The organism is Candidatus Binatia bacterium (assembly GCA_026415395.1).
GTDB lineage: Bacteria > Desulfobacterota > Binatia > HRBIN30 > HRBIN30 > HRBIN30.
In genome coordinates, this window is the sequence record JAOAHD010000017.1 from 85,001 (window position 1) to 200,343 (window position 115,343).

Genomic DNA, 115,343 nt, shown 5'->3' on the forward strand with positions numbered 1-115,343 from the left:
GGTTCGGTAATCCCTATTGCGTTGCCCAACGATTTACTCATTTTCTGCACGCCGTCGGTACCTTCCAGCAATGGAAGGGTGAACACGACCTGCGGGTCCTGCCCAAACGCCTTTTGGAGTTCCCGCCCGACCAGCAAATTGAATCGCTGGTCCGTGCCCCCAACTTCAATGTCAGCCCGCAGCGCTACAGAGTCGTACCCTTGGATCAACGGGTAGAGAAATTCGTGGATTCCAATTGGCTCACCGCGTGAGTAACGACGCGCAAAATCGTCACGCTCCAACATTCTCGCAACGGTGTAATGCGAACAAAGCGACACGAACTCTGCCGCCCGCATACTCTCCATCCACTCCGAATTGAAGCGGATCTCCGTCCGGCGAAGATCGAGAATCTTAGAGACTTGCTCTTGATAAGTCTTTGCGTTGCGCGCAACCTCCTCAGCGCTCAGAGCCCGCCGCGTCTCGGAGCGTCCCGTGGGATCTCCAATGCGCGCCGTGAAATCGCCAATCAGAAAAATCACCTGGTGCCCCAGTTCCTGAAACTGCCGCAACTTCCGCAGTACGACTACGTGCCCAAGGTGGAGGTCCGGAGCCGAGGGATCAGCACCAAATTTTACCCGCAATGGCCGACCCAAGCGCAGCTTCTCGAGAAATTCCGTCTCCGGGACAATATCCACTGCGCCTCGGCGGAGTGACGCGAACTGCTGGTCCGCAGGCTCCACTTTTCCTCCCGTATTCGCCATTCCCTGGGTGCGCAACTAGAAGCCTGAGGCTCAACCACCTAGACCCGCACCCAACGAGGCAGCGCTAAAAGCAAAGACCCTCTCTCCTTGCCATCAGCGTCTCGTTCCAAACGACCACAACCACCCTCTCACCGCGCTACGTCACTCGCTCGGGTCTCCCGGATCACAGTTACTTTGATCTGGCCAGGATATGTCATCTCGTTCTCAATCTTTCGAGCAATATCCCGCGCCAGGACGGGAACCAGCTCATCGCTCACCGTGCGGGGTTCAACGATAATCCGTATTTCCCGACCTGCTTGCACAGCAAACGACTTCTCTACTCCCTTGAACGAGTTCGTAATCCGCTCCAAGTCTTCTAACCGTTTCACGTAGCTCTCCAACATCTCGCGCCGCGCCCCAGGCCGGGCTCCGGACAATGCATCGGCAGCGTCCACCAATGGAGCCAGGATCGTTTCTGCCTTCACCTCCTCATGGTGGGCCGCAATGGCATTCACGATTTTCGCGGACTCGCCATAACGGCGCGCTATGTCAGCACCAATGATTGCGTGAGAACCCTCGACCTCATGCGTCAGCGCCTTACCGATGTCGTGAAGCAACGCCGCCCGGCGAGCCTGCTTCTCGTTCAGCCCAAGTTCCGCGGCCATCGCGCCACAAATGAATGCCGCTTCAATGGAGTGTGCCAAAACGTTCTGCGCGTAGCTGTAACGATACTTCAGCATTCCCAGAAGCTTCACCAACTCAGGGTGTACGCCGTGGATGCCCACCTCCAACAGTGCTTTCTGGCCCGCTTCACGAATGCTCTCCTCCAGCTCTTGTTCCGCACGGCGGACCACTTCCTCGATCCGCCCGGGGTGAATCCGGCCATCGGAAATGAGTTTCTCCAGCGCAATTCTTGCAATCTCACGGCGAATTGGGTTGTGGCACGAGACGATCACCGATTCGGGTGTATCATCGATAATTAAATCAACGCCGGTAGCCGCTTCGATCGCACGAATGTTCCGCCCTTCACGACCAATAATGCGACCCTTCATTTCATCGTTCGGTAGATGAATGACTGAAACAGTCCGCTCCGCAGCAAAATCACCCGCGAGCCGCTCAATGGCGATGGACACAATTTTTTTTGCTCGCCTTTCAGCTTCAGCCCGTGCTTCTTCCTCAATGACACGTATCCGCCGCGCAGCCTCATGGCGAGCCTCTTCGGTCATCTGCTCCACGAGCATCTGCTTGGCCTCCTCACGCGTGAGGCCGGCTACCCGTTCAAGCTGTTGGCGCGCCTGTTCCAAAAGCTGCTGACATTGCTGCGTCTGGTGCTCCAACGCCATTTCCTTTTCGCGCAACCGTTCTTCCCGCCGATCCAGTTCAGCGTCGCGTCGGTCCAGTTGGTCCCCCCGCCGGTCCAACGTCTCCTCACGCTGCGCCAATCGCTTTTCCAACTGCTGCAGTTCTCGCCGCCTCTCCTTGGATAGCTGCTCTGCCTCGGCCTGCGCCTGAACCAAAAGCTCTTTGCCTTTAAGCTCTGCCTCGCGAACGATCCGACCTGCCTCACCCTTCGCCTCCTCCACAAGACGTGTCGCCTCGGCCACTTGCGCGGCCCGCGCAGCCGAGGAGCGCCGTAATCGTACAAACTCAAATGCCAGGGCCGCGATGACACCAACCGCCAGCCCGATCAAAAAGTAGAATTCCACGGTCGAATACTCCTTTCTTCAGTTGCAATTACACCCGGCGAGCATACCAACGTGCGCCGTTCAGTCACGATCCTATCAAGCCCCACGTCCCAACGCTCCGGAAGCAAGCCGGGCACCCTCTGAAATTCATATGCTAACCCTATGATTTGCAGCGCAACTTGCCCCCGCAACCACCCTAACAGGCGATCATAGACCCCCGCTCCGCGTCCTAAACGTGCACCTGATCTGCTCCACGCCACCACCGGGACATAAGCCACCATCGAACGTACCCTTTGGAGCCCGGGGGCCGTAGTCATCGGCTGCCACAGGCCGAATTTGGCTTTTTGGAGCGGCGCCCCTGGGGACCACCGACGCACCGTCCACTCCCCATCTCCCCAGCAGGGCAAGAAAATTGGGATATGGTTTCGCACTGCCCACCAGATAATCGGACCGGTCGGGACTTCGTTTTCGTTTTCCAGATAAAGCAGGACTGCGTCCGTGAGGCGCAAATCGACCGCATCCAGAGCTCTCATCGCGACAATCATACCGATTGCGGGCTCTTTTCCTGGCCCGACTAGCTGACGACGCCATGCGCGCAGAGAACAACGAAGTGCTTCTTTCCAGGCGGAGTCATTCGCCCTAGGCGCCCGTCCAGCCTCTCCGTTACGTGGTATGGCACGTAAGCCGTTCACGGTGCGGCCTATAACAAAAAGGTTTAAACTCGAAGAGACAAAGTAGCGAGAGGGGCCAAGTCCGGGAAAAGAGACCGGCGACACAAAGCGACGAAGCGGAATACTCCGAAGCTCTACAATTGCTTCCCTCAAGTTCAGGCCGCACGAAGCGGCTCAGGCGCTCGACGAAAGAACTTGTTGCAGCTGCCGCCCCTCTTCGCCAGTCGGATCACGAACGGGTGACGACGAGGAATCCCCGATCAACGCCGCGACGAAACGCTTCGTGTTGAATTCCTCCCAGTCTTCCAGTCTTTCCCCAACACCTACGAAGAGAACTGGCAATGCAAGCTTCGCGGCAATCGAGATGGCAACTCCACCCTTGGCCGTCCCGTCCAACTTGGTGAGGCAAACACCGGTCACTGGTACCGCCTCCGACAACACGCGTGCTTGCACCAACGCATTCTGACCGTTGGTAGCGTCGATTACAAGGAAAACCTCGACGCTCTCTTCCCCCAACTCCCGCTGAGTGAGCCGCACAATTTTCTTAAGCTCCTCTACCAGTGGTTGCCTTGAGTGTAACCGCCCCGCCGTGTCGACGATCACAAAATCCACATCTCGGGACTTGGCTGCTTGCAGCCCGTCAAACACGACCGCCGCCGGGTCTGACCCGGCTTGGTGGCGAACACAGCCAACGCCTAACCGCTGAGACCATTGCGCAAGCTGCTCGGCCGCAGCTGCACGAAAAGTATCGGCCGCCACCAACAGCACTTTGAACCCCTTCGCCCGCAACCAGTAAGCCAGCTTTGCAACGGATGTCGTTTTGCCGACTCCGTTGACCCCAACTATTACAATCGCTCTGGGCTTTTGCCTCGGTTGATCCCAACGACGACCAGCACCTTGTACTTGTTCCAAAATGCGCTCGAGCTCTCCCGCGAGCAACTTTCGGAACGCTTTTGCATCGGTGGTTCGACCGCCAACAGCGCGAAGACGTTTCACGACCTCTCTCGCTAACTCCGCTCCAACGTCCGCGGCTATCAAGGCTTCCTCGATCACCTCGAGGCTCCCTCGCTCTCCTGCCCCCTCCCAAATGGCACGCAACCGTTCCCGCGTGCGCGCCAACCCAGCGAATAAGTCCGACCCCTCCGTGTGGTCGGCGGCGCTACCGTCCGCATCCGGTCCGCCTCCTCCCACGCCCCCTCGAAGCTGCTTATGGCGCAGGCGCCGCCAGGTTGCAGCCCCTCCGAGCCCCAGGGCCGCAAGAATCAGGAGGGATGTGATAATCCAGTCCCCTTCCATAAACTGGCAGGTTAGAGGAAAGCGTCGAATCCTGCTAGCAAAGAAGGCAACCGCTCACCCAAGTGCTATTAGTGCAGCTCCACGGCTAGCAGCGTAGAGACACCGGGCTGCTGCATCGTCACCCCATACAGGCGGTCTGCCACCTGCATTGTACGCTTGTTGTGGGTAATCACAATAAATTGCGAGCTGCTCGTCATTGCCCGCACGAGTTCCATGAACCTCACGACATTTGCATCATCCAGCGCAGCGTCCACCTCGTCGAGGATGCAAAATGGACTGGGGCGCCACGCAAATAAAGAGAAAATCAAGGCAACTGCCGCCAAAGCTTTCTCTCCCCCTGAGAGCAGCGCAACGGTTTCCAACCTCTTCCCTGGTGGTCGGACAATAATGTCCACACCAGAGGTTGAGAGATTCGCCGGCTCCGCCAAAACCAGCCGCCCCTCCCCACCTCCAAACAGACGAGGCATGACCGCGGCAAACTGACTTTGGATCGCTTCGAAGGCCTCGAGGAATTTCCCCCGCGAAACACCGTCCAACCGCTCAATTGTGTTCTCTACATCTTTCAGCGCGCGTTCCAGGTCCGCTTTTTGCGTTCGCAGGAATTGAGCTCGCTCTTCTGTTTCCCGCAGTTCTTCAACAACACTCGACCCTACTCCGCCAACTCTCTCCAAAGTCGACCTCAAAGCTTCCAATCGTCGTCGCAAGTCCTCCTCGGTCTCCGGGCAATCCTCAACCACCACATCCTCGAGTTTACAGCGATAGCGTTCTAGCACCGTTTGACGCAGGTGCTCTAGCTGAGACCGAGTCTCGACCAACTCCACCTCAGCTCTCGCCCGACCCTCTCTGCAGGAGTCAAGTTCCATGGACATTTCGTGGACAGTACGCTCCGCCAACTCCCTGCGAGCAGCTGCCTGCGCGATGTTGTCATCCCTCGCGCGCTCTTCCTGAGCCAACGATTCAACTTGCCGCTGAAGACGCGCCTGCCTGAATTCCAACTCCGCAATCGCGCTTGCTGTTTTATCGTGCTCCACAGACGACGCCGCCAAGGCTTCGATCAAGCTCTTCATTCGCTGTCGCAGAGCAACCTCCTGCTGTTCCAGCCGCACTAAAGTCTGCACGAGGGCTTCATGCCGCTCCCGCGCCCGAGCAAGATCGAGTTCCCAACCCCGAATCTGCCTGTCCAATTGGACGCACCGTTGCTCCGCCTGGACGGACTGCCCCTCAAGCAACTCCGCTAGAGGCTGCGCCTCGGAGCCAATGGTCGCCAATACTTTCAACCGCTCACTGACAGCCGCAATCCGAGCTCCGACTTCTAAAGACCGGGCAACTAAGCGGACCCGCTCCAAAGAACCATGCTCTACTTGATCCACCAATCGCCGTCTTTCTTCTTTCCACCGATCAATATCTTTCTGCCATCCCACAATTTGCACGGAAAGCCGCTGCAGCGCCGCCTCCACCCCCAACAACTCCTGCCGCTCCGCCTCCAAACCCCGCGCCAACTGCTCGTAGGCCTCCCGCTTCTCTCTCAATTCCGCGTTTTTCAGCCGAAGTGATTGCGCGAGTTCCTGAACGAGCCTTCGGCGCGCTAAAAGTTCCTCCCCTGGGTTGGCGCCCCCTGCTCCACCGCTGACGACTCCATGCCGGTCGACGCTTTCCCCAGCTGGCGTCACCAGCAAGCACTCACTCTGCAGTCTCCGGTGGTACGCGAGTGCGTCCTCTAAACGGGGGACCAACGCTACGTCAGCTAAGAGCCTTCCGACCACCTCTCGATATGGCTGCTCGGAACCCACAAGGTCGGCAAGCGGTTGGATGTTTCCTTCAATGCCGCACAATTTTTTGCCGTTGCGCGAGGTCCCCGTCAGCGCGACGAACCATCCACGTCCGAGACCCGCCTCACGCAAACGGCTCACGGCGGCAAGAGACTCTTCTTCCTGGTTCACAATCACGCATTGCAAAAGGTCGCCCAAGGCAGCCGCTACTGCACGCTCCAGCGCTGCAGGCACGTCCAAAATCTCGGCGACCACCGCGCGCGCCCAGCGCGATCCGTTCTCGCCGAGGAGAAGCTTCTGCACGCTCGGATTAAAGCCCGCATAGCGGCGGCGGAGCTCTTCGAGGGTGTCCAACCGCGACTGCAACCGCAGGCACTCGTCCGCCAACTCTTCGTTCTCTTGTTGCCGATCCCGGAGTTCCCTCGCCAAGGCCTCAGCACGCTGTCGCTTTTCCTCTTGCCGCTGCAAGAGGCGGCACCGCTGGTCTTGAGCAACCTGCCACTGGCGCTTGCAACGCAGGAGCTCCTGTTCCACTTCTCTAAGCCTCGCCGAAGCAGCCTGCAGCTCTTTGTCGTAAAAGTCTTTCCGAGTTGCCAGCTCGGCACTTTCCTTTCGCAGGCGCCGGTCTTCATTCTCTAACTCCGACCGTTCTTGCCGGAGCTCCAGATCCTGAGTTCGGATCCGCTCAAGTTCCATTTTGTAGGCGGTTAACCGTGCGCCCAGAAGCTCTCGCGTTCGCGCGGCCACCCCTCGCTTATGTTCGAGGACAAAGATTTCGCGCGCGATTTGAGAGCGTTTTTCAGCCTCTCGTGTACGGATTTCCGCCGACTCTCTCACCTGAGCCCGGATCGACGATAGCTCGCTCTCGATAGCTCTCTTCCGGTTCGATCTTTCTTCCTGTTGCCGCCGCGCGAGAGCTATCTGCCCACGCAACCCTTCAAGCTCGGCTTCTAACTGCACGCGCCGCTCGCGAAGCGAGCTTAACTGGACCAAAGCATCCCGCTCGTGCGACCGACTCACTTCCAGCTCGAGCTCGGCACGGTCAAGGCGCTCGCGGATTCCCTCCGCAGCAACAACGATTGCTCGAACCGCACTCTCTTTTTCCGCAATCCATTCCTCCAGCCGCGCCCTTTCACGTACCGCCAGAATCAGCTCGATTCGGCGGATTTCGTCCTCAGCGGCCCGCGCCTGCTCAGCCCTTTTTGCAAGGCGTCGCATGTAATTCAGTTGCCGTTCCAGTTCTCGGAGAATGTCATTCAGGCGCTGGAGGTTCTCCTTTGTGCGCTCCATTTTACGCTCAGCCGCAATTTTCCTTACGCGGAACAGTGTCGTTCCAGCCGCCTCTTCGATCCAGCTCCTCCGATCCTCTGGCTTAGCAACAATGAGCTGGTCGACCTTACCCTGCTCTATCACCGCGTAAGACCGCGCCCCTACCCCGGAACCCAGGAACATGTCTGTTACGTCGCGCAAGCGACACGCTCGGCCGTTCAGCAGATACTCAGATTCACCAGATCGGTACAGTCGGCGTGTAACTTTTGCCTCGCCGCACTCGCGCAAAATCTGGGCAGCAATCGAGTTTTCATCGAGTGCCTCCAAGCGCTCCGAAGGTCCCCCAAGCTCCAGAGTCAGCGAGACCTCTGCCATGTTGCTTGGGGGTAGCTGGTCCGAGCCCTTGAAGAGCACGTCCTCCATCTGGGCTCCTCGCAGCAGGCGAGCACTCTGCTCCCCTAACACCCACCGAATTGCGTCGACGACATTGGATTTCCCGCAACCGTTCGGCCCCACGATCGCGGTCAACCCACGTGCGAACTCAATAACGGTCCGATGGGGAAAGGATTTGAAGCCTTCAATCTCTAACTGCTTAAGACGCATTCCTCACCAACACCCAGCGCCGCCGCAACGGGCTCCCTCTTAGCCCGCATTGACTGGTCAACGCAAGCCGGCCAACTGCCTCCCCAGGGTCGTCCTAGCGATGATCGAGTGGCGTTCGCACAGGATAACGATCTCCCAAAACCACCCTCGGTCATGGTAGGGAGTTGACCTCGGTCAGGAAGACACCATAAGCCGTGGTTGGAGACGTTTCGCACTCGGTGGAGGGACAACACATGGCAGACGTCGGCAAGCTGAATGAGGAATTTCTCGCACTCGAAGCGACCCGTCAAAACAAAAGAGTGGTCGCAACGTTTCATTCTGTTCGGCTCCTACCACTCTTGCCCGGGGCAACTGCGATTCCGGCGGGGGTGTGCGACTCTGTCCGGCGAAAACTCGAAACCCTCGTTGAGCGAGAAGCGATCCGTAGCTGCCTGGTCCACCGGTTCGGGAGCGACTTGCTAATCCAGGTAAACCGAATTGGAGCCGACCACTACTGTCAAAGCCCCGACGACGAAGTTTGGGCAGCCATTCGAAGCGGGCTGGAAGACGGATCCAAGGCCACTCCGGACCTTCTCGGCGCTCTCAAACCCCTCATGTCACAACCTATCCAAGAACAATGCAGGCAACTTCGGGTACGGACCCTCCGCTTTCCGTTCACTGAACGGGGGGCAGAGCCGATCTTGGTGGCGAAACTCATCTCTGGTGCCGTGGGCGGGTTCAATCGGATGCTTTTCAACATGTTTTTCCATCCCGATAAGGGCTCGCATCAGCGGCTCGACGGCACTCGTTTCGTTGCGCTGGTCGAGCATGTCCCAAGCCTCCTCAATCAAGAGACCCGTAGGCGAGTGTACTTCTTTGGCGACCGCGCGGCGGAGCCGTGTTTGCATTTTGTCTATCCTAACGCTGCCGGACCCATAACCGTGGAGGCGAGCCAGGTCGGCGACTGGGCTGAGCTGCTCTCGCTGATCGCCAACCCGTCGGAATGGGTGCTGTCGGCAGTTTACGCGGTCCAAGGTCGTTTTGTTCATGACGGCAACGACTGGCAAGCTACACGCCATGAACCCGTAGCACTTGTCTGTGTTCAAACTCCGGGGAGTGATCCGCAGAGTGAACCTGTGCTCGCGGTTCGCTTACAGAGTGGTCTTCCCGCTATTGGCGAGGCTCATTTCAACCTCGGGGGTGACTTCCATCTCACCGTTGGGGGCTCCAATGGCGGCTACCACCTTGCGGTCATGCCAACCACGCTGACTGAAGCGGCGGCTGGATGTACACAGCCAGGCGTAGCCCGGATTTGCGCGTACTCGTATCAATCGTACGACAACGGCCGAATCCCCCCGCATCATGACGTCGTCGATCTCTTTGCGCAAGACAGCGTTCAAACAAGGCGCCTGCAACGCCGCGCCACTGAATTTGCGCGTCTCATGATGGGGCATGGGGAGTTCCAACCCTTTGTGACCGCCGAAGAGGCGGAGGCACGGGCACGGGACCAGGCAGCGAAACTTGCCAATTTCTTCTCGCCCATTCCGGCGACGGAACAGGGTCAAGTAGACGAGGTTGTAAGGAGGTTTGCCCGACCCGGCACGTTGGTGCTGTCGGACATTAAGGCTGATGGAGGGGGGAAGCTTGGTCACACCGCTCCGCCGACACTCTTCGTTGGGGTTGCCCAGGCCGCCTTAGAAGAGGCGCGGCAAGCCGGCATGTTGCGCAGCTTCGAGGTCTTCGCGGTGGGCGATGACCTTCACCTCCTCATGCTCCATGAACGGGGGATCGATGCGAACGAGATTCATTTGTTAGCGTTCCGAACGTTTTGGCGCGCAGTGTGGGTGACAGAGCTATTACAGTACAAGCCCTACGGGCTCGCCCAAGACCTCAAAATTGGCCCCGCCACCAAAGGGAAGAAAGTAGAAGAGCTTGCCGAACCCTCCGAGGAGTTTGTGAATTTCCTAGGAAGATTCCTCCCCGACCCCGAGCGGCAAGCCCTTCCGAAAATCGAACAAGCCTTACGAGAATGGCAAGGCGGACGTACGGCCACTGAAGTCCGCCGACCCTTTGCCGGGAACGTAACGGGACAGGGGCCAGGGTTTGCAGAGCTCCCGGTCTTTGGGCCGAACACAACGGTCGGCCTTGTCGCAGCAGACAAAGCCGGGCCCGCAGCATTCAATTTGCCGGTCTGGTTCGCCCTGAACGCCGTCATGGAACGTCCCCAACACCTCCACACCGTGGGCCGCTCACTAGCCGTAGAGATCTTCGACGTTCATAAACACCGACGGATTTTCCTCGATGCCTTCTACCACCGGGCGGAGATTGGGCGTCTCCTTGGGGCGACGAACCTGTTTAACGTCAAACGGGTCTGGTCTCTGACGCAACCTGTGGCTGACCCCGGCCAAATCACACAGCATCTCGACCAACTTTTGCTGTCCGCCTCGACGGAAAAGCTCGCGCTCATTGCAGGGGGAGAATATGTCGGCAAGGACGATCCGGTACTGCTGGGTGTTCCAGAACTTGTCGAGCCGATTTTCACGCTGATGCGCGATGGATTCTATCTCACGCAAGGTGACGAACGAGGATCCCACTACATGATGCTCTCCCCGAAGCCGTTGTCAGAAGCCGTAGCCACCATCCGTAGCCGCGGGCTAGAGGTTGGCCTGCGGGTTGGCGTGCACAATGGGAAGCATTTGACGCTCCAAGATGTGTACGCGGAGCCTGACTTTACAGAGGCGCGCGACCGCATCGAAGCTTTGAACGAAAAGCTCTGGACAGCCCAGGGTTCTGAATTCACCCCTGTTGGGGTTGGAGCTCGCGACGTGGAACCAGCTTATCCACTGATGAAGGTGCTCAGGAAAATTACGGCTGCCGACTCTCGCTACGGTGTTTGGATCAACAAGTAACGAGCGCTGCTTCTAGAGGATTCCGACCCAGCGGGCAGCTTGCGTTACAGCCACGAATTTATTCTTGGAGCTCTACGTTCCAGTAGGAAGCGTCAACAAGGGAAAGAAACGGGGCCCATTCTTTATAGCGACGCAAGCTAAAGGTCTCGAGCATGAACGGCGTCCATTCCGGGCGCCGGGGCGTTCGGAGCAACTTCATGCCCGCTTCCTCCGGAGTGCGTCCCCCTTTGCGGCGATTGCACGTGTGGCATGAGCAGACAACGTTCTCCCAGGTCGATTTACCCCCACGCGAGCGGGGAATCACATGATCGAGATTCAGTTCGCTCCGCGGGAAAACCTGGCCACAGTACTGACAAGTATTGCGATCACGGCTGTAGATGTTGAAGCGACTAAAGCGCACGCGCCGTTTGGGAACGCGGTCAAAGGCCAGAAGCAGAATCACCCGCGGCACGCGAATGACTCGGTCCACCAACCCGATACGTTCGTCATGCACGCTTGCCGAGAGTTGCGCCCAGCTCTCGAAATCAAATGTCCTATATTCCTGATCGACAGCATGTGCGAGCCCCTGGTACAGAAGACAGAACGCGCGCCGCACAGAGGTGATGTGAACCGGCAGAAACGACCGGTTTAAGACAAGTACTTTAGAATTTAGCACACTGCCTGCTGCTGCTTGCATCCCGGCTCCGAACAAATGCCAGATCAAAGCATAGCGGCACAGCGCCTAGCCCTGTGAGCGGGTGGTCGTCAAGCCATAGTTTCCTGGGGGCTGCTTATGCGCCATGCCGGTATAAATCCCTCAGCCTCAGAAGTAAGTGGCAGCGCTTCTCTAGGCATTGCCTCGCCCCCAAATGCCCCTTAAGGTAAGTTCCATAAGGTAAGTTCCATGTCGGCAAGCTCCTACGAGTCCGCGTACGCCTCCATATTGCCCCTCGTTCAAAAGCCCGGTCGCTACTTGGGAGCGGAATACGGAGTGGTCCGAAAAGACCCTCAGTCGGTACAGCTTCGCGTGGCCCTGGCATTCCCCGACGTTTACGAGATTGCCCAATCGCACCCAGGTCTCCACATCCTTTACGACCTCCTGAACCGCCGGCGCGATGTGTATGCGGAGAGAGTGTACGCTCCATGGACCGATTTGGAGGCCTTGCTCCGCCAGCAAAAGCTGCCTCTGGTCTCCCTCGAAACCTTCACGCCGCTTCATGCCTTCGACATCCTGGGCTTCACGCTCCAGTACGAGCTTACATACACAAACCTTTTGAACATGTTGAACCTCGGAGGGATCCCCCTCTTCGCGCACGAGCGCGACCTCCGGTACCCACTTGTGATCGCAGGCGGTCCCTGTGCCTTCAACCCGGAGCCGCTTGCACCCTTTTTAGATGCAGTTTTATTGGGCGACGGCGAGGAGGCCATTCACGATATTTGCGACGTAGTCCTGCAATGGCGCAAGGCATCAGACAAAGAGGGCTTGTTGTTGGCCCTCCGCAAAATTCGTGGCGTTTACGTACCAAAATTTTTCGAGCCAGAATACACGGCGGACGGAAAACTCCTGAGAGTCACCCCTAAATGCTCGGACTACTCACAGGTGGAAAAACGCGTCGTTAGCGACTTGAACACCATTCCCACGAGGAAAACGTTTCTGGTGCCTTCCGTGCCAGTTGTCCACGATCGGCCAAGCATCGAAGTGATGCGTGGCTGCGTGAAAGGTTGTAGGTTCTGCCAGGCGGGATACATCTACAGACCTCTACGGGAACGAAGTCCTGAGCGCGTTATCCAGGAAGCTTTGCGAGCAGCTGCATACACCGGGCAGGAAGAACTCTCGCTGCTCAGCTTGAGCACCGGCGACTACAGTTGCGTCAACCCCGTACTCAAAGAATTAATGGACCGTTTGGAAACTTCCCGCGTTGCCGTGTCACTCCCATCCACGCGGGTGGAGGCATTGGCACCCTCACTTCTGGAACAAATTCGCCGCGTACGAAAAACAGGCTTTACCTTGGCACCGGAAGCGGGAACACAAAGGTTACGGAATATCATACAGAAAGAGTATTCAGAAGAGGAGCTCCTGGAAGCTGCAAATTTGATCTTTCGCCTCGGATGGCGACATTTAAAGCTGTACTTTATGTTGGGGCTGCCAGGGGAAACAGAAGAGGATTTACGTGGAATCGCGGATCTATCGGTCAAGATTCGCAGGCTCGCTCCCCGCGGCACGGAGGTTGTTGCATCGGTCTCGAACTTTGTACCCAAGCCCCATACACCGTTCCAGTGGGTTCGGCAGCTCTCTCTGGAGGAGACGAGAGCCCGCCAGGAGTTCCTACATCAGGCTCTTCGTGGAACCGGCGTCAGCCTCCGTTATCACGATGCGCGGCTTTCGGTTTTAGAGGGGATTTTTTCCCGCGGAGACCGCCGAACTGCTGCAGCCCTTTATCGAGCGTTTCAGCTTGGATGTCGCTTCGACGGATGGACCGACCAGTGCCGCTTCGACCTGTGGGAACAAGCACTCCAAGAATCGGGGATCGACATCGGGCATGAGTTGCGCCGTAGATTGCTCGATGAACCGCTTCCTTGGGACCACTTGAGTTCGGGTGTGACAAAACAGTTCTTCCAGCGCGAACTTGCTCGCGCTTTTGAGGGCACATTAACGCCAGACTGCAGTATCGCCCGCTGCACGTACTGCGGGGCCTGTGACTTTAAGGAGATTCGAAACATTGATTACCACATAGCCGGATCGAAGGCGGCCGAGCACCGGGGTAGCGCAATCCGACACTGGGCAGCAGACGTGGTTGGAACGGCTCGGGAAAGCGATGACTGGGAGCCCAGAGGATGGAAGAAGGTTCATCGACCGGATTTGCTACGGTCGCCGCTGCGATCGCCGCTAAACACCATGAATCCAGAAGCTCAGGAAAAGGCTGCGCAAGCAGACCAGCCTCATGCCTCGCTGCGCGTGGACACGTTAGGCACGGCGGAAGAATGGCTGACCGCCAATGGCGAGGGTGCTCTTCGCGCTGGGGTCAGGTTTGACCAGAAGTCCACCCGATGCCGAATCCGGCTACGCTACGTGAAAACCGGCCGCGCGCGCTTTATCGGAAGCGTGGAGTTAACCAATCTTTTCTACCGGGCTGTCCGCCGCGCAAGGCTACCGGTAGCCTTCAGTGAGGGTCATCATCCCTTGCCAAGACTTTCCTTTGGGCCAGCACTACCGTTCGGGATTGAAAGCGAGAGCGAGTTCGCGGACCTGTACCTTTGCGAGTTTCTCCACCCTTCGGAGGTGAAAGATCGTTTGAACGGTGAAATGCCTTCAGGCATCTCGATCGCGGATGCGGGGGAGGTACCCCTGAGGGCGCCGTCTCTCGGAAAACTCATCCGTGGCGCTCGATACCGAGTGGATCTGTCGGACCTTCTCGCCGAGCATGGACAATCTTGGATCGTAGCTCGACTCACAAACTATTTGGGCAACGAGTCCAATAATTTCTCCCCTGCCGGTGGTCTCGCAATTACGGGCTACCGGGAAGACCACGGAGTGCGCCTACTCCTTTCCCAAAGTTCCGATGAGTTGACAGTTGAGATCTCACCTGGACCGCGTGGCGCAACCAAACTGTACCCGCTGTTGCAATCCTTGCTAGATATGTCGCGGGAACGGGTGCTTCGCCTCCCCGTCCGCAAGGTGGCGACGTTGTTCCGAACGGACTCAACACCGATCCAGGGGCTCACGGGCCAGCATCCGTTCTGTTCCACACCGGCGTGAGGCAGCTTCTTCTTGAGTTTTCCTACCTCGACATCCGTGCTGCCCTGCTCGAGCAAGGCACCCTCGTGGAGTTTGCGACCGAAGATTTGCGCGAGCCGGCTCTCCTGCCCGGCGACGTGTTTCAGGCACGGGTGGTCAAGGTCATGCCAGAGATTTCAGGGGCAATTGTGGACCTCGGTTCACAGCACGGGATCTTGCAAACACGTCGCTTTCCGGAATGCGAGGTAGCTCGGACCCGCACGACCCTGGCCAACGGCGCAAAAGGCTGGGCTTACATCCCTGAAAAACTCCGCGAAGGCTTGAGCATTTTCGTACAAGTTCGAAGGCTGCCCCGAGGTGGCAAATTAGCGAGAGTAAGCCCCCACATTGTCATCGAGGGCTTTTTCCTTGCGCTCGCCCTCGGTAGACGCGGCGTCCATTCGCCGTGGCAGATTTCGCGTGAAACCCGTGCCGACATTTTGGGGGTCTTGGCCAACAGGGGCCTAAGAGAGGATGGATTCGAGGTCCATCCCCGCGCCTGCTTTGCATCGACCGACGAGTTAGTCAGCGAAATTGAGCGCCTCGAACAAACCCAGCACCGCCTGTTACAGGCTCTGAATGGTTATTCAGGCCCGGGGCTCGTTTATCGTGCTGGGGACCCCGTTCTCCGTCTCTTTCTTGCAATCGGCCATCCTGAATTAACCAGCATCTGCGTAGATGGAGACGAAAGCGCACTACGCCGCGCTAAAGAGGCTTGGTTGGGTCTAACCCGGGGTCGCCCCACTCCCTTTCATCGACACCAAAAACCCACACCTCTTTTCGTGGAACATCGCATCGATGACCAAATCGAGGCGGCCCTCGCGTCCGATGTCCCTATCCCGGGAGGAGGTTTCGTACGGTTTGACCTAACGGACGCCGCAACCGTGGTTGACGTAAACAGTGGCGACAAGCGACTAGCAAGCCACATCTCTAGCCGCTCACGACGTAGCCTCAAATCCCTTAATTTCGACGCCGCACGAACGATCCTAACACAGCTCCGCCTGCGAAACTGTTCAGGTTCCATCATTGTCGACTTCGTCAACGCCCCGGAGAATGGCAGTGAGAGTAGCTGGTTTAGTGTGCTCAAAGATCTCCTGCGGGGTGACGCGGCGATCACTTCTTACCACGTGCATCGAGGCTGCCCGTTGCTCCACATCCAGCGACGCTACCGGCGGCCCTCACTTGCTGAACTGTTTCTCTGCAAATGCCCAACGTGTGGTTCCGCTGCCAAACGGTTGAACCTAGAAACCCGACTGCGGAACCTGCTGCGAGAGACCGCCCACAAACTGCGAACGGTACCCTCGGCCCGCCACGCGATCATCGAGGCCCCAAGGGAGCTTTTCGAATATTGGTTGCGCAGCGAGCTCGACCTTGTTCACGCGTTGGAAGCCGCCACATCCGTGAACTTCGAGGTTCGGCCCGCCCATTCGAACCAACCGTCCATTCGACTCGTCACCTAGGGTGAGAGCCAGAGGTCTAAACGCCGCGCAAGTTTCTAGGGGGCGATAGTTAAGTTGTGCCCCTGCTGACTAGGCCAGTTTGAAATAGCATGGGACGCTCACTAGGATTACCGCAATCCTGGACGGAATGACAATGTCGGAAGTGTCCTTGGACAGAGGCCGAAAGTTTCAGTGGCGAAACCTTAAAGTAAGCTGAGGAGAAACGCACGAATGGCTGCACCACCGGCGGACCCCGCCGTAAAACATCAACCAAAACCGCGTACAGAACGCGACCATGTTGTCATCCGCTTTGCTGGCGACTCAGGCGACGGCATGCAGGTCGCGGGCATGCAGTTCACCAATGAGTCTGCCGTCGCCGGTAATGATTTGAGCACCTTACCCGACTTTCCGGCCGAGATTCGGGCGCCCGCGGGTACCCTCGCTGGCGTCTCCGGATTTCAGGTGAACTTTGCAAATCACGAAATCTTCACGCCCGGCGACGAGCTCGATGTGCTCGTGGCGATGAACCCAGCGGCGCTCAAGATGAACATTGGAGATCTCAAGCCCAACGGGATCTTAATTGTCGACCGGGAACAGTTTGGCGAGCAAAACCTGCGTAAAGCTGGCTATGACTCTAATCCGTTGGAGGACGGTTCGCTCGCAAAGTATCAGGTGTATCCGATCGACATCACCAAGCTCACTGCGCTAACGTTGCGCGACACGAACTTGCCCGCACGAACCGTCAACCGGTGCAAGAACTTTTTCGCTCTCGGGCTTGTGTCTTGGCTCTTCCAGCGTCCGGTTGAACCCACCCAAAAGTGGATCGCGACCCGCTTCCAAAAACGGCCCGATTTGGCGGATGCGAACATCCGCGTCTTGCAAGCTGGTTTTCACTTCGGAGAGACCTCAGAGTTGTTCGCCAGTGCCTTTGAGGTCAAGCCAGCACGCCTTGCTCCCGGAACGTACCGAAACATCACTGGGAACAGCGCACTTGCGTTGGGTCTCGTGGTCGCTGCGCGGAAGGCGGGTCGGCCGCTGTTCCTTGGCAGTTATCCAATTACTCCGGCGAGTGACATCCTTCACGAGCTTGCGGCCTTAAAAGAGTTCGATGTGTACACCTTTCAAGCCGAGGATGAGATTGCCGGAATCGGTGCTGCGCTCGGGGCGGCGTTTGGCGGCGCAATTGCTGTGACCACCACGAGCGGACCCGGAATGTGCCTAAAGGCGGAAACCATCAACTTGGCCGTCAGCGTCGAGTTACCCCTAGTCATTTGTGATATCCAACGAGGCGGTCCCAGCACCGGGCTGCCGACCAAGGCTGAACAGGCAGACCTACTGATGGCGCTATACGGCCGTAATAGCGAGTCGCCCGTTGTCGTAATGGCCCCAGCGACGCCAGCGGACTGCTTCGCAGTCGCCATCGAGGCAGTGCGGATAGCGGTCAAGTACATGACCCCAGTCATCATCTTGTCCGACGGTTACTTGGCGAACGGCGCTGAGCCATGGCGGCTTCCCGCTATCGAAGACCTTCCCGACGTCCCGGTGCACTTCCGGGTCGACCCGAAGGGCTATTACCCGTACCTGAGAGATCCGGAAACACTTTCCCGTCCGTGGGTGGTCCCTGGCACACCAGGCCTCGAGCACCGGATCGGCGGTCTCGAAAAGGAGCATCTAACTGGGAATGTGAGCTACGCGCCGGTTAATCACGAGCAAATGGTGCGAGTGAGGGCCCGCAAGATCGCAGGGATTGCTCGCGAAATTTCGCCGACCGAAGTGATGGGGCCCAGCAGTGGTGACCTCCTGGTCCTCGGGTGGGGAAGTACGTTTGGTCCGATCGAGGCCGCCGTACGGAAGGCTCAAAATGAAGGCAAGGAGGTAGCTCACGTTCATTTACGGCACCTCAATCCGTTGCCGCCCGACTTAGGGGACGTTTTGAAAAGATTCCGCCGGGTCCTGGTCCCGGAAATGAATCTGGGTCAGCTCGTGAAAATTATTCGCGCAGAGTATCTCATCGACGCCGTAGGGTTGAACAAGATCCAGGGCGTGCCCTTCAAAGAAGCGGAAATTTCGCGCCGGATCCGACAGATGTTGGGAGATTGAGAGTCCATGAACATTCCCGCAACGCCACCCAAGCTATCAAGAAAAGATTTCGTCACTGACCAAGACGTCCGTTGGTGCCCCGGATGCGGCGATTACGCAATCCTGGCCCAAGTGCAGAAAGTCATGCCGGAACTTGGGATTCCACGGGAAAATATTGTGTTTATTTCCGGCATTGGTTGCTCAAGTCGTTTTCCCTACTACATGAACACGTACGGCTTCCACTCCATCCACGGGAGAGCTCCAGCAATTGCGGCCGGTTTGAAAATAACTCGTCCCGAACTGTCGGTATGGGTCGTCACTGGAGATGGGGATGGCCTCTCCATTGGCGGCAACCACCTCATTCATGCGCTGCGACGCAACATCGACATCAAGATTTTACTCTTTAACAATCGCATTTACGGGCTAACCAAGGGGCAATACTCGCCCACATCGGAACAGGGGAAGGTCACTAAGTCGACCCCGTATGGCTCCGCAGATTATCCGTTCAACCCGATCTCCGTGGCCTTAGGGGCCCAAGCCACCTTCGTGGCGCGCAGTGTCGATGTGGAGGCAAAGCACCTTCAGGATACCCTGCTCCGGGCATACCAGCACAAGGGCACTGCATTTGTCGAGATCCTACAGAACTGCAACATTTTTAATGATGGGGCCTTCGCTGCCCTCACGGACAAGGAGACCAAGGCTGATGCCCAACTGCTGCTGGAACACGGTAAGCCCCTGCTGTTCGGCAAGCACCGAAACAAGGGTATTCGCCTGCGAAATGGCAAACCGGAAATTGTCGACGCAGGAGGAAGCACCACGGATTCGGAGCTTCTCGTCCACGACGAAACAGATGCCGGGTTGGCGTTCCTTTTGAGTCAGCTTACGCCCCCAGAGTTTCCAACACCTATCGGTGTCTTCCACGCGGTCACTCGCCCGACCTACGAGGACATCGTTAGAGACCAAATTGAAACAGCCAAAAAACGACGGCCTGCTGATCTAAGCGCACTGCTGCGCCAAGGGGATCTGTGGACGGTTTCGTGACTCTCAAATTGTTGGTGCCGTTTTAGGGAACCGAGGCTTACTGAAGGTTAGCCAATTCACGAGTGTGCTTCCGTTTGGAAAGGCAGGCGAACTCCTCGCGAGCGAGGCTAACGGACCCGCACAACCATACTGCGGGGGCTGCTCCAGCGACCTGCTTCATCGCGCACTCGAACCATAAATCGAGTTTCGGCTCCGACGGGTAGCGCCACCGCGCTGTCGATAAAGCCACAAAATTGCACCGTGCTTCCCACGCCGGCAAAGCGGTACTGACCGTCGTCAAAGAGAGTACACGCCTCGTTTGCGTTGCGGCCCCTCGGCTGTCCGCTTCCATCTTTGAAGCGGCAAGCCAGGTCATTGATGACGTCGGCAAGTTGCTGTGAACCCGGAAGGTCCAAGCTTCCGTTCCAAGCAGGCACTCCCCCGAGCACAGGGAGGGTATCGTCACAAACCGCAAGAGAACCATTCCCGAGCGGCGTCGAAGAAACGACGGCTAAGTCCGGCAAAACGTCGGGGCGGATGGGATCCCACTGAAACGTTCGCACCCCAACAGGCGTGTTTGCCCCGCCCGGACGAGCTTCGACCACAATCGAGAAGTTCGATCCGGAAGTCCGCTCGTACACAACGGTGCCATCGAGGAAGACCTCGACGGGGCTCAGCAAACGGTCATCTGCCCGCGCGATCCCAAGAAACGTGATCACCGGTTCAGGAGGCACCGTCGGGGTCGGCGTGGCGGTAACGGTTGGCGACCGTGAAGCCGTGCGGGTCAATGTGACGGTTGGCGTGGACGTAGGACTTCGTGTCATCGTGACCGTGCGTGTCACCGTGGCGGTAGCCGTGTGCGTTGGTGACCGAGTGAGGGTGGCGGTACGAGTCACCGACGGAGTCCCGGAGGGCGACGCCGTCCGGCTTGGGGACCAAGTCAGAGTCTGCGTCGCGCTTGGCGTCGGCGTGCGGCTCCAGGTCGCCGTACGGCTAGGGGTCGTCGTACGCGTCCTTGTAGGGGATGGACTGGAGGTGGCGGAAGAGGTCGGGGTACTCGAGGGAGGTGGAAGGGGGGTTTGACTAGGGGTGGGCGAGGACGTGCGAGTGGAGGACGGCCGTGCCGTCCTGCTTGGCGTTCCCGTCGCCGTCGCTGTCGCCGAGGGGCGAGGTAAGGAAGCGGTGACTAAAGGTGTCGCTGACGCCCGCGGCCTCGTTGTAGCTGTGACCGTAGCCCGCAAAGTTCGCGTGGCTGTCGGGGGGATCGAGGGCGTGGCAGTCAATGTGAGCTGCGGCGGGGTTGCTGTCCAAAGCGGAGTCGAGGTGGGCGAATTCGTCCGCGTCGGGGTCCGCACACCCGGGACAGTCCAAGTGGGAGTTGCTACAGCCGTGGCGGTGGGCGTGAACGTGGGTCTCACTGCCGACGTGCGGGTAGCGGTGCTCACCAAGGTAGGCGTTTCCGTCGCAGCGATGGGAGTGGAGGACGGAGTACTGGAGGGAGTTGCAGCTCGCGTGTGCGTCGCGGTTCTCACAGGGGTGGAGGTCGCTGTCAAAAAGCTTGGTGCATGCGTTGCTGTGACGGCCCCACCAGTCGGAGTTGGTGTCAGCGAAGGAGCACCTGGGCTCATTACAACCGTGCTTGTTCGAGTGAAAGAGCCCGTCGGCGTTTGCGTTGGGCTGGGTGTCTGAGTCCGCTGCCTCGGTGTCAGAGAAAAAGTCCGGGTAGCGGTGGCGGTTGCCGTTGGAGTTCGACTCACTGGTCGTAAAGAGGGTGTCTCCGTAACCGTGGGCAACGATGGAACGCTGGTAGGCGTTGGGGTCAACGTCGAGACCGCAGTAGGACTGCGTGTGGGACTTCGAAGAATTGTCGCAGAGTGGGTAGGACTGCCCGTCGGCGATCTTGTCGGAGAGTGGCTGGGAGAAATCGACCACGTAAAAGTTGCAGAGGGCACGATTTGACGCGTCGCCGTGAGAGTCGCGCTTCTTGTCGGGCTTGCGGAAAGCGTCGCCGCAGGCGTCGCAGACGGGGTGCTCGACGGTGAAAGAGTCGGCAGGGGCCTCACACCAACTCGCAGGATCATCTGGGAGACCGGACCTACATTGCCCGCCGTGTCTCGAACGCGCACGGTTACGAGGGTGTCGCCCGTCGGAAATGCACGAAAGGCCGGTACAAGGCCACAGAACTGGACGGTGCCGACCGCGTTAGTCACAAACTTCGGCCGGCCAAACTCATCCACGGTGCAAGCCCCGCCAGGAAAGGCGGCCACAACCATACCACAACTAGCATCCTGCAAGGCAGCGGTAACGAGCCCGTCGTCCCCGAAGTCTGGGGGGTTCACTGCCGGAACGCCACCCTCGCATACTTCGACTCCGCCGTCTCCTAGCGGGCGACTAAAAAGCATCTGAAGATCAGGTCGGACCGAACCCGCGGGCGCAACGGTCACTACGGTGGTCCCCACTGGCGAGCGCGACCCACCAGGCACAGCCTCCACAACAAGCTGAAAACCACTACCGCCCGGCCGCCGATACACTGGGATTCCTTGGTCAGTTTCGGAGACCGAGATTACCGTGCCATCAGCACCAACGATGCCGACGTAACTAATCGTCGGGCCCAAACCGGCAGCAAGTCGCGCGCGCAGATCCCAAACGTAGTCTGCAACCGTGGTTGCGCCGTCACGATTCCGGTCCGGACCAATTGTGTTCAGGGCGGGAAGCTCAAAGAGGCATTGGCGCAAGAGGTCCTCACGCAGCACCTCGCGAGCAAGTTGGCACGAACTGGGCTGAGCGCTCACGGTGGTTGCGCAGACCACCAAGGCCACTGCGACCAAAAACTGCGCTAACACCCAATCTCCCCTACGGCCACTTTAAACCCACTTGAGTCACAAGCTTCGGTTTATGGCTACCCGCAATCCCGTGGTCAACTGGCTCACAACCCCCGCAAGTGTTTCGTTGCCAAACTTGAGGCCTAGAGACTCACTGCTCGACACACGCCTCACTCCGACATAAAAGCAATGCCATGGGGAACGCGCGCACCCAAGACACTCGCGACCTCAACCGAGCGGGCCAATTGGCAACCGAGGAAATCCACCAGAGCGTCAACCGCCTCTTCAGCCTGCATGATAGGCTCCATCGCCAACTGGAGCTCAATTCGGGCCGACGTCGCCTTCGCAAGCGGTGGAGAGCACATCGTAGCGGTGGTCAAAGCTTCGAAACACCCACCCCTCATCTCTCACCGCTGAACCGCCTGCTTCTGGCCATCGTGACGAGGAGCGGCTCCCAATCGGTTTCGGGCGGCCCCTTTCCGGTCCCGCAGCGCTCCCTCATCCAGGCACTACGCAAACGCATCCGTAAACTCGAGCGCCTCTTCAGCGAAACCGCGGCGGGGCAGCGAAAACGGCCTAAACAAAAGCGGTGATGCGCCACCCTTGGCACGCCCTTCCTCGAGCAGGACTCGCTCGAGCCAAGCTCGACTCACTTTTTTGGCAAACGCGCCTGCTTGGGAACGACCAAAACGGGGCAGTGAGCCATCTGCAGCAAGCGTTGTGCAACACTCCCGAGAATCCACTTCTTCCACCCGCTCAGCCCTCGGGAGCCAACTACGACTAAATCTGCACGATGCTTCTTCGCTTCGCGCAGAATCGAATCGACGGGAGATCCATGTGTGATCACGACCGCCGCTGGTTGCGACCCTAGCTTCTGCACCTGTCGCTTGGCCCAGGCTTCTCCTTCTTTGGCCAGAGCGGCAGCATCAAGTCCCTCTACTTGCAGCACGGGTTGGACCACGTGGACAACAACCACTTGAGCGTTCAGCACCTCGCTCAATGACATCGCGTAGGCCACCGCCCGGTTTCCGATAGAGGAAAAGTCCGTCGCAGCAAGGATCCTCTTGGGTCCTCCAGCATTCAGGGAATGAAGTTTCTTACCCGCCTTCACCTTACGATCGCTCGTGGCCATACCCCCCTCGATCCTTCCATTGCCGACGCTACCACTAAAACTTTTAGCGAATCTCCTCGAGGAGCTCGTTCGTCCAAAACCTTCACCTCCAACCGGGCAACACCCGAACGGACAATGCCTAACTCCCGTGCAGCTGCATACGAAAGATCAAGCTCTCGCCCCCGGACGTAAGGCCCTCGGTCCGTCACCTCGACAACAACCTTCTTCCCATTGCGAGGATTTGTGACCTCGAGTTTCGTCCCAAAACGCAGCGAACGATGCGCGGCTGTGTATTCGTTGGCATTAAACTTCCGTCCATTGGCGGCACGCCGTCCGTGAAAGTCAGTTCCGTACCACGATGCGTGAACGAGCTTGCGGGACGAAGCGTTCGCGCCCCCTGCACTGGCAAAGTTTTTGGCACGGGCAGAGCCGCTTCCGGTTTTTGCCAGCACGGGAAGACCCGCCATGAGTGCCGCCCAGGCGCAGAAAAACACTAGCACTGGCCGCAGGCATGCAACCTTCGTTCGTTCCATGGGTCCCCTCCATTTGTCTTTTGCGACGCCTGGAGAGGGTTGTGTGCGTGACCGCCCGCCGGACGGGCCGGTTTACTCCTCTCCTTGAAGGCCGACGAAGTTAGCTGACGGGTTCGGGCTCAAAGAGTTACCCTACTCGAGCTTGGAACAGCGTCGAGATTCACCCCTTACCAAACTTGGGTCCTCCGCTCTCCTTCTATCTTCTCGGAGATTAGGCCTGGTCGCAGCCCCCTTTTTGGCAAACTCGAAGCCTGTTGGCAACCCCAGTGTACGCCGCGAGCCGCGCTCAGATAGCCCAGGATTCAAGCACGGCAAGCGCCGACGAGATTTTATTTTTGGCGAACGTTACTAAACTGACACCTGCAATTCGGCCCTTTCTTGCGTGCGTCGCATCAAAGCATATGGCACACTCGATGCAGCACCCGGCTGCTCGCAAACCCATAGTGAAAGGGGGATCTATGCCGAGCAGCGAACAGCAAGATAAAGGCTTTTCGATCGCGGCCTTACGGCGGCGGCTCAATATGACGCAGGAAGAATTCGCGCACGCGATCGGTGTTACCGTATCGACCGTAAATCGCTGGGAGAACGGCCACATCACTCCAAGCCGCTTAGCGCGACGAGCCATGGAAAATCTTCTGAATCAGCTAGCGCAGCAAACATACCCGACTTCCGAAAAGACCAACGGCAACAACGCCTCTGAGGGATCACACAACGTGTCCTAAAAAACGTTCGCGGATCGTTGGTTGCCAGCTACCATCGCAAAAGTTTGTACTTCGCGCTGTCCGGTGGAAGCATCGGTCCCCGAGGCGAGCGGCGGTTGTGAAACTGGAACAGTCGGCGGTTTGGGATCCTAGCCTCGGGCTCGCATGAACTGAGGTCGAGTTCTTTTCCCGCTCAGCTAACCAAGAAGGAACCGTTTGGTCTTCCCTCGCCCTCAGCCGCTGTGCTTCGGAAATAAGAGCCCGGCAGGCTAACTCCCACTCCCAATTGAGGTGAAGCCGGGCTCCTGCCATGAATACTGACGATTTCGGTCTCGGCCGCCGGGGCTGTCAGGTAATTCACCTGACACTGTTTTCGGGAGTGGGCCCCTCCTGACAGACCACCAACCAGGCACGGGGGTACACCGGCCGGCCGACTTGCAGCCTGTTTTTCCGCCCGCCTCGAAGTTGGGGGCCGTACACAGCGGTCCGGTCTCTCCCCAGTTCGTCTCGTGCGCTCCCCTAACTTGCCACAACAAGTGCTCTTGTTTGGCTGATTCGGATGTCATACATCGGCCGCACCCCAAGGGGTGGTTACTCCTGTCTAGGGCGTCTCCCATGAGGATTGCAGTTTGCGTGAAACAGGTTCCATCGGTAGCGGCCTTGAGGTTCGACCCCGTCAACAAGACTCTTCAGAGAGAGGGTGTGCCATTAGAAATCAATTCCTTTGACTTGCGCGCCCTCGCATGGGCGAAGGAATTCAAACAGAAGTTTCCGAACACGGAGATCTTAGCTGTCACCCTCGGCCCCCCTCAGGCACGGGCCGCCCTCGTGGATGCCCTTGCGTTGGCTGCGGATCGAGCCGTTCTGTTGACCGATCCAGCTTTTAGAGGTTCTGACACGCTAGCTACCGCGCGGGCCCTCGCCGCTTTTTTCCGTCGCAATGCCAGCGACATTATTCTCTGCGGTCGCTACAGCGTGGACGCGGAGACCTCGCAGGTCGGCCCCGAGCTGGCCGAGCTCTTGCGGATCCCCCATGTGTCCATGGTTCGCCGCATCGCTTTGGATTCTTCCTCTGCCCAGGTTCTGGAGTTGGAACGTGAAACAGACTTCGGGTGGGAAGTCCTGCACGCGGCAATGCCTGTCCTTTTGACCGTGACCGAGAGCATCGCGCCAGAGAAGTTTCCTTCGAAAAGTGAGCGCGACGCCGCCGAGAATCGCGCAATTGAGGAGATATCAGCAGCCGAGCTTGGCCTCAGCCCAAAGATGGTGGGTTTCGCGGGTTCACCGACTTGGGTTCGAGAACTTAGTGAGCTACCTAATCCTCGCCGCCAGCAAGTGATCAGTGAGGCAACCCTGGAGCAAAGTGTCGCTAGGGCAGTTCGTATTTTAGTCGAGGAATACGGTGCATTTGCACAGTGGAAATCCCCCTCATCCAACTACACTACTCCACAGCAACCCCAAGACATCGAGGTCGAGCCCCGCGACGTGCTCGTCGTAGGGGAGACGCTCAATGGAGAAGTGCAACCCGTCACTTGGGAGCTGATCGGAAAAGCTCTCGAACTAGCGCGCGGCATGGCTGGGAAGGTCCACCTTGCGATCTTTTCAGAGGGGCCGGCGAATTTTGCGGACGCTTTCCATCACTATGGCAAGATCAACGCAACCGTGTTCGTTGGCCCTGCGTGCGCAACCTTCCAACCCTGGGAGCACGCCGCTCGCTTGGCGGATCTGATTGCAGATGTGCGCCCCCGCTTTGTCATCGGGCCCTCGACGAGCTACGGCCGAGATGTTCTCCCGCGCCTTGCGGCGCTCTCAGGCTTGGGGCTGACCGCTGACTGCATCGACTTAGGTTTGGGGCCAGACGGCTCTCTCCTTCAACACAAGCCCGCGTTCGGCGGCAGTATCGTCGCGACAATTTCCTCACGGACGCTTCCCGAAATGGCAACGGTGCGTCCGGGAGTATTCCCACCACTTCCGCGGCAACCACACGCCTCCAACGGCGATGGAGTGAAGCTCGTTGAGTGCGGGCGCCCCCGTTACGAGTTCCGGTTACAGCGCCTCCGCCATGGCGTTCTTCCCGATCTCGGCAAAGACCTGGACCACGCGGAGATTGTCGTTGGCGTTGGCAAGGGTGTGGGAGCAGGCGGCATACAAGAAGTCCGCTCCTTTGCCGAGCGGATCGGCGCCGTACTATGCACGACACGTGATGTCGCGGACGAAGGTTGGCTGCCGCGACAGTTGCAAGTAGGTTTGACCGGACGTTCTATTGCGCCGAAACTCTACTTAGCGCTGGGGATTCGTGGGGCATTTGAACATGTCGTCGGAGTGCGCAGGGCTGGCGTGATTGTCGCGGTGAATCGCAATCCACGTGCGCCAATTTTCCGCCACTGCGATTTGGGCCTCGTGGCAGATCTTTGGGAAGTGCTGCCGATTCTCGAGCAGCAAATTCGCGCGCACCTGCAACCGGAAGATGCATGAACACCTCGGCATCCGCCGCTCAGGACTCCCCGGCCACGGCGTGCTTTCCGCGCATCGTGTGGGCTCTCGTCGGGCTAAAGTTGGGATTACATCTTCTGGCTCTGAGAAACGACGACTGGTTCCGCGACGAGTTCTACTACTTGGCCTGTAGCCGACGCCTCGCTTGGAGCTATGTAGATCATCCGCCTCTGTCGGTAGCGGTTCTTTCCGCGCTCGGAGATGCGCGCGATTCCTTTCTAGTTGTGCGTTTTCTCGTCTTCTTTCTCGGTTGTCTCACTCTTCTGCTGGCGAGCGTGTTGACGCGCGAATTTGGTGCAGGAACGGCAGCTCAGTGTCTCACTGTCCTTGCTCTGATGCTGTCCCCCGGATTCCTCGGCTTGCATAGCTTTTACTCGATGAACGCCTGGGAACCTCTCTTCTGGCTTATGGCCGCCTGGGTGTGGGTGCGTATCGCAAAGCAAGGGACGGTTTGTCAGTGGGCGCTCCTGAGCGCTGTTTTCGTCGCAGGCCTTCAAAACAAACTCAGCATGCTGTGGCTTGTACTTCCCTCTCTTGGAACTGCGGCGGTTTTCTGCCGGCATCGCACCCACACGCTGTCGGGCATTTTATTCGCATTTGCCGCTTTGCTCGTTTCGGCCGCGCCCATGGTTTTGTGGCAAACGCAGCACGGATGGCCCACCCTCGAGTTCATCGCCAACGCCACTCGTCTAAAGGTGCTGGACCTGAGTATCAGCCAATTTTGGTTCTCGCAAATTCTCGTCTTCGGACCGCTCGCTCTCATCCTCGCGCTTCTCGGTGCAAGTGCTTGCCTCGCTTCTCGGGAGTGGCGCAAACACGGGGTCGTCTTGGGTGCCAGCTTTTTCGCAACTGCGGCAATGCTCTCCTTCGCGCATGGGGCGCGCGTCTACTATCTTGCGCCGGCGTACGCCATCGCCGTCCCAGTCGGAGCAGCCTTCATCTGTCGGCAGCTACGGGTGCAAGAGGTACTCAAGCGAGTCGTGGTCGGCGTCGCGTGCGTGCTGCTTATAGCTCCCGCGCTCGTTGGCCTACCGCTTGCCCTGCCCTTACTCTCGCCCGAGGACACCGTTCGATACGCTACTTGGCTTAAGCTCCCCCTGCCAAGAGAGGAACGATCCGGCGCAAGCGAGCTTCCGCAGCATCTTGCCGACCGCCATGGATGGCGCGAATTGGCCGCCACCGTGTCGACTGCTCTGAGCTTGCTTCCCCCCGAGATCCAAGAGCAAGTCACAATCGTTGCTGCAAACTATGGCGAGGCTGCGGCGCTCGAGTACCACCGGCGGCACCATCGCCTTCCGCAGCGCATCGTGAGCCCACACAACCAGTATTGGTTCTGGGCTCGGCCGGAGGACTGGGGTCGGCACTTCGTCACCGTCGGATTTTCCGCAGAGTCTTTGCGCACCGTTTGCGACAGCGTCAGAGAGCTTGCCCGGGTCCAATGTCAGTGGTGCCGTGCGGGAGAGCGTGGCGCCCTGATCGCGTACTGTCACTACAAGGGCACTGACATCAAAGAGGATTGGGTTAGCCTGCGCAAGTTTATTTAAGCGACCAAACCTGCTGTGGGCATCTACCCATCCTTCAGAATGGGTTGGGGCTTGCTTTGAGGTCTGTGTGCCCCATCAAGTATGCATCGACACCGCGGGCGCACTCTCGCCCCTCCCAGATGGCCCAGACCACTAAAGACTGCCCCCGCCGCATGTCGCCGCAGGAGAACACGCCAGGAACGCTGGTCATGTAATTCTCGTCCACGGCCACCGTCCCGCGATCCGTCAACTCTACGCCCACCTGCTCCAGCAAATACTTTTCGGGTCCAGTAAACCCCAAGGCCAAAAGAACAAGGTCCACGTCAATCGTGAATTCGCTGCCAGGAATCTCCCGCATTACCATGCGCCCGTTTTCCTTGACCCACTCGAGCCGTACTGCGTGGAGCTTATTCACATTGCCCGCCTCGTCGCCTGAGAACCGCTTAGTCTGGATGCTCCAGTCGCGGATTACCCCTTCCTCGTGCGAGGAGGATGTTCGCAGGATCATCGGCCAGTACGGCCACGGTGCAACATCCTCCGTACGTGTCTCTGGCGGCTGAGGAAGAAGCTCGAACTGATAGACGGCGATGGCTCCCTGACGGTTGGACGTACCCAGACAGTCCGATCCGGTATCACCGCCTCCCAGAATCACCACCCGTTTTCCCCGCGCGTCAATCCGGTTTGGCACCTCGTCACCGGCAACACGGCGGTTCGCTTGAGGAAGGAATTCCATTGCCAAATGGATCCCCTTCAGCTCACGACCCGGAATCGGCAGATCCCGCGCTTGCGTAGCTCCGCCGGCAAGCACAACAGCGTCAAACTGCCTACGGAGCTCGTCGTACGAGATGTCAACGCCGACGTTCACGTTCGTGCGGAAGGTAACGCCCTCTGCCTCCATCTGGCTCATGCGCCGATCGATGTACTGCTTCTCCAGTTTGAAATCGGGAATCCCGTAGCGCAGCAAGCCGCCAATACGATCGGCGCGCTCAAACACAGTCACCCAGTGTCCCGCCCGCGCTAACTGTTGAGCGCATGCGAGCCCTGCAGGACCGGAGCCGACAACGGCCACCCGCTTCCCCGTTCGCCGTGCGGGCACCTGAGGTACCACCCACCCCTCTTTATAAGCGTGGTCGATGATCTGCTTTTCGACCTGCTTGATGGTGACCGGGTCGTCGTTGATGTTCAAGACACAAGCTTCTTCACACGGAGCCGGACACACACGGCCGGTGAAATCCGGGAAATTGTTCGTGGAATGCAACCGCTCGATCGCTTCGCGCCATCGTCCACGGTAAACTAGGTCGTTCCAGTCAGGAATAATGTTCCCGAGCGGGCAACCTTTGTGGCAAAAAGGAATCCCGCAATCCATGCAGCGGGCAGCCTGAATCTGCAGCCGGTCCTCCGGATGCTTTCCTTCCAACTCGCGCCAGTCGCGCAACCGCTCCCTCACCGGCCGCCGCGGTGGTAGCTCACGACGATACTCCAAAAACCCCGTAATTTTGCCCATGAGGTTGGCCTTCCTCTTCCAATCAGTCCACTAAATGCTCGCCAACTTTGCCGCCTCGGAGTCCAGGTGCTGTTTGCGCAGCACTTGTTGGTATTCAACAGGGAACACCTTGACGAATTTGGCGACATAGTCCTTCCAGCCCGACAAAACCCTCCAGGCTACCGCACTATGCGTATAGGCATAATGCCGCCGGACAAGGTCGTGCACCACCTCCATATCTTCTTCATCCAGCGGCACAATGTCGACCATTCCCATGTTACAACGGCTCGCGAACTTGCCGTCGAGGTCCAAAACGTAAGCGAGTCCGCCGCTCATTCCCGCGGCGAAGTTGCGTCCGGTCGGGCCCAAAATCACAACGGTGCCACGGGTCATATACTCGCAACCATGGTCGCCAACCCCCTCCACCACCGCGGTCACACCACTGTTGCGCACGCAGAAGCGCTCACCTGCCATGCCGCGCAAGAAAACCTCGCCTCCCGTCGCTCCATAAAGAGAAACGTTGCCAACGATGATATTTTCCTCGGCAACAAAACTTGCTTCTCGCGGGGGGTACGCCACAATGCGGCCACCAGAGAGGCCTTTGCCGAAGTAGTCATTGGCGTCTCCCTCCAGTTCCACGGACACCCCATTGGCCAGGAAGGCACAGAAACTCTGCCCAGCCGAACCCGTAAACTTGATGCGGATCGTATCCGGAGGCAGCCCCTTTTCCCCGTAACGGCGCGAGATTTCTGCGGACAGCATGGTGCACACAGTACGGTTGACGTTGCGTATCGGCATGCTGATCTCCACAGGTTCGCCACGCTCGAGTGCTGGCATCGCCAAGCGGATGAGCTCGTTGTCCAAAGCTTTGTCCAAGCCATGATCCTGTTCCGCCACACAGCGGATTGGCACCGTTGGCGGGACATCCGGCTTGTGCAGAATCTGGCTCAAATCCACGCCCTTTGCTTTCCAGTGGTCGATCGCTTCCGCCGTATCCAACATGTCGACTCGACCCACCATCTCGTCCACAGTGCGGAAGCCCAGCTCAGCCATGATTTCGCGCAGCTCTTCGGCCACGAACATCATGAAATTCACCACATGTTCGGGCTTGCCTTGAAATTTCTTCCGCAACACAGGATCCTGAGTTGCGATTCCCACCGGGCAGGTGTTGAGGTGGCACACCCGCATCATCACACATCCAGAGGCCACCAGGGCGGCTGTCGCAAAGCCAAACTCCTCCGCTCCGAGCAGTGCCGCGATCGCGACGTCACGCCCGGTCTTGAGTTGTCCGTCGGTCTCGACACGGATGCGGCCACGGAGGTCATTCAACACCAGCACTTGCTGCGTTTCTGCCAAGCCAAGCTCCCATGGCAGTCCGGCGTGTTTGATGGATGTCAGTGGTGAAGCACCGGTACCCCCGGAGTCGCCACTAATAAGCACAACATCTGCCTTTCCCTTCGACACTCCGGCGGCGATGGTTCCCACGCCCACCTCGGCGACAAGCTTCACACTAATGCGGGCGCGGTTGTTGGCATTTTTAAGGTCGTGGATGAGCTGCGCGAGGTCCTCAATCGAGTAAATATCGTGGTGCGGTGGGGGTGAGATCAAACCCACACCAGGGGTCGAATAACGGATGCTCGCAATGTACTGGTCCACCTTGTGCCCAGGGAGCTGACCACCCTCGCCGGGCTTGGCTCCCTGTGCCATTTTGATTTGGATCTCGTCAGCGTTGACCAAGTAATGGCTAGTCACCCCAAAGCGTCCCGAAGCGACCTGCTTGATGGCGCTTCGGCGCGAGTCGCCATTAGGATCCGGGATATAGCGAACCGGATCTTCCCCTCCCTCTCCCGTATTCGACTTTCCGCCAATGCGATTCATGGCGATCGCTAAGGTTTCGTGTGCCTCGCGGCTGATTGAGCCTAGAGACATTGCGCCAGTTTTAAACCGCTTGACGATCTCGGTCGCAGGCTCCACCTCGCTGAGAGGAATTGGGTTGCCCGGCTTAAAGCGCAGCAAGCCCCGAATGGTGCAAAGCTGCCTGCTCTGTTCATTCACCAAGCGCGAGTACTCCTTAAACAGGCGATAATTCCCGGTTCGACATGCATGCTGCAACTTGGCGATCGTGTCGGGGTTGTACATGTGGTACTCGCCGCGGCGACGCCACTGGTACTGTCCCCCTGGGTCTAACTCGCCGTCGAGGTTCGGGGGTACGTGGTAAGCGTCGTGGTGACGCATCGCGCATTCTTGCGCAATTACATCCAAACCCACACCCTCGATTCTCGAGGCGGTCCACGTAAAGTAGCGGTCGATCACCTCACGATTGAGGCCAATGGCCTCGAAAATCTGTGCGCCGCGATAACTCTGCACGGTGGAAATGCCCATTTTGGTCATCACCTTGAGCACCCCTTTGTTGGCGGCCTTCAGGTAATGCTCCACCGCGGTATCCTCGTCGACGCCTTTGATCCGGCCATCGCGCACCATGTCGATGATGGTTTCGATGGCCAGGTACGGGTTGACCGCCCCGGCCCCGTAACCGATCAAGCAACAAAAGTGATGTACTTCACGGGGCTCTCCTGATTCCACAACGATTCCGCATCGCGTGCGTGTGCCCTCGCGAATCAGGTGATGATGGACAGCAGCGGTCGCGAGCAAGCTCGGGATTGGAGCCCAGGTTTCGTCGTGCCCCCGATCGGACAGGATTAGGATGCTGTACCCTTGAGCAATGGCCTCGGAAGCTTGCGCGCACAACTCGTCCAAAGCCCGTTGCAAGCCAGCGCCGCCGTCCGCGACTCGGAAGAGTGTCGACAGCACCTTCGAGCGAATTCGCCCAGCAGCGATCCGCCGAATCTTTTCCAGGTCCACGTTACTGATCACCGGATTTTCCAGCTCCAATTGGTGGCAGTGCAGCGGCGTTTCCTCGAACAGGTTCTGTTCAGATCCAATCGTCGCCTTGAGCGACATCACAATTTCTTCGCGAATTGGATCGATGGGAGGATTCGTGACCTGGGCAAACAACTGCTTGAAATAGTTGAAGAGAAGTTGCGGGCGATCGGACAGTACCGCCAGCGGGGTGTCCGTACCCATCGAACCGACCGCCTCTTGAGCGTTGATGGCCATCGGTGCCATCAGCATCTTGAGATCTTCCAGCGTGTAGCCATGCACCTTTTGGCGGGTGAGCAAAGTTTCCGGATCGTAAACGGGCAGTAACTCACGCGGTTCCGGCAAATCATCCAGCCTCACGAGATTTTCGTTGAGCCACTGCCGGTATGGGCGTCGGCTCGCGATGCTTTCCTTCACTTCATCGTCGCCGACAATGCGCCCCTGCTCCGTATCCACGAGAAATAGGCGGCCAGGCTGCAAGCGATCCTTGTGCAACACGTTCTCTGGTGGAATGTCGAGGACGCCTACTTCTGAAGCCATGACGACGAATCCGTCGCGCGTGACCACGTAGCGCGAGGGACGGAGTCCGTTGCGATCCAGCACCGCGCCAATCAGGCGCCCATCTGTAAAGGCAATCGAGGCGGGGCCGTCCCATGGCTCCATAAGGCAGGCATGGTACTCGTAAAAAGCCCGCTTCGTTTCGCTCATGCTTTCGTGCTTCTGCCACGCCTCAGGGATCATCATCATGATGGCGTGGGGAAGCGAACGCCCGGTCCGAACCAGCAGCTCCAATGCATTGTCGAACTTTGCCGAGTCGCTCCCAGCCTCTTCTATAATTGGTCGCAACTTTTCGATATCATCGCCAAACAACGGCGAAGAAAACATCTTTTCTCGGGCACGCATCCAGTTCTCATTGCCGCGCAAGGTATTGATTTCCCCGTTGTGAGCGAGCAGGCGATATGGGTGGGCGCGTTCCCACGACGGAAAAGTGTTCGTGCTAAAACGCTGGTGCACCAGCGCTAGCGCTGACTTCACCCGGGGGTCGCGTAAGTCCGCATAAAACGCCGGAATTTGCTGCGGCAAGAGCAACCCCTTGTAGACGATCGTCCGACTGGAGAGGCTCGGCACATAAAACGACTCGGAATCACGCAGCCCCGCCTCCCGCACTGCTCGCTCGACACTCTTTCGCACTACGTAGAGCTTGCGCTCCAGAGCTTCTGGGTCCCGAATCTCGGCACTCTTACCAACAAAGATTTGCCGGATCTCTGGCATTGACTGTTGCGCAAGCGGACCGCAGTGCTCGGGATGCACGGGCACGCGCCGCCACCCTAACAACCTCAACCCATTCTCCCGTACTGCCTTCTCGAACAGCCCCAAACACACGTTCCGTTCGGCAGGGTCGCGTGGAAGGAACACCATTCCCACCCCATATTCCCCTGGATCAGGAAGCGAGATCCGAAGGTCACGACACACTTCACGGAAAAACTCGTCGGGAATCTGCAGCAGCATTCCTGCACCGTCCCCGGTCAGCGGGTCGCAACCACAGGCTCCACGGTGGGTAAGGTTCTCCAACACCTTGAGGCCCTTGAGAATGATGTCGTGGGACTTCTCGCCCTTGATATTGACGACAAAGCCCACCCCACAGGAGTCGTGTTCAAAGTAAGGGTCGTACAAACCTTCTCTCTTGGGCCTACGCAACATTGACATCAACTCAACCCTCCGATCGTCTTTGGCTCTTTGCCCTCAGATTCCACACGAGCCTTCCGACTCATTCTCCGATTGGCTGGTGCGGAAGACGCAGGAAGCGCGACCTGGGTTCTCTCCACATTCGTCGAGAGAACGACCATCGTTTCCGTCCGCTCCACCCCCTCAATCGAACGTACAGCTCGAATGAGATTCTCAAGCGTAGAAGTATTCTGCGTCTTGACCTTCAGCAGGAAGGTGTGTTGCCCGGTGACATGGTGGCATTCTAAAACTTCGGGCAACCGGCCAATCTCCTCCTCGAACGGCCCAATGCGCCGAGGGTGCCCCACTGAAACACCGATGAACGCGGTCACATCATTTCCGACCCGCCGGGCATCAATCACTGCGCGGTAGCCCAAGATCACCCCGTGGTCTTCGAGCTTCTTAATCCGCTCCATCACCGACGGAGCCGAAAGTCCCACCTGCTCCCCGATCTTCGCAAACGGCACCTTGCAGTTATCCTGCAAGATATTGAGGATTTCCACGTCGGTCGTATCCAATTCCAGCTCAGCGGCACCTAATTTCATAAGGACTCTTCCAAGCGAGGCCTAACAAAAAGCAAGCATGCGGCGCTCTGTCAAGCCTCAGTTAGGAAAATCCCCTGCCGTGCCTATGCCAAACGGCGCCAGCCGCGCGTCAAAAGTCCCCGTTTAACGCGACCTTCGTGGGGGGCTTACACAGGTCAGCGACCCGTCCAGCGGGGAGCGCGCTTTTCACGGAATGCCTGGACCCCTTCGCGGGCGTCCTCACTCATAAAAACGCGCGCGGAAAGCTCGAGCTCGAGGTTCAAGGCGCTCTTGAGATCGAGAAACGTACTGCGCTTTGCGGACTCCTTAACAGCCCGTATTGCGAGCGGACCATTAAGGCAAATGGTCTCCGCCCACTCATGGGCCTTTGCCAATACCTCGCTTCTCGGCACTACGGCGTTGACCAAACCCATCTCCAGCGCGCGGTGCGCCGGGACCCGATCGGCCAACAGCAAAAGTTCCATGGCGTGACACCACGACAGTTGCCGTACACTGTGTACGGTCGACCCTCCACCCGGGAACAACCCCCGACGCGGCTCGGCCAACTGTAGCCATGCATCTTCTGCCATGACACGGAGGTCAGTGTTCCAAAGCATCTCAAGGCCGCCGGCCGCGCACACCCCATTGATCGCCGCGATCACGGGCTTGTAAAGGACGAATTCCTCGCCATTCGGTAATGTGGCTCCGTCGCGGAGAACTGCGATCAAACTATGCGCCATGGTGTAGCGAGAACCCTCTACCTGCTCGCTCGCTCCACCCGTCGCCAGCCGCTCAACATTGTCGGTGACCATCGGAATGAACTTCTTCAAGTCAGCACCGACGCAGTAAACGTCCCCCACTCCAGTCAAAATGGCGACAAACGCGTCGTCATCGTCGCGGTACCGTATCCAACACTCCGCAAGCTGACCAAAATGCTCCAGATCTAGCGCATTCCGCGCCTCTGGACGGTCAATCGTGATGGTGACCACGTGTCTCGATTTTTCGTAATGGATCGGCATACGTGCCAAAGGCCACCAGGTCGCGTTCTTGTCAAGGGTTCGGTGCGCTTCATGTCTCGTACGCTCTATCCGGCGAGAGGCGGAAACAAGCTCAAGTTCTGACCGTCACGCAAGCGGGTTTGGAGCTCTGCCTGCTGGCCATCGACCACAGCAATCTTGGCGTGGTTCTCCGGGATCCCCAACTGGGCAATCACGTCCGCCACCGACGCACCCGGAGCGAGGTCCACGGCAACGGTGTCGTCAACCGCCCCGGGAGGAAGGTACTTTCTCAATGAAGCGTGAAGCCTAACATTCACGCGCATACCACCTCACCCCGTCTACCGCGCAGCAACTGCGGGCTTCACCGCTGGGGCGTGCGAAGGGGTCCGCAAACCACAGAACTCCTCATAATCGATCAGCTCCGTGATCGTAGGCTCGTCTCCGCACACCGGGCACTTTGGATCTCGCCGCAGCTTATGGATGCGAACCTCCATGCTCAGGGTGTCGAAGTACACCATTCTTCCAATCAGGGGGCGCCCGACGCCAAGGATGAGTTTGATTGTTTCCAAAGCTTGCACACATCCAACCAGTCCAGGCAGCACACCCAGGACCCCAGCTTCAGCGCAACTCGGCGCCGCGCCAGGTGGAGGAGGCTCCGGGAACAGGCAGCGGTAGCACGGCCCTTTCTTGGGGTAGAACACCGATGCCTGGCCCTCAAACTGGAAAATGCTGCCATGAACGTTGGGCTTTCCGAGCATCACGCAAGCGTCGTTCACCAGGTAACGGGTAGGGAAGTTATCGCATCCGTCTACGATGACGTCGTAGTCGGCGAACAAGCGCAGAACGTTTTCTGAAGTGAGGCGCTCTTGGTAACCAATCACCTTCACGTCGGGATTTAATGCTTGCAAAGTCATACGCGCTGACTCCACCTTCGGCATCCCGATTCGGTCATTGGTGTGGAGAATCTGCCTCTGTAGATTGCTCAGATCGACGACGTCGTGGTCCACGATGCCAAGCGTCCCCACTCCCGCGGCTGCAAGGTAAAAGGCCGTTGGGGAACCGAGCCCACCAGCTCCGATTAATAGCACCTTGGCGTCCAACAACTTGGCTTGCCCCTCTTCACCAACCTCCGGCAACAAGAAATGTCGGCTGTAACGAGTGAGCTGCTCAGGCGTAAACTGCCGGTCTTGCTTCCATGGAAAACCCTTGTTTTTCCAGGCCGTAAACCCGCCCGCCATGGAAACCACGCATTCGTATCCCATTTCTCGGAGCTGTTTGGCAGCAAGCAACGACCGGGTCCCCCCCGCACAATACGCAATAATCGGTCTCGACTTGTCAGGGACTACCTGCTCCACCCTCAGTTCCAAGAATCCCCGGGGGAGCGACACCGCTCCAGGCAAATGTCCTTCTCGATATTCCTCTTTCTCCCGAACATCCAGGAGGAGCCAAGTTCCGTTCTCGAGTTCCCGACGGACCTTGTCGACATCCCATTCAGGAACCAGTCGTCTGGCCTCCTCCAGTAACTCCTGAAAGCTTTTTGCCATCTCAGACTCCTTTGGCGTCACGGAGACACCGGCACCAGCAAGCCTACACAAAGACACCGTTTGTTCAACTGCGAACGAGAGACATTCCACCATCGTCCAAACTGCTACTTGTTGAACGGCGATCCAGGCCCATCGATTTTCCATCTGCTCGAAAGCACCATGAACCTTCTGGCACACGCAATCTTGACTTTGAATCTTATGGCCAGTAAGCGCTGCGCTTATTAAGGGCCCATTAGGTTCAAGACGAACGAAGCGGGAAGGAGGGGTTGATTATGGATGCAGTAATGGCCGTGTTAGAGTCGCTGTTCCGGTGGCTCCATGTGTTATTCGGGATTCTGTGGATTGGCCACTTGTATTTTCTCAACTTCGTCAACGCTTCATTCGAAGCAACGCTCGATGCCGACGCTAAGAAGAAGGTCATCCCAGAGTTGAGGCCGCGGGTGCTCTTTTGGTTCCGCTGGGGCGCTGCTTTCACCTGGATCACCGGCGTCCTTCTACTTCTGTTGGTTTATTACCATGGCGGGGCGCTGTTCGACCATGGTTCCAATTGGTCGTTCGGGGCGGTGCTGATGATCGTCCTGGTCTTCGCTGCACCCTTCATTTACGACGCTCTGGTGAAGTCCGTAATGAAAGAGCTGCAAACGGCCTTCGTCGCTGGACTGATTTTATCCGCGATCCTGGTCACTCTCTTCGAGTACGTTGGTGGCTTTGGCATTCGTGGCTACGCAATCCACCTGGGTGCAACGTTCGGTACCATCATGGCCTTCAATGTTTGGTTTCGAATCTGGCCAGCACAGCAGCAAATTATTCAAGCAATCAAGCAAGGCCAGCCTGCGGATCCGACGCTAGTAGCCCTTGCCGGCCAGCGTTCGCGCCACAACACGTACATGTCCGTCCCTCTACTGATGCTCATGGTGAGCCAGCATGCGACGACGTGGATCGGGTTCGCCAACCCGATTGCCATCACCCTCGTCGTCTTCGCCGGATGGATGCTCGTATACCACCTGTACGACCGGGCTGCGCAGTTAAAGGGGTTTTAAACGTTGGCAGGGAAGCCGCTCAGGCATCGCCAAAAGAAAATTCGAGGGAGAGCTCGCTGCGAGGTTTGATCTCTACCTCTTGCCGCTTCGTTCCAAGCTTTTCATGCCATACAGCGATCGTGTAGTTACCTGGAGGTAGCGGCCCCAGTTTGGCGTCTTCGTCCCGCCGGGTTACCGCGCCATAAGGATGTGGAAGTACGGCGATGTACGCTGCCATCCACGGGTGTACGTCACAACCGACTGGTACGGCCACTTCCGGCTGTTCGAACTTGACAACCCGGGCTGTGCCTGCCCTGCTCAACATGAAGTTCGTTCCTCGACCGAGACGCGGTTTCGTATGGACATTGTGAGGTTCGGGGTCACTGTTGCGAAATTCCACCGGTTGACCCACTTGCGCGATGACTACACGAGGCTCGTAAAGGCACCCCTTCTGATCAATCACAACCGGTGTAGTTGGAGCGGGGAACCGCGGCGGCAACGGGCCATTCTCGACCCAAACCACAGCGTTGACGATCCGACCCTCTTCCCCAACCACAAGCGACTGATCGTAGACCGGCCCGTCGTGTAGCTTGACGCACTGAGGCGCACTTCGCATGGTCAGCGCTCTTGGCTCGGGCACCGACCCCGTAAAACGAACGCGCACGGTGACGTACCCAGCCGTCGCAGGGTCGACCGTTGGAACCGCAACTGGTTCTTTGGATGAGCCAGAGTCGGGCCTTTGGCACGCCGCAAATACGGCAACCCATGCTACAAACAAAGGTGCGACCCAGAACTTACACCTCGACACGACTACGATATCTGGTGGGGGGAATTTTGTCACGACGTTCACCACCTCACGCTGGCGCTGACCCCGATCGCTCACGGCAATGAGGGCAGAGACCGATCCAAGTGACCAGCCTGTCGGATACGACGTAGCCCATGGCTTCGAGGTTCGGTGCCTCAATCCCCGACATCAGCGGCACGTCAACAACCTCTCCGCAACGCTGGCACACGAAGTGATCGTGAGCATCCGTTCTTGCATCGAATCGCTGGACCCCGTCGGGCGCTCGGATGACCAGCAGCCGCCTCTCGCGCACAAGCTTCTGAAGATTGCGGTACACCGTACCCATGCTGATTTTCGGCAGCCGCTTGCGTGCACGTCGGAAGACCGTTTCCGCAGTCGGATGCCCCTTTCCCAGGGCCACCGCCTCCCAAACCACTCGGAGCTGCTCAGTGTTTCTCGGCTTCAAGGCAGAATTCACTGCAAGTCTTCCGCGAGAGACTCCCGCACCATTACGGGGAGGTCGGCAGTTGCCGTGTAGTTCGGGTGAGACACAACCAAACGAGCGGGCACATCAATCTGCCGTAGTAATCCTGCGGCATCGCTCGGGCATGCAAAGCGCACATACTGGACAGCACTCAGTTTGTCTTCCTTCGAGCGACCTGGTTCGAAGATTCCCTGGAGTCTCAAATGCCCCAGCTCCAGAGTCACGCATTCATCGATCCCCCGGAAGCGCAACAACTCCTCGCGGATATTGGCCAAGTCGGTAATCTCGAGAAACATCGTCGCGCTGAGCTCACCCGCTCGAGGGATGAGCTCGTTGTACACAGCGATTTCTTCCCGCACCCGGTCAAGGTCGACAATATGCTCGGCACGGAGCATCTCCTGAATTTGGAACCACACGGTGTCGTGGTTCTCGAACACGAACGTCACGCGATCCCCAACGGAAACTCGGCGCCTTTTTTTAAGCTCGATGATACGCCGGCGAACGTCGGCGCGAATCTCTTCGTATCGTTGAAGCCCGACAATCTCATCCAAAGTCACAGGCGAAACCGGCATGACGGCCTTTCGTTATTCACACTCCCAAAAACGACCCGGCCGGTGCACACGATGTGCGCACCGGCCAGCGTCAACGGTTGCATTTCTTTATCTACGAACCACTTACGACGCCGCCTTGAGGGACTCTAAACCCTTCTGGAAGCGCCCAGCGTGAGATTTCTCCGCCCGCGCCAACGTCTCGAACCACTCCGCGATTTCTTCGAATCCCTCTTCACGAGCAGTCTTCGCAAACCCAGGATACATTTGCGTGTACTCGTATGTTTCTCCCTCGATTGCCGATTTGAGGTTCTTCTCCGTGTCGCCAATCGGCACATTCGTCACTGGGTCCCCCACTTCCTTGAGGAAGTCCAAGTGACCGAATGCATGCCCCGTCTCTGCCTCGGAAGTGTCGCGGAACAACCCGCCAATGTCCGGGTATCCCTCAATGTCGGCTCGCCGCGCGAAGTACAGGTAACGGCGGTTTGCCTGAGACTCACCAGCGAACGCTGTCTTCAAGTTCTCATGCGTTTTCGTTCCAGCCAAGCTCTTACCCATCGCATCTCCCTCCTTATCGAGAACAATTCTCATTTAAGCTTGTATGGCACCCACGTTTCCCTGTCAATGCCCTCGCCCTGGCTAAACCTGCAGCGAGCGTATGCTGTGCCGTTCTTGGAGCTCTTTCGCCCAGCGCTGCACGTTGGCGAGGGAGGAGTCGATTTCTATACCCAGCTTCGGAAGCAATAGGAGCCCGGGCGCGAAAGCGACGTCAGCCAACGAGAACTCACCAGCAACGAATCGGTGTCGGCCCAGCGTGGCGTCCAACCGCCGCAGAAGTTGCACAACTTCTGTCTGCAGCCGGCGAACCTTCTCCGCATCACGTTCTCCATCGGCGCGTCGCAGTTCGGTTTGCAAGAGTTCAATCCGCGGCGTAAACAGCATGTCCGCCAAGTCTTCCGACATGCGCACAAGCGCGCGGCCGTAAGAATCCTCGGGCATGAGCGGCGGGTTGGGGTACTCCTCGTCCAGATACTCGTTGATAATTGTGGAATCGTAGATCTTCGCTTCGTCGTCCACCAAAACGGGCACCTTACCCAGTGGGTTCAGCTTCAAAAACTCGGCCGAGCGCTGCTCGTTTTTTCGGAGGTCCACAAGCTTGGTTTCGAATTCCAAGTCTTTCTCAACCAAAACAATCCGCACCTTTTGTGCATAAGGACATTCAGGGAAGTCATAAAGCACGATCATGCTTGAGTCCTCTCCAGAGCGTGAGTTGACTCCCGTTTTTCGCAAAAAGCGCCGCCACTGTCCACAACACCCGCGCTGATTTCTGGCCCTGCTGCTACACGTGCCGCCAAGCGTGATACGAACTTCGCACGAGCGGCCCCGATTCCACGTAACGAAACCCTAAGGCCAAGGCCTCTGAGCGAAGCTCGGCGAATTCTTCCGGTGGGACGTAACGAACAACCGGCAAATGAGTCGAACTGGGCTGCAGATACTGGCCCAGGGTGAGCACGTCACAACCCACAGCCGCCAAGTCGCGTAAAACAGCGAGGACCTCATGTCGCTCCTCCCCCAAGCCAAGCATAAGGCCAGTCTTCGTTCTAACCTCGCGATGCTCTTTCGCCTTCTCCAACAGTGCCAACGACCGGTCGTAATATGCACCGGGCCGGACCTTTCGGTATAACCGCGGCACGGTTTCGATGTTGTGATTGAGCACGTCGACTGGAGCGTCCAACAGGCGTTTCAAAGCAGTCCAATTGCCCTGAAAGTCGGGAATCAACACTTCCACCGTGCACGTCGGACGTGCTGCTTTAATCGCGTGGACAGTGCGGGCAAAGTGCTCGGCTCCGCCATCAGGCAGGTCATCCCGGTTGACGGAGGTCACGACCACGTGCTGCAATCCGAGAGCCGATACAGCTTCAGCTATGCGCCTCGGTTCATCTTCATCCAGCGCTTTGGGCCTTCCGTGCTGCACTGCACAGAAGCGGCAGTTCCTGGTGCAGACGTCACCCAATAACATGAACGTGGCCGTACCATGGGACCAGCATTCGCCAATATTGGGGCAGTGAGCTTCCTCACAAACGGTGTGGAGCCGTAGCGACTTTACAATACGTCTCGTGGTGAAAAACTCCTCCCCCGATGGCGCACGAACTTTAAGCCACGGAGGATGCCGCCGTCTGACTTCCACCTCGGTCCCTCCAACCGCGAAACTCCGACCAGCCTCGCACAAAGCAATCACAAAAACGGACTGCTACCTCCTCAAGACCAAGCGTCTCACCGCTCGCATCCTCCAAGCTTGTAAACGCGAGGCCGGGCGTCCGGCATGGCACGATGGCCTGAAACGGATGCACGCACTGCCGCTTTACATTCAGAGCCAGGCCATGAAAGGCCACCCAGCGGCGGAGTCCGATTCCCAAAGACGCCACCTTCCCTCCCTTTGCCCAAACGCCAACCTTCTCTTCGTCTACCCGAGCCTCAATCCGGTACGTAGCACAGACTTCCGAAACGACCCTCAACAAAAACTGGACATAGGCACGAACATCCGGCACTGGAAGGCGCACAATCGGATAGGCAACCAACTGCCCAGGCCCATGATAGGTCACGCCTCCGCCCCGACCCACGCGAAACACTGGGATTCCAAGGCGGCGATCAGCTCCACGCAAGTCAGCCTCTCGGGCGCCGCGCCCTAAAGTGAACACCGGCTCGTGTTCAAGCACCAAGAGGGAGTCAGCTCCGCCCGCGTGGAGTTTGTGGTCTACGAGTTTCTCCTGAAGGCACAGCGCTTCTTCGTAAGGAACCCGCCCCAGGAAGCGCACCGCAAGTTCAACCTGCACCCCTGCCGTGGGAGCCCGTGCTGGCGCCTGCGCCCCCTCCATGCAGGGTGGTTGGTCATGGTAGCGTGCGCTCGCCCTTTCGCGGACCGTACCCTGCATGCCGAAAATATCCCTGTCCTTACCGTAAATGGGCCTGCAAGAATTCAATCGCACGTCGCCACGCATCGCGAGCTGCTTCCGGCCTAAAGGCCTCGGGACGAGTATCATTGAAAAAGGCATGGCCCGCCCCTCGATAGATCTTCAGCGCGTATTCCTTGCCATACTGCTTGAGAATCGCCTCAAGTCGCTTCACATCCTCGCGCGGGATCAGCGGGTCTTCTTCTCCATACAGCCCAAGAAAGGGACAACTTAGTTGGTCCGCCACCTCTAGAGGGTCAGGCACCTTGTTGGCTGTTTTCTCTCGCCAGCGCAGCATTCCATAGAAACTCACGCAAGCCGAAAAATTCTTCTGCAGGCAGGCAGCCAAGAATGCGTACTGCCCGCCAAGGCAAAATCCGAGCACTCCGATTGAATTGCTCTTAACCTCGATCCGGCTCCGCAAAAACTTTGCCGCCGCCTCGATATCTCCGAGCACTCGCCGGTCGTCGAGGCTTTGAATCCAGCCCTGAACCTCTTCAGGCGTGCGGAGCTTCGGAGCGCCTTCTCGGCTGTAAAGATCTACCACAAAGGCAAAAAACCCTTCCCGAGCAAAGCGTCGCGCAATATCACGGTAGTGTTCGAAAAGCCCGTGGACATCATGGATCACCACCACCGCAGGCATGCGGTCATGCTTTGGCGGCCACGCCCCGTAGCCACGCAGCGTCTCGCCTTCTCTAACGAAAGTTAGCTCTTCTGTCTTCAACGGGACCTCGGCCATCTTCCCTCCTTACCTCCTCCGACCTGAGAAATTGATCGCGCTACGGCGGCCAAGCAAAGAAATCCGCCACATCCGACCGCGGTTTCCCTAAGACGATCTCTCGCACAACACTGGCGGTCAAAGGTGCAAGGGCAAGTCCCGACCGATAGTGGCCCACCGCGACCGAGAGCCCAGGAGCCCCGGGGACTCGACTCACGATTGGTCGCCCCAAAAGGCTCGCGGGACGAATCCCGCAAGACACAGTCTGCACGATCGATTGCCCTAACCATGGTAGCCTGCTCACAGATCTTTTCCTTAGCTCAGAAAGCACAGCAGAGACGATTACGGCGTTTCCCTCCCCTCGTTCGGCCGACGCACCGATGTTCACTTCAACTGCCGAGCGGGGAACAACCTGAAGGCTTCGCAACGCCACAGCGAACTTTGGAGCCCGGTCCACGCGAGCACACATCCCCACCCCTCGCACCGGATATAATGGTAGGCAAACACCCGCCCTTTGAGCCAAATCCATCGAGTAGATTCCTGCCGCGATGATGATTTCCTTCGCCGATAGGGTGGTCGCAGCTGACCTCACTTCCCATGCGAGTCCACGTCGGACCACTTCCCTGACCGCTTCGCTAAGCACGACGGTACCCTTTCGGGAGCTCGCGACCCGAAGCGCACAAACGAGCCGATCAGCCAACACTGTGCCCTCGCTTTTAAATTGCGCCGCTCCCATCCTGGCAACCGGTTCGACAAGGGGCTCCATCTCTGCCACAGCTCCCGGCGGCAACCACGCAGCCGTGTCGCCACTTTCGCTTGCGCGATCAACCGCGGCGCGCAAGTTTTCAGCCTCCTTAGGGCTTTCCGGCAGACGCAAGACGCTACCGGCGCGGTAGCCAATTTGCACGCTCGCCTCCCGTTCCAGGGCTTTGGCCCACCGCGTCCATAGTCGCAGGCTCATCTCAATCGCGCGCGTTTGCAGGCTCGCTCTAGTCCGGCTTCGACCAGCTACGAGTAGCCCGGTTGCTGCCCGCGTCGCTTGCCCGACAGTGCAAGGGTCATCAAACAACACCACGGACAATCCAACCGAAGCCAACTCATACGCGATGGCACTACCAATGACACCGCCCCCTAGGATCGCCACCTCGCAAGCCATCACAATCCATTAGGCGAACACGGCTTCTCTGCGCAGCGCCTCGATTTCAACAACTTCCTTTGGCACCGAGGCTGTAAGCACTTCGCGTCCTTCGGGCGTCACCAGCACGTCATCCTCGATCCGGATTCCAATTCCACGGAATTCAGCTGGCACGTCAGCGCAATCTTCCCCTATGTACAAACCAGGCTCCACCGTCAGTACGAATCCAGGCTCCAGCTTGCGGAATTCGTCGTTGCATTTGTACATTCCAACATCGTGCACATCCATGCCCAGCCAATGGCTCGTACGATGCATGAAGAATCGCCGATACCGCTCCTGCGCGATGTTCTCCTCGACACTCCCTGTGAGGAGATGTAACTGCACGAGCCCATCCACAAGCACTTCAACGGCCCGTCGATGTGGCTCATCGTAACGGGCTCCTGGGCGCACAACCTCGATGGCAGCCTTTTGCGCCGCAAGCACGACTTCGTATAGGTCTCGCTGTGGGGGCGAAAACCTCCGGCCGATTGGGAAGGTTCGGGTAATATCCGAGCAATAAAACGCGTACTCGGCCCCTGCATCGATCAGCAACAATTGTCCCTCCAAACAAGGGCAGTCGTTGTGTGTGTAATGCAGCACAGTGGCGTTCGCCCCGGCTGCAACGATCGAAGGGTAGGCAGGGCCGCTTGCGCCCAAACTCCGGAAGGTACTGTCCAGCAACGCCTCAACCTCAAACTCGTACATGCCGGGGCGCACCTCACGAAGCGCCCGACAATGGCCCTCTGCAGCAATCTGCGCCGCCACGCGCATCCGCTCCACTTCCACCGGCTCTTTTCGAAGCCGCATCTCGTGTAAGATGACAGCGGGGTCACGCAAACTCACCGGACCGCGACCCGAACGTGGGCGCAACTCCTGCCACTGTCGCATCCAGCCGACGACTCGGCGGTTCCACTCAGGGTCTCGACCAAACCGGAAAAATAACTCCTCACGCTGGCTGACGAGCTCACCGACCACTTCATCAATCTGCTGAATCGGGTATGCCCGCCGCGCACCGTACTCGCGCACGGCACCTTCAACTCCCGCGTGCCCACCGACCCAGACTTGGCGTTCGGAGTCGTACGGACGCACAAAGAGCACGTAATCTTGTTCCGGGTGCCCCGGTAGCAGGAGACACGCACTCTCCGGCTCAGGGAAGCCAGTCAAGTAGAGCAAATCGTTGTCCGGCCTATACGGATACTCGACGTCATGAGAGCGCAGAGCAACCGGCGCGGCAACGAACAGCGCGGCCGCGTTGGCGCCGATTTGCTCCATAAATCGGCGGCGGCGGTCAGCATAGACTTCTGTTGGGAAAGGCCTCACCACACTCACCTCACGCCTCGGCAGCAATCCAGCGTCTGGCGCTCCGTGCTTCATACTCGTGCACGTTCAATCAATGTCCGCACCAAGTCGACGGGGATTGGCACGATCACGGTGTTGTTTCGCTCAGTGCCCACCTGCGCGAGCGCTTGCAGCAGCCGTAATTGAATCGCCACGGGTTGCTTCTCCATGATGCTGGCTGCCTCCGTAAGCCGCAAGGCTGCCTGGTACTCGCCCTCCGCGTTGATCACTTTCGCACGCCGTAACCGCTCGGCTTCCGCCTGCCGCGCAATGGATCGCTGCATTTCCGCGGGGAGATCGATGTGTTTCACTTCGACCGCAACAACCTTCACTCCCCAAGGTTCCGTGTGCGTGTCAATAATTTCTTGAAGCCGCGCGTTGAAGCGTTCGCGCTCCGCCAGCAGCTCATCTAGGTACGCTTGGCCGCAGACACTGCGGAGCGTCGTTTGCGCGATTTGAGAGGCGGCGTACAAGTAGTTCTGGACCTCAACCGCCGCGCGATTTGCGTCGACAACGCGAAAATACAACACAGCATTCACCTTCACCGATACGTTATCGCGCGTGATCACATCTTGAGAGGGCACATCCAAGGTTACCGTACGCAAGTCGATTCGGTACATCTGTTCGATCAATGGAATCACGTAAATGATTCCTGGACCGCGCGATGGCGTGATCCGGCCCAGCCGAAAGACAACTGCCCGCTCATACTCGCGGATCACTTTGACCCCGGAAACCAGCAAAGCCAAAGCAATCACCACGACCGTCGCAAATGGACCGAATTCCATCTCCACCTCCGTGAACGATGTTCTCACCCTATCACAGAGATTTCACAGCTCCCACATCCAAGTATGCGTTGTGCCAAGTTCACAAATCCACTACGTAAGCAGTTGTTGGAAGGCCTGCGTTGTTCCCGCGCCTCACGCAAAAAAGGCTCTTAAACTCGATTGCCTACACAGCGCTTGTGGCGGTTGTTGCCACCTTGGGGTACTTCACCCTGACCATACTCAAATCGCCCCCAACCGAGGAACCACTGCCCCCTGACCTTGCCGCGGTCATCGAGTTCGAGGGATTTAGCGCTCGGTTAGAAAGCACGACTCAGCAGCGAACGCTACGGGTAAGTATCCGCGTTCGCAACGCAACGGCGCGACCGATCGATGCGCAAGTGTTTTTTGTTGCAAAGGGCGACCGGAGCAATGGAGCATTGCTGAGCGTGTGGCCGACATTAAGCCCGAGTGGGCCGTTTAGCCCGGCTGGTCACATTCGCGGCGGGCCCGTATCGACCGGCACGCAGGTGCGCCTCACCCAGAACTGGCAACGGATCACCGGCGAGGTGCCCATACCAGCGGAGGTTCGCCACATACACACCGTAACGATTTACATTTTCGGACCACGGGGAGAGGTTCTGCTATCTCGTCCTTTCGAATTGCGAACGAAATGAGCCAATAGGCGTGGTCCGCGATCGGTGGGCGCGGTAGCCACTGCGTCAACAAAGCGTAATTCCTCAATCTCTTTCCCGTTCTAAGTCCTCTTGATATCGTTCCCACTCGCCAGGAAGTAACTCGGATCCCTCTTCTACGCCCGGAGTGGGGCGGATGGACAAATAACGGGGTCGCGGTTCACGCTTTGGCCGTTCAACGGCGCCAGGCTCCTCGACATCTTCAGGGAAGGACTCCTCCATCTCGTCCTCCTCAAGCTGTTCAAGAAGCGCGGCAGCACTCTCCCTGGATTCTGCACCTTCTCGCCGAATTCGACGGCCAAATGTATGCATACAGCGCTCGACAAAGGCGGCCGGTGCTCCCACACGCCTCGACAATTCCCCCAGCGCCGGCGCGCGTCCCTTCCGCTGCTCGGTCATTCGCGATGCCTCACGCATTACGCGGATGCAGTCTACCGGCGTCGAGAGCCCTGGTTGCGCAGACATCATGATGGCGAGGAGCATAACTGCCAGCGACAATGCCGACACCGCCAGCCGCTTGCGAATCCACCCTCTCCCTGCATCAGGAGGCTTCGACAAATAATGCGCCCTCGTTTCCAGGCCACACGCGGCTTTCATGTTCCTCTCTGCCTTGCGCTCCGCCTGGCAAAAAGCAAGGCCCACGAGCCTACGCCGTTGTGATGGCTGGATCTGGCCATCAAACGTGCGAATACCGGCTCCGAGCTACGGATCATCCGTTCCATTCTCTTTTTAGCCAGCGCCACCCAAGCCGCCTCCAACTCCCCTTCCAGCCGCCGGATTTCAGTGGTCACAAATCCCGCCTCGCACGCCAACCTCTCGGCCCTCGCGCAAGCCATCGGATCCGAGGGCACGACCCACGCTAAGTAACCGCCGTCCCGAAGCACCCGGAAAGCTTCACGCAAACAGCGATCTGGCTCGCGATGCCGTGGCCACAGCCACCATGCATGCGTAAATACCCCATCTCGAAACGGGAGGGCCACGAGTTTTCCTGCACAAAAGACGGCTTCTCCGAGCGTCTTCGAGTACTTGCCCAATTGTGCTGCGATCGCCGCACGCTCCCTCTCCGGTTCAACACCCAGCACGCGACAACCAAAATGATGTGCAGCCCAGCGGGCTCTACCACCCAAACCGCTCTCGAGCTCTAAGACAAATTCGTACTTGCGGAAAATTCCCTGCGAGGACAGGGCGTGCAACCACGCAATTGGATAGGACATGTCGTGATCTAGCCCGTAAAACGGGCAGCCGCGCGGGGGCGGGAGCTCCCTTCGCAGCTCACGACTCGACGCAAGAATTGCCCTTGCAAGCTCGCTTCCCGCGTAGATCTCGTCGTTCATCGTCCACTACCAATCTCGCCAATAGGCCCCCAACCATTCCCTTGACTCACCCCATGACGCTCGCGATGGTTGGAGGCCCGCAATTTTCGGTTGGCAAACTAAGCCGACCTCGGCGAAGTGGCTATTGGAGGTGAGGAGAGCCATGGCAACGATTTACAAACGGAAAGGGAATTTTCTCGAGGACTTTCGCGTTGGGCACATTTTCCGCCACAAAGTCGGAAAAACGGTTACCGAGGGGCTCTTCAATGCTTTCACAGAGTATGACATGACCACCAACCCTCTGAGCAAGAACCGGCGGTACGCGCAACGTTATGGCTTCCGCGACATGGTCCTGCCGCCCGGGCTCGTCATGGCCGTCGTCTTTAGCCAAAGCGTGGAGGACATTTCGGAAAATGCGCGGGCGAATTTGGAATACATCAACATGCGTTTTGGGGTGCCGGTATACATCGGTGACACGATCGAGGTAGAATCGCTCGTTATTGGCGTGCGGCCCTCGTCCCGGGAGCCAGACCTCGGGGTTGTTCACGTGCAAACAACCGGGCGCAATCAGCATGGGGAAGTCGTCCTCACGTACGAACGGAAAGTGCAAGTTTGGAAGAGTAAGCCAGAGGCTGTTGTGGAAGAAGCCACTCTCGCTGACGTGCCCATTGTACCCTGCGAATTGCGTTTACCGCCGTATGATCCCTCGCGCGGGTACAAGGAACTCGCTCACTTGACCAGCCCGGATACCTATTTCGAGGACTTCGTCCCGGGCGATGTCATCGAGCACTCCCGAGGGCGAGTGATCACGACCGAACACATTGCCTGGACCGCGATGCTCGACAACACGTCCCAGGTGCACTGCAATCAGTTCATGATCGATCAAAACCCGCAGCGCTATCTCGGCGGACAACTCATTGTGTACGGAGGCATTCCCTTCAACCTATGCCTAGGACTGTCCTGCCCCGACATCGCCGACAACGCTCTTTGCGACATCGTGTACAGAACTGGACGTCACACCGCCCCAGTGTTTGCTGGCGATACCGTGTTTGCCTCCACCGAGATCAAGGCAAAGCGCGATTTCCCTGGTAGGCCAGACCTCGGGATTGTGGAAACGATTCTCCGCGGCCACAAGTTTGTGCGCGAGGGCAATGAGTTTAAGCGAGTAGAGATTTTCTATCTTGAACGTGAAATCGGCGTAAAGCGTCGAGCCTACTATTGCTGACCGCTAACGCCGCAGCTCTGCGCTTGACCGCACGACCCGCCCGGCTGCCGTCGCTGTAACGCGCGGCACCCGTCTTGGCCGCAACTTTTTGAGTGCCACCGCGGCTACATGCAAGCCGTGGTTCAGAAGGGCAATCACCACTTCTGTCTTGGTCACACCAAGCTGCTCCGCCACCTCGCTCACAGCTTTGCCAACTTCCGCAGGCACCTTGATGTTCGTGAGCCGCGAATTCCGCCGAGGCCGCTTTTTCAAGTCCGCCAGTCGTAGGTTCGGCTCAATATCCAATCGCCTTCCACTGGCCATGGTCCCCTCCTTGTTGCGTAGCCCGTTTTTGGCCGGAGTGACATGGCCCATACATACACCGATCTGGCAACGCTGCTCAAGAAGCCTGCAGGCTTCTTGCGTCAAGCTGCCGCGAACAAATGTTGATGTAAGGTTTCCAAACCCACCAAGTTGTGAATGTCGCTGGCTAGATTGGGAACGGCAACCAACACAGTTCCAGGGGGAACGGAGCGTTGGAAAGATTCGACGCGCAACAAGTCTCCCCTGCCGAGGGCTTGATAGTCGTCAAAATTTGACGCCAACGCTTCGGCCAATTCTGCACTCGCTCCGAGTTTCTTCAGAACAGCGACCACCTCGCGACGGCTCGGTGATCGGCCCCTAATCAACACTTCTCGGTGTACCCGGTTGACAACGATGCCGCGCAAGTGCACACCTAGGCGGCCGATCTGCGCCAGGAAAAATTCCGCCTCCTGCAGAACTTGCTCCTCAGGCGAGACGACCAAAAGGAAACCAGTCTCTGGCGCGCGCAACAGTTCGTAAACCTGCCGCACCCGCGGCTCGAAGTTCTCGAATAGTCCGGCCATTGCCGTGAAAAACTCGGACACCTCAGCCAATGCAGAGACTCCGGTGGCTTCCTCCAGCCGGCGGAACAAAAATCCAACGGTGCGGTTGAACACCCGCACCGTTGCCCAACTTGCCGAGAAGTAGGGCTTAACAAACCAGCGGATGATGCTGCGATCGAGGAAATCGGCCAGACGCTGCGGAGCTTCGAGAAAATCCAATGCATGACGCGTTGGCGGCGTGTCCACCACGATAAGATCATACCGGCCACTTTCGTGCAGTACCCGCAACTGTTCGATTGCCATGTACTCCTGCGAGCCTGCAAAGCTTTGCGACAGCGTTTGGTAGAAACGATTCCGCAGGATTCTGTCGCGGATTTCTGGGCTCGGCGCGTGCCGCTCAACTAGCCGGTCCCACGCGCCCTTTTGGTCGAGCATTAGCGCCGCAAGCGAGCCTCCCCCGCGTACAAGCACTTCTGCCGGCTCATCCCCCAATCCCTCGATGCCCAAAGCGTCGGCTAGGCGCTTGGCGGGGTCGATCGTCATCACCAACACTCGGCGTCCTGCCTGGGCCGCCCACAGCGCAACGGCTGCTGCAGTGGTGGTCTTCCCTACCCCCCCGGAGCCGGCACAAACTAAGATCCGGTGCTTCTCGATAATCTCAGCCAATCCGGACGCCATGGCCCTGGGCTTTTTCCTCGTGCTTCGAGAGTTGAGCGGAAAGCACTGATAGTAATTGTTCTAAGTGTCGCGAACCAAACTCCTCTGCGAAAACAAACGGCAGCTCCAGGCGCGGCAAATCAATGTGCGCTTGCAAACGCGCAAGATGCTCGTGGTGAATTACGCTCCAGCCCTCCTCTTCGATCGCGCGGTCGAGGACAGCCTCAGCAATCACTCGCTGCTTCTCAGGGAGCTGGCCCGTAGCCGTTCGGAACAGTTGCAGTTGCTGCAACTCGAAACGACGGCAGTGTAACCGGTTGACCACCAAATAGCCGAGCGGCAGTTGAAGCTCGCTGTGAATTCTTTGGTACATTTCGATGCTTTCGTTTACCGGCATTTCCTCAGCGGTCGTCACGATGTGGACCGCGGTACGAGCCGGGTCAGACAGCAACTCCATAAGCCGCGCACTTTCCCTGCCGACCAAGCCGGACGGGAAAACCTCCCGGGCCGCCTGCGGCATCCGCAGGTACTGCAAACTATGCCCCGTAGCGGGCGCATCCATCACCACTAGGTCCCACACACGGTGGCCGGCTTCCGGATCAATGCGCTCGGCCTCGTACCAAATCTTGCCAACTGTCATGAGCTCCTTGAGCCCCGGCGCTGCGGCAACAAAGTACTGGTAGATTCTACTGGAAAATACCACGTCCAACACACGCCGCACGGGTAAAATCAATCGCAGGTACTCGGCGAGCGCAGCGCTGCCTTCTACCGACATGACAGCAAGGTTAGAGCGAACCTCCCGCGCCGTCCCCAAGGGCCCCGGCTCTACTCCTAGGAGCCACGCAGCGCGCCCGGCTCCATCCACCTCAGCCACCAAAACCCGTTTACCCTGTGTGGCGGCCCACAAGGCGAACAGGACACTGACGGTTGTTTTCCCCACACCGCCTTTGCCAACAATCACCCAAAGGCGGCGTTCGAGAATCGGCACGCGGCGATACGGCGTTATCATCGTTCTGCTCGAATTGCGATTTGTGGAGACTTGCGCTGATTCACTACAAGTCGGAACTTGCGTACCGGCGAAACACGAGTGTACAGTTGGCGCCACCAAAGCCAAACGCGTTGGAGAGAGCCACGTCCACCGTCATACGGCGGGCAGTGTTCGGGACATAGTCCAGATCGCACTTTGGGTCCGGGGTCTCGTAGTTGATCGTCGGCGGAAGCACGCCATGATGGAGTGCCAAAACGGTATACGCTGCCTCAATCGCACCCGCTGCACCGAGCGTATGGCCAATCATCGATTTTGTCGAACTCACCGCGAGCCGGTAGGCGTGAGCTCCGAACACAGCTTTGATCGCCATCGTTTCACCTTCATCGTTCAGCGGGGTCGACGTCCCGTGAGCGTTGATGTAGCCGACCTCTGTGGGTTCAACACCGGCGTCCATCAGGGCTCGGCGCATACACTCTGCTGCGCCACGCCCCTCCGGGGCTGGCGCGGTCAAGTGATAGGCGTCATCGTTGGCGCCGTATCCAATAATTTCGGCGTAAATGCGCGCACCGCGGGCCCGCGCACTCTCCAAGGTTTCCAAGAAGAGCACGCCTGCACCTTCAGCGAGCACGAACCCATCGCGATCCCGATCGAACGGACGGCTTGCCCGTGAGGGCTCGTCGTTTCTGGTCGACAAGGCGCGCATGGCGGCAAACCCAGCCACAGTCAGCGGAGTCACGGGCGCTTCCGTCCCTCCGGCCAAGGCGGCATCCTGAACGCCAGAGCGGATACGGCGGAAGGCCTCTCCCACGGCGTGTCCGCCAGAGGCGCACGCACTCATGATGGCAAAGTTTTCTCCCCGAAGCCCAAACTTCATCGCCACATGCGCTGGGGCCATGTTCGCGATTAAACGTGGGATGAAGAACGCACTGACCCGTTTCATCCCGCTCTCGTAAAAATCACGCACGCCGTCCTCGACGGTGCCGATGCCCCCAAATCCCACGCCAATCATGACGGCCGTGCGCTCCGGGTCGGCAACGGCAGCGCCCCCGCCCGCGTCGGCCAATGCTTGGGCGGCGGCGACCAAAGCGTACTGCGAGAATAGATCGAGTCGTTTCGCTTCGCGCCGATCGATGACCTCGCCAGGGTCGAAGCCGCGCACCTCCCCGGCAATTCGTACCGGCAAGTTTGTGGCATCGAACCGCTGGATCTTGGCAATCCCAGACTCCCCGGCACAAAGCTTTGCCCAGTTCTCAGCAACACTGCAGCCAAGAGGGGTAACGAGGCCAAGACCAGTAACCACCACACGTCGCGCGCTGCCGCTCATTGCTCGAGGTCGCCTAGAAGAATGGCCGCGCTGATTCAACCAACGCGACGGTGCTCGTCACCTCGCCCCACCGGCCTACCTCCGCTTGTCCTCACCAAGGTGCCACGAAATAAAGCGGGGAGCCCAAATTGGGCTCCCCGCCAAGGGCTGGAGCGCTTTACCAGCCTACACCCAGCCTACTTCCGCTGACGACGGCGAAGCGCCAGAATCGCAAGCGGCGCCAGCAGCCACCACGAGAAGCGGCTCGAGCCATTAGCCACGATGTGGCAGCCGTCCTCATCTTCGACCACTGCCGAAGTCGCAGTCGGGCTCGGCGTGGCAGTGGCACGCGCGGTCGGCGTATTCGTCGGCGGTGCCACCGTGAACGTCGCCGTCGGTGCTGGCCGTTCCGTATTTGTCGGAGTTGCCGTCGGCTGCGGACGGGTGGTGGGTGTCGGCGTCGGAGGTTGCGCGCCACCCACGCAGATGTTGCCATCGCGCCCCGTAAACCCAGAAATCGCTTGCCCACCAGGGCTGCTCCCACGCGCATTGGCCACCTGCAGCGTCCCACTGCCACTCACCGTCACATTGCACGTGTACAACACCGACCCGTCCGGAATCGGATCCACGTTGTCCGTCGCAAACACAATCGCCCGTACCCCAGTGCAACTATCCCCACTGCACCCAGACGGTTGGAACGCAAACGACGTCCCACCCTTGTTAATGTCAGGATTCACACTGCAGTCCGGACGCCCGTTCGGCCGTGCCTTCACCCGCACGCTCGCATCAAACACCAGGTCATTCTGCGTGCCCGCAACCTGCTGACCACCAGCCGCCAACTTCACGCTAATCACCGCATCCCCAGCAGCGTCCAAGTTCAAATCCTCAACATACACCGCTGGACCCGCCGGTGCCGGCCGCGGATCAGGACAAGTCTGCCCCCAAGCTTTACCGGGAGCTAGCCCGTAAAGCCCGAGCGCTCCCAAGGCGACGCCTACTCGAAGAAGCCCGAATCGTCTCCGCATGTTCACTCCTCCCTCCAACTAATGCGCTGCAAAAAGCGCCACTCGTCTACCGCAAAAACACCACGTTCGTCCAGACCCGAACGAACTTTTCCGCACTTCCCAAAATGCCCTCAGCCCGCACTGCACCCGTTGAGCGCGTTATTCACCGCCTTGATGATTTCGTCAATAGTAATCTCTCCGTCCCGATTCTCGTCACCCGCGTTGCAATCAGTCACCGGTCGCGATCCCAGCGCGATGTTTACCATGTTGATCAGCTCGTCGATGGTCACTTCTCCATCAGCGCCGCAGTCACCAACGCAGGCAGCACCAGCAACGTCAACTTGCCCGTCTTCGACCACAATCTGGCTCACCGGATTTGCTGACTGACACGGCGGTTGACCACTCACCGGCACACACGTCTGATCCACTGCGAGGCGATCGCCAATCGACAAGAACGCGGTGTACTGGGGACGGACGCTGTCGCGGGTCTCCGTGTACACGTGCAGAGGTTGAGGCCCGCTTGCACCTGCGCCCACCTGCAGATCGATAGTGAATAACTCTTGCGGGCCAGCCGGCAAAGTAGGGATTTCAACCGGGTTCGGCCCCGGAGTCGGGAGGGGGTCGGGGCCATAAACTACAATGTTGATGAAGGGGTCCGGGGTTTGCCCCTCAGTTGGACACAGACAGTGTGTGCGTCCTCCGGCACAGGTGTAGTTTTCCACCACGACCCGGAAGTTCGAAATTGCCGGGTTACGACGGACCGCGGCCGGCAATCCATTCTCTCCTTCGGAACAATCCGCCAACTGCAAGTTGGGACCGATGCTCAAAGTGAACGCGATGGCTGCGATTTCATCGATGCCGCCGGGGGCGGAATTCGGCGGTCCCTGTTGAAATTCCACCGGCACGGTTACCACAGCCCCAGGGCTGCCATTCGCTCTGCCGATCGTGAGGCGCGCGCAGCTACCTGGATCAGGACAAGGAGCTACGGTCTGCGCCCATCCGTCGCGCCCGACGGCTACAAGGAAGAGAAGCAGCACATTCCCGCACAGCTTGCTTTTCACCAGTTCCACAGCCCTCTGTCTCTTCATCACTTGTCCTCGTGTGGCGTTGGCCTTCCTAACTCGAATTTACCCGCTTTGACAACCGGTGAGCGCACGGTTTACCGCCTGGATGATCTCATCAATGGTGATCTCCTCGTCCTGATTCGGGTCACCGGCAGCGCAGCTCGAAACGGGCGCAGAGCCCAAGGCGATGTTTACCATCGTGATGAGCTCGTCAATCGTAACTTCCCCGTCGCCACCACAATCACCCACGCACCGGGGAAGAGGTGTAGGAGTCGGTGTCGGCCCTCCTCCACCGGTACGATTGAGCAAAATTGTGATGCTCTCGAAGTCTTGACTCGTCACTGCGAGGTCCAACTGCTGATCACGGTCAAAATCCGCGGCCACAATGGCCCCTGGCGCTGGGCTCACATCAAAAGACACAGGCGGCCCAAACGAACCGTCTCCACTGCCCAGCACCACCGCCGCCTTATCATCGAACTCCCCGGCACACGCGACATCGCCGTGGCCGTCTCGATCAAAATCACCCGTCACGCAACCATTCAACTGTACTGCGACAGGAAAGTTGCCGAGCAGGCTGAAGGTGAAGTTTCGACCATTTAAAAAGACGGCGATGTCATCTAGGTCCTGGTTCACCACGGCAATGTCTGCGGCGCCGTCTTCGTTGAAGTCACCCAACACACAACCCACAGGCGTGTCGATGAACTCTCCTTGCATCTCAGCCACAAGGGAAAAGCCGCCTCCACCGTCCCCGGCGAGTACAGCCACCGACCCGACGCTCAGTTCTCCAGAAGTTGTGCTGGCGACAACCAAGTCGAGCCGCCCGTCAACGTTCAAATCCCCCACGCAAATGGCACTGGGCCCAGACCCTACGGGAATCGGAGTGGGTCGGGCACTCAAGCCACCGCGCCCGTCTCCAAGAAACACCGACAACGTATCATCAAGATTGTTCGCCGCGGCGACATCGAGCCGCCCGTCCTTATCCCAATCTCCGAGTGCAATCGCTGTTGGCGCTTCCCCTGTAGAGAAGGCAATCGGGGGGCCAAACACACCGGCCCCTTGGTTCAACATCACCACCACTGCATTTGACGTATCGCTCACGGCGACCAAATCGAGCTCGCCATCGCTGTTCAGATCACCCAACTGCACAGCCCGGAGCCCAGGGTAATCTGTAAGTTCATACGTCGATGGCGGCTCCAGAAACGTGCCATCGCCGAGGCCGAAGAAGACACCCAAAAGCTCACCATCGGCGTCAGCCACAACCAGATCCACCTTTCCATCACGATCCACGTCCCCCGCGACCATCGCTTGCAAGGTCGCGCCCGGGAATGACGGCTCCGTGGGCACCCGTTCAAACGTGAGGGTTGCTTGCCCGAACGTCAGGTCGACGCCGGACAAGAGGAAGCCCACCAGCCACAAGCATCGCACCCATCTTGTGCAGCACCCTGCAACGTCACGAGTCACAAACGCTTACCTTCTCTTCGTTTGCCCTTGGCCTTGCACTCTACTTGAAAGCCGCACTATGCGGGCAACGTTCGCTTAGTGTCAAGACAGCTTTCGAATCGACAAGCTTCTTTTTCAGGACAAAGCCGTTCCTTCAAAAGCGGCATTATTCGAAGATGCGAGTGGTGGTTCACACTCTTGGGGCACAGTGGAGGCAAGCATGATTACCGAGTGGGACGATTTTCCTGTGCATCAAACTTCCGACCCTGTGGCGTTTCCGGCCACCAGCGACCGCAACTTCTACGATCGCTATTTCTTTCATGGCTACGACATCGAGAAGCGCCTCTTCTTTGGCTTTGCTCTCGGCTGCTATCCGAACCGAGCAATCGTCGACAGTGCGTTCAGCGTTGTCCTGAACGGCCAACAACACATCGTCCGAGCTTCGAAGCGAGCCACGGACAATCACCGCGCGCTCGGGGTGGGGCCGTTACACGTGCAGGTTCTCGAACCGCTTCGGGTGCTGCGCATCTTGGTAGAGGAAAACCAGTGGCAGCTCCGAGCTGATCTTCAGTTCGCCGCCAGCGTTGCCCCGATCGAAGAACCTCGTTTCCGGCAGCGCAGCGGGACCCGACTGTGGATGGACTACACACGGATGACCCAACACGGCACCTGGAGCGGATGGATCGAAGTTCGTGGGTTACGGGTGGAGATCCACCCGCAACAAGTGCTCGGGGCGCGAGACCGCTCTTGGGGCGTTCGACCAGTGGGCGAGCCTGACGCTGGTGTTCCCAGTCTTCCAATGCAGTTCTTTTGGCTTTGGGGTCCCTTTCACTTGCCCAATGCGTGGGTTCACTTTGCGGTTAGCGAATACGCAGACGGGCAGCGTTGGCACGAATGCGCGAGCGTGATCCAACGGTTCGACGAGTCTTCAGCCCCACGCCTGCTTCCCGCTCGGGTGCGCTACCAGCTTCGGCTCCGACGCGGTACGCGCCAGATAGATTGGGCCGAAGTGTGGCTAGAACCTGAGGGGAGCGAGGCAATGAAACTCGAAATTCAACCCGTGCTCCATTTCTACATGGCTGGCTTGGGCTACGGCCACCCCGAGTGGGGGCACGGGCGTTATGTTGGCGACGACGTGGTTGGTGGTGAAACCTGGGACCTTGCCGCAATCGACCCAGCCGTGCCCTTTTACTTTCACATCCAATCACTGGCACGCGTGCGGGCTGGAACACAGTATGGCTGTGGCGTCCTCGAGCAACTGATCATTGGACCCCATGCGCCAACTGGCTTGACAGGATTGTTCGACCCGGCGAGTTGAGGCGCCTGGGGAGTTGAAAAAACTCAGAGCGGTCGCCCTGCTTTGCTATGTCCGTGGTTGCCACCGCGGAGTCGTGCCGCACGCACTGTATCCGGTATGGCCCGAAGCCAACCGGATAACAGGGCCAACATCAACACTAAGTCGATGAGGTGCGCCATCGCGACCGACGGGGGAAACGTCAACGCACCATAAAAATCGACCACTGCACGCCCGCACAAGCTCGCCAGGGCTGCCCAGACCGCCACCATGTGCGCCTCTGCGCGCGCCGCACACCCGTAGAAGACAACAGCAAGTGAGAGTTCCGCAACAACAAACGCACCCAGCACGGGGTCAATGGAGGCTGGGCACGCCGAGCTGACCGTGAGCGCAGGCAAGCAACCTCCAAAACACACCCACACGACCCTCAGAACGCCGACGGTTGCCAAACCATAGAGGATTAAGCCCATTATTGCCCTCGATGTCGCTCTTCAATCCCGCACGGTGGAACGGGTCAAACACCCTGCCGTGAATGAACACCCTGCCTCAACGTCTCTTCCGGCTCACTACGACAGCTCTTTTCCCTCACTCTTAGAGTTGCTAAGGGATTCGCCGTGCCGAGCCACACGCCCCAAAGTCAACCAAGGCCAGCTACTCGCTTGTGGGTGCTTGTCGTCGGATTGCTCGGCGTGGCCGCGGCCGCTTCCTGGTACTTGTTCTCTAGAGAGGAACCCAGCGCCGCACCCTCTACCACAGCCACCGAGGAACATCAAAGCCTCGGAGCTGGACGAGCCGAGCAGCGACTTAGGGAGTTGCGCGCCGCACACGAGTCGGGAGGTGTGGGGAGCGGCCGAGCTCCAAACTCCGGGGTGGTGGCCGGTGGTCCTGAAGGAGGCCGCTTCCAGGTACCAGGAAGCTCTGGTTCAGGAACCGGTACGAAACTGAAGCCTAAGTTTGGTGCTTCTGCAGCCACCGGAGACCTAGGTGAGGGCGCGGAAGGCACGGGCATCGAGGAACCTGATCCTGACGACATCCCGGGTCTTAAGCGGATGGCACTCAACGATCCAGATCCGGATCGCCGCTTAGCGGCAGTTACATTGCTCGGAGCGTCGGACGACCCTCAAGCAATTCCGATTTTGGCGGAAGTTCTCAAAGATCAAGATGAAGAGGTGCGCCTCGCCGCGATTCAATCGCTTGCAGATATGACCGGAGACGTGCCGGTCGAAGTCCTAGGGAACGCTGCGTTGAGCGATCCTTCGCCTGACAATCGCTACGAAGCCTTAGAGGCGCTTGCCGACATCGCTGGCCCAGCAGCGCGCCCCTATTTAGAACGCGCGTTGCATGACCCCGACGAAGATGTCGCTTCGCTTGCTGAAAGCCTGCTCGAGCTCAATATCGATGAGGAAGAGGGGGCCAGCCCTCCCCCAGCCGAGAGCCAAATGCGCTGAGCACGCACCAATAAGCGGCAGCGATAGGGCAACATGGTCAGTGCCGCCACTGGGCCTCGGCCGCACGTATGCCGCTGCTAGCAATTGTTTTCGGGCTAATGGCGGGTACGACAGCGACGATCTTCCGATCGACCTCCACAACCACTTCGCCAATCCGCTCTCCCCGAGCAACCGGAGCCGTTACCAGCGACGGCAGTTGAAAGAGCAACTGAACCTGCTCTTCGCTGCCCTTTCGACGCGGGATGCGCACCTCGTCGCCAGCATGTGGAACGATGAAGGGCTCTTCACCACCCTCCACCGCCACTCGAATCTTAAGCGGCTCTCCCGCACGCACCAAGGTTACCGGCTCGTACGCTTCGAATGCTTGTCGCAACGCCTCAACCAAGCTGGTCACCGCAGGGCTCACATCCTCGTCCCCTAGCCGCACAGCTGCCAAGGTCATCCCGTCGCGTTCGCCAACGAGCAAGCCAACTCGCTGCAAAGAGACCCGCTTACCCCGCGGCGCTGAGGAGCGGTGATAAAACGCCCACACACCGACCTCCCGCGGCGGCAAGTGGCCGTTCGCGAGCAGCAGCCGCCCCCCATCAAAAGGGAAGCCCCGCAAAGTTCCCCACTCGCGGACCTCTCGGTGCTCCCTCCACAGCACAGCGACCAGGCGCCCCAATTCCGCAACCGTGGTCATGTTGCCCTCGGCATCCGCAGTCAAGTCCGCGACTTGCGTCATCGCCAAACCCATGCGCTTTGCCCGCTCATTTAGCGCCTCGACGGCATTCGACCGTGATCCCCACATAGCTTCCGCCGCCACGGCCGCTGCCACATCGCTGCCAGTCAGTACAATTGCCTTGAGCAAATCGGAGAGCAGGTAGGTCTTATCCGCGGTCAGTTTCAATCGCTCTCCGGGGCGCCCTCGCAGTTGATTCAGCGTTGCTGGATCAGCACTGACCGGCACATCCAAGGGCAACATCCCCAATTGCGCTTGTTCAAGAGCCGACAGGAGTACGAGCAGTTGATACCCAGTCCCCAAGGCTCGAGCCTCGTCTACCCGCTCCCCGAGCAACAGCGTGCCCGTACGCACGTCCACGACGCCCCAACTCGTTCCAGCGTCTGCGGCGATCGTCCGGTCCGCCCCACAAAGGACTACCACTAAAGCCACCCACACCAACCGCCGACCGTAACACATGGCGCGCCCCAATATCACATTGCAGGCGGCTTGTCAGCGAAGAGTGCGTTTTCCAGCCCGTGCAATTTCCTTCTGTCGGCCTTCCTCCGGGTTGGCGCGAAGCCGCTCCACCTGGCTTTCCAGCAGCGCATCTGCACGGGCAAGGAGCTCCGGGTCCTGTGCATATTTCTCCACCATGTATGCCAGGTCGCCCAAATCGTGCAGGAGCAATTGCACGGCTCGTTCGCGCTCGGCATTCCCGCGGAGTTCTTGAATCAATTCCAGTACGACGTCCTCGATCTCCGAGCTTTCGATCTCCAGCGCGATGGCGAAGGCCTGCCGCAAACTCAAGCCCCTCGCAGCTTCCCGATGTGCTGTGCGGAGATAACTCCGCAAATGATCCAGTCGCTCGGGGCGCAAATGGCGCTCGACAGCGAGTGTCCGATCCTTGCGCCCACGGAGCAACCCCGCCACCAGGGCGAGCGCACCAAAATGGCGCGACTCGTGTTGCGCCATATCGAACCAAAACGACCTAAGTTCTTCAGGCTCGGCGAAAATGCTTTCGAACCTGCAGTACAGCTCCATGGTTTGGCGCTCGAGCTCCATTGCATCACGGATCAGCGCCTCCAGCCTTGGCCGTGAAACAACTCCAGACCGACGTTTCAGGGGCATAGCTTGGCGCCTATCACGCGGCTTTTAAAAGCGCTAGTTGCTCCACGTAGCCCGTGGAAATACCCCGTCACAGCATTCTGTGGTCATGATTCAACGGCTCCCGAACGCCCGCTAACTTGAGCCACTGCGAAGGAGGTGTTTCGCATGGCGTTACGAGATCGACATTGCGAGCCGAGTCAGCGGTCGACTCCACGGGTCTCTCCGTCTGAATTCCCCACTCTGCTGGCTGAGCTTCCGGGCTGGCAGATCGTGGATGACCACCACCTTTATAAGCGCTTCCAGTTTCCCGATTTTGCCTCGGCACTCGCAGCGGTGCAGCGCGTAGGAGCGGTGGCGGAAGCCGAGGGCCATCACCCGGACATCGGGCTACGCTGGGGAGAACTGGAGTTGCGCATTTGGACGCACGTCGTCGGTGGCTTAACGGAAAACGATTTCATCCTCGCAGCAAAATGCGAGGAAGCAATCAACAATCCCTCAAAGCCCTGAGGGTCGCTCGCCGCCTCGGTCACGGACTTCCTTCCGCCGGCGCATTGTCGGAGTGCCCTGTACGGTGTCGCGAACGCCGCCCCCCTTTCGGTGTTGCCGGACGCCGCCCTCCTCGCAAGTTTCGCTTTCCGCTGACCACCCTCAATGCGCAACGCTGATGAGGTGGGAGATCGTAAACACTTCCTCCACATTACCCGGCGCGTAGGGCGAGCGAGCGTTTGGCCCTTGGTTGAAGTACCAGGTATTTGGATCGGGCGAGGCTGGGCCCGGAATCATAATGACAGTGGCGTGATTCATCTGCGTGTCGATCATAGTCGCTGAGGTGAACCCCATCTCGTCTTCGTACACCAAGTCCGAACCTGGCGCCTGCCTACGGAAAGAAAAGTACTCGATCCAAACCTTCCAAAGCTCACCGCGCTTGTCGTAAATGTCCGAGGCCAAAACCACCCACGCCTCTGCATCGATGTAGAGCACCCTCTTGCCGTAAGCATACTGCGGCAGCTTGGTCACTCCTTCGATGACATAGACCTTGCGCTTCTCCCAATTGTCGCAAAACGCGAAGTCCGCCCCACCCTCACACCGTTGTGGCCGGAAATGCTCCCGGTGCAAAACTCCGAGCATCTCTTTAACGCCGAGGAGTTTCCACTCGCTCCAGGCAATGTGTCCACTGTATCCCCAAAACGAATCCTGGTCGGCGTCCTGCCCGAACAATGCATCGCTGCGTTGCGCGGTGGACATCCGCCGCACTCGGCGCACCGCTGGAACGTAGAGCCAGCTATCATCCTGCTTCGATGCATCGATGTACCGGAAGTATAGGCCACCCACGCCCTTCATGTCATAGGGGGCCACAACCGGCGCTAGGAGCTCTTTATACCGAATGCCATCTGGGTTGGGCATTTCCGGTTTCGGATCAACGAACAAGCGACCGTTATAGTACAAACGGCGCATATCCCCGATGGTGAACTCTCGGTCGGGAACCATCGGTGCGGTGTAGGTGAGTGGCCCACTTGGTACCTGAAAGTCGCGCATCAAGACATCGTCGGTAATTAAAGGTTTGTACTGGTAATTCCACATGATCTTGATGGCGGCGTCCGGGTCGTTCACATCGATATTCGGGAACGGCATTCCCGCCACGTAATTCTCGAGGCGATTGCGATCGGGCGAAAGCCGCACCTGCGCAGAGTACTTTTCCGTGGCCTCGCGGTAACGGCGGGGCCATTCCACTCGACGCGGCTCAACAATCTTGAGCTTCATGCCGTGTTCCACGCACCAGCGAATGCCCGGACCGATCAAGTCGCCAGCCTTGGAAAGGTTTTCCTTCGTAATCACCTCGCCCGGCTGCACGTCAGCCATCGCCTGGGTAGCGACCAAGGCAAGCAGGCCCAAGACGGTGAGTTTCATGATCCTCTCCTCTCCACTTAAAACTGCACGGTCAGCTTGATTCCCGTCTCTGTGCGCCCTCGATTCAGGCCCCCGACACCCCACGCCTCGAACACAGGACGCTCGGTAGTGTTAATGAAAAATCTCTGAGACAAGCTCAGGATTGCGTGGTTCGTAATGAAGTAATCCAGAAGCACCATTACTTCCTGGTTGAAGCGATTCACCGGGTCGAGAACATACACGACAAAAGGAACGATCTTGCCGCCCTTGTAAAAGGTGGTGGCCGTGAGCGTCATGAGCAGCTCCCAATCCCGCACCTTATCGATGTAAGCGACCTGGCCCGGACTCCCGCTGGTCGCCACTCCACTGGTGGAAAACTGGCCGCGGAACCCCTTGCTCTGGCCACTGCGTGCACACGGTGGCCGCTCATTCGGGTCGCGGCAGGCGATGTCCGGGTTATCGATTAGGTAGTGCCAGAAAAATTGACCCAGAATTAGAAACGTCGCCTTGCGATTCAGTGGACGAATCCAAGTCGGGCGGTCGAATCCAATCATACCCTTCCACATGTCGCGCTTGCTTACGCCGTACACATCGTTGGCCAAGATGGCGAAGGGCGAAGCCAGGTTGAAACTCTTCGATGCATCGAGAAAGGGCACTCCGAACTCGTAAATGGTCTCTAAGCGGTAAACCGTTTGCGTGTACTGCTCCTCTGCATAATTGGCCGACAGTCCAACAGCGTGCACGTACGGAGCAATGAACTCGATGGGCGCCTCCCCTCTTTGCACCGCAGCCCTAGCCTCCCGCGGGTCTAACACCGCTCGGAAGGAGGCTGCGTTGGTACCATCATCTCCAGGCCAGCGCTGATAGAAATAGTTCAGGGTGAACTGCAGACCCTCGGGAAGAAGTGGCGTCTCCGCACCGGTTACCCCGCTGAACCGCACCCCCACTTGGCTGTTGTCCTGCGGGTTGCGCACGTAATCCCCTTGCTGGAACAAGCGCGTCCCGCGGTAGAGCTTGGTAATCGGACGCTGGTAGAAACGACTCAAGATTTGAAACAGCCCGCGCCCCCCTTCGGGCGGGGAGCGGGGGTCGTCCAGAGGATTTACGATCGGGGCACTCCACGGGCGAGGAAGGAATGCCTTTTTTGCCGGGTACCAGTCGCCCGGGTTCCAGTAGAATTCCACGAAGGCGTTGTTCAGAGAGCCAAGCCGGTCGATGTCCCACAGCCCCTTGATGATCCAGAGAGGGATGCGGAGTTCGTCCCACGTCTCCTGCTGCAGATGCCAGGTGAAATCTAACGGATTCACCCGGTCGAGCATGCGAAAGTTGTCGGTTTCACCCCACACGATTTGCTGGCGCCCCAGGCGAAAGCTCAGGGGAAGGTGTTTCAGCTTCAGATCCAAGTATGCCTCCCGCAGGCGGTTCTCGAATCGGATGCCATCGCGCACCGATCGAGGGATGTCACTGAGGCGCAACCCGATGGGTAGACCATAAATGTCCGTCTGTTCAAAGCCCGGAGTCAGATCGTACACGCTGTCGTAAACGCCGCGATAGAGGAGGAAAAGCTTCGCGCGCTCGATCCCCGGTACCTCCAACAGCCCGGCCAAACGCCCGCGATCTAGGAGGTTGTAGTCCACCCGTAGCTTCACTGTGTTACGCTGTTGAATCAGGCCCCAAGTCTCCACGTCCGGCGAGCGAAACAATTGCTGGGCGCTCACGTTGCCACTGATCTCCAGCGGACCATACCGGGGTAACGCGCTGGCCCCGCTTGCGAGGAACAAAGCCACACTGAAAGCAGCCAACATCCGAGGAATGGACGCCATGGGCCTCCTCCTTCCGGGGCGTAAACTCCTGCAGCAACTGTGCCCTACGGCAGGGACGCTCATCTTATTGCGGGTCTCATGCGCTCTTTACGAACCTAGCCACTCCACCTGCTTCCTGGTTTCAGCTTTGGAAATTCGCCCAGCTTGCATGACGAGCAGTATCTTCGTTAACCGGCGGCCGCTATGGCGGAACAAGTCACAGGCGGTTCTTTGATCGCGCGCATGCTCCGTGCCGAAGGGGTGGATGTGTTTTTCGGTATTGTCGACGGAACGTACACCCAGCTCTTTGCTCACTGTGTCGAGCAAGGAATGAAGATGTACTCTCCGCGGCACGAGGCAGTGGCCGCCCACATGGCCGGGGCGTACGCAAGACTCACGGGCCGCTTAGGTGTGTGCATCGCAAGTAACGGCCCCGGTGTAGCAAACATGCTGCCCGGGGTGGCCGTAGAGAACGGGGAGGGGAACCGCGTCCTCTTGCTCACCAGTTGCCGGCGCACCGGCATCGCATACCCCGACCGAGGCGGGACTTACCAGTGCTTCGACCACGTGGCGGTGATTCGAGGCATGTCCAAGTGGTCGCAAACTGTTGCATCGCCGGCGCGTCTTGCCGAACTTCTCCGGGAGGCGCTACGTCACTGCTTTACAGGGCGCGCAGGAGTGGTGCATCTGGACGTGCCCGAGAACATCATCAACGGCTTTTGTGACGATCAGCCAATTTGGCCTCCTTCTGCATACCGGGCAACTGCCCCACTGCAACCTCAATCCGATCTCCTCGATCAGGCTGCACAATGGCTGATGAAGGCGCGCTTGCCCCTCGTGCACGCTGGTGCCGGGGTGATCTACGCGCAGGCCTGGCGGGAGCTGGAGGAACTTCTCGCACTCCTCCATTCCCCTCTGACGACTTCGTGGAGTGCCCGCGGGGTGATTTCTGAGGACAATGACCTCGTTTGGCCCATGATTCACATTGATGCTTGCACCGAGCTGCGCAACACTGCAGACCTCGTCCTCTGCATCGGCTCAGAAGTCGGAGAAACTGACTGGTGGGGAAAACCTCCTTATTGGGCTCCTCGTAGCCGCCAGCGGTGGATTCAAATTGATCTTGATCCAGCCCGGATCGGCCGAACCCGACCCGTCGATTTGGGGATTGTCGGAGATGCCAAAGAGGCTCTGGCGGGCCTTCTCGCACGGCTGCGGCCGTTGGCCGGGCAGCTCGATCGCGAGCAGCGGGCAGGTATCCTCAAGCAACTCGAGGAAAAGAAACGTGCGGAGCGAGCCCAACTGGACCAGGCACTCGAAAACCGCAGCGCACCGATGGTGACCGCACACGTACCGGTTGCTTGCCAGAAAGTACTTGGGCCGGATGCGATTGTGGTGCTTGACGGGGGCAACACCGCCGTGTGGGGTCACTTTTACACCGTCGCCCACCGGCCAAATAGCTTACTCAGCACTGCTCACTTCGGGCATCTCGGCGCAGGGGTGGGTCAGGCAATCGGAGCGGCGGTCGCGTATCCCGATCGACCGGTGTACTGCATCATCGGAGATGGGGCGATGGGCTACAACGTGCAAGAGATCGAAACCGCGGTACGCTACGGACTTCGTCCGATCTACGTCGTATGCAGCGACCGCCAGTGGGGCATGGTGAAAATTAACCAAATGATCGCCTTGCAAAGCTTTCGTCAACAACTACCCCACGCGCTCGGCCCCGACGGCACGCGTACCATCGAGACCGACTTCGTCGAGACCGACTGGGCCGCGGTCGCCCAAGCCATGGGCGCCTATGGAGAGAGAGTGGCGCATCCAAACGAGCTGGAATCTGCTTTGCAGCGTGCTCGAGAAAGTGGACGCTGCTCGGTGATTCATGTCGACGTCGACCCGGTGGCGCATTTGTTTGCCCCGGGCTTGCAAGCGTTCAAAGACATGCACCAGGAACCCGCGGGAACCTACGACGGGTGAACAGAGGCAAGCTTACATGGAAACAGCGAGCGCCGCGGCACGCCGCGTTCTTGTTACCGGCGCCGCCGGGTACATCGGACGTCAACTGGTGCGCCGGCTCGCGACCGATCCTGCCGTTGAAATCATCGTGGCGAGCGACCTGCGTCCGAGTACGAGCGACGACGGCGGAAAAATGGTCGTTGACGTTCGCGATATCCGTGATCCAGCGCTGGCCGAGGTCATGCTCAGCTACCGGATCGACTCTGTAATCCACTTAGCCTCCGTGGTCACTCCACCGCCGGGAATGCCGCGACAGGAAATCTACTCCATCGATGTCGGTGGCACGCAAAATGTACTCGAGGGTTGTTCGCGCGCGGGCGTTCGCCGGCTCATCGTGAGCAGCAGCGGCGCCGCTTACGGCTACCATGCCGACAATCCTGACTGGATCGACGAGACCGCACCGCTCCGCGGCAACGAATCGTTTGCGTACTCCCACCACAAGCGAATCATCGAAGAACTGCTCGCACGTTACCGCGACCAGCATCCGGAGCTGGTGCAAATCGTCTTCCGGTTTTGCACGATTCTCGGTAGGGAGGTGAACAATCAAATCTCCGCTCTGTTCGAGGGCAAGGTTGTTCTTGGTGTATCGGGGTCGCTGGCCCCATTTGTCTTTATCTGGGATGAGGACGTTGTCGAGGTCCTACGCTTGGCGTTGTGGCGGGAGCAATCAGGCATCTACAACGTCGCCGGCGACGGAGCTTTGACCCTCCCCGAAATCGCGCGTAAGGTTGGTAAGCCCTATGTGCCCCTCCCCCGCTGGCTGCTCATCGGTGCACTCGCCGTTCTCCATCGGCTGGGTCTGTCGCGCTATGGCCCGGAGCAGGTGGACTTCCTCGCCTTCCGACCAGTGCTCTCCAACCGGCGCTTGAAGGAAGAGTTTGGTTACGTTCCACGCTACTCCTCCACCGAGGCGTTCGAACGGTACTGGGCCACACGTCAGTCTCGTGGGACCTGAAATTCTCCGCCCGGCGGTGAACGTCACCTCGCCAGCGACTCGCTGCCGACAAGCGCCAACACGTCAACCAATACCGCACTAATCCGCCGCGCGGTTGGAAGATGAAGGAACTCGTTCGGTCCGTGCGCATTCGAGTTAGGGCCAAGCACACCGGTTACCAAGTACTGAGCCTGCGGGAAGCGTCGCGCCAGCATGGACATAAACGGAATCGTTCCCCCTTCTCCCATGAAACAGGGGGGCGCACCGAAGTAACTCTCCGAGGCTTGCATTAAACAGCGTTGAAGAGGCGGTACCAGCGGCGGCGCGTTCCAGCCGGTGGTCGCCTCCAAGCAATCCAGCGAGACACGCGCTCCGTAGGGAGGATCGGATTCGAGCACGCTTTTCAGTGCCTTCGCAGCTATCTGCCCGTCGACCAAAGGCGGCAACCGCAAGGAGAACTTGAGCTGGGTTGACGGACGGAGCACGTTTCCCGCCGCTCCCGGCGGCGGTAGGCCAGCCGCACCGGTAATCTCCAGTTGCGGGCGCCACGTGCGGTTCAGCAACAACTCCGCCGTGTCATCGCTCACGGGTCGCACACCCGACAAGAAAGGAATGCCTGCGACAAAAGAGGCTCCCAACACCGCGGCCATGTGTTCGATCTCGCGCCGCCGATCCTCCGGAATGGGCGCACACAACGCCGCCAAAGTAATCTGCCCAGTCTCTTCATCCTCGAAGCGCGAGAGAAGTTGCCGAACAATCCGAAATGACGACGGCACGACGCCACTTCCCGCCCCTGAATGAATGCCTTCGCGCAAAACGGCAACCGTCAGCAAGCCGTTCACCAACCCCCGCAAAGACACAGTCACCCAAAGCCGCTCGTAATCACCGCATCCAGAATCCAACGCGACCACAAGCTCGGGTGTGCCAATCCGCTCTCTCAGGGCCTCCACGTACGCCGGCAAATCACCGCTGCCGCTTTCCTCCGACGCCTCGATCAAAGCCACACAACGAGGGTGCGAAAGCTTTTGGTCCGCTAAGCAAGCCATTGCCGCAACGATGGCAAAGACGGCGTAGCCGTCATCGGCGCCCCCACGGCCATACAAGCGCTCGCCGCGGATCACGGGGTTGTAAGGACCCAGTCCGCTTTCCCATCCTTCAAAGGGCGGCTGCTTATCGAGATGGCCGTAGAGAAGCACCGTCCGATCGACGCCGCCTGGCCACTCAAGCACCAGAAGCGGGGTACGCCCCGGAAGCCGGACAATCTCGCACGAAAGACCAGGTATGGACTGCGCCTGCACCCACTTCGCTGCCAGCCCGACAGCCTCGTCCAGCAACCCATTGCTTTGCCAATTCGGATCGAAGCCCGGAGATTGATTCGGGACACGAATGTACTCGCAAAGCGTGGGCACCGCAGCATCCGCCCAAAATTGCTCCATCCACTTGACGATTCTCTCCCGATCCAAAGCAGGCATCGATACATCTACCTCACTTGCAGTAGCCGCTGGGCAACCACGCCGAACAGCGCGGGATTCCTTCCGCCCATCATTGGTGGACTGCTGTATTGCATCGCCATTCTCCTTCGCCTCAACCCTCGTGCCGCGTACTCGTCACTCCGACAAGCGACCGCCGGCCGCACGTTAGCTGACGAACCGTCGAGCTCGCTAGCGCAAACGGCCTGCAAAAGGCGCTGCTCAGCTCACGACCGCAAGATGTGGGAGCCGATCCTGCCCAGCCCCTAAATCAGCGGCGGCTCGGCTTGGCCACCCGTGGCCGTACGGACAAAAGGCAACTCCCGCCCCCTGCAGCCAAAAAGCGCCCAACGGACAGAGTCATGCGCCGATGGCGACCGAAGGCAGACCGAGCATTCTGCGCCCGAGCCCTCGAGCAGTCACGATGCCTACACCACAGCTGGGCCGTGAACATGCCTTCTCTCCCTGTTGCATCTCTGCTCGCGCGGCCACATCATGGTGTTTTCTCCAGGGGAGCTGTCTGCGGCAGCAGCCTCCATCCGCGACGGCCCCACCGCTGCCCTTCTCGAGCGGGGCTTGTTCCGATAGAAGCCTGCCCCATGCTCGTTAACCGGAGAACGTTCCTTCGTTTCTGCTCGCTACTCGCCCTGTCCGCCTGTACTCCGGACAGCCGAGAGTACACAGACGAAGACCGGGATCGTCTTCGGCAACAAGAGTTGCAGGAGTCGCTTCGTTCAGGATCCGGCCCCTTTGGGCCCATGGTGTTTTCCGGTTACCGCGACTTGGCGCGCTTAAATTATTTCCGTCTCACCGAGGAAGGCCGCCTTGTCATCAACATTGACCTTCCGCCCGTGGTAGATTGCCACGCACACCTCGGCTGGTCTTACTTTCTGGCGCCAGCCGTGGACCTTCTGCGCCGCACGCCACGTACGCAGTACCTGATGGATTGTGACGGCCAAGAGCCCCCCTGCGAACTCGACCTCGATGTTTACGTGAACAGCAATTTTACCGAGTCCATGTTGCGTGGCCTCCAGTGGGAGACGGTTCGCAGCCTCCTCTTCGGCAGCCGTGCCGCAGGCACACATACGATTCCCAATCTGCTGGCTGAAATGGACGACTTGCGAATCCCGCAGGCCGCCATCTTGCCCATTGCCGTTCCACTGCCGTTCAGTGGGGACCCGACCCTGTATCAGCTCGATGCCATCGACCGCGCGCATGCCCGAGGCCGCCTGATTCCATTCGCCTCCGTTCATCCCAGCGATCCCAGTGCGGCAGCCAAGTTGCAGCAGTATCACGAGCGCGGGGTCCGCGGGCTCAAGTTGCACCCGGAGATGCAGCGCTTTTATCCAGATTCCGACGAAGCCATGGCCATTTACGCTGCATGCCGTAAACTCGCACTGCCAGTCATTTTTCACGCGGGGCGCTCGGGTATCGAGCCCGAATTCCTTCGCCCCTACGCGCTCATTCGCCGGCTACACCGGGCAATCGCCGAGTTTCGCGATGTGCGATTTCTCCTTGGCCATGCCGGCGCCCGCGACAGCGAGGACGCAGCGGAGTTAGCTCGCAATTACGACAATGTTTGGCTGGAGCTCTCGAGCCAAGGTTTAACCCGCATCTACGAACTGCAGCGCGACCTCGGAAGCACAAAGCTCGTGTACGGGAGCGATTGGCCGTTTTATCCGCAAGCGGTCGCCTTAGCGAAGGTCCTCTTAGTCACCGAGCACGATGAACGAGCCAGGGAACGCATTTTGTCGGGCAATGCGCGTGAGATCCTCGGCCTTCAACGGGCGCCTGATCCCTCGTGAGGCGTCATGGGAAGAAGCTCTGGGAAGCACTGGCTGCTTTCGACCTCGCGGCTCGAACCCTTCGTGCAGGGCCTACAGTCTACGCGGCGTGAGCAATAGGCTACCGGCTGCGGGCACCCGCAAGTTGCGGCAATTAGATCGGCATCATGCGCCACCCACGCTGCAGCCCCTCGGCAGGCGGCGCCAACCGCAGCGTCCTGGCCTGATAGATTCCAGTGGCAGGTACCCGATCGTGCTTTAGCAAGGCCCGATAGGCTCGCTTGTTTTCACCTTCGGTGCACGCCCGAAGGTGAGCGCTTTCATCACGAGCCGACTAAATCTTGTAGCGCTCCAGGAGTTGCCGGGCGATGACCAACCGCTGGATTTCGTTCGTCCCCTCGCCAATGATCATCAGCGGCGCATCACGAAAGTACCGCTCCACCGGGAACTCAGCCGTGTAGCCGTAGCCTCCAAGTACGCGCATTGCCTCGGTGGCAACTTCGAGGCAGGTTTCCGACGCAAACAACTTCGCCATCCCGGCCTCCACATCGGCACGCTCGCCACGATCCTTCTTTTCCGCAGCCGAATAGGTCAGGAGCCGCGCCGCTTGGATTTTAGTTGCCATGTCGGCCAACTTAAGCTGAATCGCTTGGTGTTGGGCAATGGGTTTACCAAAGGTTTCCCGCTGCTGGGCGTAGCGAATGGCCTGCTCGAAGGCGGCAGTCGCCACACCGACGGCGCGGGCGGCAATGTTCACGCGCCCAACCTCCAAGCCGCTCATCACCTGTACGAAACCCCTGCCTTCAACGCCTCCTAACAAATTGGCCGTCGGAACCTCGTAGTCCTCCAAGTGGACCTCACACGTTTCGATTCCCTTGTAACCAAGCTTGTCGATATCACGGCTCACTGTGAGGCCCGGCCCCTTTTCTCCAAGAAACAAGCTCATTCCTTTATATGGGGGCTCGGCCTTGGGATCGGTTTTGGCGACGATTGCATAGATGGTTGCCGTACGTGCGTTGGTGATGAACATTTTGCTGCCGTTGAGCACGTACACATCACCGCGCCGCACGGCAGTGGTGCGGATGCGTTGCACATCGCTACCTGCGTGAGGCTCCGTCAGGCAGAGCGCCCCACGATGATCACCGCGCGCCATCGCTGGCAGGTAGCGCTGCTTTTGCTCGGCAGTGCCGTGCTCGCGCAGCAAGTAAGCAACCATGAGATGCGTATTCAGCACGCCGCTTAAGCTCATCCATCCACGGGCCAGTTCCTCGACGATGCGAGCATACGTCGCAACGCTAAGCCCCAAGCCGCCGTATTGTACTGGGATGGTAGCGCCGAACAGGCCGAGCTCCTTCATCCGCGCCACCAGTGCATGCGGGTATTCGTTGCGGTGCTCGAGTTCGCTAGCCACCGGCACCACCTCGCGCTCCACGAAGCGCCGCACCGCCGCAACGATTTCGTCAGTAACGTCACTACGAACAGCTGTCTCGTCCATACCGGGGACACTGTCGAGAACGACCTCCTAAAGCAAGAGGACTCGGCGCTAGCGGCAGAACTTCACAAAGACATCAACCAAGAAGACAGTGACAAGGATCGCCACGCAAGCTTGGCAAGGGCCAGGCGTTCCTAAATCGCGGCCACCATTCCTTGGGGTCAGGAACACAACTCACGCCGGTCCCGGCCAAGATACGCTCCGTTGCTTGCGACCACCGCAACGTGCTGGTACTCACCGCAAGCGTTCACATGAAACGCCTCGCGCCGCTGCTTTGCGTTGTCTTGGTTAGTTCGGTCCGAGCAACGCCCACCCCCGAGCCGCTTCCCACTGCTGAGCTCTACCCCACTGCTCAGGAACGCCTCACGCAACGGGAGCGTCCGACCACGGCCACAACCACTTATTGGCACGTGAAGTTCGTCCTGCGTGCGCCCAACTTACCCAGCGGCAGCAGCGTGCGCGTGCTGCTGCCGCTGTCGGACACGCACCAAGAGGCCCACCGGCGGAGCTTGCGCAGCCCGGGCTTCCGATTTGGAGAGGAAGTTGTCAGCCCGAACCTGGTGGGGACCTGGACACACAACGGCGAGAGCGCCGACGACGAGATCGAGGCCGAGTTTGAATTCGCGGTTACGGACCGTATCTTCGACATCCCCGCGGAAAAGCTCTCGCAACTTGCCCCAGTAGACCAGGCGCTGCGCCGCTGGCTCGAACCTTCTCCATTGATTCAGAGCCGCGAGGGGGCTATTCGCCAGCGGGCTCGAGAACTCGCTGCCGGGGCACAAACAACGGAGCAGCTGCTGTGGAACATCTATCAATTCGTCGCCACTCAGATCCGCCTGGCTCCGGCAACCACCCGTGAGGACGCTTTGACGGTGCTCTCGCGCGAACGAGGTAGCGTTACCGGCAGGGCGCGCCTTTTAGCCGCGTTGCTGCAAGCCGCCGGGATTCCTGCACGGGTGGTCGGCGGCCTCAGCTTGGAAGACGCGATCAAAAAGCGGGCAACCATTTCGTGGGTGGAAGCCAACGTCGCTGGTCTGTGGATTCCACTCGATCCTAGCGGGGGCCACTTTGGCTGGCTCCCCAATCGGTACCTTGCCTTGTACCGTGGCGACCTGCCCCTCATCGTGCACCCGGCCGGTGCCCAAGTGGAGTACGAGTTCCTCGTGCGGCGGATGCGCAAAGCGGAAAGTGACACGTCTGCCACCACTAAAGAACGCGTGGTCACTCCACTGCAGCCGTTGGCGAAGACGGCATCTGCTTATGTCGACCAACCGCTTGCCACTGTGGTCATGTTCACGGACCAACCTCTAGCCCAGGCAACCAGCGAAAGAATCTTTCGCGAGGCTAACGAAGCGCAGGTGGACCTGGTGGTGCTCACCGTACCGCCTGCCCCCCGGTATTTTCGGCAGCAATATTTGCAGCGGCTTATCGCCAACAACCTACCACTCGTGCAAAGTGCTCACGTTCTCGTGCTGCACACCAGCGACGACGCCGGTCTCTACGCAGCACTGGTTTTAGGGGAAACCAGTGTAAAGTTACAGGACGCACGGCTCGTCATTGCTGGCCAGTTTCCCGGTGCCGTCGGTATGACTTTGGGAGCTGTATTGTTCAGCCTGCTCGATGCGGGTGAAGTCGTATTGATTCCTCAGCCCACCAAAGTCGCTGCGTTATGGGCTCTTGCTCGGGCAAACGTTATCGATGGCACCCCGCTCGAGGAGGAAGCCCGCAAATGGTCGCTTAAGCCGATGATCGTGGATTACGTGGCGTACCACCGCTTAGGGACCTGGCGGCAAGCAGTTGTGGGTGCGTGGGCGCGGGCGGTCACAGCGCAGGTGCCCCTCCAGGCACTCACGTTCATTTTGGTCCTGCCGTTGATTGCCGCATTAGTCGTGGTGATTCGCATCGTGATTGGCATCGAGACGTTCGGCACATTTGCCCCGGTTATTGTCTCGCTCGCGTTTCTCACGACGGGGCTCAAGTGGGGGTTGTTCATTTTCGTCGCAATCGTGGGCACGGGTGCACTCGTGCGTGCAGCTCTACAGCGGGTCCGCCTACAGCTTGTGTCTCGCCTGGCGATTCTCATCACCATCGTTGCGGGAATCATGGCGGGCTTGGCCGTGCTCGGAGCCTCGTTCGGGATCGGTGCGCTACTTAACGTGAGCATCTTTCCCATGGTGATTATGTCCAACATGATCGAACATTTCGCTTCTTCCCGAGCGCAACTCGGAACGCGCGAGGCGGTGCGGCTCACCGCGAACACCCTACTCCTCGCCTCCATTTGTTACGGAGCGGTGGAATGGGGAGGGTTACAGGCACTTCTTCTCAGTTTCCCCGAAATCCTTCTGCTCGCCATCGTTGTCGATGTCCTGTTGGGAAAATGGCGCGGCTTGCGCGTGCTGGAATATAAACGCTTCTGGGCGCTCTTGGAAAATCGACAGCCATGGCGATGAACTTGGTCGCACGGCTTCGTACCCTTCACCGGCTCGCTCTCGGGCTAAACCGTCGCAATCACGATTTCGGCATCGCATTGAATCCCCCGCACCTGGTGGCACTGGTCGACAACAAAAGTGCCACCAAGCTGGCATTGGCGGCGCGACAGGTTCCCACACCTCAGACCTTCGGCAGGTTCCGTTCCGTTGCGGAACTGAGAACGTTGGGAGACGCTCTCCGTAACCACACGAGCTTCGTGATGAAGCCAGCCCGCGGCGCCGGAGGCGAGGGAATCGTGGTCGTGACCGGTCGCAAGGGCAACACCTTCATCAAGGCGAGTGGAGAGACATTGCACTGGAACGATTTGCGCGCTCATGCTGCGGAAATTTTGGTGGGCGCCTACGCGTTGAACCAGACGTATGACGAGGTGCTCATCGAGGAGCGGCTGGAACTTCACCCGGATCTGGCCCGCTTCGTATTTCGCGGCATTCCTGACATCCGCATCTTGGTTGCGTACGGCGTCCCCATCCTCGCGATGATGAGGCTCCCGACGCGTCGCTCCGACGGCCGGGCCAACTTACACTTGGGGGGTGTCGGTGTGGGCGTGGACCTCGAAAGCGGACAAGCCACCCATGCGGTCTGGGGGGAAAAGCCCGTTGTGGCCCATCCGGACACGCAGGCACCTTTGCGAGAGTTGCAAGTGCCGCAGTGGCAAAGCCTCCTGGAAGTTGCTGCAGCGTGTTTCGATTGCGTGCCTTTAGGATACTTCGGCGTCGACCTGGTATTAGATCCCCATGTCGGCCCGTGCGTCCTCGAGCTCAACGCTCGACCGGGCTTAGCCATCCAGTTGGCCAATCATGTCGGCCTGCGGCCATTGCTGACAGCGCTCCACTCCAAGCTAGCGCACCAGAACGGGCTTGGCGCCGAGGATCGCGTTCGCTTAGGCCTCGAAGTGTACCGGGCGCACAAAGCGGAAACCGCTTCCCGCGCTTGACAGGGCATATGAACAATCGTTAGTCGGGGGCCGACATGCGAAGCCGTGGGCTTTGGCGACGCAGACGCACGTTGTTGCTCCCGACAACCACGGATTTCCTGCGCCTCCAGGCGATTCGGCATGGCGACGCTCGTGGACTCCTGTTTCATGAGCGGCTGTGGCCTTACGGTGCCCTTGCGGAATACGCGGAGCAACTCGCAGTTGCGTTGTCCGGAGTTGGCTGCGGCCGTGGAAGCCGCATCGCCTTCCGGGCGCCGAACAGTCCGTTGGCGGTTGCGAGCCACTATGCCGCCTGGTCGCTAGGAGCCACCGTAGCCCCGATCAGTGTGCGGGCGAGCGGAGAGGAGGTGCGCCGCGCGTTGGAGCTCGCCGAAGCGCACGCCCTCATCCTGGACCCAACTTCAGTGAGCACTTTGGAACCCACTTGGCGCGAGTTTTCCGTTCCGGTCCTGCAGGCGGGGGAAACGCCCGGCACGGCGCCGGCAGTGGTTCATCGGCCGCCGGCGGCGACCATGCAGGCGGCTGAGAGCAAAGCAGCCGCGGATTTGGCTGTGTTGGCTTTCACCTCGGGAACAACCGGGTCGCCCAAGGCCGTGATGCTCGCACACAGGAATCTCTTTTGGTCCGCGCTGGCTTGTTCGGCCGCTCGTGGGGACAACGGGTCGGAGGTCGGGGCAGCGCTGAGTTTGCTCAGCCACACTCCGGTGTTTGTTTCCCACGTTCTCTGCCGGATTTTGTTCGGTGCCACGGTTGTCCTCTTTCCTCGCTTCGACCTCGACCTCTTGCTGTGGGCGAGCGAGCGATACGGCATCACCGATCTTACGCTGATCGGCGGCATGGTCGCCGATGTCGTGTCTCGGGGTCGTGTGCCGTCAAGCGTCCAAAAAACGGTGCGCAAGGTGTCCGTCGGAGGGGCGTTCACGCCCATGAGTGCGAAAGAAGCGCTGAGAGAGATCTTTCCGGCGGCTGAAATCATCGAGGCCTACGGTCAATCCGAAGCGACGGATGGTGTGACTATGGCACGCCGATTCGAAGTGTTCGAGCACCGGGGCACTGTCGGCCGTCAAAACCCACACGTAGCGGTGCGCATCCGTAAAACGGACGGAAGTTGGGCTGCGGACGGAGAAGAAGGCGAAATTGTTGTCGCGGGCCCGACGGTGATGCAAGGCTATTGGCGCAACCCGCTCGGAACCAAAGAGGTGCTCCGTGACAGCTGGCTCCACACAGGAGACCTCGGCCGTCGTGACGAGCAAGGCTTTTTTTACGTCACCGGCAGGATCAAAAACCTCATCATCACCGGCGGGGAAAATGTGTCACCTGTGGAGGTCGAAGAAGTGTTGCGGCAGCACCCGGCAGTGGCCGAGGTGGCGGTGATCGGCACGCCGCACCCCAAATGGGGCGAGCAGGTTACGGCGATTGTCGTGCGGCAGGCCGGAAGGGAAGTCACCGAGCAAGAGATCATCGAGTTCGCAGGGCGCCAGTTGGCTTCATTCAAAAAACCGCGGCGGGTCGAGTTCGTTACCGAACTTCCGCGCAACGCCACAAGCAAGGTCGATTTGGCAGCCCTGAAAGCTCGCTTTGCTACCTCTGGAACTTCATCGCAATACGGATCACAGGAGGTGGAACGATGACGACGCAAGCAGGCCCCCTTCAAGGAATTCGCGTGATTGACTTTAGCCACCAAGCAGCCGGTCCATGGTGCACAACGTTACTCGGCGACATGGGGGCCGACGTCTGGAAGATCGAAAAACCGGGGCGAGGCGACAGCATTCGTTATGCACGCGGGGCAGACCCGCGCATCGGCAGTTTCAACTTTTGGGGGCTCAACCGAAACAAGCGCTCGGTTGCTGTGGACATCAAGCACCCCGAGGGTGCACGCCTAGCGCGAGAAATGGTGGCGCAAGCCGACGTCGTCGTCGAAAATTTTCGACCGGGCGTAATGGATCGCTTGGGTCTGGGGTACGAACAACTGCGCTCGGTGAACCCCCGGCTGATCTATGCCTCGATCACTGCATTCGGGGACCGCGGCCCGATGGCGCACCAGCCGGGGATGGATCTCATCTTACAAGCGACTGGCGGAATGATGGGGCTCACTGGATTCCCAGACGGACCACCGGCAAAAGCGGCCGGTCCCGTCGCCGACATTTCCTCGGGCATCTACTGCGCCTACGCCATCGCTTTGGCGTTATTTCATCGAGAGAAGACCGGCGTCGGCCAGCGGATCGACCTGACCATGCTGGACGCTGTGATTTCCTTACTGGCGGACATTTCCACAGCCTACCTCAACACCGGCTACGATTACCCGAAGTTCGGCAACGGCCATCCTGACCTGGTTCCGTATCAGGCGTTTGCAGCCAGCGATGGGTACTTCATTCTGGCTTGTTTGACCAACGCCTTCTTCAAGCGATTGTGTACCGCGTTAGGGCGGGAGGACCTGCTGGCGGACCCGCGTTTTGCCACGAACACGGCGCGCTGCGCGAACCGGGAGTTGGTCGTCTCCACACTGCAAGAGATTTTCCTCACGAACACTTGTGCTCACTGGATCGAGCTTTGCCAGCAGCACGACGTTCCGGCGTGCAAGGTGAATTCGCTGAAGGAACTCTTCGAGTTAGAGCAACTGAAGGTCTTGGGCTCGGTCGCCAACTGGGAGCACCCCAAGCTCGGGCCGTTCCGCACCATGAACGTGGTGTTCCGCATGAGCGAAACGCCGGGCTCCCTGCGGATTCCGCCCCCTCAACTCGGCGAACACACAGAGGAGTGCCTGCGTCTACTTGGAAAGTCGCCAGACGACATCGCTGCCCTCCGTGCCATGGGCGTGTGCGAATGATTCCGCCTCGGTAAAGACAACCGTGCGTGCACGAACCCTCTCGGCATTCGTTCGCGAGGCAGCCGCCCAGTTTGGGGCGCGGGAGATGCTCGCTTTCGCCCCGGAGAGTGCGGTAACCGCACGTTACTCGGGCACGGAGTTAGAGGAACAAATTCTAGCCACCGCGCGTTGGTTGGCCCGCCTCGGAGTCAGGAAAGGGACCCACGTTGGCCTTCTCTGGACGAATCGCCCAGAGTGGGTTTTCTACGCGTTTGGAGCGTGGACTCTAGGGGCGGTGGTCGTGCCGTTATCCACGTTGTGGAAAAGCCACGAGATTGCGTTCGCACTCCGGCACGCAGACGTCGAAGTGTTGTTGTCTATGACCGCCTTTCGAGGGCGGGATTTCGTTGACGAACTTTCGGCTTTGATTCCGGAAATCACGGCCCGCAGCGGAACGACGCCGCTATTCAATCTGGACTTCCCCAACCTAAGATGCGTGCGTTTCTTTGCGGCTCAAGACACACCAAAAGCTCCGACGGGTGATGGGCGGGACCCAGTCGACCTCGAGTATGTCGAGGCACTGGCCGAAACCGGGGAGCCCAGCGACCGGGCGGTGATCTTCTTCACCTCGGGCACGACCGCCCAACCGAAAGCAGTGGTCCACTGCCACGAGGCGCTGTTGGTTTCAGGGCGGCGTATTGCTGAAGCGGTTGGCATCTCAGAAGAAGATTCTTGGTGGGGGCACATGCCCTTGTTTTGGACCGGAGGCTTTGTTCTCGGTTTGCTCGCCACTTGGAGCGGCCTCGGACGTGTAGTCCTGCACGAGCGGGTGGAACCTGCGCAAGCTTTGCAGCTCCTCGAGCAGGAGCGGTGCACAATCATGGCCGGATGGCACCAGGCCGGTCCCCTGTTGGAACATCCGGATTTCCCAAACCGCAAGCTCGCGTTGCGCAAAGGCTCGGCGCACCCACTAGCCGACCGCTTGCTCGTACAACCGCACTTTGCCGTGGGCATGTACGGCCTCAGTGAAACCGCTACCTGCGTGGCCTGCGCGCGGTGGACTGATCCCCGCGAGGTGCGGATGAACACCTGTGGAAACCCACTTCCCGGTACGGAAATCCGCATCGTAAGCGCCGAGGACGGGCGGGTGCTTCCGTCAGGAGCGACGGGCGAAATCTGTGTGCGCGGTAGCACTCTCATGGAGGGCTATTACAAGGTACCCTATCACCAGACCTTTGACTCCGAGGGCTTCTTTCACACCGGCGATTTGGGCTTTGTCGACGACGACGGTCGGTTGCACTTTGTCGGCAGGCTCAAAGACGTGATCAAAACTGCAGGCGTCAACGTCGCGGCGCAGGAGGTCGAGGAGGCACTCGCGCAACATCCGGCAGTGCAGTCAGCCGCGGTCGTCGGTGTGCCTCATGAGGTCAGAGGCGAAAACGTCGCCGCCTTCGTGGTTCTTCGGCCGAGTATGACGGTTACAACCGAGGACATCGTTGCTTTTTGTCGCGATCGGCTAGCCAGCTACAAGGTGCCTCGTCACATCTTTTTTGTGAGCGCCACTGAGATTCCTCGCACTGCGACCGGGAAGATCGAAAAAGCCGCTCTGCGCGAAGAGGCTCGAAGAAGGGTCCAAGCCGATCCTGCCGCGCTCAGCAATCGACGCTGAGCTGGGGGCGTTCAACTAGAGCTGGGATTAGAGCCCGAACTCGCGTAACCGCCGTGGGTCTTTCGTCCAGTCTTCCTGCACCCGTACAAACAACTGCAGGTAGACCTTTTTCCCGAGCATTTGTTCGATTTGCTCGCGAGCTGACTGCCCGATCGACTTGATGCGGGAGCCGCCCTTGCCTATCACGATTGGCTTTTGCGACTCCCGCTCGACGTGGATCGTTGCGTGAATGACCACTACGTTCTTTTTTTCCTCGAAGCTTTCCACGGTCACGGCAACGGCGTACGGCACCTCTTGTCGGGTTTGCAACAACACTTGCTCGCGAATGACCTCCTGAACCAAAGCCCGCTCGGTCTGATCAGTGAACGTTTCAGGGTCATACAGTCGTGGGCCGGGCGGGAGTTTACCGACCACCACGCGCAAAAGTTCGGCGATATTTCCACCCTCCGCCGCGCTAATCGGGATAACGTCAACGCCTGGAAGCAGCTGATCGAGTTCCGCCAAAATGGGAATCATTGCATTAGGTTTGATGCAGTCGATTTTGTTCAAGGCCACGGCAAGACAATCTCGAAAGCGCTGCAAACGCGCCGCGATTTGGCGGTCCTCGTTCGTAACTCCTTCCGTCGCATCCACTAGCCATAGGATAACGTCAGCCTCTCCCATGGCTTCTTCTGCCACTTGCATCATGCGGCGGTTGATCAGCGTTTTCGCTTCATGAAGCCCCGGCGTGTCGACAAGCACAATTTGCGCTTCCGGAAGGGTTAAAATGCCCCGAATCCGCGAGCGAGTGGTTTGTGGCTTTGGGGTTACGATGGCAACCTTTTGCCCCAACAAACGATTGAGGAGCGTCGACTTGCCCACGTTGGGGCGCCCGACCAACACAACAAAGCCGGACCGGTGAGTCGTGTCGCTTTCTGCCACGCCCGCTTGCTAGCACCATGGTGTTCGCACGCAATGAGCGATGAGGCCATCTCTAGGCCCGACTCGCTCCTTGCGCCCGCGTGCGGGGCTCGGCATCCTGCCCACGCGGATAAACCACCCGGCCCGCGGGCCCGCTAGGATGGCGCAGAGAGCGCGGAGCTATCTTGACATGCACGAGACAGAAAAGGGAAAAGGCCCGAGAGGAAGCGGCACGCTCGAAGTCAGCGGGAGGTGAGATCGATGGGCAAGATTTTGTTTGCAGCAGCAATCGTGGCACTGGCGTTCAGTTGGCCTCAGCAATCGCGTGCTGCGTGCGGGCCTTGCAAGGCCGAACAAGTCACAGCCGCCACTGCAAACGCGCTGTTGTTTGGCGGCACGGACGCCGCTGGAGGCGTGGGGGACTGGTACCTCACAAATGGCAAGGTTGTGGCCATTATCGACAACATCGACACCGAGACGATCAGCACCGTGGGAGGCAGCGCGACCGTCGATCTGACCTCATCGAATGCCGTCCAAACCGGAGGTACGCTCATCGATCTCGGATTAAAGGGTAAGCACAACGACCAGTTTCCTCAGGGCTTCAATACGGGCGGATTCAGTCTCGCCAACGTGTTTCTGTTCCGGAAAGGGGACGAAGTTGCCTGGGGCCTACCCGCGGGCAACAATCCCTGCGCCACCGTCGAAGGGTCCAATACACTGTGCCCAACCGACCCCGACTGTGCAGCGATTACGGTGTACGGGATCATGCTCGGCTCTTGCACTTCCGGAACCGACTTTTGCTCCACCCGAGCGAACCCGAAGGTTCGGGTAAGAACCACGTACAAGGCATGCAAAAACCAACGCACACTGTTCGTGACCACCGAGGTTTGGAACCAAACCGGAAGCTCCCAGTTGCTCCCGATCTTTGACGTGCTTCTGTGGGGCGGCCGCGGGTTGATGCCTTTTGTGCCGGACAAGGGGCGCGGATTCACTCACCCGATCCTCAACCTATCCAGCACTTCGGCAATTCTCGCAGCGCTGACCTCGGCGCCGTTTTTTGCCGTGCCGGGTAACGTAGATGTCAAGGACGGCGTAGCCGCGCGAAACAAAAAGGCCGGAGCCATTGCTTATGGATATTTCTCCGACGGAGGCTTCGACGACTCCAATGGTCCCGCCCTAGGCGGCATACAGAATCCGATCGCTGACCAATTTGCGATGACAAGCTTGCAAGGCGGATTTCTCTCGGCAGCCACGCTGCCCACGCTTGTCGGTCCCTTTTTAGCGAATAACGCTTCGCGAACTTTTTCGCGCCGAATCATCGTTGGCGATCGCAACGACCCAGCGGCGGTCATTGGCGACCAGCGCAACCCGGAAAGCATTCTCTATTCGACGCCTTTGTCCTCTCAGTTAGGTACCGTGTCCGGGCGTCTAAGCCCATCTTCTCCAGTGGAGGGAACGATCACGTTTATTCGCGTGGGTGGTCCCAGTTTCTCCGCTCTAGGATCGCAGTGGGGGTTGTTAGACAACGCGCCGATTTCCGCGGTACGAACCAAGAGTAGTTTCAGCAAGATTGTTCTCCCAGAGGGAGATTACCGTGCGCACGTGGTCGTACCCGGACAAGTTGACTTTTGGACCCCGCAGTTCACGGTCACCGCCGGGCAAAACACGACAATTCCGCCGATCGCCATCACCAAGCCAGGGAAACTCAAAATCGAAGTTCGCGACGCGGATAGCAACACCGGAATTCCGGCGAAAATCTCCCTGAGCCCGTCTCCTGACATGAAGCGCGAGTTCGCAACCTTTTCTTTCGATACGCGCAACGGGATGTGCTCCAACAATCTTTCTCAGGCTTGCACGAACGACTCTGACTGCGGTAGCGGCAACACGTGTTTTCGAACCTGCACGAACAAGGTCCCGGTTCGATGCAGCCCAGGATGTCCATCCGGGTTTGTCTGTGCCGCCGACGGACGTTGTCGCAAGCATGACTGCAATTCCGACGCCGATTGTGACCCAGGATATGTCTGCCGTGCCGATACTACTGATGGCGAGGCTGGTGTCCCTGGGATGCAGCCGGGTGGCGGCCAGGTGAACGTCATTTACACCGACGCCAAGGGAAAGGCGGTGGTCGACATCAAACCGGGCACTTACACAGCCACGATTTCCCGTGGGCCTGAGTATACGATCGCGCAGGTGGCACCGGTAACCATCACGAGCGGGGCAGTCACCGACTTGGGCATTCAGACGATCAAACGAGTTCTGGATACCACCGGATACATGTCTGCCGATTTTCACATCCACTCGGCTCGTAGCCTAGACTCCTCCGCGCCGCTCGAAGGCCGGGTTCGGAGTTTTGCTGGCGAGGGCCTGGAGGTGATGGTGTCGACTGACCACGACATCAACACCGACTATGCGCCAGTCATTAAGAAGCTCAAGATGCAACCGTTCATTGGCTCGATCGTGGGCACTGAGGTCACCACTTCCGTGCCCAACCCGCCGTTCCTCGCGAACGCGTGGGGTCACATCAACTCTTGGCCCTCGATTTTCGACCCGAATTTGCGGAGATCGGGATCCGTCGAGGACGAGAGTGTGAGCGCGAACGTAATTTACGATCGGTTGCGCGCGCAAAGCAACTTCCAGTGCGTGGGCGGTCCGAAGAACGGGCTTCCCTGCACTTCGAACTCACAGTGTGGCTCGGGCGCTTGCACCGACGTGGGCGAGCAAGTCGTGCAGCTCAATCACCCCCGTGCAGGGCTCGGCGGTGTGGTGAACATCGGAATGTTCGACAACATCGGTTTCAACCCACCTGGGTCCGTGGACACCTGCCAGCAATACCCCGTGCGATGTTCGACCAATTCTTGCGCGGGAGGAACTAATGACGGCGTTGCTTGTACGAGCGACGCCCAGTGCACCGGCGGCGGAAAGTGTGGCTGCAACAGTGGCAGCATCCCTGGCGCCGCCAACGGCTGCAATCGCATTTTGCTCGATCTGAACGTTGTCCCCCAGGCAAGCTTGTGCACGACGAGCGGGTGCGGCGGCGGATTCGAGAACCCGAACGGGACCCGCAATATCGACTTTGACGTGATGGAAATCGACAACGGTGCCAACCGCAGCGGTTTCAATGACCTAAAGCTCGTGCGGCGCGACTGGCTAAGCCTGCTTAACCAAGGCATCCAGGTGGGTAAAGCTGGCCAGCGCCATCCCGTGTGGGGAACCGGGGTTTCCGACTCGCATCGCTTGGTGATCGAATTGCCCGGATACTCGCGAACGTTCGTGGGCGCGGGAGACTTCACGAACGCCACCAGCCTCGACGTCAAAGCCTTCAATACCGCCGTGCTAAATGGAAACATGAGCATATCTTCCGGCCCGTACATCGGATTCACCGCCAATGCTGGCGGCCCTCCAGTCAAAATGGGCCAGACGCTCGGGCCCAGTGTGACCTCGGTAAACTTACAAATCCAAGTGCAGGCCGCTCCGTGGGTTCCGGTAGAAGAAGTCCGCATCATCAAAAATGGCTGCGTTCTGGCCTGCTACAACAGCACAACGACCCCCGCGGTGGCGCCCAACCCTAGCAATCCCTTTGAGCAATCGAACGCCAATGTCGTACGCTTCAATGCCACCATCTCCGACACCGTGAGTGGCGACAGTTACTACATCGTGGAAGCCAGTCAGAATCTCCCCCTGACGGGAGCTCCTCCCGCAGATCCAATCATGAATCTCGTGGCCAAAGACGCGGTCCCCTGGGCGATGACCAACCCCATTTTCGTCGACGGAGACGGCGACTCTCAGTACTCCGGGATTTCACTTCCGCCGAACGCCGGAGAGCCAAGCTGTCCCGCACTCCCCCCGTCGTGTTCAGCAGGGGCCGCCACCGTAGGGCTGTTCCCGTCGCCGGTGATGGTCGCGAAGCAAGAGCAGTTAGAGCGCTTCTCCTGGCTGGCGAGATTGTTCGGTCGACTCATTGGCCGCGCCGTGGCGGATAGCGACGGGGCCTCCAAGGTGATGGACGACCGCGAGCGCGTGCGTGAGCGCGAGGAGGAACTTCAAAAAGGTGGTGGTGAACACCTCCCATGGAACCGCATTGTGTTTCCGACCCCTGCGCCCACGCCGCAGCAGCCTCCAGAGCAATGAAGTCCGTTTGCGGAGTCGCGAGTAGGGCCCGCCAGCGCTGGTGGGCCCTTGCTGTTTATTCGGCCCTGATGGTTCCTATGACGATTCTCGTGCTCACCGCCCACGCACATTGGATTCCGCCAGACCAAATCGTTGCCTCTCTTCGCAACGACGAGACGCTCCGTACCCGCGTCGGTGTGCGCAGCATCGAGCGCCAGGGAAGAATATTGATGATCCGCGTCGACCCCAACCTATGGACCACCGTGGAGCCTAATCTGCGACGCGAGCTGGCAGAGAACTGGTATCAGGTGTGGCGGCACAACGTCGAGCAAGGAATCGTTGCTGTCTTGGCGTTGCCGGATGATGCTCCCTTGGTCAACTTCGACGCCTCTGGGAACGCGCGGTTACTCAATTTAGAAAAGCCTTCAGTCAAGTGAGCGCGGTCTAGACCCGCTCGTCCGGGTCAAACAGCTTGCGATGCTCCTCGAGAGCAAAACGATCAGTCATGCCCGCGATGTAATCGCAAACGACGCGCTGGAGCGTCTCGCCCTCCCGCTCACACCGGCCCAAAATATGCGGGGGCAACAACTTGGGCTCGGCGAGATAAGCGTGGAACAACTCTTCCATGACACGCTGGGCCTTCACCATCATCCTTGTTACCCGGTAGTGCCGGTACAGGTTCGCGAAGAGGAATTGTTTGAGCTCCAAGCGCTTCTCTTCCAGTTCCTCGCTGAAACCTACGATTGGCTTTGCGTAGTTGCGAACGGCAGCGAGCGAATCGATCTTCTCATGTTTCAGCTTGCGCGCGGTGGCGTTGATCAAGTCGGTAACGAAGAGATCGATCAAACGGCGCTGAGCCTGATAACGCCAAATGCGAAAACCTGCCTCCGGCCACCGCTGGCGAATATCGTCGAACGTTTCGCGCCATAGCCGGACCTCGTGAAGTTGCTCCAGTTCCAACAGGCCTGACTTAAGGCCGTCGTCGATGTCGTGGGTGTTGTACGCGATCTCATCGGCGTAATCGACGATCTGTGCTTCGAGGGAAGGAGACAGCCCGGGATCGAAGCGTTGGGCCAATGGCTTATCGTAGGGGAGCGAGTGCTTCACGATCCCTTCTCGCACTTCCCACGTGAGATTGAGCCCCCGAAACTGAGGGTAACGCTCCTCCAAGACTTCAACGATCCGAAGGCTTTGCGCATTGTGTTCGAAGCCTCCGTAAGGTTCCATGAGGCGGTGCAAGACCCGTTCACCGGCATGGCCAAATGGAGTGTGCCCGAGGTCGTGGGCAAGAGCGATGGCTTCCGCAAGGTCCTGGTTCAGCCGAAGCGCCTGGGCCACTGTGCGCGCGATTTGCGCCGCTTCCATCGTGTGGGTCAGGCGCGTGCGGTAATAGTCGCCTTCGTGGTTTACGAACACCTGCGTCTTATACTCCAAACGGCGAAACGCGGTGGAGTGAATGATGCGATCCCGGTCTCTTTGGAACGGAAGCCGAAATGCATGTTCATCCTCATCGTGATCCCGCCCTCGGCTGGCCGTACTCCGCACGGCGTACGGAGCAAGGAACTGATGTTCAAATTGGATAAGTTCGTCACGGGTCATTGCCGACGTTATAAGGAGCGCTCCCTTGCTTCTGCAACGAGCAGAGGCTCACCGCGGCAAATGATTCGAGGTAAAGCCACGTCACGGGGAGACTGCATTCTGGTTGAGGGTTACCCGTCATTTGCTATACGGCGTCAATGAAGTCCTTACCGCCCGATTACGCTCAGGGGCTGTTCGGCAAAAACTTTTACGGCCCAGCGGAGGTTGAGCAGGCCTTTGGAACCTCCGCGGGGCCGGTTCCGCACGTGCCATTTGACCAAAGCACTTTGAGGTCCGCAGCCGAAAGTGGTCTCCTGCTTATCCTGCGACAGCCAGCCTTGGGAGGTTCTCCGTTCGTGCTCGAGCGTGCCATTGCCTCGCACGAAGACTTGTTTGACGCGCGGTTTCTCCGGCAGGTCGGTTACCAGCTCAAAGACGAATGGGGAATTTTGCTCGAACCCGTGGCAAAAACGGAAACCCCCAGGCCCGGCTGGGCGCTCGTCAGTAGGTCTACGTTACCGGCAACACGAAACCGCAGCTACCACGAGCAGACGAAGATCCTTGAGAACTGGGGGAAGCCCTGGAATTGTTCCGGCCTAGAAGTAGGACGGCGCTTAGCGGCCGAAATCGTGTATGACTGCATTCTCGTTTTCCGCTCGCGTGGAGAGCGACTACTCGAGCGCGAGTGGGACTGGTCGGCCACCGCAACGGTCGATGGCGGCTACGTGAACGTCGGAGGGTTCGGACCAAAGGGAATGCAAATTTTCAGCTACTCGGCTGCGGTGCGTCATAGCTGGCTGGGCGTATGCCCGCAGATCCGTGGTTGCCTCGAGGGGGAATGAGCCATGTTCTTCGTAACCACGAAACATCCCGATTACGTGCTCTTTGCCATGACCCCGAGCGAGCGCGCGGCGATCGGCGTCACCGAGAAGCAGGAGGTCCACCTCCTTTCTCGCGCGGCGGCGCGCACCCCTTGGCAGGTGTTCGCCAAGTGGGATGGACGGCAGTTTTCCCACACGGATTTCATGGTCGCGTGGCACCATCGCGAGGAGCCGCAGGATCCTCGCGACTTGCTGGCCGTGCTTCCCGAGCAGTTGCGGCAAAGCGCTCGTGAGTCGTGCCTTCAGTAACCAGGCACCGCGTTGACTGGCCGCAGGCTGCGCGTCAAGCGGCCTAAACTCTGTATGGGCCGGGGCGCTGCAGTGGAGGCTCGGCTTGCCTTCCGGTCGGGTACCACACAAAAAGCGTGACCCGGAGCGGGGCGACCATCACTCCGTCGTGGCTGCTGCAACAAGCGCCTGCTGGAGTGAACGGTTACGACGGGCGAGGTCGTGAGCTGCGGCTGTGATCTCAGCGACAGAGTTGCCGCTGGCAATCCACGTAACCTCGTAGACCCGCTGTTGTAAGCGCTGCAGCTCCGCCGCGCTGAAGTCACAAAGCTGCGCTGTGGAGCCGGACACAAAGTCGAGCAGCACGCGCACTAGTGCTTCTGAGGCCGGATCCACGTTGACCTCTCGACCATACACCAGTGCCCGCAACACCGTCCCGCCACTTCCGGCCATCAACATTTTCCGACAAGAAAGCACGTCGCGCGCCTCAGGATCCATGATGCGGTAACGCCCATCCGCTTCCGTTACGGTGTCCAGGTCGAGAGGCACGGGGCTATCGATGCGACCATCCGCAAAGTCGATCCAGTCGAGTTCAACCAGAGAAACTGGCACACCTACTCCGACTGCGCTGATTCCTTGCAGCGCCTGGGCGGGCGCGGCCAACAGCCGATCGAAGGCAAACTGCCTTGGCGGTACGCCATCGTCGCGAGCCATGACTCCGTTCGGGGCGAGCACGAACCCGGTAATGATTGGTTCATTCGGCGGTCCGCTCGGCAGAACGGTTACCCCAGACGAGCCATCGCTCCCACATCCCGCAATCACGCAGCAGACAAAACACGCCGCGAATGCCGCCCAGCCCCATCGGGACACCCTCGACTTTCCCATTGGAAACCTCTCTAAACCTCGCCTTATGACTCGATACCGAGATTGAGTTTGAACACTCTCAGAACTTCCGCGCTCCGTAGCTGACCACCGCGCAGCGGCGCTTGTCAAGCATATTCTCCCCGCGATGCCAAGAAAATTGCGCATCACCGTAGCCCTTCTGAGCGAACGGCACTCCAAGCAAAAACCCACCTCATCAACGCACGGCAGACTTTGCATCCGCCGACACTCTTGCTGGAGTGCTGCTGTACGATGTGATAATTGCCCGCTGGCTTGGCGGACCATGGTGAGCGCGCGTCCCTTGGGAGGCTTAAAAATTGTTGAGTGCGGAGGACTCGTTTCTGCTGCGTACGCCAGTAAGCTCTTCGCCGATCTCGGCGCCGCCGTCATCAAGATCGAGCCGCCCTGGGGTGATCCCGCCCGGCGCCGCGGTCCGTTTCCCCGTGGAAGACCCGATCCCGACGCTAGCGGCCTATTCATATACCTCAATTGCAACAAACTGGGCATCACGGCCGACCTCTCTCAACCCGAAGGCCGAGAGCTGCTCCAGGCCCTTGTGCGCGACGCCGACCTCCTCATCCACAATGTTCCGCCACCACGGATGGGCCGTTTGGGTCTCGAGTACGAACAGCTCGCCCGGCTCAACCCCAAGCTTGTCGAGGTGTCGATTACCCCTTTCGGCTTAACGGGTCCACTCCGCGACTACGAGGCAAGCGACATCACACTTTGGGCCGCTGGCGGATTGGCCTACTTAAACGGTGCCGGTCCTGGCAGCGACGACCTCCCGCCCCTCAAGCCTTTCGGTTTCCAAGCGGAGTTCCAGGGCGCCTTGAATGCTGCGGTTGCCGGGCTCGGTGCGTTGTTCTCACGGCGAAGAAGCGGCACCGGGCAGCATGTAGTTGTTTCCGTCCAACAGTGTGTAGCGTCGATTCTAGAGCTGACGTTCGAGTACTACCCTTACATGGGCTTGATTGCTTCGCGACTCGGGCAAAAGCCCATCCAACCCCTAGACTTCTTCGAATGCCGCGACGGTTGGATTTTTGTTTGTTGTGTAGAAGAGCATCAGTGGCGGCAGCTCGTGGCACTCATGGGCCACCCGGAATGGGCAGATTTGGAAATCTTCGCCGATCGCCTTTCACGGGCTCGCAATTGGGATGCACTCAAGCTGCTCATGCAAGAGTGGATGTCGGAGCAATCGGTGCAAGACCTCTACCACGCGGGCCAAGCGCGCCGCATCCCCCTGGCTCCTGTGTCGACGATGGGCGATCTGCTGGACTCAAAGCATCTCGCTGCGAGAGGTTTCTTCGCGGTCATCGAGCAACCAGATGTGGGGCAAACCACGCTCCCCGGGGCTCCCTATCGCCTCAGTAGGACTCCCTGGCAACTACGCCGGCCAGCTCCACGGCTTGGGGAACACAACGAAGAACTTCGAACTGCCCTGGAGCGAGGAAGTCTATGGGAGCTCGCGTCGACCTGAAAAGTGGCTTCAGTATGAAACCGCTTGCCGGCATCCGGGTGGCAGATTTCACATGGGTATGGGCCGGCCCGTTTTGCACTCTTCAGCTTGCGCATCTTGGGGCGGAGGTGATCCGCGTCGAGAGCGCCACTCGCCCGTGTGTGACGCGTTTGCTGCCACCATGGCCAGATGGTCAACCAGGCCTGAATCGCAGCGGGTACTTCAACCAGTACAACCAGGGCAAACTCAGCCTTGCTCTGGATTTAAAGCGCCCAGAGGCGATCGAAATCGCCAAGGATCTGGTGAGGAAATCCGACATTGTTTGCGAAAACTTTGCCGCGGGGGTCATGGAGCGCCTCGGGCTGGGTTACGATGTCCTCCGCACGATCCGCCCAGATCTCATTATGATTTCCATGTCGGGTTACGGTGCCACGGGTCCGGAACGAGAGTACGTGTCTTACGGCCCGGCACAGGTCCCACTTGCAGGGCTTTCGTCACTCACCGGGTATCGCGGCTATCCACCCATGCATGTCGGCATTTCCTACGGTGACCCCACAGCGGGGTTGCATGCGGCTTTCGCGGTCTTGGCTGCCCTGTGGCATCGGGAGGAAACTGGCGAAGGGCAACTGATCGACCTGTCGCAGTGGGAGACAACGATCAGCGTGATCCCTGAAGGGATCGTGCAGTACGGGTGGGACGGTACACAGCCAGAGAGAAATGGGAATCGAGATCACTGTATGGTTCCGCATGGGATATTCCGCTGCGCCGGAGAGCAGCGCTGGGTCGCGATTGCGATTCGCGACGACGCCGAATGGGAGCGCTTTGCGGCGGTGCTAGATCGTGCAGATCTCGCCTCAGACCCCGCTTTGAAAACGTTGCCGGGTCGGTTGCAAGCGGTGGATAAGATCGAGGAGGCTGTCGAGCGGTGGACGATGCAACGGTCCCCTCGGGAGGTTATAGCAATTCTCCAAAGTCGAGGAATTGCGGCCTTTCCTTGCTACGACAGTCGCGATCTTGCCGAGGACGAGCACTTGCGCGCTGAGAACTTCTTTGTCGAACTCGAGCACCCGGAGGTCGGCAAGAAGCTGCACATGGGTATTCCATGGAAAATGTCTGGCTCGCCATGCTGGGTCGAGCGCCCAGCTCCATTGCTCGGGGAACACACCGACTATGTGCTCCGCAGCATCTTGGGCTACAACGAAGAGCACATTGAAGCCCTGCGGGCCTCTGGAGTGCTGCGATGATCACATATCAAGCGAGCTGGGGAGAGCGGACGCTCCACGACCTTTTCCTGCTCAATGTGGCGCTCCAGCTTTTCGATGGAGTGGCGACTTATCAGGGCCTACGGCTTGGGTTTCAGGAGGCCAATCCCCTTTTGCGCGCAACGTTTCAGTTGCTCGGGGTTGAAAACACCCTCCTTCTGTTCAAGGCGCACGCATGTGGGCTTTTGTTTCTTCTCCACCGCTATCGGCAACATCGGGTCATTCAGTTCGCCCTAGCAACGGTAGCGTTAGTGCACGTACTATTCTCGTTCTTGCCGTGGACCATCAAGCTCCTCTCGGCCGTGAGTTAGAATGCTTACAGGATGACGCGAGTGCTTCCCCAGCGGCGGCAGGCTGAAGCGGCTGGCTCGCCGCGCGAGCGAAGCTCTCCCCTAGGACACGAATCCAAAGAGCGGCCCGAGACGCTCCACAGTACACTCTAGATCAGCGGGCAAGGCGGAGGCGCTCAATTTGTGGGACTCGCCACCTTCTGCCGATTTTTCCGCCGTCGACGCGGCACGAATGGCAGGATTTTGTGTCGGCGGGCAGCGCGCAAACGGACGCGCCCAATCTTAGCGCGCATTTCCGGCGGCTGTGCCAGCAACTCCTCCTTCCATCGCAAGAGGTTACGCCGGAAGTACTGTGCGTCGATGTTCAGCACGCTGCAGATCGACTCGAATGAAAATACCCAACTGCTGTCGGTATCGAGAAACCACTCCTCCGCTTCCTTGAACAAGCGGCGTGAGCGCGGGCGTGTAGCACCGGCGTATTTCTGAAAGCAGGCCACGGCGTCTTCCAAAATCGCCAGCATCAGTCGGCGCTCTCCTTCGAGAATGCGCTGCTGGCGCATCCTTTGATAAAATTGCGAGGGCAGCAAAATCTCTGGAGCGACCAGTCGAGGCAATACGCCATCGAAGCTCGTGCCATCGTACTCCCGTGAACGACGCAACGAAATGCCCTCCATCCAGACCTCCCTCCCTGAAGTTGTGAACCCGGTGCGGATGCCTTGGTCTGCTTCAGGTTGCCTTGCAGATGCGATGCCAAGGCGCGAGCATAGATTACTCGCGATAAAATCCGATTTCAGTTTCAAATCTACGGCCTACGAGCTGCCTTCACTGGGCCTTGCGCATCGTTTTCGGACAACCCCGTTGGGTGAAACTACGACAACTGCGCTTCAGGGCTCAGCTTGGCAACCCAAGGATAACGACGCACGCGACTGCGCCTGGTCCGCCGACGTTGTGGGCGAGGCCGATTTCGGCGTTTTTCACTTGGCGCTCTCCACATTGCCCCCTGAGTTGGGTAACGCACTCGAAGATCATGCGGACGCCGCTAGCCCCAATCGGATGACCGAAGGACTTCAGTCCTCCGCTCGGGTTAATTGGCAGGTCACCACTCAAGGCGGTACGGCCCTCCCGCACCCAGTACGGTGCCTCCCCTTTTCCACAAAAACCGAGGTCTTCCATGTTGGATAGCTCGGTCCAGGTAAAGCAGTCGTGGACCTCGGCGAAGTCGATATCAGCTGGGCTCACACCCGCCATGCGATAAGCCTGCTGGGCCGCCTGTTGGGTTGACCGGAAACCGAGGTAATCGAACGTCGGATCAAAGTAAGGTCGCCCGGAGGTTACAGCGAGTCCGAATCCTTTTACGAGCACGAAGTCATCTCGGAAGCGTTTTGCCAGGTCCGCGCGGCAGACAATCGCTGCAGCGGCACCGTCGGTGGTGGGACAGCAGTCGAACAACCCAAACGGCCAAGCGATCATTGGGGCTTGCAGGACTTTTTCCTCCGTGATCTCCATGCGTAAATGGGCGCGCGGGTTACGAGCTCCGTTGTAATGGTTTTTCACTGCCACTTTCGCCAGCACATCTCGACCAACTTTGAACGTGTGCATGTAACGGTTAGCGGCCAACGCAAATAACCCGGGCGCAGAATTTCCCTTAGCAAGCAAGGGGTGGCCGAAGCGCGGCAAGCCCCGCCCCGGGCGGTCTTTGAGCTTCTCCGCACCGACCACGAGAGCGATATCGTACGTACCCGACGCCACGGCAATGCAAGCATTGCGAAACGCGTCGGTTCCCGTCGCACAGTAGTTCTCGACGCGGGTCACCGGCCGGTTGTACAGTCGGAGCGCATCGGCGAGTGACGTTGCCGACTTCCCCCCGCCCGGGCCGGGAAGATACGTACCAAGGTAGGCAGCCTGGATATCTTTTGGATCGATCTGCGCATCCGCGTAGGCCTCGAAGGCAGCCTCGCAGATCAACTCCTCGTACCCCTTATGGAAGAGGTCGCCAAATTGAGTGCATCCTACGCCAATCACTGCCACCTGATCGCGCATGGACCAGAACCTCCAATCACGCACACTATCGGATAGGGCGGGCCTTCCAAAAATAATTGTGATTCTGCCCACCTTCGTGAATGCGCCGAAAGGTGAGCCTGACACGTCGGCCCACATCAACCTCACCCTCGGTAAAGTCAGTCACTTGGAGGTAAATTCGCCCACCTCCGTCTAACTCCACCACAGCCATCGGCAGAGGGTGCTCGACATTCGCGATGAGGTGATCCACCGTGTACGTGAACACCGTCCCGGTCAGGCCTAAGCGCAACTCGTCCATCGGGCCGGGCCGCCCACAGGAAATGCACACCTGCGCCAGTGGGTACTGCACGGTGGCGCAGTGACGGCAGCGACTGCCGTGCAACCGCACGTTCTGCGCAAGTTCCTTGAATTCCAGCACGTTCGTAATTGTTTCCTCGACCTCCTCCCTCCGCATGAGGCCGCGGTACTTGAGGTATTTCTGGTAAGACCGGAGCGGCTGCTTGGCGGCAAGCCAATCCTTCCACGAAGGGCCTGCTCGGCCATCACCAACCAAGGCGGTCGTACGCAGCAAAACGGCGTCTGCCCCCTCGCCAAAGGCGGCCACCACGATCCATTGGTTGGGCTCTGCCTCATCCAACACTCCGCCCAAGGCCAACAAACTTTCCGCTGCACCGACGGAGCCAATTGCCGCGCTAGCCGTGGGGGCAAGCTGACGGGTGGGGTCAAAGCTCAGCTTCCGAGCCACATCGACCGCAGCGCGGGGTTCCGGAGCGTGCAGGACAAGCCTTGCCACCTGGCTCGGCTGCAAATTGTGAGCGCTGAGGAGGCGATGGATCGCTTCTGCAACATCGCGAACATAGCCGTAGGTTTGCGAGAACTTGCCAGGATAAGCAGACACGAACGGCGAAGCGTCCGTTCGCCAGAAGTACGTAAACTCCTCGCTGATGCTTGCGCTGCCCACGATCTCCGCCGCTACATTCTCTCGTGCGACCAAGACTGCAGCCGCTCCATCTCCCAGCAACCCCTCCCACTCCGACTCGGGCTCTGCAAGCCTCGCTTCGGCCGCACTGACCAAGCACGACTGGATACGCCCACTCCTCACGGCCGCATCCGCCGCTAACAGGGCTTGCAAGCCCGCACGGGCTGAACCCCCGAAGTCGGAACAAAAGGTTTCCCGGGGGAGGTCGCAAACTGTGGCACCAAACGCGGACAACTGCTTCTCGAAATAAGGAGGGCTCGTTGAAGCGAAAAACCAGCCTTCCGGCAGGTGTGGGCAGGACTCTAGGCAAATCAGCGCTGCCTCCAATGCAAGCGTGAACGCGTCTTCATCATAGTTTGCAACGGCAATTTCGCCCGCGGAGGGAGACTCCTTGCCCCAGGCACGCGCAATTTCAGCGCGGCTGAGGCGCAGGCGAGGCACATAGGCACTAAACTTCGCAATCCCGACCATCCCTTTTGCCCCTCGAAAACTTCTTTCGCATGTACAGCGACGCAAGCCACAGGAGGGCAAGCAAAAGCCATGGCTCCCCACTCTCCCGCGAACCGCCAACAACGGCACACCCTTTGCCGCTGACACACACGCCCCCAGCAAAACAGCGCGGGGTCGGGGTATCGGTGGGTCCAGGGGTTGAAGTGGGCACTCGCGTACGTGTAGGCGTCAAGGTGGGTGTTTCGGTTGGCGTCTCCGTCGGGGTCGGCGTGTCAGTCGGCGTAGGGGTTGTGGTGGGAGTTACTGTCCTGGTCCGCGTTGGTGTTGCAGTCATCGTAGGTGTGGGAGGCGGATTACTACTCAGTAGCATCGTGATGAGGCCGCCCGTACCCACCCCCGCGACGTCTGGGCGGCCGTCTCCGTCGTAGTCGCCAGTAGCAATCAGCCGTACACCAGCGCCCATCGAACAGCGGCCGCTCACAGTGTCAGCCATGTTGCAGAAGTTGGTCGTCTCCTCCAGGGACTGCCCGGTACCCAAGAACAACGCCAGGAGCGCTGAGTCCGCGCTGATTACGGCAACATCCAGCAAACCATCGCGATTCCAGTCAGCAAACCCCAAGTCGCTCGGCTGCGACAACGGTCGGAGAAAGTTAGTCGCCTGAGGCACGCCGAGCCTGTACAAACTGCCAGATGGAATTGTTCCGAAAAGGACAACCAGCGTCCCGGAGGCACCCCCTCCTGCCACGATGACATCCAGGACACCGTCTCCATCCAGGTCTTCGATTTCCAGTGCGGACGGCGCGATGGTTGCCTGACGGACATTAGCCAGATCGAAGCTTGGGTACCCTTGGTCATCGACGCCACCCTGCGTGTAGAGTGCCACGGTTCCCGTAGCACGCGAGACCGTGAAGAGGTCCAGCCGCCCGTCTTGGTTTGCGTCTGCGACTCGGAGGCCGGTCACAGGGCCATCGGCACTCAGCCTACTTCCGCCAACGAACGCGGTTTCCCGACGGTACAACACAGTGACGCGGTTATCATTGCCGCTGCCAACCACAACATCGTTACGACCATCAGCATCAATGTCGGCGATGCGAATAACCTGCGGGTCGTTCCCGGCAGCGACCGGCTCCCCCGTAGCCACGAACTCCCCACGCCCTTGATTCACCAATACGACAACCCCGACGTCTGTGGCGACCGCTATATCGGGGAGCAAGTTCCCATCTACATCGCCGATGTCGATGCCGCGGGGGGCGCCCGGTAGGTTAACGCCACTGCGCACCATTCCATTGCGGCAGTCCCCATTGGCGAAGCGCTCTCGCGCTACGAGCCCTATCACGACCTGGTTACCGCTGACATCTGCAAGAGCTAGGTCAGTGCTGCCATCGCGATTTAGGTCACCCTGGGCCCTCGCGACAAAGTTACCCGCAAACGGCAGCTCGCAAACCAAGAAGAGTTCTGCCGTGGCAAAGCGGCAAGGCCAAAGAGCCATGATCAAGAGTCCGCCGCTCGCAGCCCACAGCCGAGTGCGACCCAAGTACGATCGCTTTTTTTGAAGTCCGCGGCTTCGTCTTCGCAGAAACCAGCTAGCCGGAAGGAAGGTTGCAAGTGGCAGCGCATTCGAGCCTGTCGCAACGTTCGGGGCGACCGAGCACCCACCGGAGGAGAGATTCAAAGTCCCCGGTTTAAATGTTTTGGTAGCCGTGGCTGTGGGTAACGGGGTAGACGACCTGGTCCGTGTCGGAGTAGCGGTCGCGGTAGCTGTAAAAGAGGGGGTCGGCGTTCCCGTCTCGGTCGGGGAAGCCGTTACTGTGGGCGTGGCACTTTCTGTCGGGGTGGGCGTCGGACGAGGCGTGGGGGTTGCAGGCGGCCGACTACTTACCAAAACGCTGACGCTGCCCCTCAAGCCGACAACCACGTCCGCAATGCCATCTCCGTCGATGTCCCCGACCGCCAACGACAAGGGCTGACTGCCTCTCAAATCGACCGGCAGCGTCGGCGCAGCAAACGCACCGTCCGGTCGGGCCATGAAGAAAACGACACTATCGCTACTTTGATCTGCAATGACTAAGTCGACAGAACCATCGCGATTGAAATCCGCCGACGCCACTGCCACAGGCAGCGATGCGAGCTGCCCACCGGCCGGCGGAACCACAAGGCGCTGCCGCACCCGGTAGCTGACCCCTCCACCGCTCGGCCTCTGCCCCGAGATGATCAAGATGGCGCCCTCGGAACCACCGGTTGCCACTGCCAAGTCCGGCACGTCGTCGCTGGGATCGAACCAATCAGACCAAAGTGCCAATGGCGCTCCGGGCAAAGTAAAAGGCGTTAGCGGCCTCATCCCACCGGTGCCCGGAGGGCACACCTGGGAACCAGGCGTTGTAGACCCGACGTTTTGCTGTTGAAACACAACAAAGTCCGCTGTGGATTGGCTGCTAATACCGAGGTCTGCCCGGCCATCAACGTCCAAGTCCCGCGCTAAAACGAAATCCGGGCTCCGGCCGACACCCACCGTACAAGGAGCCATGTAGCTCCGCCGGTCAGTGACCGAGCGTGTTATGACAACAACTTCGTTACTACCTTGGCTCGGGCGTCCAGCCACGAGGTCCAATGCTCCATCGCGATTCACATCGACAACCTGGAGACTTCCAAAGGATGTCCCTTCCTCCAATGGACCGCCGGGGGCCGGTTGAAAGTTGCCCGCACCGTCGCCGTAAAAGACCCGAATGCCATCCGCTCCCGCTACTGCCAAGTCCAGCCGACCGTCGCTATCCAGGTCGGCAATGCGTACAGCGCTCGGCCCAGGCAAACCGATCTCCAGCACGTTCGACTGGACTCCCAAGACATCGCATGCTGTCGGGGCCCCGGGACGCGTGCGGGTAAACAGCACCAAAATGCGGCCGCCCTCTTGATCCGCGGCGACAACGTCGGGGCTCCCGTTTCGATCCAAGTCGCCGATTCCTACGGCAGCGATGGCACCACTCACGCGCGGCTGGCCGGCTTCGTTCGTGTTACAAACAGTGAACGGCGCAGTGGGAATCGGAGTGGCCGTCGGGCTTGCTGTGGGAGTAGCGGTGTCCACGGGCAGTGGGGTGCCAGTGGGAGTCGGGGTGTCTGCACTCGGGGTCCCCGAAGTCACAGTGGGAGTTGGGGTTTCTACTCCTGCCCCGGAACCACTGGTGTTCAGGAAAACCCTGAGACCATCGCCCTCTTGAGTGAGCGCAAGCACGTCGGCTTTACGGTCGCCGTTGATGTCGACCGCCGCCACCGTTGCCAAGTTTCCGGGCAAGCCATTCGTCTGCTTTTGAAAGCCGTTTTCGTCCGGCAAAATTGGTGGCGGAAACGGTGGACCAGGGTCGTAGCAGAGGTCGCTCGGCTGCCGACAAAGCAGGTTAATTCCGATTCCTCCAGTGGCGTTGCTCACAACCAGATCCAGTTTGCCATCGCCATCTAAATCTCCTGCTGCGAGGCCCGTGGAGTCCACTTCCACAAAATCGGTGTTACCGGTGGTGAAGCCACCCGAGCCATCACTGATCATCAAAGTAACCTGGGCATCGACATCGACTCCGGTTACAACCGCGATGTCATCGACGTTGGCGTCGCCACCGAAATCCCCCACCACGAGGCCTCCGGGCCGTTCGCCCACACTAAACACTCGCGCTGCTTCAAAGGTTCCGTTCCCGCGGCCCAGCAGGACAGCAACGCGGTTGCCCCCACGGCTACTGACTGCAACGTCTAGCACGTTGTCCTGATTAAAGTAACCAACGCCTAAGGCGTAGTTCCCCTGAGTCCCAGGCCCCGTCGAAACGCTAGCGGGTGAGAAATCGACGAAGCGTCCATTGCCCTGCCCTTTCAGGAAATGAATTGTCGCTCCACTAAGCACAGCGAGGTCAAGGATTCTGTCGCCGTCGAGGTCCGCCGCCACAAGATCGACAGGCGCTGGATCGACGGGAAACCCGTCCAAGTAATTTTCGTCGGCCTCAAAAATCAGGTCGCTACCCTGCAGTAAAACACTCACCGAATTGGCCAACGTGTTGGCGGTCGCGATGTCCACCCTCCGGTCACGGTTAAAGTCCCCGAGCACGACAGCCACGGGTCCGTCGGCAGTATCGGCCGAGTCAAACGGTTCAAAGGTTCCGCTTCCTTCATTCAGGAAGATGCTGACCTGACTCGCATCAGGCTGGGCGACCACGATATCTGACAACTGGTCTTCGTTAAGGTCGCCCACGGCAAACGCCCGCGGCCCCGGATTTTCCCCTGCCGAAACATCAACGGGAGGTGCCGCACGAAACGAGAGCCTGGCAGTCGCTGAAGTCGGCCCAACAAGCCACGCCAAAATCATTATGGGGATGAACCGGCAAATAATCCCGCTTCGTTTCATCAGCAGAGGGTACATTTGTCTGAAAAAAGCGAGGGCCAGGGCGGCATTCCGAGCTCGCCGCTGCCCTGGCCCGCACCGCTGCTCAACAGGAAGAGTGGCACCCTATACCTGCCGCAACCACATGAGGCGTGTTACACGAGTCGAACTACATCATGTCTCCCATACCACCCGGAGGCGAACCGGCAGGTTTCTTTTCTTCCGGTTTCTCAGCCACCATGGCTTCGGTGGTCAGCAGCAGACCAGCGACCGAAGCGGCGTTCTGAAGTGCCGTGCGCACCACCTTTGTGGGATCGACGATGCCGGACTTCATCAGGTCTTCGAACTCTTCGGTCAGAGCGTTGAAACCAAACGAACCCTTGTTGCTCTTTACGCGGTCCAACACAATGGAGCCTTCCCAACCGGCGTTAGTGGCAATCCACCGGAGTGGATCCTCAGTCGCACGTTTCACAATATTGACCCCAACCATTTCCTCTTCGGGTGCTTCCACCTTATCGAGGACAGCGGCTGCCCGGACCAAAGCAACGCCGCCTCCTGGAACAATCCCTTCTTCCACAGCCGCCCGGGTAGCGTGTAACGCGTCCTCCACGCGGGCCTTTTTCTCCTTCATTTCTACTTCGGTTGCGGCACCCACGCGGATCACCGCGACTCCACCCACCAGTTTCGCCAACCGTTCCTGAAGTTTCTCGCGATCGTAGTCCGAGGTGGTCTCCTCGATTTGGGCCCGCAACTGTTTGATTCTCGCCTCTATATCGGCCTTTTTCCCAGCGCCACCAACGATAGTGGTTGTATCCTTGTCCACTACAATCCGTTTTGCCCGCCCCAGGTCGTTGAGCGTAACATTCTCAAGCTTGATGCCCAGCTCTTCTGCAATCAAACGGCCCCCGGTTAAGATCGCGATGTCCTCCAGCATCGCCTTCCGCCGATCACCAAACCCTGGCGCCTTCACGGCCACACATTGCAGCGTGCCACGGATGCGGTTGATCACAAGGGTGGCCAGAGCCTCCCCTTCCACATCCTCCGCGATAATGATGAACGGCCGACCCGTGCGGGCGATCTGCTCGAGGATCGGCAGAAGGTCCTTCATCGAGCTGATCTTTTTCTCGTGAATCAGCACAAAGGCGTCTTCCAGTTGACATTCCATCTTCTCGGGGTCCGTCACGAAATACGGTGACAAATAACCGCGATCGAACTGCATGCCCTCCACAACTTCCAGGGTCGTTTCAAGGCCCTTCGCCTCCTCTACCGTAATGACCCCTTCCTTCCCTACCTTTTCCATCGCGTCGGCGATGATTTCACCAATCGTCGGGTCGTTGTTGGCGGAAATGGTTCCGACTTGTGCAATTTCGCGCCGGTCTCGGGTGGCCTTCGCCATACGCTTGAGTTCCTCAACCACGGCGGCAACCGCCTTGTCGATCCCCCGCTTGAGGCTCATCGGGTCGTGACCGGCGGCCACCATCTTCACCCCCTCAGCAAAAATTGCGCGGGCCAAAACGGTTGCCGTGGTGGTGCCATCTCCAGCCACATCCGAGGTCTTGCTGGCCACCTCCTTAACCATCTGCGCCCCCATATTTTCGAACTTGTCTTCAAGTTGGATCTCTTTGGCCACGGTAACGCCGTCTTTCGTAACCGTCGGAGCACCAAAGGCCTTCTCAATGACAACGTTTCGGCCCTTCGGACCAAGGGTCACCGTGACCGCATCAGCCAAAATTTTTACGCCGGCTAGGATTTTAGCCCTGGCTTCCTCGCTGAACTTGATGAGTTTTGCTGCCATTGCCGTGTCCTTTTGAGTGGTTATCCCTCGATGATGCCTAGGATGTCATCCTCTCGCATGATGAGGTACTGTTTATCGTCGATTTCTACCTCGCTCCCTGCGTACTTCCCGAACAAAACCCGATCCCCGGCTTTCACGCCCAGGGGCATTCGGTTCCCTTTTTCATCCAGCCGACCCGGACCCACGGCAATCACCTTGCCTTGTTGCGGCTTTTCGCGCGCAGTGTCCGGGATAATGATTCCCCCTTTCGTTTTTTCTTCCTCCTCAATCCTCTCAACCAATACCCTGTCCTGTAGGGGACGGATCTTCATGGCATACCTCCTCAAGCGTCCGAACTCGCTGGGCTCAGCAGAAAAAGCCCGCCCGCAAGCTAACTGGTTCACGGAAACTTTCAAGACCGCTGCATTGCTCTTTGCTCGCTTTGTCCTGGCAGAAGGCTTCTCTCCAACGCGGCGACCATTGTCGCCCACTCGGGGTCCTGCTGGCAGCGGCGCTCCGCGGCACGGATGGCGTAGAGTACGCTCGTATGGTCCCGGCCCCCGAATTCGCTCGCGATGCGCGACAAGGACACTCGACCCAGCGATTTGCACAAATACATGGCAATCTGCCGTGCTTGCGAGACTCTTTTCTCTCGACCATGACCCACAAGTTCGCTGGCTGTGAGGCCAAAGTGTTCCGCGACTGCGTCTCGAATCGAGGCAACACTGATTTGCCGCCTGACGGGTTCGATCCGGACAGGGCCGAGCAGCCGTTCCACTAGATCCACGCTTGCAGGTTGTTGCATCATCTCCATGTAGGCCGTCACCCGATTGAGCCCGCCCTCGAGCTCGCGGACACTCGGACCGCAACGGGAGACAATCGCTTGAAGCACAATTTCGGGGAGTTCATGCCCCCGCCGCTCCAGCTTTCGCCGCAAGATTTCCAACCGCATCTCCTCCGTGGGCGCCTGCACATCAGTGATGAGGCCGCTCTCGAATCGGCTGCGTAACCGGGACTCAAGGCGCGCTACCGCACTCGGATGTTGATCGCAGGTCAGCACCACTTGTTTTTGGGCCCCGATCAGCCATTCGAAGGTGTGGAAAAATTCTTCCTGCGTCCTCTCCTTCCCGGCGAGGAACTGCACATCGTCCAAAATCAACACGTCGAGCTCACGGAACCGCTCTCGGAACTGAGCCATTCTGTCCGTGCGGAGCGCTTGGATCATCATGTTTGTGAAAAGTTCCGCTGAGAGACAGGCGACCCGTTTGTTCTTGCTCGCCCGCAGACTCTCATGCCCTATGGCGTTCACCAAATGCGTCTTCCCGAGCCCAACACCTCCCCAGACAAATAGCGGGTTGAACCTACGTCCGGGTTCCTGGGCGACTGCGCGTGCTGCCTTGGCAGCAAGTTCGTTTGTTGGCCCGACAACAAAGGAGTCGAAGTCGTAGCCATCGATCAAGCGGCCGACCCTTGGAAGCGGTGCCGCTGCGCGCATTCGTAACTGCGTACGAGGCTTGCTACGCGACGGTTCGTCGTGCGCAACAACCTCGCCTTCGCACCGCACGCCTATAACGACTTGCGGTTTTCGCTCATCCCCGAGAGCCTGCTTCAACGCATCTTCGATCGTTCGTAAAAGGTGGCGGGTCACCCATTCGCGGTGGAATCGGCTCGGCATCTCGAGGACAATGACGTCTCCTTTTCGAGACCAGGAAATCGGCTCGATCCACATTGTGAAGTTGCGCTCCCCTACGGCACGGCGTAGGTGCGACAACGCGATCATCAACTCCGCATCCATCTGCGCGCCACCCTCCAGTAAAGCGCCGTTCGCTCGTCGGTTCGCGCAGTGCCGAACTGCAACTGGGCCTTGCTGCCAATCCTACCCAGTCCAGTGCATTGCCTTCACCCGCAACAGTCCACACTTCGTCCTCCATTCACCACACCCTCCCCGCGGCCGAGACCTTGGGGCAGTGCGCTGACCGACCCTGTCATCGTGTGACCACGACTTCGATGTTTTCGATCGCTTTCAACGGCGAGGTCGGCTCCCTACTGACGACACCGAATCTAGTCAACACTGAGGTAGGGCAGCCTCTAGATACACGATGCAACGTAAAGTTTTCCCGAGGCCGGATATCGTTGCACGATGCAATTCTGGCTGTTCGGGGAAGTTCCCTGTTTATGACAGCGAACTTACGAGACTTTTCTGCGCTGTCCCTCACAAGCTCCAGTCACGAGCCCGAGTCCCGAGCTAGCACTAACGCACGTTGTAACGTCGCTGCGTCGAGCGCCCCCTTGACCATCCGCCCGTTCAAAAACATCGTTGGCGTAGAGTTCACGCCTAATTTCATGCCTACAGCGATATCGTCTTGGACCCGGCGTCGAATGTTCGGGTCTTGCATGCACCGCCGAAAGCTAGGCATATCGAGCCCCAACTGTCGAGCCAGGGCATCTAGCAGTTCACCATCCAGTTGCCGCTGATGGTCAAACAGTCGGTCATGGTACTGCCAGAACTTCCCCTGCTCACCGGCGCACTCAGCGGCCACCGCGGCATCGCACGCTACGGGATGAAAGCGAGATCCCACCAACGGGTTACAGGCAGAATCCAGCGGGAAATGGCGGAAGACGACTCGCACCATTGTCGGCGATCGCAGCCACGTTTCCTGCAATGCCTTGTGAAGAGCGGCGCAGTGCACGCATTCGAAATCGGAAAACTCGACGATCGTCACTGCGGCATTCGCCGGTCCTCGAGAGTTTCGTGTGTCAACCGGAACTTCCACTCTTGCCAAGCGTTGAAACCATTCAACGAATCGCGGATCCGTGCGCACAAGCTCGTCCACAGAATCTGGTTGTCGCGTATAGCGCCAAGCATCCCAAACAGCGCTTCCAATCAAGGTAAGCGCTGCCACCACTGCCCCGACATACAGCCACAGGTCGCGTCGGAGTGCTAACGCTTGTTCTACCCTCGATGCGACCAGCAGCGAGCGGTGGAGGCGCCATGCAGCGACGAAGTTCGCAAGGCCCACCAAGTACAACCCGGTGCACAACACACACACGGCGCGAAGAACACCGAAGGAGACTACGGCCATGTAGACGGAAAAACCCAGCCCAGCCACTGCGAGTACGACCAGAGCGCCAGCGATCCGCCGCCGCACGCTAGCCACCTGGTTCATAAACGCTGCTAGCGCCAACACGCTGACGCTGACATAAAACACAGTTGCCAGCAACGAAACGGAGAAACCACCGAGTTCTGACCAGCGACTGCTCAAAACTACGTCGCAGTTCACCACCTGGTTCACGTTGCAAAAGCTGGTGAAGCCGGCGTCGGTCTTGAGTTGGCGATGGACGACTTCCGCCTGGTATGCGATCCAGGTCCCGACCAGGCCAACGGCCAGAACCAATAACGCCTTCTTCCTTTGAGGATTCAGCTCCATGAGGTGGCTCGACAGCTACGGCCACCCATCTAGCGATTCGAATATCGCCAACACAACCGCTCCGCGAGCTTAACCACGTTCGGGAGCGGCAACCGTTTCACGGAGAACACGCACGTATTCCCACCCTCGCGCACCATAGGTCAGCACGGCAACAACCTCATTATCCTGACCTACGAGAACGGCGTTTTCTCCCACCTCGCCCTTCGGCAAGCCAGCGAGCACGTCCATTGCTCCGTGTCGGACCCGTTGGTAAAGCGCTGCTGGGAGGGGGAAGGCGCGGAGGTGTCGCAGGACCTCTCGCGTGGACAAAACCTGAGGAAGTTCTGCACCGCTCTCGACTTGGTCCAGGCTGACTGCAGAGGTCAAGTCAAAAGGTCCGAAGCGCACTCTCCGGAGCTCAATCAGATGGCCGATGGTATCGAGGACCTCCGCAATTTCCTCCGCCAACACTCGTAAGTACGTCCCTTTCGAGCAGCGTATGCGAAACCAGATTTTGTCGTTCGAGAGCGCTTCAAGTTTGATGAATTCGACTTCGATCTCTCGGGCTTCCCGTTCAACGACAATTCCCTGCCGGGCGAGCTTGTACAGCGGGACCCCGCCGCGTTTGATGGCCGAAAACATCGGGGGGATTTGCAGCCGCCTTCCTCCGAGTCGTTCGGGAACGCGAGGAAGCGACTGCATCACGTTCTTAGGAACCGTTAGCTCCTCAATCGTTTTGCCAGTGAGATCTCCCGTGTCGGTTTTCCTTCCGAGTTGAACGATCCCGACATACTCCTTGTCGGCACCCGCGATCAACTGGGCAATCTTCGTTGCCTCCCCGATGCAGACGGGCAACACCCCGGTGGCAAACGGATCCAGGGTCCCTAAGTGGCCAGTCCGAAGACCGTATCGGCGCTTGACCACCCGAACAACGTCCGCAGAGGTCGGCCCTGCTGGCTTATCAATTACCAAAACCCCGTGCATGGAGCGCTCCCGCTAATTTTCTGACGTTACATCTCGCAGCGCACGAGCCAAGCGCTCAATCTCTGGCAAAGTCGAGTCCACCTCGAACACCAACTGCGGGGCTCGTCTCAGATCCAGCCGTCGTAAAAGTTGGGCACGGAGAAAACCTTGGGCGCTACGCAAGCCAGCCAAGCAGCGCTGCTGAGAGGCCTCGTCTCCTAAGCACCGGAAACGAACCCACGCTGTGCCCAGGTCCGCGCTGACTCGGACAGACGTAATTGACACGGATCCCACTCTCGGGTCCTTAATCTCCCGCAGAATGACTTCTGCCAGCGCTTCTCGTAACGTCTCGCCAACGCGTTCGGCACGCCGCCCACTCATATGACCTTCGAGTTCGGCGCTCACTCCGGGTAGCGCCTAAAAGTGTAGAATCTCGAGCTCTTCCTCGCCGAGCTCCGCCAGCTTCAGCGAATCGATGAACTGCACCACTTGCCTTAACGCCGAGTCGACTTCACTGGCATCAGTTCCCACCCGACTGAAGCCCAAAACAGCGCGCTGCCAAAGATCGTGAGCGTCACATTCCGCCACCGAGACATTGAAGGTATTGGCGACACGGCTCTTTATACGGTTCAGTACCCCGCGCTTCCCTTTGAGGCTGTGATTTTCGGGAAGATACAGGGTCAGCTTCAGAACGCCGACAACCAAGGGCACGCTTGTCTACTTCCGGTGGTCCTCAGAACTCAGTGACAGGATGCCTAGCCCCTCCGGTCCCCCGCCGCGACGCGGCCTTGAGCGGGAGGCAATTGACGCGCCACCTCTTCCTTCTGGAAGGCCTCGATGACGTCCCCGACCTTGATGTCCTGGAAGTTTTCAAGACCGATCCCACATTCGTACCCAGTCGATACCTCACGAACGTCTTCTTTGAAGCGACGCAAGCTCGCAATCTTCCCCGTGTACACTACAACACTGTCTCGAACCAGCCGCACCTCGGCACCGCGCAAAATTTTCCCCTCTATGACCTGCGCGCCTGCAACGTTGCCCACCCCAGGGACTCTAAACACTTCGCGGACTTCCGCTCGGCCCAGGCTGACTTCACGAATTGTCGGAGCCAGCAAGCCCTGCAAGGCATCACGCACGTCGTTAACCACGTTATAGATCACGTCGTACAAGCGGATTTCTACCCCTTGTCGGCGCGCTTCCTCCGTGGCCTTTGCTTCCGGCCGCACATTGAAGCCGATGACGATCGCATTCGACGCCGCGGCAAGGTCAACATCAGACTCCTTGATGCCGCCGACCGAAGCGTGCAGAACCTTGAGCTTCACCTCCTCCGTAGAAAGCTGACTGAGCGCCGTTGACAACGCCTCCACAGATCCTTGCACATCCGCCTTCAGTACGACGCGCAGCTCTTGGCTCTCACCCGCCTGCACCCGGCGGTTCAGGTCCTCCAGGGTTACCCGCGACGACTTCGTGAGAGACGCCTCTCGCAACTTCTGCTGTCGCTTCTCCGCTATGCTCCGAGCGGTAGCTTCGTCTGGCGCCACAACGAAAGAGCTGCCAGCCTCCGGCACACCGTCAAAACCCAGAATTTCAACGGGCATAGATGGACCCGCTTCCTTCACCCGCTGGCCCTTGTCATTGATCAGAGCGCGGACGCGTCCGAAAAACGGTCCGCAAACAAAGGGCTCACCCTCGTGTAGCGTGCCTTCTTCGATCAAAACCGTCGCCACCGGCCCGCGGCCTCGATCGAGCTTAGCCTCGATAATCGTGCCCCGCGCTCGCTTATTTGGGTTCGCCTTTAAATCAAGAACATCTGCCTGCAGCAAAATCATTTCCAGCAATTCCGGCAGCCCCTCCTTGGTCTTGGCGGACACCTTGACGAAAATCGTATCCCCGCCCCATTCTTCCGGAACTAGACCATGGTCCGAGAGTTGACGCGTCACCCGCTCGACGTTCGCATCCGGCTTGTCGATCTTGTTCACCGCCACGATGATGGGAACACCCGCCGCTCGTGCGTGATTGATGGCCTCAATCGTCTGCGGCATCACGCCATCGTCGGCAGCGACCACCAAGACGACAATGTCTGTGACCTTCGCACCGCGGGCACGCATTGCGGTGAACGCTTCGTGCCCCGGGGTATCCAGGAAGGTGATTTGCCGTCCGTGAACATCCACAGTGTACGCACCAATGTGCTGGGTAATCCCCCCAGCCTCCTGAGCCGTGACGTTCGTCTTTCGGATCGCATCGAGCAGTGAGGTCTTACCGTGGTCGACATGACCCATAATGGTGACGACCGGGGGCCGCGGTTGGAGTTGCTCCTCAGCAACCGACGCAGCGATGTCCTCGTCCAACCGGGACTCCAAACTGTCCACGGCGAGTTCGACCGTAAAACCGAACTTATCGGCGACCAAAGTTGCCGTATCGAAATCTACCACCTGGTTGACCCCGACGGTAACGCCGAGCTCCAGCAGTTCTTTCACGACCTGGTTCTCGCGAACGGCCATCTCCCGGGCCAACTCGCGCACCGTGATCGACTCGGTCGCCAACCGGATGACTCGCTTGTGCGCGCGGGGAACGGTGATTTCGGTCCTCTGCACTTCCTGGTTGGGTGCAGCCTTCTTTTTCTTTGGAACTCGAGTCCGCTGGCGATCCAACTCTAGCGGCTCTGACGTCTCGCCCCGCTCCACCACTCGACGTTTCTTCTTTCGGGGGCGGTCATCCATCGGAGCTGGCGGGGGGAGCGTCGGTAAAGCCCGGTCCCGGCCTGCAGGCACCCCAGCCACACCTGGGCGCTCGCGAGCAACGCGTCCCCGTGCAGTTTGTGGGTTCAGTTGCTTTGGATCAATGCGCCCCAGCACCTTCGGCCCTCGACGCGGTGAGTCCGTAACCGCTTCACCCTCTGGCGAACTGGCTTCCAAAGAGCGGGCCTCAGGTTGCGAGGGAATTCGTTCCGGCTGCACGGAGGTTTCAGCGAGGGCGGACCACGTTTGCTCAGCACGCTGCAATCCTTCGGCACGCTGCAATCCTTCGGCACGCTGCGCACTCCCAGGAGCCTCCTCTGACCTCGGCTGGGCTCCCAGGACAGGCGTGTCTAGAACAGCAACATCCCCCTCTTGTTCGGGTCGGGCCTGCGGAGCCTTAAAAGTCGCTTCACTCCCCACCTCCGCCAGTTCCGCGGGCGGCAATGGAGACACGTTCGCGTCCGCCAAACCCGCAACCAACTCTCCCTCCGAAAGGAGCGGAGGAGGAAGCATCGATTCGTCGAGGGAAGGAGGCACAACCGCTTCCAAGGCCTCCAAAACCGATTCACCGGCGTCCAATGGGCTCGACTCCGCCAGCGCGCTGGCCGATTGGGTATTTGGTTCGGGAGTTGGGGGAGCTGCCTCACTACGACTCGGTGACGAGGCGGCACGCCGTCGAATGATGTTGGCACTCACGCGGCGCTCGACAATCGTTTGCCCCTCTTGGTCGGTGACGACACGCTCCTCGCCGACAACAACCGCAGGAGATGCTTCGCTCTCTCGGCTGAGAACTTGCAGGACCCTCCGCACCTCTTCCTCTGTTAGGCCACTGAGCGGACGTTTGCCGTGGACACCCGCCCGCTCTGCCGCGCTGAGGAAGGCCCCAATCTCGACTCCCAATTCTTTTGCTAAGTCTCGAACCCGTTTCGTACCTACTGTTGATGCCATCCCTGAAATCGTTTCCTTAGAAGAAAGTCAGCCGTCAGATCTCTTTAGCCATCGCAGCGAGCGTATGCACCAGGGCTTCCCGGAGATTACGTTCCACACCGCGCCCCAGCGATCGCACGGTTCCTTTGCGCGCAGCGAACTGCTGCCAGCAATTTGGGTCGCGATGCAGATATGCTCCGCGCCCTTCAGACCACGGGGAGACCTTCAAAGTACCTTCTTTATCGACCGTGAAGCGAATCATCTCCTCCTTCGGCGAGCGTTTACCACAACCAACGCAGAGGCGACTAGGAGTGTGGCGGTGGGGCATTTTTCTCTACGATCCCTGCCCTTCCTCCGCCACTTCTGCCGCAGCTCGCTCCTCCCCCTCTCTCACACCGAGTCCTGAGCCGCTTTGCTCAGCAGTTGCGGTCCCGACAGATGGCTCAGTGCCAGACGCTGAATTCGTGACCGCACGCTGCGCCGCCTCAATCAGCTCGCTTACCTTCCCGGGGTCCAATTCTGCAACATCTGCCAGATCCAGCGCATTCGCTGCCGCGAGCTCCTCAATGCTCTTGATGCCTGCCTCGTACAACTGGTCTGCAAGCGTCTCGCTTACACCCGGCAACTGCATCAAGGAAACTCGCGCGTCGTGCTGCTCTTTGGCAACCTCTGATTCGCTCTTCACCGTCAGGTCGAACCCGGTAAGCTTTGAGGCTAGCCGGACGTTTTGCCCCCGACGACCAATCGCAAGCGACAGTTGGTCGTCGGGAACGATGATCTCCATTTTCCGTTCTTCGTCATCGATGATGATCCGGCTCACCTTTGCAGGCGCCAACGCACGGCAGACAAATTCGGCTGGGTCGGGGCTCCAAGGAACAATGTCAATTTTTTCACCACGAAGTTCTTGCACCACTCCTTGCACACGCGTGCCCCGCGGGCCCACACACGCACCAACAGGGTCCACGTCGGGGTCCCTCGAAGTCACTGCGATTTTCGCCCTGACGCCCGGCTCCCTTGCCGCACCCTTAACCTCAACGATGCCTTCGGCAATCTCCGGAACCTCATGTTCGAACAGTTTGATCAAAAACCCAGGATGGGTCCGCGATAATACAATCCTCGGCCCGCGACTCGGAGACATCTCTACATCGAGAATGTAGGCACGAATACGGTCTCCCTGGCGGTAGCGCTCGCGGGGGATTTGCTCCTTCTCGGGCAAAACTGCTTCGGTTCGACCCAGATTGACGATAATATCCTTCCGCTCGAATCGCTGGACCGTACCGAGGTGGGTTATCTCTCCTTTTCGGTTCTTAAACTCGTTGTAGATCAACGCCCGCTCTGCGTCCCGAAGCCTCTGCGCGAGATTTTGGCGTGCCGCTTGCGCCGCGATGCGGCTGTGCCGCTGATCGAGTTTCTCCAAAATTTCGTCACCCAACTGTGCTTCTTCATCGTAGCGCTGCCGCGCCTCTTGCAACGAAATCTCAGCTTCGGGATCCTTGACCTGCTCCACCACCGTGAGCGTCCGAAACAGCTCGACCTCACCTATTTCTGGATTGTACTTTGCTTCGAGCCGAATTGACTGCGGCAGATTCCGCCTTGCCGCCGAGAGCACCGCCTGTTCCACCGCCTCGATCACCTGATCGCGGTCAATACCCTTTTCACGGCTGACCTGCTCGATAACCCGACTCAACTCCGTTTGAACCGGCATGCTCCACCTCAATCGCTAGCGTTACGGTTCCACAATCAAATTCGCTCGGGCAATCTGCTCAAAGCGGATCCAATGATCCCCCGCAGCATCCCGAACCCGGATTCGTTCGAAATCCACTTCCTCCAACACGCCGGAAAAAGAGCGACGCCCTTCAATCGCTTCGCTCGTTCGCACCTGCACCCTCTGCCCAATGTAGCGCCGAAAATGATCCGGCCGCCGCAATCGGCGGTTGATTCCCGGCGACGACACTTCCAGCGTGTAACTGCCCGGCACAATGTCGTGCACATCCAACAGATCGCTCAACTGCCGGCTTACGTGGCTCAGTTCGTTCAACGTTACCCCTTGGCCGTCAGTTCGGTCCACAAACAAGCGCAACACAAGCCCGCTGTGCTCGCGCCGAAACTCAATGTCGAAGATCTCCATGCCTTCGCTTTCCAACAGCGGCTCCGCAATTCGCCAGACTTGAACCGGTACGTCCTCGGTCATCTTCACTTCCAAAACAAAAAAAGTGGGCCATGAACCCACTTTATAAAGCGGTTCACCAATTTGTGCGCGGTTTTCTAGCATACACCGGGCCAGAGCCGCAAGAACGCGCCGTTCCCTTACCCACACTCTCGCGCGAGCCCTGAGCGCTCGCCGAGCCGTCTGCGCCGGGGCAGGTTCGTGCTCTCCAGCCTGTGGAGCACGGGCTTTCAGAAGTGTGGCAGGAACGCGCTTGCTATGGCCCCTTCCTCTTCAGCCCGCCATAAAAGCTCAGAAAGGAGCTTGCGCTTCAGAGAGACTCGCGGTCGTGCAACGTCACCAATTCCACAATTGTGTACGTGCGCTCGCCGCGCGGAGTTTTCACCTCCACTTCGTCTCCCACCTTTTTATGAAGCAATGCCTGACCCAACGGCGAACTTAACGAAATCAGCCCGGCCGCAGGGTTTACCTCCTCCGGCATCACAATCTCGAACACCGAACGGCTTCCGTCCTCCACATCTTCCAGCGTCACCCGACTTCCGTAACCCACCACATCCCGGGGCACGGAGTTCAAGTTATAAAGGGAGAGCTGACTGATTCTGGACTGCAATTGCGCAATCCGCGCGCGAACGTACTCTTGCCGATGCTTTGCAGCATCGTATTCAGCATTTTCGCTTAAATCCCCATGGCTGGCTGCCTCTTGCAACTCCTTTGGCAGCTTCCGTGTGAGCTCGTATTGTAGATCAGCTAGCTCCTTCTTCAGCTTCTCGATGATTGGTAGTTCGTTTGGCATAGCTTAGATCACCCCATCCTGCCTCAATGAAGCGAGCTCGTCGTCGCTCAAACCGAGCAAGTTACAATAAACGTCGCGATTGTGCTCGCCAAGTTCCGGGCCCAACCATCGAATCGCTCCAGGGGTTTCCGCAAACTTCACTGGAATCCCCGCGACAGCAACTTTGCCCAGGCGCGCGTCAGGCACCTCGACAACCATCTCGCGAGCACGGACATGCGGATCGTGCAACAGTTCTGGTATCTCCATTACGGGTGCGCAAGGAACGTTTGCGCCATCTGGACCAAGCACACTGAGTACTTCGTTCACGGTCCGACCTGCCACCCAGTCTTGAACGAGCGCGTGCACTTCGTCACAATTGTCCAATCGTGCCTGTGGCGATTTAAAGCGCGGATCTCGCCCGAGGTCCTCGCGCCCTATGGCGGCCATCAAAGCCCGAAACAATGCGCTGTTGCCCACCGCAATCACCACCCAGCCATCACGAGCTCGAAAGCAATCATACGGGGCGGTGAAGGGATGCCTGTTGCCCATCCTCCTGGGCGGTTGTCCGGTGACGTCGGTTACGGTGACCCAATTGTCGGTCATGCTCAAAATTGCGTCCATGTTGGACACATCCACAAATTGCCCTATTCCAAACTGTTCCCGGCAGCGAACAGCGCACACCACAGCAAACGCTGTCAGTAACCCGCCGATAAAATCACCCAAGGCACCGCCTCCGCGAATGGGTGGGCCATCCGCAAAGCCTGTCAGCCCCATCAACCCGCCCATGGCTTGTGCGATGATGTCGTAACTCGTGCGTGCTGCGTACGGACCGGTATGCCCAAAACCGGAAAGTGCAACATAAACAAGCCGTTCATTGTGTTCTTTCAACTCTCGATACCCGAGCCCCCACCTTTCCATCGTTCCGGCGGAGAAGTTCTCCACCAGAACATCCGACCTCGCCACCAGCTCCCGCAGCAGGCGCTTACCAGCATCCTTGCGTAGATCCAGGGTAATCCCCTTCTTGTTCCTGTTCAGCGCCGCAAAAGCCAAGGGAACCCCACTAACAGTAGGGTAACCATACCGCCCGTCATCACCCTTGGCAGGCAGCTCAACCTTAATGACCTCCGCCCCCAAATCCGCGAGGAGCATGGTCGCATATGGCCCAGCAACAACGCGTGTGAGATCAACAATCCGTATGCCGTGCAAGGGCCCGGTGAGGCTGGCCTGACGATCAGTTGCCAAGGATCTCCCGGGCTTTTTCGTGCGCCGCATCTCCCCTGTAGGTCGAGGCATTTTTGTTGAGCCACGACCAAGCTTCACCCCACGTGGCCTCTCCGTGGTGAAGTATCCAATACATCACCCCAATACCAGCTAGGAAGCCCAGGAAAAACCGCTTAAAAGCGTTCATACCCTCGTTTATTTCGACCTGCGCGCCAGCAGTCAACAAGAAACGGCATGGAGCATCCACCCTTGACCAGCCGAGCCACGGCTACTCCTTTGGATCGACAAAGATCGTCAATTCGTCGCGCCCCCAGCG

Annotated in this window: 94 protein-coding genes, 2 pseudogenes and 1 riboswitch (2 of these 97 running past the window's edge); of the genes and pseudogenes, 32 read left to right on the forward strand and 64 right to left on the reverse strand. The window is 58.9% G+C overall.

Annotated features, from left to right (window positions below; genetic code table 11):
* The 4 genes from tyrS to smc form a co-directional block, all read right to left on the reverse strand.
* Positions 1-719 carry the 5' portion of a tyrosine--tRNA ligase gene (gene tyrS / locus N3C12_13465; protein MCX8073435.1) on the reverse strand. 502 nt of this gene lie to the left of the window's left edge, so only the first 719 of its 1,221 coding nucleotides appear in the window; it begins with the start codon at positions 717-719; its stop codon lies off the left edge, out of view.
* Positions 720-868: 149 nt separating this feature from the next.
* Positions 869-2,425 (reverse strand): ribonuclease Y, encoded by a 1,557-nt coding sequence (gene rny / locus N3C12_13470; GenBank protein ID MCX8073436.1) that lies wholly within the window; start codon positions 2,423-2,425, stop codon positions 869-871.
* An 824-nt stretch (positions 2,426-3,249) separates the two neighbouring features.
* Entirely contained in the window at positions 3,250-4,371 is a 1,122-nt protein-coding gene (gene ftsY, locus N3C12_13475) for a signal recognition particle-docking protein FtsY (protein ID MCX8073437.1), read from the reverse strand.
* A 68-nt stretch (positions 4,372-4,439) separates the two neighbouring features.
* Positions 4,440-8,012: a chromosome segregation protein SMC gene (gene smc / locus N3C12_13480; GenBank protein MCX8073438.1), complete on the reverse strand. Its 3,573-nt coding sequence runs from the start codon at positions 8,010-8,012 to the stop codon at positions 4,440-4,442.
* A 233-nt stretch (positions 8,013-8,245) separates the two neighbouring features.
* On the opposite strand from smc, the gene N3C12_13485 reads away from it, so the two are divergent.
* Positions 8,246-10,900 carry a fructose 1,6-bisphosphatase gene (locus tag N3C12_13485; GenBank protein MCX8073439.1) on the forward strand — a complete coding sequence of 885 codons (2,655 nt, stop codon included), beginning with the start codon at positions 8,246-8,248 and terminating at the stop codon, positions 10,898-10,900.
* 58 nt (positions 10,901-10,958) lie between these two features.
* Here N3C12_13485 and N3C12_13490 read toward each other — a convergent pair whose 3' ends face one another.
* Complete coding sequence (locus N3C12_13490) at positions 10,959-11,555, reverse strand: HNH endonuclease (protein ID MCX8073440.1); 597 nt, start codon at positions 11,553-11,555, stop codon at positions 10,959-10,961.
* A gap of 228 nt (positions 11,556-11,783) precedes the next feature.
* Between N3C12_13490 and N3C12_13495 the strand changes: the two genes are divergently transcribed.
* From N3C12_13495 to N3C12_13510, 4 genes are all read left to right on the forward strand, one after another.
* A complete protein-coding gene (locus N3C12_13495; protein MCX8073441.1) occupies positions 11,784-14,636 on the forward strand; it encodes a TIGR03960 family B12-binding radical SAM protein in 2,853 nt (950 codons plus the stop codon).
* On the forward strand, positions 14,633-16,114 hold the full coding sequence (locus N3C12_13500) for a ribonuclease E/G (GenBank protein ID MCX8073442.1): 1,482 nt from the start codon (positions 14,633-14,635) through the stop codon (positions 16,112-16,114). Before N3C12_13495 ends, N3C12_13500 begins: the two co-directional genes overlap by 4 nt.
* A 210-nt stretch (positions 16,115-16,324) precedes the next feature.
* Positions 16,325-18,193: a 2-oxoacid:acceptor oxidoreductase subunit alpha gene (locus N3C12_13505; protein ID MCX8073443.1), complete on the forward strand. Its 1,869-nt coding sequence runs from the start codon at positions 16,325-16,327 to the stop codon at positions 18,191-18,193.
* A 6-nt stretch (positions 18,194-18,199) separates the two neighbouring features.
* Positions 18,200-19,213, forward strand: a complete 1,014-nt coding sequence (locus N3C12_13510) for a 2-oxoacid:ferredoxin oxidoreductase subunit beta (GenBank protein MCX8073444.1) — start codon at positions 18,200-18,202, stop codon at positions 19,211-19,213.
* A gap of 107 nt (positions 19,214-19,320) precedes the next feature.
* On the opposite strand, the gene N3C12_13515 is transcribed toward N3C12_13510, so the two are convergent.
* On the reverse strand, positions 19,321-19,911 hold the full coding sequence (locus N3C12_13515) for a hypothetical protein (GenBank protein ID MCX8073445.1): 591 nt from the start codon (positions 19,909-19,911) through the stop codon (positions 19,321-19,323).
* Between N3C12_13515 and N3C12_13520 the strand changes: the two genes are divergently transcribed.
* The 3 genes from N3C12_13520 to N3C12_13530 are packed head-to-tail and all read left to right on the forward strand — an operon-like array spanning position 19,904 to position 21,151.
* Positions 19,904-20,275 carry a hypothetical protein gene (locus N3C12_13520; GenBank protein ID MCX8073446.1) on the forward strand — a complete coding sequence of 124 codons (372 nt, stop codon included), beginning with the start codon at positions 19,904-19,906 and terminating at the stop codon, positions 20,273-20,275. The two genes, N3C12_13515 and N3C12_13520, sit on opposite strands and share 8 nt — an antisense overlap.
* Positions 20,276-20,281: 6 nt before the next feature.
* Complete coding sequence (locus N3C12_13525) at positions 20,282-20,881, forward strand: hypothetical protein (protein ID MCX8073447.1); 600 nt, start codon at positions 20,282-20,284, stop codon at positions 20,879-20,881.
* Between the two features lie 39 nt (positions 20,882-20,920).
* Positions 20,921-21,151 carry a hypothetical protein gene (locus N3C12_13530; protein MCX8073448.1) on the forward strand — a complete coding sequence of 77 codons (231 nt, stop codon included), beginning with the start codon at positions 20,921-20,923 and terminating at the stop codon, positions 21,149-21,151.
* A 1,033-nt stretch (positions 21,152-22,184) separates the two neighbouring features.
* Here the strand turns inward: N3C12_13530 and N3C12_13535 are convergent.
* The 3 genes from N3C12_13535 to N3C12_13545 form a co-directional block, all read right to left on the reverse strand.
* Positions 22,185-22,310, reverse strand: coding sequence for a hypothetical protein (locus N3C12_13535; GenBank protein ID MCX8073449.1), 126 nt, complete (start codon positions 22,308-22,310; stop codon positions 22,185-22,187).
* 353 nt (positions 22,311-22,663) lie between these two features.
* Positions 22,664-23,146, reverse strand: coding sequence for a universal stress protein (locus N3C12_13540; protein MCX8073450.1), 483 nt, complete (start codon positions 23,144-23,146; stop codon positions 22,664-22,666).
* The gene (locus tag N3C12_13545; GenBank protein MCX8073451.1) at positions 23,122-23,658 is read right to left on the reverse strand and encodes a septal ring lytic transglycosylase RlpA family protein; all 537 of its coding nucleotides are present in this window, start codon (positions 23,656-23,658) and stop codon (positions 23,122-23,124) included. Before N3C12_13545 ends, N3C12_13540 begins: the two co-directional genes overlap by 25 nt.
* Before the next feature lie 73 nt (positions 23,659-23,731).
* A riboswitch (cyclic di-AMP (ydaO/yuaA leader) is annotated at positions 23,732-23,886 on the reverse strand.
* 230 nt (positions 23,887-24,116) lie between these two features.
* Between N3C12_13545 and N3C12_13550 the strand changes: the two genes are divergently transcribed.
* The 3 genes from N3C12_13550 to N3C12_13560 all read left to right on the forward strand — a co-directional run bounded on the left by N3C12_13550 (position 24,117) and on the right by N3C12_13560 (position 28,396).
* Positions 24,117-24,380, forward strand: coding sequence for a helix-turn-helix transcriptional regulator (locus N3C12_13550; protein MCX8073452.1), 264 nt, complete (start codon positions 24,117-24,119; stop codon positions 24,378-24,380).
* Between the two features lie 594 nt (positions 24,381-24,974).
* Positions 24,975-26,834, forward strand: coding sequence for an FAD-binding protein (locus tag N3C12_13555; protein ID MCX8073453.1), 1,860 nt, complete (start codon positions 24,975-24,977; stop codon positions 26,832-26,834).
* Entirely contained in the window at positions 26,831-28,396 is a 1,566-nt protein-coding gene (locus tag N3C12_13560; protein ID MCX8073454.1) for a glycosyltransferase family 39 protein, read from the forward strand. Before N3C12_13555 ends, N3C12_13560 begins: the two co-directional genes overlap by 4 nt.
* A gap of 34 nt (positions 28,397-28,430) precedes the next feature.
* Here N3C12_13560 and N3C12_13565 read toward each other — a convergent pair whose 3' ends face one another.
* The 6 genes from N3C12_13565 to moeB all read right to left on the reverse strand — a co-directional run bounded on the left by N3C12_13565 (position 28,431) and on the right by moeB (position 37,529).
* Complete coding sequence (locus tag N3C12_13565; GenBank protein MCX8073455.1) at positions 28,431-29,879, reverse strand: glutamate synthase subunit beta; 1,449 nt, start codon at positions 29,877-29,879, stop codon at positions 28,431-28,433.
* 30 nt (positions 29,880-29,909) lie between these two features.
* Complete coding sequence (gene gltB / locus N3C12_13570) at positions 29,910-34,445, reverse strand: glutamate synthase large subunit (protein ID MCX8073456.1); 4,536 nt, start codon at positions 34,443-34,445, stop codon at positions 29,910-29,912.
* Positions 34,445-35,008, reverse strand: a complete 564-nt coding sequence (locus N3C12_13575) for an Lrp/AsnC family transcriptional regulator (protein MCX8073457.1) — start codon at positions 35,006-35,008, stop codon at positions 34,445-34,447. The genes gltB and N3C12_13575 overlap by 1 nt, the downstream gene beginning before the upstream one ends.
* Positions 35,009-35,163: 155 nt before the next feature.
* Entirely contained in the window at positions 35,164-36,006 is an 843-nt protein-coding gene (locus N3C12_13580) for an enoyl-CoA hydratase-related protein (protein MCX8073458.1), read from the reverse strand.
* A gap of 65 nt (positions 36,007-36,071) precedes the next feature.
* The gene (locus tag N3C12_13585; protein MCX8073459.1) at positions 36,072-36,302 is read right to left on the reverse strand and encodes a MoaD/ThiS family protein; all 231 of its coding nucleotides are present in this window, start codon (positions 36,300-36,302) and stop codon (positions 36,072-36,074) included.
* Between the two features lie 21 nt (positions 36,303-36,323).
* Positions 36,324-37,529 carry a molybdopterin-synthase adenylyltransferase MoeB gene (gene moeB / locus N3C12_13590; protein MCX8073460.1) on the reverse strand — a complete coding sequence of 402 codons (1,206 nt, stop codon included), beginning with the start codon at positions 37,527-37,529 and terminating at the stop codon, positions 36,324-36,326.
* 272 nt (positions 37,530-37,801) lie between these two features.
* On the opposite strand from moeB, the gene N3C12_13595 reads away from it, so the two are divergent.
* Positions 37,802-38,569, forward strand: coding sequence for a urate hydroxylase PuuD (locus tag N3C12_13595; protein ID MCX8073461.1), 768 nt, complete (start codon positions 37,802-37,804; stop codon positions 38,567-38,569).
* A gap of 19 nt (positions 38,570-38,588) precedes the next feature.
* On the opposite strand, the gene N3C12_13600 is transcribed toward N3C12_13595, so the two are convergent.
* The 11 genes from N3C12_13600 to N3C12_13650 all read right to left on the reverse strand — a co-directional run bounded on the left by N3C12_13600 (position 38,589) and on the right by N3C12_13650 (position 47,330).
* Positions 38,589-39,164: a hypothetical protein gene (locus N3C12_13600; GenBank protein MCX8073462.1), complete on the reverse strand. Its 576-nt coding sequence runs from the start codon at positions 39,162-39,164 to the stop codon at positions 38,589-38,591.
* Positions 39,165-39,402: 238 nt separating this feature from the next.
* A complete protein-coding gene (locus N3C12_13605) occupies positions 39,403-39,810 on the reverse strand; it encodes a transcriptional repressor (GenBank protein ID MCX8073463.1) in 408 nt (135 codons plus the stop codon).
* A complete protein-coding gene (locus N3C12_13610; protein MCX8073464.1) occupies positions 39,807-40,388 on the reverse strand; it encodes a DUF3501 family protein in 582 nt (193 codons plus the stop codon). The genes N3C12_13605 and N3C12_13610 overlap by 4 nt, the downstream gene beginning before the upstream one ends.
* A 102-nt stretch (positions 40,389-40,490) precedes the next feature.
* Positions 40,491-40,922 (reverse strand): rubrerythrin family protein, encoded by a 432-nt coding sequence (locus N3C12_13615; GenBank protein ID MCX8073465.1) that lies wholly within the window; start codon positions 40,920-40,922, stop codon positions 40,491-40,493.
* An 81-nt stretch (positions 40,923-41,003) separates the two neighbouring features.
* Positions 41,004-41,609, reverse strand: a complete 606-nt coding sequence (locus N3C12_13620; GenBank protein ID MCX8073466.1) for a glutathione S-transferase family protein — start codon at positions 41,607-41,609, stop codon at positions 41,004-41,006.
* Between the two features lie 94 nt (positions 41,610-41,703).
* Entirely contained in the window at positions 41,704-42,552 is an 849-nt protein-coding gene (gene lipA / locus N3C12_13625; protein ID MCX8073467.1) for a lipoyl synthase, read from the reverse strand.
* The gene (lipB, locus tag N3C12_13630; GenBank protein MCX8073468.1) at positions 42,518-43,363 is read right to left on the reverse strand and encodes a lipoyl(octanoyl) transferase LipB; all 846 of its coding nucleotides are present in this window, start codon (positions 43,361-43,363) and stop codon (positions 42,518-42,520) included. Before lipB ends, lipA begins: the two co-directional genes overlap by 35 nt.
* The gene (locus N3C12_13635) at positions 43,317-44,054 is read right to left on the reverse strand and encodes a dienelactone hydrolase family protein (protein ID MCX8073469.1); all 738 of its coding nucleotides are present in this window, start codon (positions 44,052-44,054) and stop codon (positions 43,317-43,319) included. The genes lipB and N3C12_13635 overlap by 47 nt, the downstream gene beginning before the upstream one ends.
* A 40-nt stretch (positions 44,055-44,094) precedes the next feature.
* Positions 44,095-45,189 (reverse strand): FAD-binding oxidoreductase, encoded by a 1,095-nt coding sequence (locus tag N3C12_13640; GenBank protein ID MCX8073470.1) that lies wholly within the window; start codon positions 45,187-45,189, stop codon positions 44,095-44,097.
* Positions 45,190-45,198: 9 nt separating this feature from the next.
* Positions 45,199-46,581 carry an aminopeptidase P N-terminal domain-containing protein gene (locus tag N3C12_13645; GenBank protein ID MCX8073471.1) on the reverse strand — a complete coding sequence of 461 codons (1,383 nt, stop codon included), beginning with the start codon at positions 46,579-46,581 and terminating at the stop codon, positions 45,199-45,201.
* Complete coding sequence (locus tag N3C12_13650; GenBank protein MCX8073472.1) at positions 46,578-47,330, reverse strand: slipin family protein; 753 nt, start codon at positions 47,328-47,330, stop codon at positions 46,578-46,580. Before N3C12_13650 ends, N3C12_13645 begins: the two co-directional genes overlap by 4 nt.
* A 176-nt stretch (positions 47,331-47,506) precedes the next feature.
* On the opposite strand from N3C12_13650, the gene N3C12_13655 reads away from it, so the two are divergent.
* Positions 47,507-47,983 carry a hypothetical protein gene (locus N3C12_13655; GenBank protein ID MCX8073473.1) on the forward strand — a complete coding sequence of 159 codons (477 nt, stop codon included), beginning with the start codon at positions 47,507-47,509 and terminating at the stop codon, positions 47,981-47,983.
* Between the two features lie 63 nt (positions 47,984-48,046).
* Here N3C12_13655 and N3C12_13660 read toward each other — a convergent pair whose 3' ends face one another.
* Both N3C12_13660 and N3C12_13665 read right to left on the reverse strand, forming a co-directional pair.
* Positions 48,047-48,598: a hypothetical protein gene (locus N3C12_13660; protein MCX8073474.1), complete on the reverse strand. Its 552-nt coding sequence runs from the start codon at positions 48,596-48,598 to the stop codon at positions 48,047-48,049.
* Complete coding sequence (locus N3C12_13665) at positions 48,595-49,335, reverse strand: class I SAM-dependent methyltransferase (protein MCX8073475.1); 741 nt, start codon at positions 49,333-49,335, stop codon at positions 48,595-48,597. Before N3C12_13665 ends, N3C12_13660 begins: the two co-directional genes overlap by 4 nt.
* Before the next feature lie 142 nt (positions 49,336-49,477).
* On the opposite strand from N3C12_13665, the gene N3C12_13670 reads away from it, so the two are divergent.
* A complete protein-coding gene (locus N3C12_13670; GenBank protein MCX8073476.1) occupies positions 49,478-50,539 on the forward strand; it encodes a MaoC family dehydratase in 1,062 nt (353 codons plus the stop codon).
* A 3-nt stretch (positions 50,540-50,542) separates the two neighbouring features.
* Here N3C12_13670 and N3C12_13675 read toward each other — a convergent pair whose 3' ends face one another.
* The 7 genes from N3C12_13675 to N3C12_13705 all read right to left on the reverse strand — a co-directional run bounded on the left by N3C12_13675 (position 50,543) and on the right by N3C12_13705 (position 57,861).
* Entirely contained in the window at positions 50,543-50,842 is a 300-nt protein-coding gene (locus N3C12_13675; protein ID MCX8073477.1) for a hypothetical protein, read from the reverse strand.
* Between the two features lie 101 nt (positions 50,843-50,943).
* Entirely contained in the window at positions 50,944-52,062 is a 1,119-nt protein-coding gene (locus N3C12_13680) for an AAA family ATPase (GenBank protein MCX8073478.1), read from the reverse strand.
* Positions 52,043-53,050 (reverse strand): ArsA family ATPase, encoded by a 1,008-nt coding sequence (locus N3C12_13685; GenBank protein ID MCX8073479.1) that lies wholly within the window; start codon positions 53,048-53,050, stop codon positions 52,043-52,045. Before N3C12_13685 ends, N3C12_13680 begins: the two co-directional genes overlap by 20 nt.
* A gap of 43 nt (positions 53,051-53,093) precedes the next feature.
* The gene (gene fabF, locus N3C12_13690) at positions 53,094-54,353 is read right to left on the reverse strand and encodes a beta-ketoacyl-ACP synthase II (GenBank protein ID MCX8073480.1); all 1,260 of its coding nucleotides are present in this window, start codon (positions 54,351-54,353) and stop codon (positions 53,094-53,096) included.
* Between the two features lie 176 nt (positions 54,354-54,529).
* Positions 54,530-55,357 carry a hypothetical protein gene (locus tag N3C12_13695; protein MCX8073481.1) on the reverse strand — a complete coding sequence of 276 codons (828 nt, stop codon included), beginning with the start codon at positions 55,355-55,357 and terminating at the stop codon, positions 54,530-54,532.
* Between the two features lie 110 nt (positions 55,358-55,467).
* Positions 55,468-56,424, reverse strand: a complete 957-nt coding sequence (locus tag N3C12_13700) for a hypothetical protein (GenBank protein MCX8073482.1) — start codon at positions 56,422-56,424, stop codon at positions 55,468-55,470.
* A gap of 39 nt (positions 56,425-56,463) precedes the next feature.
* On the reverse strand, positions 56,464-57,861 hold the full coding sequence (locus N3C12_13705) for a VCBS repeat-containing protein (protein ID MCX8073483.1): 1,398 nt from the start codon (positions 57,859-57,861) through the stop codon (positions 56,464-56,466).
* 199 nt (positions 57,862-58,060) lie between these two features.
* Between N3C12_13705 and N3C12_13710 the strand changes: the two genes are divergently transcribed.
* Positions 58,061-59,158, forward strand: a complete 1,098-nt coding sequence (locus N3C12_13710; protein MCX8073484.1) for a hypothetical protein — start codon at positions 58,061-58,063, stop codon at positions 59,156-59,158.
* A 23-nt stretch (positions 59,159-59,181) separates the two neighbouring features.
* On the opposite strand, the gene N3C12_13715 is transcribed toward N3C12_13710, so the two are convergent.
* Positions 59,182-59,604: a hypothetical protein gene (locus tag N3C12_13715; GenBank protein ID MCX8073485.1), complete on the reverse strand. Its 423-nt coding sequence runs from the start codon at positions 59,602-59,604 to the stop codon at positions 59,182-59,184.
* Positions 59,605-59,748: 144 nt separating this feature from the next.
* On the opposite strand from N3C12_13715, the gene N3C12_13720 reads away from it, so the two are divergent.
* Entirely contained in the window at positions 59,749-60,582 is an 834-nt protein-coding gene (locus N3C12_13720; GenBank protein ID MCX8073486.1) for a HEAT repeat domain-containing protein, read from the forward strand.
* A 37-nt stretch (positions 60,583-60,619) separates the two neighbouring features.
* Here N3C12_13720 and N3C12_13725 read toward each other — a convergent pair whose 3' ends face one another.
* Both N3C12_13725 and N3C12_13730 read right to left on the reverse strand, forming a co-directional pair.
* The gene (locus tag N3C12_13725; GenBank protein ID MCX8073487.1) at positions 60,620-61,762 is read right to left on the reverse strand and encodes a serine hydrolase; all 1,143 of its coding nucleotides are present in this window, start codon (positions 61,760-61,762) and stop codon (positions 60,620-60,622) included.
* Positions 61,763-61,795: 33 nt separating this feature from the next.
* Positions 61,796-62,413: a hypothetical protein gene (locus tag N3C12_13730; GenBank protein MCX8073488.1), complete on the reverse strand. Its 618-nt coding sequence runs from the start codon at positions 62,411-62,413 to the stop codon at positions 61,796-61,798.
* Positions 62,414-62,557: 144 nt separating this feature from the next.
* Between N3C12_13730 and N3C12_13735 the strand changes: the two genes are divergently transcribed.
* Positions 62,558-62,899 (forward strand): 4a-hydroxytetrahydrobiopterin dehydratase, encoded by a 342-nt coding sequence (locus N3C12_13735; GenBank protein ID MCX8073489.1) that lies wholly within the window; start codon positions 62,558-62,560, stop codon positions 62,897-62,899.
* Positions 62,900-63,040: 141 nt separating this feature from the next.
* Here the strand turns inward: N3C12_13735 and N3C12_13740 are convergent, their stop codons facing one another.
* A complete protein-coding gene (locus N3C12_13740; GenBank protein ID MCX8073490.1) occupies positions 63,041-64,300 on the reverse strand; it encodes a DUF1329 domain-containing protein in 1,260 nt (419 codons plus the stop codon).
* A 17-nt stretch (positions 64,301-64,317) separates the two neighbouring features.
* On the reverse strand, positions 64,318-66,102 hold the full coding sequence (locus N3C12_13745; protein ID MCX8073491.1) for a hypothetical protein: 1,785 nt from the start codon (positions 66,100-66,102) through the stop codon (positions 64,318-64,320).
* A gap of 183 nt (positions 66,103-66,285) precedes the next feature.
* Between N3C12_13745 and N3C12_13750 the strand changes: the two genes are divergently transcribed.
* The gene (locus N3C12_13750) at positions 66,286-68,055 is read left to right on the forward strand and encodes a thiamine pyrophosphate-binding protein (protein MCX8073492.1); all 1,770 of its coding nucleotides are present in this window, start codon (positions 66,286-66,288) and stop codon (positions 68,053-68,055) included.
* A 16-nt stretch (positions 68,056-68,071) separates the two neighbouring features.
* Positions 68,072-69,049, forward strand: a complete 978-nt coding sequence (locus N3C12_13755) for an SDR family oxidoreductase (GenBank protein ID MCX8073493.1) — start codon at positions 68,072-68,074, stop codon at positions 69,047-69,049.
* 23 nt (positions 69,050-69,072) lie between these two features.
* Here the strand turns inward: N3C12_13755 and N3C12_13760 are convergent, their stop codons facing one another.
* A complete protein-coding gene (locus N3C12_13760; protein ID MCX8073494.1) occupies positions 69,073-70,491 on the reverse strand; it encodes a M20/M25/M40 family metallo-hydrolase in 1,419 nt (472 codons plus the stop codon).
* A 605-nt stretch (positions 70,492-71,096) separates the two neighbouring features.
* On the opposite strand from N3C12_13760, the gene N3C12_13765 reads away from it, so the two are divergent.
* Positions 71,097-72,302: an amidohydrolase family protein gene (locus N3C12_13765; protein ID MCX8073495.1), complete on the forward strand. Its 1,206-nt coding sequence runs from the start codon at positions 71,097-71,099 to the stop codon at positions 72,300-72,302.
* A 313-nt stretch (positions 72,303-72,615) separates the two neighbouring features.
* Here the strand turns inward: N3C12_13765 and N3C12_13770 are convergent, their stop codons facing one another.
* Entirely contained in the window at positions 72,616-73,776 is a 1,161-nt protein-coding gene (locus N3C12_13770; protein MCX8073496.1) for an acyl-CoA dehydrogenase family protein, read from the reverse strand.
* A 248-nt stretch (positions 73,777-74,024) separates the two neighbouring features.
* Between N3C12_13770 and N3C12_13775 the strand changes: the two genes are divergently transcribed.
* The 5 genes from N3C12_13775 (at position 74,025) to N3C12_13795 (ending at position 81,672) form a co-directional block, all read left to right on the forward strand.
* A complete protein-coding gene (locus N3C12_13775) occupies positions 74,025-76,223 on the forward strand; it encodes a hypothetical protein (GenBank protein MCX8073497.1) in 2,199 nt (732 codons plus the stop codon).
* Complete coding sequence (locus N3C12_13780; protein MCX8073498.1) at positions 76,214-77,197, forward strand: alpha-L-glutamate ligase-like protein; 984 nt, start codon at positions 76,214-76,216, stop codon at positions 77,195-77,197. Before N3C12_13775 ends, N3C12_13780 begins: the two co-directional genes overlap by 10 nt.
* Before the next feature lie 71 nt (positions 77,198-77,268).
* The gene (locus N3C12_13785; protein MCX8073499.1) at positions 77,269-78,828 is read left to right on the forward strand and encodes an AMP-binding protein; all 1,560 of its coding nucleotides are present in this window, start codon (positions 77,269-77,271) and stop codon (positions 78,826-78,828) included.
* Positions 78,825-80,024: a CoA transferase gene (locus N3C12_13790; protein ID MCX8073500.1), complete on the forward strand. Its 1,200-nt coding sequence runs from the start codon at positions 78,825-78,827 to the stop codon at positions 80,022-80,024. Before N3C12_13785 ends, N3C12_13790 begins: the two co-directional genes overlap by 4 nt.
* Positions 80,025-80,046: 22 nt before the next feature.
* Entirely contained in the window at positions 80,047-81,672 is a 1,626-nt protein-coding gene (locus N3C12_13795) for an acyl--CoA ligase (GenBank protein ID MCX8073501.1), read from the forward strand.
* Between the two features lie 27 nt (positions 81,673-81,699).
* Here N3C12_13795 and era read toward each other — a convergent pair whose 3' ends face one another.
* Entirely contained in the window at positions 81,700-82,593 is an 894-nt protein-coding gene (gene era, locus N3C12_13800) for a GTPase Era (GenBank protein ID MCX8073502.1), read from the reverse strand.
* A 240-nt stretch (positions 82,594-82,833) separates the two neighbouring features.
* Between era and N3C12_13805 the strand changes: the two genes are divergently transcribed.
* Together N3C12_13805 and N3C12_13810 are read left to right on the forward strand one after the other, a co-directional pair.
* Positions 82,834-86,700 (forward strand): hypothetical protein, encoded by a 3,867-nt coding sequence (locus tag N3C12_13805; protein MCX8073503.1) that lies wholly within the window; start codon positions 82,834-82,836, stop codon positions 86,698-86,700.
* A gap of 77 nt (positions 86,701-86,777) precedes the next feature.
* Positions 86,778-87,116, forward strand: a complete 339-nt coding sequence (locus N3C12_13810; GenBank protein MCX8073504.1) for a hypothetical protein — start codon at positions 86,778-86,780, stop codon at positions 87,114-87,116.
* 7 nt (positions 87,117-87,123) lie between these two features.
* On the opposite strand, the gene N3C12_13815 is transcribed toward N3C12_13810, so the two are convergent.
* Positions 87,124-88,278, reverse strand: coding sequence for a deoxyguanosinetriphosphate triphosphohydrolase (locus tag N3C12_13815; protein MCX8073505.1), 1,155 nt, complete (start codon positions 88,276-88,278; stop codon positions 87,124-87,126).
* Between the two features lie 137 nt (positions 88,279-88,415).
* Between N3C12_13815 and N3C12_13820 the strand changes: the two genes are divergently transcribed.
* Both N3C12_13820 and N3C12_13825 read left to right on the forward strand, forming a co-directional pair.
* On the forward strand, positions 88,416-89,099 hold the full coding sequence (locus N3C12_13820; GenBank protein MCX8073506.1) for a hypothetical protein: 684 nt from the start codon (positions 88,416-88,418) through the stop codon (positions 89,097-89,099).
* 3 nt (positions 89,100-89,102) lie between these two features.
* Positions 89,103-89,387 carry a hypothetical protein gene (locus tag N3C12_13825; protein ID MCX8073507.1) on the forward strand — a complete coding sequence of 95 codons (285 nt, stop codon included), beginning with the start codon at positions 89,103-89,105 and terminating at the stop codon, positions 89,385-89,387.
* 138 nt (positions 89,388-89,525) lie between these two features.
* Here N3C12_13825 and N3C12_13830 read toward each other — a convergent pair whose 3' ends face one another.
* Positions 89,526-90,251 (reverse strand): hypothetical protein, encoded by a 726-nt coding sequence (locus N3C12_13830; GenBank protein ID MCX8073508.1) that lies wholly within the window; start codon positions 90,249-90,251, stop codon positions 89,526-89,528.
* Between the two features lie 280 nt (positions 90,252-90,531).
* Between N3C12_13830 and N3C12_13835 the strand changes: the two genes are divergently transcribed.
* The 3 genes from N3C12_13835 to N3C12_13845 are packed head-to-tail and all read left to right on the forward strand — an operon-like array spanning position 90,532 to position 93,277.
* Complete coding sequence (locus N3C12_13835; protein MCX8073509.1) at positions 90,532-91,725, forward strand: CoA transferase; 1,194 nt, start codon at positions 90,532-90,534, stop codon at positions 91,723-91,725.
* Entirely contained in the window at positions 91,704-92,948 is a 1,245-nt protein-coding gene (locus N3C12_13840) for a CoA transferase (GenBank protein MCX8073510.1), read from the forward strand. Before N3C12_13835 ends, N3C12_13840 begins: the two co-directional genes overlap by 22 nt.
* On the forward strand, positions 92,945-93,277 hold the full coding sequence (locus N3C12_13845; GenBank protein ID MCX8073511.1) for a DUF5658 family protein: 333 nt from the start codon (positions 92,945-92,947) through the stop codon (positions 93,275-93,277). Before N3C12_13840 ends, N3C12_13845 begins: the two co-directional genes overlap by 4 nt.
* Before the next feature lie 155 nt (positions 93,278-93,432).
* Here the strand turns inward: N3C12_13845 and N3C12_13850 are convergent, their stop codons facing one another.
* The 19 genes and pseudogenes from N3C12_13850 to N3C12_13940 form a co-directional block, all read right to left on the reverse strand.
* Positions 93,433-93,930, reverse strand: a complete 498-nt coding sequence (locus N3C12_13850) for a hypothetical protein (protein MCX8073512.1) — start codon at positions 93,928-93,930, stop codon at positions 93,433-93,435.
* Between the two features lie 217 nt (positions 93,931-94,147).
* Positions 94,148-95,296, reverse strand: a complete 1,149-nt coding sequence (locus N3C12_13855) for an acetyl-CoA acetyltransferase (GenBank protein MCX8073513.1) — start codon at positions 95,294-95,296, stop codon at positions 94,148-94,150.
* Positions 95,297-95,321: 25 nt separating this feature from the next.
* Positions 95,322-96,725: an OB-fold domain-containing protein gene (locus N3C12_13860; GenBank protein ID MCX8073514.1), complete on the reverse strand. Its 1,404-nt coding sequence runs from the start codon at positions 96,723-96,725 to the stop codon at positions 95,322-95,324.
* On the reverse strand, positions 96,703-101,082 hold the full coding sequence (locus tag N3C12_13865) for a VCBS repeat-containing protein (protein ID MCX8073515.1): 4,380 nt from the start codon (positions 101,080-101,082) through the stop codon (positions 96,703-96,705). Before N3C12_13865 ends, N3C12_13860 begins: the two co-directional genes overlap by 23 nt.
* 145 nt (positions 101,083-101,227) lie before the next feature.
* Positions 101,228-102,853 carry a chaperonin GroEL gene (groL, locus tag N3C12_13870; GenBank protein MCX8073516.1) on the reverse strand — a complete coding sequence of 542 codons (1,626 nt, stop codon included), beginning with the start codon at positions 102,851-102,853 and terminating at the stop codon, positions 101,228-101,230.
* A 20-nt stretch (positions 102,854-102,873) separates the two neighbouring features.
* A complete protein-coding gene (gene groES, locus N3C12_13875) occupies positions 102,874-103,164 on the reverse strand; it encodes a co-chaperone GroES (protein ID MCX8073517.1) in 291 nt (96 codons plus the stop codon).
* A gap of 80 nt (positions 103,165-103,244) precedes the next feature.
* A complete protein-coding gene (dnaA, locus tag N3C12_13880) occupies positions 103,245-104,627 on the reverse strand; it encodes a chromosomal replication initiator protein DnaA (GenBank protein MCX8073518.1) in 1,383 nt (460 codons plus the stop codon).
* A gap of 430 nt (positions 104,628-105,057) precedes the next feature.
* Positions 105,058-106,260 (reverse strand): thioredoxin domain-containing protein, encoded by a 1,203-nt coding sequence (locus N3C12_13885; protein ID MCX8073519.1) that lies wholly within the window; start codon positions 106,258-106,260, stop codon positions 105,058-105,060.
* Between the two features lie 69 nt (positions 106,261-106,329).
* Complete coding sequence (gene truB / locus N3C12_13890; protein ID MCX8073520.1) at positions 106,330-107,223, reverse strand: tRNA pseudouridine(55) synthase TruB; 894 nt, start codon at positions 107,221-107,223, stop codon at positions 106,330-106,332.
* Between the two features lie 12 nt (positions 107,224-107,235).
* Complete coding sequence (gene rbfA / locus N3C12_13895) at positions 107,236-107,607, reverse strand: 30S ribosome-binding factor RbfA (protein MCX8073521.1); 372 nt, start codon at positions 107,605-107,607, stop codon at positions 107,236-107,238.
* A 12-nt stretch (positions 107,608-107,619) separates the two neighbouring features.
* Positions 107,620-107,913, reverse strand: coding sequence for a DUF503 domain-containing protein (locus N3C12_13900; GenBank protein ID MCX8073522.1), 294 nt, complete (start codon positions 107,911-107,913; stop codon positions 107,620-107,622).
* Positions 107,914-107,957: 44 nt separating this feature from the next.
* Positions 107,958-109,793, reverse strand: a pseudogene (gene infB / locus N3C12_13905) (translation initiation factor IF-2).
* Positions 109,794-110,744: 951 nt separating this feature from the next.
* Positions 110,745-110,888 (reverse strand): annotated as a pseudogene (locus N3C12_13910) (translation initiation factor IF-2 N-terminal domain-containing protein).
* 34 nt (positions 110,889-110,922) lie between these two features.
* Entirely contained in the window at positions 110,923-111,195 is a 273-nt protein-coding gene (locus tag N3C12_13915; GenBank protein ID MCX8073523.1) for a YlxR family protein, read from the reverse strand.
* 6 nt (positions 111,196-111,201) lie between these two features.
* On the reverse strand, positions 111,202-112,572 hold the full coding sequence (gene nusA, locus N3C12_13920; protein MCX8073524.1) for a transcription termination factor NusA: 1,371 nt from the start codon (positions 112,570-112,572) through the stop codon (positions 111,202-111,204).
* Between the two features lie 21 nt (positions 112,573-112,593).
* On the reverse strand, positions 112,594-113,058 hold the full coding sequence (locus N3C12_13925; GenBank protein MCX8073525.1) for a ribosome maturation factor RimP: 465 nt from the start codon (positions 113,056-113,058) through the stop codon (positions 112,594-112,596).
* Between the two features lie 286 nt (positions 113,059-113,344).
* Positions 113,345-113,827 carry a transcription elongation factor GreA gene (locus N3C12_13930; protein ID MCX8073526.1) on the reverse strand — a complete coding sequence of 161 codons (483 nt, stop codon included), beginning with the start codon at positions 113,825-113,827 and terminating at the stop codon, positions 113,345-113,347.
* Between the two features lie 3 nt (positions 113,828-113,830).
* Complete coding sequence (locus N3C12_13935; GenBank protein MCX8073527.1) at positions 113,831-115,048, reverse strand: CoA transferase; 1,218 nt, start codon at positions 115,046-115,048, stop codon at positions 113,831-113,833.
* Positions 115,049-115,295: 247 nt separating this feature from the next.
* A protein-coding gene (locus N3C12_13940) for a PKD domain-containing protein (protein MCX8073528.1) crosses the window boundary here: on the reverse strand, positions 115,296-115,343 show its final stretch. 381 nt of this gene lie beyond the right edge of the window; the window shows 48 of its 429 coding nt (coding positions 382-429); its start codon lies off the right edge, out of view; it ends in the stop codon at positions 115,296-115,298.

Excerpts from the sequence above, each read along its gene's own strand:
- N3C12_13715 (MCX8073485.1), bottom strand. The coding sequence starts at position 59,604 with ATGGGCTTAATCCTCTATGGTTTGGCAACCGTCGGCGTTCTGAGGGTC.
- N3C12_13610 (MCX8073464.1), bottom strand. The coding sequence starts at position 40,388 with ATGCCGGTTTCGCCTGTGACTTTGGATGAGATTGTCGGGCTTCAACGA.
- truB (MCX8073520.1), bottom strand. The coding sequence starts at position 107,223 with ATGCACGGGGTTTTGGTAATTGATAAGCCAGCAGGGCCGACCTCTGCG.
- N3C12_13660 (MCX8073474.1), bottom strand. The coding sequence starts at position 48,598 with ATGAAAGCCGCGTGTGGCCTGGAAACGAGGGCGCATTATTTGTCGAAG.
- N3C12_13740 (MCX8073490.1), bottom strand. The coding sequence starts at position 64,300 with ATGAAACTCACCGTCTTGGGCCTGCTTGCCTTGGTCGCTACCCAGGCG.
- N3C12_13820 (MCX8073506.1), top strand. The coding sequence starts at position 88,416 with ATGAAGTCCTTACCGCCCGATTACGCTCAGGGGCTGTTCGGCAAAAAC.
- N3C12_13750 (MCX8073492.1), top strand. The coding sequence starts at position 66,286 with ATGGCGGAACAAGTCACAGGCGGTTCTTTGATCGCGCGCATGCTCCGT.
- N3C12_13930 (MCX8073526.1), bottom strand. The coding sequence starts at position 113,827 with ATGCCAAACGAACTACCAATCATCGAGAAGCTGAAGAAGGAGCTAGCT.
- N3C12_13580 (MCX8073458.1), bottom strand. The coding sequence starts at position 36,006 with ATGCCGATCCATTACGAAAAATCGAGACACGTGGTCACCATCACGATT.
- fabF (MCX8073480.1), bottom strand. The coding sequence starts at position 54,353 with ATGAGCGGCAGCGCGCGACGTGTGGTGGTTACTGGTCTTGGCCTCGTT.
- N3C12_13495 (MCX8073441.1), top strand. The coding sequence starts at position 11,784 with ATGTCGGCAAGCTCCTACGAGTCCGCGTACGCCTCCATATTGCCCCTC.
- N3C12_13860 (MCX8073514.1), bottom strand. The coding sequence starts at position 96,725 with ATGGTCGGGATTGCGAAGTTTAGTGCCTATGTGCCTCGCCTGCGCCTC.
- gltB (MCX8073456.1), bottom strand. The coding sequence starts at position 34,445 with ATGTCAATGTTGCGTAGGCCCAAGAGAGAAGGTTTGTACGACCCTTAC.
- N3C12_13830 (MCX8073508.1), bottom strand. The coding sequence starts at position 90,251 with ATGGGAAAGTCGAGGGTGTCCCGATGGGGCTGGGCGGCATTCGCGGCG.
- N3C12_13770 (MCX8073496.1), bottom strand. The coding sequence starts at position 73,776 with ATGGACGAGACAGCTGTTCGTAGTGACGTTACTGACGAAATCGTTGCG.
- N3C12_13540 (MCX8073450.1), bottom strand. The coding sequence starts at position 23,146 with ATGGCCACGAGCGATCGTAAGGTGAAGGCGGGTAAGAAACTTCATTCC.
- smc (MCX8073438.1), bottom strand. The coding sequence starts at position 8,012 with ATGCGTCTTAAGCAGTTAGAGATTGAAGGCTTCAAATCCTTTCCCCAT.
- N3C12_13485 (MCX8073439.1), top strand. The coding sequence starts at position 8,246 with ATGGCAGACGTCGGCAAGCTGAATGAGGAATTTCTCGCACTCGAAGCG.
- N3C12_13805 (MCX8073503.1), top strand. The coding sequence starts at position 82,834 with ATGGGCAAGATTTTGTTTGCAGCAGCAATCGTGGCACTGGCGTTCAGT.
- N3C12_13555 (MCX8073453.1), top strand. The coding sequence starts at position 24,975 with ATGAGGATTGCAGTTTGCGTGAAACAGGTTCCATCGGTAGCGGCCTTG.
- N3C12_13765 (MCX8073495.1), top strand. The coding sequence starts at position 71,097 with ATGCTCGTTAACCGGAGAACGTTCCTTCGTTTCTGCTCGCTACTCGCC.
- N3C12_13865 (MCX8073515.1), bottom strand. The coding sequence starts at position 101,082 with ATGAAACGAAGCGGGATTATTTGCCGGTTCATCCCCATAATGATTTTG.
- N3C12_13700 (MCX8073482.1), bottom strand. The coding sequence starts at position 56,424 with ATGAAGAGACAGAGGGCTGTGGAACTGGTGAAAAGCAAGCTGTGCGGG.
- N3C12_13855 (MCX8073513.1), bottom strand. The coding sequence starts at position 95,296 with ATGCGCGATCAGGTGGCAGTGATTGGCGTAGGATGCACTCAATTTGGC.
- groL (MCX8073516.1), bottom strand. The coding sequence starts at position 102,853 with ATGGCAGCAAAACTCATCAAGTTCAGCGAGGAAGCCAGGGCTAAAATC.
- moeB (MCX8073460.1), bottom strand. The coding sequence starts at position 37,529 with ATGGCAAAAAGCTTTCAGGAGTTACTGGAGGAGGCCAGACGACTGGTT.
- N3C12_13780 (MCX8073498.1), top strand. The coding sequence starts at position 76,214 with ATGGCGATGAACTTGGTCGCACGGCTTCGTACCCTTCACCGGCTCGCT.
- N3C12_13510 (MCX8073444.1), top strand. The coding sequence starts at position 18,200 with ATGAACATTCCCGCAACGCCACCCAAGCTATCAAGAAAAGATTTCGTC.
- N3C12_13675 (MCX8073477.1), bottom strand. The coding sequence starts at position 50,842 with ATGGCCAGTGGAAGGCGATTGGATATTGAGCCGAACCTACGACTGGCG.
- N3C12_13600 (MCX8073462.1), bottom strand. The coding sequence starts at position 39,164 with ATGCGAAGTGCGCCTCAGTGCGTCAAGCTACACGACGGGCCGGTCTAC.
- dnaA (MCX8073518.1), bottom strand. The coding sequence starts at position 104,627 with ATGGATGCGGAGTTGATGATCGCGTTGTCGCACCTACGCCGTGCCGTA.
- N3C12_13735 (MCX8073489.1), top strand. The coding sequence starts at position 62,558 with ATGGCGTTACGAGATCGACATTGCGAGCCGAGTCAGCGGTCGACTCCA.
- N3C12_13745 (MCX8073491.1), bottom strand. The coding sequence starts at position 66,102 with ATGGCGTCCATTCCTCGGATGTTGGCTGCTTTCAGTGTGGCTTTGTTC.
- N3C12_13615 (MCX8073465.1), bottom strand. The coding sequence starts at position 40,922 with ATGGGTAAGAGCTTGGCTGGAACGAAAACGCATGAGAACTTGAAGACA.
- lipB (MCX8073468.1), bottom strand. The coding sequence starts at position 43,363 with ATGCGTGGCGACGTGCGATTGAATTCTTGCAGGCCCATTTACGGTAAG.
- N3C12_13775 (MCX8073497.1), top strand. The coding sequence starts at position 74,025 with ATGAAACGCCTCGCGCCGCTGCTTTGCGTTGTCTTGGTTAGTTCGGTC.
- N3C12_13595 (MCX8073461.1), top strand. The coding sequence starts at position 37,802 with ATGGATGCAGTAATGGCCGTGTTAGAGTCGCTGTTCCGGTGGCTCCAT.
- N3C12_13845 (MCX8073511.1), top strand. The coding sequence starts at position 92,945 with ATGATCACATATCAAGCGAGCTGGGGAGAGCGGACGCTCCACGACCTT.
- N3C12_13645 (MCX8073471.1), bottom strand. The coding sequence starts at position 46,581 with ATGAAGCACGGAGCGCCAGACGCTGGATTGCTGCCGAGGCGTGAGGTG.
- N3C12_13685 (MCX8073479.1), bottom strand. The coding sequence starts at position 53,050 with ATGATAACGCCGTATCGCCGCGTGCCGATTCTCGAACGCCGCCTTTGG.
- N3C12_13635 (MCX8073469.1), bottom strand. The coding sequence starts at position 44,054 with ATGGCCGAGGTCCCGTTGAAGACAGAAGAGCTAACTTTCGTTAGAGAA.
- N3C12_13725 (MCX8073487.1), bottom strand. The coding sequence starts at position 61,762 with ATGTGTTACGGTCGGCGGTTGGTGTGGGTGGCTTTAGTGGTAGTCCTT.
- N3C12_13560 (MCX8073454.1), top strand. The coding sequence starts at position 26,831 with ATGAACACCTCGGCATCCGCCGCTCAGGACTCCCCGGCCACGGCGTGC.
- N3C12_13755 (MCX8073493.1), top strand. The coding sequence starts at position 68,072 with ATGGAAACAGCGAGCGCCGCGGCACGCCGCGTTCTTGTTACCGGCGCC.
- N3C12_13535 (MCX8073449.1), bottom strand. The coding sequence starts at position 22,310 with ATGCAGGCTGAAGAGGCGGTTGACGCTCTGGTGGATTTCCTCGGTTGC.
- N3C12_13575 (MCX8073457.1), bottom strand. The coding sequence starts at position 35,008 with ATGAAATTAGGTGCCGCTGAGCTGGAATTGGATACGACCGACGTGGAA.
- N3C12_13840 (MCX8073510.1), top strand. The coding sequence starts at position 91,704 with ATGGGAGCTCGCGTCGACCTGAAAAGTGGCTTCAGTATGAAACCGCTT.
- N3C12_13665 (MCX8073475.1), bottom strand. The coding sequence starts at position 49,335 with ATGAACGACGAGATCTACGCGGGAAGCGAGCTTGCAAGGGCAATTCTT.
- N3C12_13505 (MCX8073443.1), top strand. The coding sequence starts at position 16,325 with ATGGCTGCACCACCGGCGGACCCCGCCGTAAAACATCAACCAAAACCG.
- N3C12_13680 (MCX8073478.1), bottom strand. The coding sequence starts at position 52,062 with ATGGCGTCCGGATTGGCTGAGATTATCGAGAAGCACCGGATCTTAGTT.
- N3C12_13810 (MCX8073504.1), top strand. The coding sequence starts at position 86,778 with ATGACGATTCTCGTGCTCACCGCCCACGCACATTGGATTCCGCCAGAC.
- N3C12_13730 (MCX8073488.1), bottom strand. The coding sequence starts at position 62,413 with ATGCCCCTGAAACGTCGGTCTGGAGTTGTTTCACGGCCAAGGCTGGAG.
- N3C12_13825 (MCX8073507.1), top strand. The coding sequence starts at position 89,103 with ATGTTCTTCGTAACCACGAAACATCCCGATTACGTGCTCTTTGCCATG.
- N3C12_13885 (MCX8073519.1), bottom strand. The coding sequence starts at position 106,260 with ATGGAGCTGAATCCTCAAAGGAAGAAGGCGTTATTGGTTCTGGCCGTT.
- N3C12_13620 (MCX8073466.1), bottom strand. The coding sequence starts at position 41,609 with ATGATCGTGCTTTATGACTTCCCTGAATGTCCTTATGCACAAAAGGTG.
- N3C12_13565 (MCX8073455.1), bottom strand. The coding sequence starts at position 29,879 with ATGGGCAAAATTACGGGGTTTTTGGAGTATCGTCGTGAGCTACCACCG.
- N3C12_13640 (MCX8073470.1), bottom strand. The coding sequence starts at position 45,189 with ATGGCTTGCGAGGTGGCGATCCTAGGGGGCGGTGTCATTGGTAGTGCC.
- groES (MCX8073517.1), bottom strand. The coding sequence starts at position 103,164 with ATGAAGATCCGTCCCCTACAGGACAGGGTATTGGTTGAGAGGATTGAG.
- N3C12_13650 (MCX8073472.1), bottom strand. The coding sequence starts at position 47,330 with ATGGAATTCGGTCCATTTGCGACGGTCGTGGTGATTGCTTTGGCTTTG.
- N3C12_13850 (MCX8073512.1), bottom strand. The coding sequence starts at position 93,930 with ATGGAGGGCATTTCGTTGCGTCGTTCACGGGAGTACGATGGCACGAGC.
- nusA (MCX8073524.1), bottom strand. The coding sequence starts at position 112,572 with ATGCCGGTTCAAACGGAGTTGAGTCGGGTTATCGAGCAGGTCAGCCGT.
- N3C12_13915 (MCX8073523.1), bottom strand. The coding sequence starts at position 111,195 with ATGCCCCACCGCCACACTCCTAGTCGCCTCTGCGTTGGTTGTGGTAAA.
- N3C12_13695 (MCX8073481.1), bottom strand. The coding sequence starts at position 55,357 with ATGCGGAGACGATTCGGGCTTCTTCGAGTAGGCGTCGCCTTGGGAGCG.
- N3C12_13710 (MCX8073484.1), top strand. The coding sequence starts at position 58,061 with ATGATTACCGAGTGGGACGATTTTCCTGTGCATCAAACTTCCGACCCT.
- N3C12_13670 (MCX8073476.1), top strand. The coding sequence starts at position 49,478 with ATGGCAACGATTTACAAACGGAAAGGGAATTTTCTCGAGGACTTTCGC.
- N3C12_13835 (MCX8073509.1), top strand. The coding sequence starts at position 90,532 with ATGGTGAGCGCGCGTCCCTTGGGAGGCTTAAAAATTGTTGAGTGCGGA.
- N3C12_13815 (MCX8073505.1), bottom strand. The coding sequence starts at position 88,278 with ATGACCCGTGACGAACTTATCCAATTTGAACATCAGTTCCTTGCTCCG.
- N3C12_13550 (MCX8073452.1), top strand. The coding sequence starts at position 24,117 with ATGCCGAGCAGCGAACAGCAAGATAAAGGCTTTTCGATCGCGGCCTTA.
- N3C12_13545 (MCX8073451.1), bottom strand. The coding sequence starts at position 23,658 with ATGGAACGAACGAAGGTTGCATGCCTGCGGCCAGTGCTAGTGTTTTTC.
- N3C12_13790 (MCX8073500.1), top strand. The coding sequence starts at position 78,825 with ATGACGACGCAAGCAGGCCCCCTTCAAGGAATTCGCGTGATTGACTTT.
- ftsY (MCX8073437.1), bottom strand. The coding sequence starts at position 4,371 with ATGGAAGGGGACTGGATTATCACATCCCTCCTGATTCTTGCGGCCCTG.
- N3C12_13925 (MCX8073525.1), bottom strand. The coding sequence starts at position 113,058 with ATGACCGAGGACGTACCGGTTCAAGTCTGGCGAATTGCGGAGCCGCTG.